The sequence below is a fragment of the Streptomyces sp. NPDC044002 genome (assembly GCF_056434525.1).
Genome location: NZ_JBWKEZ010000025.1, coordinates 1 through 95,981 on the forward strand (window position 1 = coordinate 1; position 95,981 = coordinate 95,981).

The 95,981-nt window shown below is 72.5% G+C and carries 89 protein-coding genes and 1 tRNA gene; 42 read left to right on the top strand and 48 right to left on the bottom strand.

The window, feature by feature from the left end; genetic code table 11:
- Nucleotides 1-126: 126 nt before the first annotated feature.
- From pknB to AC07A6_RS19675, 6 genes are all read right to left on the bottom strand, one after another.
- Nucleotides 127-2,175, bottom strand: a complete 2,049-nt coding sequence (gene pknB / locus AC07A6_RS19650) for a Stk1 family PASTA domain-containing Ser/Thr kinase (protein WP_362456766.1) — start codon at nt 2,173-2,175, stop codon at nt 127-129.
- Nucleotides 2,176-2,331: 156 nt separating this feature from the next.
- On the bottom strand, nt 2,332-3,798 hold the full coding sequence (locus AC07A6_RS19655; RefSeq protein WP_362456769.1) for a peptidoglycan D,D-transpeptidase FtsI family protein: 1,467 nt from the start codon (nt 3,796-3,798) through the stop codon (nt 2,332-2,334).
- Entirely contained in the window at nt 3,795-5,219 is a 1,425-nt protein-coding gene (locus AC07A6_RS19660; protein WP_362456772.1) for an FtsW/RodA/SpoVE family cell cycle protein, read from the bottom strand. Before AC07A6_RS19660 ends, AC07A6_RS19655 begins: the two co-directional genes overlap by 4 nt.
- 31 nt (nt 5,220-5,250) lie before the next feature.
- Nucleotides 5,251-6,708: a PP2C family protein-serine/threonine phosphatase gene (locus AC07A6_RS19665; RefSeq protein ID WP_478777879.1), complete on the bottom strand. Its 1,458-nt coding sequence runs from the start codon at nt 6,706-6,708 to the stop codon at nt 5,251-5,253.
- Nucleotides 6,709-6,849: 141 nt separating this feature from the next.
- Nucleotides 6,850-7,350, bottom strand: a complete 501-nt coding sequence (locus AC07A6_RS19670) for an FHA domain-containing protein FhaB/FipA (protein WP_478777880.1) — start codon at nt 7,348-7,350, stop codon at nt 6,850-6,852.
- A 10-nt stretch (nt 7,351-7,360) separates the two neighbouring features.
- Nucleotides 7,361-8,176, bottom strand: a complete 816-nt coding sequence (locus AC07A6_RS19675; protein WP_386270711.1) for an FhaA domain-containing protein — start codon at nt 8,174-8,176, stop codon at nt 7,361-7,363.
- Nucleotides 8,177-8,469: 293 nt separating this feature from the next.
- Between AC07A6_RS19675 and AC07A6_RS19680 the strand changes: the two genes are divergently transcribed.
- From AC07A6_RS19680 to AC07A6_RS19705, 6 genes are all read left to right on the top strand, one after another.
- Nucleotides 8,470-8,552, top strand: a tRNA-Leu gene (locus AC07A6_RS19680).
- A gap of 130 nt (nt 8,553-8,682) precedes the next feature.
- Nucleotides 8,683-10,374, top strand: coding sequence for a sensor histidine kinase (locus AC07A6_RS19685; RefSeq protein WP_362456783.1), 1,692 nt, complete (start codon nt 8,683-8,685; stop codon nt 10,372-10,374).
- A gap of 10 nt (nt 10,375-10,384) precedes the next feature.
- Entirely contained in the window at nt 10,385-11,044 is a 660-nt protein-coding gene (locus AC07A6_RS19690; RefSeq protein WP_362456786.1) for a response regulator transcription factor, read from the top strand.
- 69 nt (nt 11,045-11,113) lie between these two features.
- Nucleotides 11,114-12,595, top strand: a complete 1,482-nt coding sequence (locus AC07A6_RS19695; protein WP_478777881.1) for a DUF2252 domain-containing protein — start codon at nt 11,114-11,116, stop codon at nt 12,593-12,595.
- 153 nt (nt 12,596-12,748) lie between these two features.
- Nucleotides 12,749-13,579 carry a J domain-containing protein gene (locus tag AC07A6_RS19700; RefSeq protein ID WP_362456792.1) on the top strand — a complete coding sequence of 277 codons (831 nt, stop codon included), beginning with the start codon at nt 12,749-12,751 and terminating at the stop codon, nt 13,577-13,579.
- 66 nt (nt 13,580-13,645) lie between these two features.
- On the top strand, nt 13,646-13,990 hold the full coding sequence (locus AC07A6_RS19705) for a rhodanese-like domain-containing protein (RefSeq protein ID WP_125821712.1): 345 nt from the start codon (nt 13,646-13,648) through the stop codon (nt 13,988-13,990).
- Between the two features lie 7 nt (nt 13,991-13,997).
- Here AC07A6_RS19705 and AC07A6_RS19710 read toward each other — a convergent pair whose 3' ends face one another.
- The 6 genes from AC07A6_RS19710 to paaA all read right to left on the bottom strand — a co-directional run bounded on the left by AC07A6_RS19710 (nt 13,998) and on the right by paaA (nt 18,869).
- Entirely contained in the window at nt 13,998-15,140 is a 1,143-nt protein-coding gene (locus tag AC07A6_RS19710; RefSeq protein WP_478777882.1) for an acyl-CoA dehydrogenase family protein, read from the bottom strand.
- 99 nt (nt 15,141-15,239) lie between these two features.
- Nucleotides 15,240-16,340, bottom strand: a complete 1,101-nt coding sequence (locus tag AC07A6_RS19715; protein ID WP_478777883.1) for a 2Fe-2S iron-sulfur cluster-binding protein — start codon at nt 16,338-16,340, stop codon at nt 15,240-15,242.
- A complete protein-coding gene (paaD, locus tag AC07A6_RS19720; protein ID WP_362456802.1) occupies nt 16,341-16,847 on the bottom strand; it encodes a 1,2-phenylacetyl-CoA epoxidase subunit PaaD in 507 nt (168 codons plus the stop codon).
- Nucleotides 16,841-17,575, bottom strand: coding sequence for a 1,2-phenylacetyl-CoA epoxidase subunit PaaC (gene paaC, locus AC07A6_RS19725; RefSeq protein ID WP_385758453.1), 735 nt, complete (start codon nt 17,573-17,575; stop codon nt 16,841-16,843). Before paaC ends, paaD begins: the two co-directional genes overlap by 7 nt.
- A complete protein-coding gene (gene paaB, locus AC07A6_RS19730; protein WP_362456808.1) occupies nt 17,572-17,856 on the bottom strand; it encodes a 1,2-phenylacetyl-CoA epoxidase subunit PaaB in 285 nt (94 codons plus the stop codon). The genes paaC and paaB overlap by 4 nt, the downstream gene beginning before the upstream one ends.
- A complete protein-coding gene (gene paaA, locus AC07A6_RS19735; RefSeq protein ID WP_362456811.1) occupies nt 17,853-18,869 on the bottom strand; it encodes a 1,2-phenylacetyl-CoA epoxidase subunit PaaA in 1,017 nt (338 codons plus the stop codon). The genes paaB and paaA overlap by 4 nt, the downstream gene beginning before the upstream one ends.
- A gap of 135 nt (nt 18,870-19,004) precedes the next feature.
- On the opposite strand from paaA, the gene AC07A6_RS19740 reads away from it, so the two are divergent.
- The 3 genes from AC07A6_RS19740 to AC07A6_RS19750 all read left to right on the top strand — a co-directional run bounded on the left by AC07A6_RS19740 (nt 19,005) and on the right by AC07A6_RS19750 (nt 21,810).
- Nucleotides 19,005-19,691: a DUF5819 family protein gene (locus AC07A6_RS19740; RefSeq protein ID WP_478777884.1), complete on the top strand. Its 687-nt coding sequence runs from the start codon at nt 19,005-19,007 to the stop codon at nt 19,689-19,691.
- Nucleotides 19,676-20,923: an HTTM domain-containing protein gene (locus tag AC07A6_RS19745; RefSeq protein WP_478777885.1), complete on the top strand. Its 1,248-nt coding sequence runs from the start codon at nt 19,676-19,678 to the stop codon at nt 20,921-20,923. The genes AC07A6_RS19740 and AC07A6_RS19745 overlap by 16 nt, the downstream gene beginning before the upstream one ends.
- Before the next feature lie 128 nt (nt 20,924-21,051).
- Nucleotides 21,052-21,810: a TrmH family RNA methyltransferase gene (locus AC07A6_RS19750; protein ID WP_478777886.1), complete on the top strand. Its 759-nt coding sequence runs from the start codon at nt 21,052-21,054 to the stop codon at nt 21,808-21,810.
- On the opposite strand, the gene paaN is transcribed toward AC07A6_RS19750, so the two are convergent.
- A complete protein-coding gene (gene paaN / locus AC07A6_RS19755; protein WP_478777887.1) occupies nt 21,807-23,489 on the bottom strand; it encodes a phenylacetic acid degradation protein PaaN in 1,683 nt (560 codons plus the stop codon). The genes AC07A6_RS19750 and paaN overlap by 4 nt on opposite strands.
- Nucleotides 23,490-23,680: 191 nt before the next feature.
- On the opposite strand from paaN, the gene AC07A6_RS19760 reads away from it, so the two are divergent.
- Together AC07A6_RS19760 and AC07A6_RS19765 are read left to right on the top strand one after the other, a co-directional pair.
- The gene (locus AC07A6_RS19760) at nt 23,681-25,207 is read left to right on the top strand and encodes a 3-hydroxyacyl-CoA dehydrogenase (RefSeq protein ID WP_478777888.1); all 1,527 of its coding nucleotides are present in this window, start codon (nt 23,681-23,683) and stop codon (nt 25,205-25,207) included.
- Entirely contained in the window at nt 25,204-25,794 is a 591-nt protein-coding gene (locus AC07A6_RS19765; protein ID WP_362456828.1) for a TetR/AcrR family transcriptional regulator, read from the top strand. Before AC07A6_RS19760 ends, AC07A6_RS19765 begins: the two co-directional genes overlap by 4 nt.
- 72 nt (nt 25,795-25,866) lie before the next feature.
- Here the strand turns inward: AC07A6_RS19765 and AC07A6_RS19770 are convergent, their stop codons facing one another.
- Entirely contained in the window at nt 25,867-26,421 is a 555-nt protein-coding gene (locus AC07A6_RS19770; protein ID WP_386275350.1) for an Lrp/AsnC family transcriptional regulator, read from the bottom strand.
- Between the two features lie 179 nt (nt 26,422-26,600).
- On the opposite strand from AC07A6_RS19770, the gene pdhA (AC07A6_RS19775) reads away from it, so the two are divergent.
- The 3 genes from pdhA (AC07A6_RS19775) to AC07A6_RS19785 are packed head-to-tail and all read left to right on the top strand — an operon-like array spanning nt 26,601 to nt 30,066.
- On the top strand, nt 26,601-27,734 hold the full coding sequence (gene pdhA / locus AC07A6_RS19775; RefSeq protein WP_362456831.1) for a pyruvate dehydrogenase (acetyl-transferring) E1 component subunit alpha: 1,134 nt from the start codon (nt 26,601-26,603) through the stop codon (nt 27,732-27,734).
- Nucleotides 27,734-28,732 carry an alpha-ketoacid dehydrogenase subunit beta gene (locus AC07A6_RS19780; RefSeq protein WP_362456834.1) on the top strand — a complete coding sequence of 333 codons (999 nt, stop codon included), beginning with the start codon at nt 27,734-27,736 and terminating at the stop codon, nt 28,730-28,732. Before pdhA (AC07A6_RS19775) ends, AC07A6_RS19780 begins: the two co-directional genes overlap by 1 nt.
- On the top strand, nt 28,732-30,066 hold the full coding sequence (locus tag AC07A6_RS19785) for a dihydrolipoamide acetyltransferase family protein (protein WP_478777889.1): 1,335 nt from the start codon (nt 28,732-28,734) through the stop codon (nt 30,064-30,066). Before AC07A6_RS19780 ends, AC07A6_RS19785 begins: the two co-directional genes overlap by 1 nt.
- Before the next feature lie 315 nt (nt 30,067-30,381).
- On the opposite strand, the gene AC07A6_RS19790 is transcribed toward AC07A6_RS19785, so the two are convergent.
- The 10 genes from AC07A6_RS19790 to AC07A6_RS19835 all read right to left on the bottom strand — a co-directional run bounded on the left by AC07A6_RS19790 (nt 30,382) and on the right by AC07A6_RS19835 (nt 42,530).
- Nucleotides 30,382-31,359 (bottom strand): NAD(P)H-quinone oxidoreductase, encoded by a 978-nt coding sequence (locus tag AC07A6_RS19790; protein ID WP_478777890.1) that lies wholly within the window; start codon nt 31,357-31,359, stop codon nt 30,382-30,384.
- 19 nt (nt 31,360-31,378) lie between these two features.
- Nucleotides 31,379-32,479, bottom strand: coding sequence for a potassium channel family protein (locus AC07A6_RS19795; RefSeq protein WP_362474832.1), 1,101 nt, complete (start codon nt 32,477-32,479; stop codon nt 31,379-31,381).
- Complete coding sequence (locus AC07A6_RS19800; RefSeq protein WP_478777891.1) at nt 32,467-33,759, bottom strand: molybdopterin molybdotransferase MoeA; 1,293 nt, start codon at nt 33,757-33,759, stop codon at nt 32,467-32,469. Before AC07A6_RS19800 ends, AC07A6_RS19795 begins: the two co-directional genes overlap by 13 nt.
- Nucleotides 33,756-34,637 (bottom strand): NTP transferase domain-containing protein, encoded by an 882-nt coding sequence (locus AC07A6_RS19805; RefSeq protein ID WP_362474837.1) that lies wholly within the window; start codon nt 34,635-34,637, stop codon nt 33,756-33,758. The genes AC07A6_RS19800 and AC07A6_RS19805 overlap by 4 nt, the downstream gene beginning before the upstream one ends.
- A gap of 308 nt (nt 34,638-34,945) precedes the next feature.
- Nucleotides 34,946-35,485: a bacterial proteasome activator family protein gene (locus AC07A6_RS19810; protein ID WP_478777892.1), complete on the bottom strand. Its 540-nt coding sequence runs from the start codon at nt 35,483-35,485 to the stop codon at nt 34,946-34,948.
- Between the two features lie 82 nt (nt 35,486-35,567).
- Nucleotides 35,568-38,315 carry an FtsX-like permease family protein gene (locus AC07A6_RS19815; protein ID WP_478777928.1) on the bottom strand — a complete coding sequence of 916 codons (2,748 nt, stop codon included), beginning with the start codon at nt 38,313-38,315 and terminating at the stop codon, nt 35,568-35,570.
- Nucleotides 38,316-38,416: 101 nt separating this feature from the next.
- A complete protein-coding gene (locus AC07A6_RS19820) occupies nt 38,417-39,160 on the bottom strand; it encodes an ABC transporter ATP-binding protein (protein WP_362460901.1) in 744 nt (247 codons plus the stop codon).
- A gap of 25 nt (nt 39,161-39,185) precedes the next feature.
- Entirely contained in the window at nt 39,186-39,839 is a 654-nt protein-coding gene (locus AC07A6_RS19825; protein ID WP_362460898.1) for a PadR family transcriptional regulator, read from the bottom strand.
- Between the two features lie 61 nt (nt 39,840-39,900).
- Nucleotides 39,901-40,434, bottom strand: a complete 534-nt coding sequence (locus tag AC07A6_RS19830; protein ID WP_478777893.1) for a hypothetical protein — start codon at nt 40,432-40,434, stop codon at nt 39,901-39,903.
- 413 nt (nt 40,435-40,847) lie between these two features.
- Nucleotides 40,848-42,530, bottom strand: a complete 1,683-nt coding sequence (locus tag AC07A6_RS19835; protein ID WP_478777894.1) for a protein kinase domain-containing protein — start codon at nt 42,528-42,530, stop codon at nt 40,848-40,850.
- A gap of 227 nt (nt 42,531-42,757) precedes the next feature.
- Between AC07A6_RS19835 and AC07A6_RS19840 the strand changes: the two genes are divergently transcribed.
- A complete protein-coding gene (locus AC07A6_RS19840) occupies nt 42,758-44,350 on the top strand; it encodes a protein kinase domain-containing protein (protein ID WP_362460889.1) in 1,593 nt (530 codons plus the stop codon).
- A 132-nt stretch (nt 44,351-44,482) separates the two neighbouring features.
- On the opposite strand, the gene AC07A6_RS19845 is transcribed toward AC07A6_RS19840, so the two are convergent.
- Both AC07A6_RS19845 and AC07A6_RS19850 read right to left on the bottom strand, forming a co-directional pair.
- Complete coding sequence (locus AC07A6_RS19845) at nt 44,483-44,926, bottom strand: pyridoxamine 5'-phosphate oxidase family protein (RefSeq protein WP_362460886.1); 444 nt, start codon at nt 44,924-44,926, stop codon at nt 44,483-44,485.
- 176 nt (nt 44,927-45,102) lie between these two features.
- Nucleotides 45,103-45,762 (bottom strand): response regulator transcription factor, encoded by a 660-nt coding sequence (locus AC07A6_RS19850; RefSeq protein ID WP_362460883.1) that lies wholly within the window; start codon nt 45,760-45,762, stop codon nt 45,103-45,105.
- Between the two features lie 325 nt (nt 45,763-46,087).
- Here AC07A6_RS19850 and pdhA (AC07A6_RS19855) point away from each other — a divergent pair, with 325 nt between their 5' ends.
- The 5 genes from pdhA (AC07A6_RS19855) to AC07A6_RS19875 all read left to right on the top strand — a co-directional run bounded on the left by pdhA (AC07A6_RS19855) (nt 46,088) and on the right by AC07A6_RS19875 (nt 51,645).
- On the top strand, nt 46,088-47,296 hold the full coding sequence (gene pdhA / locus AC07A6_RS19855) for a pyruvate dehydrogenase (acetyl-transferring) E1 component subunit alpha (protein ID WP_007265161.1): 1,209 nt from the start codon (nt 46,088-46,090) through the stop codon (nt 47,294-47,296).
- Entirely contained in the window at nt 47,296-48,276 is a 981-nt protein-coding gene (locus AC07A6_RS19860; protein WP_362460880.1) for an alpha-ketoacid dehydrogenase subunit beta, read from the top strand. The genes pdhA (AC07A6_RS19855) and AC07A6_RS19860 overlap by 1 nt, the downstream gene beginning before the upstream one ends.
- Nucleotides 48,277-48,289: 13 nt before the next feature.
- Nucleotides 48,290-49,768 carry a dihydrolipoamide acetyltransferase family protein gene (locus tag AC07A6_RS19865; protein WP_478777895.1) on the top strand — a complete coding sequence of 493 codons (1,479 nt, stop codon included), beginning with the start codon at nt 48,290-48,292 and terminating at the stop codon, nt 49,766-49,768.
- Between the two features lie 155 nt (nt 49,769-49,923).
- Complete coding sequence (locus AC07A6_RS19870; protein ID WP_478777896.1) at nt 49,924-50,862, top strand: GNAT family N-acetyltransferase; 939 nt, start codon at nt 49,924-49,926, stop codon at nt 50,860-50,862.
- 18 nt (nt 50,863-50,880) lie between these two features.
- Nucleotides 50,881-51,645, top strand: coding sequence for a hypothetical protein (locus tag AC07A6_RS19875; protein ID WP_362460871.1), 765 nt, complete (start codon nt 50,881-50,883; stop codon nt 51,643-51,645).
- A gap of 21 nt (nt 51,646-51,666) precedes the next feature.
- On the opposite strand, the gene AC07A6_RS19880 is transcribed toward AC07A6_RS19875, so the two are convergent.
- A complete protein-coding gene (locus AC07A6_RS19880; RefSeq protein ID WP_478777897.1) occupies nt 51,667-52,368 on the bottom strand; it encodes a TetR/AcrR family transcriptional regulator in 702 nt (233 codons plus the stop codon).
- A gap of 117 nt (nt 52,369-52,485) precedes the next feature.
- Between AC07A6_RS19880 and AC07A6_RS19885 the strand changes: the two genes are divergently transcribed.
- Together AC07A6_RS19885 and AC07A6_RS19890 are read left to right on the top strand one after the other, a co-directional pair.
- The gene (locus tag AC07A6_RS19885) at nt 52,486-53,100 is read left to right on the top strand and encodes an NADPH-dependent FMN reductase (protein ID WP_478777898.1); all 615 of its coding nucleotides are present in this window, start codon (nt 52,486-52,488) and stop codon (nt 53,098-53,100) included.
- A 13-nt stretch (nt 53,101-53,113) separates the two neighbouring features.
- Complete coding sequence (locus AC07A6_RS19890; RefSeq protein ID WP_478777899.1) at nt 53,114-54,535, top strand: DHA2 family efflux MFS transporter permease subunit; 1,422 nt, start codon at nt 53,114-53,116, stop codon at nt 54,533-54,535.
- Here the strand turns inward: AC07A6_RS19890 and AC07A6_RS19895 are convergent.
- From AC07A6_RS19895 to AC07A6_RS19905, 3 genes are all read right to left on the bottom strand, one after another.
- A complete protein-coding gene (locus AC07A6_RS19895) occupies nt 54,532-54,945 on the bottom strand; it encodes a PPOX class F420-dependent oxidoreductase (protein WP_478777900.1) in 414 nt (137 codons plus the stop codon). The two genes, AC07A6_RS19890 and AC07A6_RS19895, sit on opposite strands and share 4 nt — an antisense overlap.
- Before the next feature lie 80 nt (nt 54,946-55,025).
- Nucleotides 55,026-56,228 (bottom strand): DUF1266 domain-containing protein, encoded by a 1,203-nt coding sequence (locus AC07A6_RS19900; RefSeq protein ID WP_478777901.1) that lies wholly within the window; start codon nt 56,226-56,228, stop codon nt 55,026-55,028.
- Nucleotides 56,229-56,238: 10 nt separating this feature from the next.
- A complete protein-coding gene (locus AC07A6_RS19905) occupies nt 56,239-56,643 on the bottom strand; it encodes an ATP-binding protein (protein ID WP_386273763.1) in 405 nt (134 codons plus the stop codon).
- A gap of 217 nt (nt 56,644-56,860) precedes the next feature.
- Here AC07A6_RS19905 and AC07A6_RS19910 point away from each other — a divergent pair, with 217 nt between their 5' ends.
- Both AC07A6_RS19910 and AC07A6_RS19915 read left to right on the top strand, forming a co-directional pair.
- Nucleotides 56,861-57,724 carry a helix-turn-helix domain-containing protein gene (locus AC07A6_RS19910; RefSeq protein ID WP_478777902.1) on the top strand — a complete coding sequence of 288 codons (864 nt, stop codon included), beginning with the start codon at nt 56,861-56,863 and terminating at the stop codon, nt 57,722-57,724.
- Between the two features lie 4 nt (nt 57,725-57,728).
- Nucleotides 57,729-57,905, top strand: a complete 177-nt coding sequence (locus tag AC07A6_RS19915; protein ID WP_478777903.1) for a DUF397 domain-containing protein — start codon at nt 57,729-57,731, stop codon at nt 57,903-57,905.
- On the opposite strand, the gene AC07A6_RS19920 is transcribed toward AC07A6_RS19915, so the two are convergent.
- Nucleotides 57,897-58,529: a DUF5753 domain-containing protein gene (locus AC07A6_RS19920; RefSeq protein ID WP_478777904.1), complete on the bottom strand. Its 633-nt coding sequence runs from the start codon at nt 58,527-58,529 to the stop codon at nt 57,897-57,899. The genes AC07A6_RS19915 and AC07A6_RS19920 overlap by 9 nt on opposite strands.
- Nucleotides 58,530-58,719: 190 nt before the next feature.
- On the opposite strand from AC07A6_RS19920, the gene AC07A6_RS19925 reads away from it, so the two are divergent.
- From AC07A6_RS19925 to AC07A6_RS19945, 5 genes are all read left to right on the top strand, one after another.
- Nucleotides 58,720-58,926 carry a hypothetical protein gene (locus tag AC07A6_RS19925; protein ID WP_478777905.1) on the top strand — a complete coding sequence of 69 codons (207 nt, stop codon included), beginning with the start codon at nt 58,720-58,722 and terminating at the stop codon, nt 58,924-58,926.
- Nucleotides 58,910-59,431 (top strand): DUF6879 family protein, encoded by a 522-nt coding sequence (locus AC07A6_RS19930; protein WP_478777906.1) that lies wholly within the window; start codon nt 58,910-58,912, stop codon nt 59,429-59,431. Before AC07A6_RS19925 ends, AC07A6_RS19930 begins: the two co-directional genes overlap by 17 nt.
- Complete coding sequence (locus AC07A6_RS19935) at nt 59,421-60,263, top strand: helix-turn-helix domain-containing protein (RefSeq protein WP_478777907.1); 843 nt, start codon at nt 59,421-59,423, stop codon at nt 60,261-60,263. The genes AC07A6_RS19930 and AC07A6_RS19935 overlap by 11 nt, the downstream gene beginning before the upstream one ends.
- 420 nt (nt 60,264-60,683) lie before the next feature.
- On the top strand, nt 60,684-61,124 hold the full coding sequence (locus AC07A6_RS19940; RefSeq protein ID WP_478777908.1) for a glycine-rich domain-containing protein: 441 nt from the start codon (nt 60,684-60,686) through the stop codon (nt 61,122-61,124).
- Between the two features lie 69 nt (nt 61,125-61,193).
- The gene (locus tag AC07A6_RS19945) at nt 61,194-61,625 is read left to right on the top strand and encodes a hypothetical protein (RefSeq protein WP_478777909.1); all 432 of its coding nucleotides are present in this window, start codon (nt 61,194-61,196) and stop codon (nt 61,623-61,625) included.
- A gap of 10 nt (nt 61,626-61,635) precedes the next feature.
- Here AC07A6_RS19945 and AC07A6_RS19950 read toward each other — a convergent pair whose 3' ends face one another.
- From AC07A6_RS19950 to AC07A6_RS19970, 5 genes are all read right to left on the bottom strand, one after another.
- Entirely contained in the window at nt 61,636-61,947 is a 312-nt protein-coding gene (locus tag AC07A6_RS19950; RefSeq protein WP_478777910.1) for a hypothetical protein, read from the bottom strand.
- Between the two features lie 163 nt (nt 61,948-62,110).
- Nucleotides 62,111-63,304, bottom strand: coding sequence for a serine hydrolase domain-containing protein (locus AC07A6_RS19955; RefSeq protein ID WP_478777911.1), 1,194 nt, complete (start codon nt 63,302-63,304; stop codon nt 62,111-62,113).
- A gap of 96 nt (nt 63,305-63,400) precedes the next feature.
- Nucleotides 63,401-64,447, bottom strand: a complete 1,047-nt coding sequence (locus tag AC07A6_RS19960; RefSeq protein ID WP_478777912.1) for a JmjC domain-containing protein — start codon at nt 64,445-64,447, stop codon at nt 63,401-63,403.
- Entirely contained in the window at nt 64,444-65,502 is a 1,059-nt protein-coding gene (locus tag AC07A6_RS19965) for a cytochrome P450 (protein WP_478777913.1), read from the bottom strand. Before AC07A6_RS19965 ends, AC07A6_RS19960 begins: the two co-directional genes overlap by 4 nt.
- 94 nt (nt 65,503-65,596) lie before the next feature.
- On the bottom strand, nt 65,597-65,788 hold the full coding sequence (locus AC07A6_RS19970; protein WP_362460816.1) for a hypothetical protein: 192 nt from the start codon (nt 65,786-65,788) through the stop codon (nt 65,597-65,599).
- Nucleotides 65,789-65,869: 81 nt separating this feature from the next.
- Here AC07A6_RS19970 and AC07A6_RS19975 point away from each other — a divergent pair, with 81 nt between their 5' ends.
- The 3 genes from AC07A6_RS19975 to AC07A6_RS19985 all read left to right on the top strand — a co-directional run bounded on the left by AC07A6_RS19975 (nt 65,870) and on the right by AC07A6_RS19985 (nt 69,882).
- The gene (locus tag AC07A6_RS19975; protein WP_478777914.1) at nt 65,870-67,075 is read left to right on the top strand and encodes an FAD binding domain-containing protein; all 1,206 of its coding nucleotides are present in this window, start codon (nt 65,870-65,872) and stop codon (nt 67,073-67,075) included.
- 548 nt (nt 67,076-67,623) lie between these two features.
- Nucleotides 67,624-69,510 carry a C1 family peptidase gene (locus tag AC07A6_RS19980; RefSeq protein WP_478777915.1) on the top strand — a complete coding sequence of 629 codons (1,887 nt, stop codon included), beginning with the start codon at nt 67,624-67,626 and terminating at the stop codon, nt 69,508-69,510.
- 30 nt (nt 69,511-69,540) lie between these two features.
- Nucleotides 69,541-69,882 carry a protease inhibitor I42 family protein gene (locus tag AC07A6_RS19985; protein WP_478777916.1) on the top strand — a complete coding sequence of 114 codons (342 nt, stop codon included), beginning with the start codon at nt 69,541-69,543 and terminating at the stop codon, nt 69,880-69,882.
- Here AC07A6_RS19985 and AC07A6_RS19990 read toward each other — a convergent pair.
- A complete protein-coding gene (locus AC07A6_RS19990; protein WP_478777917.1) occupies nt 69,866-71,041 on the bottom strand; it encodes a DUF418 domain-containing protein in 1,176 nt (391 codons plus the stop codon). The genes AC07A6_RS19985 and AC07A6_RS19990 overlap by 17 nt on opposite strands.
- A gap of 145 nt (nt 71,042-71,186) precedes the next feature.
- Here AC07A6_RS19990 and AC07A6_RS19995 point away from each other — a divergent pair, with 145 nt between their 5' ends.
- Nucleotides 71,187-71,855: a GntR family transcriptional regulator gene (locus AC07A6_RS19995; protein WP_007265140.1), complete on the top strand. Its 669-nt coding sequence runs from the start codon at nt 71,187-71,189 to the stop codon at nt 71,853-71,855.
- A complete protein-coding gene (locus tag AC07A6_RS20000) occupies nt 71,852-73,153 on the top strand; it encodes an MFS transporter (protein ID WP_362460796.1) in 1,302 nt (433 codons plus the stop codon). The genes AC07A6_RS19995 and AC07A6_RS20000 overlap by 4 nt, the downstream gene beginning before the upstream one ends.
- On the opposite strand, the gene AC07A6_RS20005 is transcribed toward AC07A6_RS20000, so the two are convergent.
- Nucleotides 73,098-74,153: an AraC family transcriptional regulator gene (locus AC07A6_RS20005; protein WP_362460793.1), complete on the bottom strand. Its 1,056-nt coding sequence runs from the start codon at nt 74,151-74,153 to the stop codon at nt 73,098-73,100. The two genes, AC07A6_RS20000 and AC07A6_RS20005, sit on opposite strands and share 56 nt — an antisense overlap.
- 88 nt (nt 74,154-74,241) lie before the next feature.
- Nucleotides 74,242-75,069: a maleylpyruvate isomerase family mycothiol-dependent enzyme gene (locus tag AC07A6_RS20010; protein ID WP_362460790.1), complete on the bottom strand. Its 828-nt coding sequence runs from the start codon at nt 75,067-75,069 to the stop codon at nt 74,242-74,244.
- 139 nt (nt 75,070-75,208) lie between these two features.
- Between AC07A6_RS20010 and AC07A6_RS20015 the strand changes: the two genes are divergently transcribed.
- A complete protein-coding gene (locus AC07A6_RS20015) occupies nt 75,209-75,988 on the top strand; it encodes a carbon-nitrogen family hydrolase (RefSeq protein ID WP_362460787.1) in 780 nt (259 codons plus the stop codon).
- Here the strand turns inward: AC07A6_RS20015 and AC07A6_RS20020 are convergent.
- Nucleotides 75,985-76,500, bottom strand: a complete 516-nt coding sequence (locus tag AC07A6_RS20020; protein WP_478777918.1) for an LURP-one-related/scramblase family protein — start codon at nt 76,498-76,500, stop codon at nt 75,985-75,987. The genes AC07A6_RS20015 and AC07A6_RS20020 overlap by 4 nt on opposite strands.
- Nucleotides 76,501-76,532: 32 nt before the next feature.
- On the opposite strand from AC07A6_RS20020, the gene AC07A6_RS20025 reads away from it, so the two are divergent.
- Complete coding sequence (locus tag AC07A6_RS20025; protein ID WP_478777919.1) at nt 76,533-77,375, top strand: ATP-grasp domain-containing protein; 843 nt, start codon at nt 76,533-76,535, stop codon at nt 77,373-77,375.
- 56 nt (nt 77,376-77,431) lie between these two features.
- A complete protein-coding gene (locus AC07A6_RS20030; protein WP_478777920.1) occupies nt 77,432-78,979 on the top strand; it encodes a recombinase family protein in 1,548 nt (515 codons plus the stop codon).
- 47 nt (nt 78,980-79,026) lie between these two features.
- On the opposite strand, the gene AC07A6_RS20035 is transcribed toward AC07A6_RS20030, so the two are convergent.
- Complete coding sequence (locus tag AC07A6_RS20035; RefSeq protein WP_478777921.1) at nt 79,027-79,737, bottom strand: hypothetical protein; 711 nt, start codon at nt 79,735-79,737, stop codon at nt 79,027-79,029.
- A gap of 67 nt (nt 79,738-79,804) precedes the next feature.
- Here AC07A6_RS20035 and AC07A6_RS20040 point away from each other — a divergent pair, with 67 nt between their 5' ends.
- Nucleotides 79,805-81,643 (top strand): NHL domain-containing thioredoxin family protein, encoded by a 1,839-nt coding sequence (locus tag AC07A6_RS20040; protein ID WP_478777922.1) that lies wholly within the window; start codon nt 79,805-79,807, stop codon nt 81,641-81,643.
- A gap of 37 nt (nt 81,644-81,680) precedes the next feature.
- On the opposite strand, the gene AC07A6_RS20045 is transcribed toward AC07A6_RS20040, so the two are convergent.
- The 3 genes from AC07A6_RS20045 to AC07A6_RS20055 all read right to left on the bottom strand — a co-directional run bounded on the left by AC07A6_RS20045 (nt 81,681) and on the right by AC07A6_RS20055 (nt 85,774).
- Entirely contained in the window at nt 81,681-82,973 is a 1,293-nt protein-coding gene (locus AC07A6_RS20045; RefSeq protein WP_362460772.1) for a M18 family aminopeptidase, read from the bottom strand.
- A gap of 102 nt (nt 82,974-83,075) precedes the next feature.
- Entirely contained in the window at nt 83,076-83,810 is a 735-nt protein-coding gene (locus tag AC07A6_RS20050; protein ID WP_386272977.1) for a hypothetical protein, read from the bottom strand.
- A gap of 137 nt (nt 83,811-83,947) precedes the next feature.
- The gene (locus AC07A6_RS20055) at nt 83,948-85,774 is read right to left on the bottom strand and encodes an acyl-CoA dehydrogenase (RefSeq protein WP_362461014.1); all 1,827 of its coding nucleotides are present in this window, start codon (nt 85,772-85,774) and stop codon (nt 83,948-83,950) included.
- A gap of 176 nt (nt 85,775-85,950) precedes the next feature.
- On the opposite strand from AC07A6_RS20055, the gene AC07A6_RS20060 reads away from it, so the two are divergent.
- Both AC07A6_RS20060 and AC07A6_RS20065 read left to right on the top strand, forming a co-directional pair.
- Nucleotides 85,951-86,412, top strand: a complete 462-nt coding sequence (locus tag AC07A6_RS20060; RefSeq protein WP_007265129.1) for an SseB family protein — start codon at nt 85,951-85,953, stop codon at nt 86,410-86,412.
- A gap of 73 nt (nt 86,413-86,485) precedes the next feature.
- Nucleotides 86,486-87,463 (top strand): winged helix-turn-helix domain-containing protein, encoded by a 978-nt coding sequence (locus tag AC07A6_RS20065; protein ID WP_362461011.1) that lies wholly within the window; start codon nt 86,486-86,488, stop codon nt 87,461-87,463.
- Between the two features lie 193 nt (nt 87,464-87,656).
- Here the strand turns inward: AC07A6_RS20065 and AC07A6_RS20070 are convergent, their stop codons facing one another.
- Nucleotides 87,657-88,121 carry a hypothetical protein gene (locus AC07A6_RS20070; RefSeq protein WP_478777923.1) on the bottom strand — a complete coding sequence of 155 codons (465 nt, stop codon included), beginning with the start codon at nt 88,119-88,121 and terminating at the stop codon, nt 87,657-87,659.
- A 198-nt stretch (nt 88,122-88,319) separates the two neighbouring features.
- Between AC07A6_RS20070 and AC07A6_RS20075 the strand changes: the two genes are divergently transcribed.
- Nucleotides 88,320-89,291 (top strand): pirin family protein, encoded by a 972-nt coding sequence (locus AC07A6_RS20075; RefSeq protein WP_478777924.1) that lies wholly within the window; start codon nt 88,320-88,322, stop codon nt 89,289-89,291.
- A gap of 17 nt (nt 89,292-89,308) precedes the next feature.
- On the opposite strand, the gene AC07A6_RS20080 is transcribed toward AC07A6_RS20075, so the two are convergent.
- A complete protein-coding gene (locus AC07A6_RS20080) occupies nt 89,309-90,361 on the bottom strand; it encodes an AI-2E family transporter (protein ID WP_478777925.1) in 1,053 nt (350 codons plus the stop codon).
- A 39-nt stretch (nt 90,362-90,400) separates the two neighbouring features.
- Entirely contained in the window at nt 90,401-92,605 is a 2,205-nt protein-coding gene (locus AC07A6_RS20085; RefSeq protein WP_478777926.1) for a SpoIIE family protein phosphatase, read from the bottom strand.
- A 136-nt stretch (nt 92,606-92,741) separates the two neighbouring features.
- Here AC07A6_RS20085 and aspS point away from each other — a divergent pair, with 136 nt between their 5' ends.
- Entirely contained in the window at nt 92,742-94,574 is a 1,833-nt protein-coding gene (gene aspS, locus AC07A6_RS20090; protein ID WP_362460755.1) for an aspartate--tRNA ligase, read from the top strand.
- 89 nt (nt 94,575-94,663) lie between these two features.
- On the opposite strand, the gene AC07A6_RS20095 is transcribed toward aspS, so the two are convergent.
- Nucleotides 94,664-95,981 (bottom strand): VWA domain-containing protein (locus tag AC07A6_RS20095; RefSeq protein ID WP_478777927.1); only part of this gene is annotated, 1,318 nt, incomplete at its 5' end.

The window sequence follows — 95,981 nt, forward strand, 5'->3', positions numbered from 1 at the left end:
TGAAGTAACGAGACCTCATCTGGGGCGACCGGGTGCAGACGGAGACGCTGGATAAGAAGCGAACAAGCCCGGCTGATCCCCCCTACCCCGTGACTCCCCCCGCCCCGTTTCACGTGGATGTGCTTCCTAGCGGCGGTTGCCGCCCGTGAGGCCGCCGAACCAGCCTCCGCCCTGCTGGCCGCCGTCCTGCGGCTGGTTGGGATTGGCCATCGTCCGGACGTTGACGACCGTGCCCGCCGGGACCGGCTGAGCGGCAGCGGGCTCGGAGGACATGATCACGGCGTTGTCGTCCGTCGGCCCGCCCAGGACCGCCCCGAAGGTCAGGTTGGCCGCCTTGAGGGTGTTCTTGGCCTGGGCCACGGTCTGGCCGGCCAGCGGCGGGACCACGGTCGGCTGGGACGACGCCTTGGAGATGCTGACGTTGACCGGGGTGTCCTTGGGGAGCTGCTGACCGGGCTCGTACTGCTGCGCGACGACCGTCTGGGGTGCGGCTCCCGGGGAGTCGACCTCGGTCGTGCTGCCGAGCTTCAGCTTGGCGTCCGTGAGGGCCTTGGTCGCGGCTGCCTTGTTCATGCCCTTGAGGTCCGGGACGACGCCCTTGGCGGCTTCCTTGGCGACCTGGAGGGTGATCACGGAACCCTGCTCGGCCTGGCTGCCGCTCTTGGGGTTCTGCTCCAGAACGGTGCCGGGAGCGGCGGTGTCGGACTCGACGAGCTTCTTCTCGACCTGGAACTTCTTCGACTTCAGGCTCGACTCGGCGTCCTCGAACTTCAGCCGGGTGACGTCGGGGACCGCGACCTTGGGCGCGCCCGAGGACACCTTGACCTTGACCGTGGTGCCCTTGTCGACCTTGGTGTCGGGTGCCGGGTTCTGCGAGCAGACGTTGCCCTTGGGCTGGTCCTCGCAGGGCTCCTCGGCCTCCTTCTCCACGCCGAGGCCCATGTTCTTGGCGCTGCTCTGCGCCTGCTCGAAGGTCTGGCCGACGAGCTTGGGCACGGCGGGGCGGTTGTCCGCGCCGCCGTTGAAGATGACCTTGCCGATCAGGATCGCGCCGACCAGGACGAGGACGGCGGCGACCGCCAGCAGGATCGTCGAGGCGCGGCTCTTCTTCTGCTGGCGGCGCCCGTGGCCCTGGTCGTAGCCGCCGTGGCCCTGGTTGTCGTACGCGTAGTTGCCGTCGCCGCCCCCGGGGGGCATCGGCGGCATCATTGAGGTCTGGCCGGCGTCCGGGGAGCGCAGGGCGGTGGTGGGCTGGTCGTAGCCCTGGTGCCCGTAGCCGCCCTGGTCGGGGTAGCCGTAGCCGGCCGCGCCCATGGCGGCGGTCGCGGCGACGGGCTGGCCTTCGAGGCAGGCCTCGATGTCGGCCCGCATCTCGTCGGCGGACTGGTAGCGGTAGTCGGGGTCCTTGACCAGGGCCTTGAGGACGATGGCGTCCATCACGGGCGTGATCTCGGGGTCGAAGTTCGACGGGGGCTGGGGTTCCTCGCGCACGTGCTGGTACGCGACGGCCACCGGGGAGTCGCCGACGAACGGGGGACGGACGCACAGCAGCTCGTAGAGCAGGCAGCCCGCGGAGTAGAGGTCGGAGCGCGCGTCGACCTGCTCGCCCTTGGCCTGCTCCGGGGAGAGGTACTGGGCGGTGCCGATCACGGCGGCCGTCTGCGTCATGGTCATGCCGGAGTCGCCCATGGCCCGGGCGATGCCGAAGTCCATGACCTTGACCTGGCCCGTCCGGGTGAGCATCACGTTGGCGGGCTTGATGTCACGGTGGACGATGCCGGCGCGGTGGGAGTACTCCAGCGCCTGGAGGATGCCGATGCACATTTCGAGGGTGCGCTCGGGGAGCAGCTTGCGGCCGGAGTGCAGCAGCTCGCGCAGGGTCGAGCCGTCGACGTACTCCATCACGATGTACGGGATGGAGATGTTGTCGACGTAGTCCTCGCCGGTGTCGTAGACGGCGACGATCGCCGGGTGGTTCAGCGAGGCGGCCGACTGGGCCTCGCGGCGGAACCGGGCCTGGAAGGACGGGTCACGGGCGAGGTCGGCACGCAGGGTCTTGACGGCTACGGTACGGCCGAGCCGGGTGTCGTGGCCGAGGTAGACCTCGGCCATGCCACCGCGGCCGAGCACGTGGCTCAGCTCGTACCGGCCGCCGAGGCGACGCGGCTCTTCCATAACGTTCCAGCCCTCTCCGTCAGTCCCGACCGCACCGGCGTGTGGTCCGGCGGTGTGCTGTTCGCGGCAAGGCTACCGGCCGATCGACGGTGATCGGTTCGTGACCACAGGCTGATATCGGACCGGTACCGAGCGCTCGGATCCTGTCTCCGGTACTCATCCCTTGTTCTTCAGGACGGCTTCCATGACGGCCTTGGCGACGGGTGCGGCCAGGCCGCCACCGCTGATGTCCTCACGGTCGGCGGCGCTGTCCTCGATCACGACGGCCACGGCGACGGGGGAGCTGCCGTCGGGGAGCTCGGCGTAGGAGATGAACCAGGCGTAGGGGCGCTTGGCGTTCTTCTCGCCGTGCTGGGCGGTACCGGTCTTGCCGCCTACCTTGACGCCGTTGATCTGGGCCTTGGTTCCGGTGCCCTTCTCGACGACGTTGATCATCATCTGCTGGACCTTCTGCGCGTTCGCCGCGCTGAGGGGCTTGCTCATCTCGGACGGCTCGTGCTTCTCGATCGTGTCGAGGCCGGGCGCGGTGAGCTGGTCGACCATGTACGGCTTCATCAGCTTGCCGTCGTTGGCGATGGCGGCGGTGACCATGGCCATCTGGAGCGGGGTGGCCGCGGTGTTGAACTGGCCGATCGAGCTCTGCGCGTTGCCGTCGCGGCCCATGGTCTTGTCGTAGACGCTGGCGAAGGCGCGGACCGGGGTGTCGATCTTGTCGTTGTTGAAGCCGAACTTCTGGGCCGTGTCGACCATCTTGTCGCGGCCGACCTTGTCGCCCAGGTTCGCGAAGACCGAGTTGCAGGAGACGCGGAGCGCGTCGTTCAGGCTCGCCTTCTCGCAGCCGGTGGCGTGGTTGACCATCGGGGTCTTGGTGCCGGGCAGGATGTACGGCTCGGGGGTGTCCGTGGGCGCGTTGATGTCGCTGACCACGCCGTGCTCCAGCGCGGCGGCGGCCGTGACCACCTTGAAGGTGGAGCCCGGCGGGTACGTCTCGCGCAGGGCGCGGTTGACGAGCTTCTTGTCCTCGGAGTCCTTCAGCTCGACCCAGGCCTTCTCGTCGGCCTTGGAGTTGCCGGCGAAGGTGGACGGGTCGTACGAGGGGGTGCTGACCAGGGCCAGGATGGCGCCGGTGCGCGGGTCGATCGCCGCGACCGCGCCCTTCTTGGTGCCGAGCTGGTCGAAGGCGGCCTTCTGGGCGGCGGGGTTCAGCGTGGTGATGACGTTGCCGCCGCGCTTCTTCTCCCCGGTGAACATGCCGATGGTGCGGTCGAAGAAGAGCCGGTCGTCGTTGCCGGTGAGGATGCCGTCCTCCAGGGACTCCAGCTGGGTGGAGCCGAAGGCCTGCGAGGCGTAGCCGGTGACGGGCGCCCACAGGGGGCCGTCGACGTAGGTCCGCTTGAACTTGTAGTCGCTGCCCGCGGTGACGGCTGACCCGGTGATCGGCTGGCCGCCCTGGACGATGATGTTGCCGCGCTCGGTGCCGTACTGGGCGATCTGGACCCGGCGGTTCTCCTTGCGCGTGCTGAGGTCCTCGGCCTGCACGTACTGCAGCCAGTTGGTCCGGATCAGCAGGGCGAGGACGAGCAGCCCGCAGAACAGCGAGATGCGGCGCAGGGGCTTGTTCATGACGGGCGGACCACCTGGGTCATCTCGGAGTCGGGGGACGGGGCGGGGGCCGGGGCAGGTCGGCGTGCGGTGTCGCTGATCCGGATGAGGATGGCGATGAGGACCCAGTTCGCCAGGACGGAGGAACCGCCGAAGGCGAGGAAGGGCATGGTCATGCCGGTGAGGGGGATGAGGCCCATGACTCCGCCGGCGACGACGAAGATCTGCAGGGTGAAGGCGCCGGAGAGCCCGATGGCGAACAGCTTGCCGAAGGGGTCGCGCGCGGCGAGGGCGGTGCGGACGCCCCGCTCGATGATCAGGGCGTAGAGCAGGAGGAAGGCCATGACGCCGGTCAGGCCGAGCTCCTCGCCGACGGTGGAGAAGATGAAGTCGGAGTTGGCGGCGAAGCCGATCAGGTCCGAGTTGCCCTGACCCCAGCCGGCGCCGAGCACACCGCCGGAACCGAAGCTCATGATCGACTGGCCGACCTGCTCGCAGGCGCCGGACGTGGAGTAGCAGGCGAAGGGGTCGAGCCAGGCGGTGACGCGGGCCTTGACGTGGCTGGCCGTGGCGCCGACCACGGTGGCACCGCCGACCGACATGAGCAGGCCGATGACGATCCAGCTGGTCCGCTCGGTGGCCACGTACAGCATGATCACGAACATGCCGAAGAACAGCAGCGAGGTGCCGAGGTCGTTCTCGAACACGAGGACGAGCAGGCTCATCGCCCAGATCATCAGGATCGGGCCGAGGTCGCGGCCGCGCGGCAGGTAGAGGCCCATGAAGCGGCGGCTGGCCAGGGCGAGCGCGTCGCGCTTCACCATCAGGTAGCCGGCGAAGAAGATCGCGATGACGATCTTCGCGAACTCGCCGGGCTGGATGGAGAAGCCGCCGACGCTGATCCAGATCTTGGCGCCGAAGACGTCCGCGCCCAGACCCGGGATGACCGGCAGGATCAGCAGGACCAGGGCACCGGCCATGGAGATGTACGTGAACCGCTGGAGCACGCGGTGGTCCTTGAGGACCAGCAGCACGACGGAGAACAGGGCGATGGCGATGCCCGTGTACAGCATCTGGCGCGGCGCGGACTCCGCGAAGCCGCCGAAGCTGCGCTTGGCGAGGTTCTGCAGCCGCTCCGACTGGTCCAGGCGCCAGATCAGGACGACGCCGAGCCCGTTGAGCAGCGTCGCGATCGGCAGCAGCAGCGGGTCGGCGTACTTGGCGTACCGCCGGACGACGAGGTGGCCGATGCCCGCGAGCACGGCGAAGCCGAGCCCGTAGAGCAGCATGCCCGGGGGCAGCTCGCCGTGGATGGACAGGCCCACGTTGGCGTAGGCGAAGATCGGGATGACCACGGCGAAGGCGAGCAGCAGGAGCTCGGTGTTCCGTCGGCTCGGCGCCTCGATGGCGCCGATGGTGGTCGTGTTGGTGACAACGCTCATGGTGTGGCAGGCCCCCTGTGCCCGCGTATGTCTACTGCTTTTCGCACTGGCCGACGACAGCCTGCTCCGCGGGAGTCAGGCTGGGGCCGGGCGTCTGGTTGCCCTGGGCTTCGGAAGCGCGGCGGGCCTCGTCCTGCTTGCAGGCGGAGACCTGGACCCCGAGCTCCTCGATCTTCTTGCGCGCGCCGTCGATGCTGCTCTCGCTGATCGTGGCCTCGACCTGCTTGCGCTTGAAGGGCGGGAGGTACTTCAGTTCGATCTCGGGGTGGTCCGTCTCCACCTCCGAGAGGTGGATCCAGGCCAGGTTCTGGCTGAGGCCGCGGTACAGCGCGACGTGGTCACCCTTGACGCCCACGTAGTACTGGGTCTGCGTCCACCGGTGCGCCGCGTACAGGCCGCCGCCGACGACACCGGCCACGAGCAGCAGGATCAGCGTGCGCGTGGTCCACTTGCGCCCTTTGCTGCGCCGCTTGCGCGGGTGGTCGTACGTGTCCTCGTACTTGCCGTCGGCGTCGTAGGGCTCGGGTTCGCCGAAGCTGCCCAGTGCGCCGCCCTGGCCCTGGTCGGGGTATCCGTAGCCGGGGGCTTCACCGCTGCCGGGAGGGCCGAAGGAGCCCGCGGGCGGCGGGGCCTGGCGGCCGAGCCCGGAGGCCCGCCCGGCGGGCGTCTGCATGGCGTTGCCGTCGAAGAGCTGGTGCTGGTTCTCGGCGACCGCGCCGACGACGACCGGGGTGTCGTTCAGCTGGGCGGCCATGGTGTCGCCGCTGTCGGTGTCGAGGACGTCCGCGACGATGCAGGTGATGTTGTCCGGACCGCCGCCGCGCAGGGCGAGCTGGATCAGGGACTGCACGGTCTCGTGCGGGCCGTGGTAGTCGGCGAGGGTCTCCTCCAGGGTCTGGTGGGAGACCACGCCGGACAGCCCGTCGGAGCAGATCAGGTAGCGGTCGCCGGCCCGGACCTCGCGGATGGAGAGGTCGGGTTCCACGACGTCGCCGCTGCCGAGGGCACGCATCAGGAGGGAGCGCTGCGGATGGGTGGTCGCCTCCTCCTCGGTGATCCGGCCCTCGTCGACGAGGCGCTGCACCCAGGTGTGGTCCTGGGTGATCTGCGTGAGGACACCGTCGCGGAGCAGGTAGGCGCGCGAGTCGCCGACGTGCACCAGACCGAGGCGCTGGCCGGTCCACAGCAGGGCGGTGAGCGTGGTGCCCATGCCTTCGAGCTGGGAGTCTTCCTCGACCATGACGCGCAGCTGGTCGTTGGCGCGCTGCACGGCGATGCCGAGGGCGGTGAGGATGTCGGAGCCCGGGACGTCGTCGTCGAGCTGGACGAGCGAGGAGATGACCTCGGAGCTGGCGACCTCGCCGGCTGCCTGGCCGCCCATGCCGTCGGCGACGGCGAGGAGCCGGGGACCGGCGTAGCCGGAGTCCTCGTTGCCCTCGCGGATCATCCCCTTGTGCGATCCGGCGGCGAAACGCAGGGACAGACTCATGCGCACCTGCCCTGTCGACGCCTCGGGGTACAACCGGTCTCGAGCCACACTGCCCACCCTCCGGTCGGGAGCGCGCTCGGGTCCGTGTCCCCGGTGGGACGGGCCGCCGCGGCTCGCTCGCTCCGCTCGCTCATTCTCGTACTACTTCCGCAGCTCGATGACGGTCTTGCCGATGCGGATCGGGGCGCCCGGCGGAATGGGCGTCGGGGTGGTCAGCCGGGTCCGGTCGAGGTACGTGCCGTTCGTGGACCCGAGATCCTCGACGATCCACTGGCCGTCACGGTCGGGGTAGATCCTGGCATGCCTGCTGGAGGCGTAGTCGTCGTCCAGCACGATCGTGGAGTCGTGGGCGCGGCCCAGCGTGATCGTCTGCCCGGCGAGGGCGACCGTGGTGCCCGTGAGGGTGCCCTCGGAGACGACGAGCTTGGTCGGCGCACCCCTGCGCTGGCGCTGCTGCGGCGGCGCGGCCTGCCGCCCCGTCTGCTGCGCGGAGCCGCCGGCGGCTCCGCCGCGGCGCGAGCCGCGCTGCGTGACTCGCGTACCGAAGAGGTCGCTGCGGATGACCTGTACGGCCACGATGACGAACAGCCACAGAACGGCCAGGAAACCCAACCGCATGACCGTCAGGGTCAGCTCTGACATTGCCCCCGCTTCACCCTTCGGCTTGCCGGTAAATGATGGTGGTGCTGCCCACGACGATCCGCGAGCCGTCGCGGAGCGTAGCGCGGGTGGTGTGCTGCCCGTCCACCACGATGCCGTTGGTGGACCCGAGATCCTGGATCGTCGGGGGTGTTCCGGTCCGGATCTCACAGTGCCGGCGGGACACGCCGGGGTCGTCGATCCGCACATCGGCCTCGGTGCTGCGGCCGAGTACGAGTGTCGGGCGCGAGATCTGGTGGCGGGTGCCGTTGATCTCGATCCAGCGACGCGTGGCCCCCGGGGCGCCGGGAGCCGCGGGTGCGGCGCCGGGGCGCGCGCCGGGTCCGCCCTGGGGCGGGCCCGGGGGCATGGGCGGGGCGCCGACCGGCGGGTAGCCGTATCCGCCCTGCCCGCCCTGGGCGCCCGGGGCGGCCTGGGGGGAGTCCTGGGAGGTGCTGGAGGCGAGGGTGCGACTGCGGACCCGGTAGAGACCGGTGTCCAGGTCTTCGGCCTTCTCCAGGTGCACCTTGATGGGGCCCATGAAGCTGTAGCGCTGCTGCTTGGCGTAGTCGCGTACGAGGCCCGCGAGTTCGTCGCCGAGCTGACCGGAGTAGGGGCTCAGGCGCTCGTAGTCGCCGGCGCTGAGCTCCACGATGAAGTCGTTGGGTACGACGGTCCGCTCGCGGTTCCAGATCGTGGCGTTGTTGTCACACTCGCGCTGGAGGGCGCCGGCGATCTCCACCGGCTGGACCTCGGACTTGAACACCTTGGCGAAGGTGCCGTTCACCAGACCTTCGAGGCGCTGCTCGAAACGCTTCAGGACTCCCATGGGGCACCTCCTCCGTCGTTGTCGCCCTGTACTGCTTACTGATCGTATCCACGCGTGGCGGATTCGGCTGGTTCCCCTTCGGTCCTGCGCGCAGGAGTGTTGGTGCTCACAAGGGATCGTAGGGGTGCGCCAGGGACAGTGTCCCGCACCCGGAGGGGACAGTGGGAGGGGCCGTGCCGGTCGTCGTGAGGGGGGCCGCGGAAAGCGATTTCAATCCGGCCCGTCCGACGTGTTAATGTTTCGACGTCGCCAGGGGAACGGCCCGAAAGGGAAGATCCACTGGGACGCTGCTCGGGCGAGTGGCGGAACGGCAGACGCGCTGGCTTCAGGTGCCAGTGTCCTTCGGGACGTGGGGGTTCAAATCCCCCCTCGCCCACATCGGGGAAGCCCCGATCCGGAATCCGGATCGGGGCTTCTCGCATGTCCGGTCCCGTACGACTTTCGTCGTGCGGGGCGCGACGAAAGAAGACGGCGGGCCGCGGGGGCCGGTGTCTAGGGTCGGGCGTGTGGATGCCAAGGCGAGGACGCGTGCGGGCTGGGACTGGCTGAAGGGGCCGGAACCCTGGTCGCGGCGGATGCTGGCGGGGGACCTGACGAGCGCGGCCGTGCTGGCGCTGCTCGGCGTCGGCGTGGACGAACTCAGCAACAGTTCCGGGCTGAAGACGGTCCTCGGGGCCGTGGCCGTGGTGTCGCTGGTGCTGCTGCGCCGGAGGCTGCCGGCCACCACGCTGGTGGTGGGCGCGGCGGCCAGTGCGCTGCTGCCCGGGGTGTTCCTCGTGACGGTCGTGCTGGGCTGGTCCGCGGGCCGCCGGATCGTCGGCGTGGGCCGGGCGCTCGGCGCGTTCCTGCTGGCCTTCCTGGCCGTGGTCGGTGTCACCCTGGTCGACCAGTGGACGCAGATGCGGCCGCTGCTGGTGGCCGTCTTCTCCACCCTGCTGTTCCTCGCGGCGACCGTCATGCCGGGTCTGGCCAGCCGCTACTGGCACCAGCGCCGGACCCTGCTGAGCGCGCTCCAGGAGCGCAACGACCGGCTGGTGCGCGAGCGGACCATGGTCGCCGGGCAGGCCAGGCTGCGGGAGCGGCAGCGGATCGCCCAGGACATGCATGACAGCCTGGGCCACCAGCTGGCGCTGATCTCGGTGCACACGGGGGCGCTGGAGGTGGACCCCGCGCTCACCGACCGCCAGCGCGAGGCGGTGGGGGTGCTGCGGCAGGCCTCGGTGGCGGCCATGCACGAGCTGCGCGAGGTCGTCGGGATCCTGCGCGACGGAGTGGAGGCGCCCGCGCCGGTCGAGGAGGCGCAGCCGGCGGCGCGGGGGGTGGCCGGGATCACCGGGATCGTGGAGGCGGCGCGGGCCGCGGGGACCGACGTACGGCTGGGTACGGCGGGGCAGCCGCGGCCGCTGGTCGCGGCCTGCGACCACGCGGCGTACCGGATCGTGCAGGAGGCGCTGACCAACGCCTACAAGCACGCTCCCGGGTCGCCGATCACGGTGGAGCTGCGCTACGAGGACGACTCGCTGGTGGTGGAGATCGCCAACGGTCCGGCGACCGACCGGGTCCCGGGCGAGGTCGTGTCGGGCGGGCAGGGGCTGACCGGGCTGAGGGAGCGGGCCCGTCTGGTCGGCGGCATGGTGCACGCGGGGGCGACCGATGACGGCGGGTTCCGGGTGGCGGGCGTGCTGCCCTACGGGACGGAGCCGGCCGGGCTCGTCGAGGACGTGGCCGACGACTTCGGTCAGCGCTCGCAGGCGCGGGCGCTGGCGCTGAAGGGCGCGCCGCCGCTGGACTGGGCCGCGCTGGACCGCGAGCTGTCGGTGCCGGTGCGCACCCGGACCGGGGGTGTGGCGATGGGCTGCGGGATCGCCGTCGCGGCGCTGGTGCTGCTGATCATCGTGATGGGGGCCGCGGTGGTGATGCTGGTCGGCTCCGCCAACAACGCGATGATCGGCAGGGAGGAGTACGACGCGGTCCACGTGGGCGAGTCCGAGGAGTCGGTGCGGGGGCGCCTGCCGAGCGGGGACAGCGTCCTGACGGCGGGCATGGACCGCAAGGGCCCGCCGCGGCCGGAGGGCTCGGACTGCCTGGCCCTGCTCTCCAGCGGCAACTCGGAGTGGTCCGCCGACGACACCGTTTTCCGGTTCTGCTTCAAGGGCGGCAAGCTCGTCGACAAGCAGGCGTACCAGGTCAAGCAGTAGGAGCGTGCGGGTGACAGCCAAGGTGATCAGAGTGGTGATCGCTGACGACGAGCCGCTGATCCGCGCGGGGATCAGGATGATCCTGACCTCGGCGCCGGACATCGAGGTGGTCGCCGAGGGCGCCAACGGCCGGGAAGCGGTCGAGCTGGCCCTCTCGCACGCTCCTGACGTGGTCCTGCTGGACATCCAGATGCCGGTGATGGACGGGCTGACGGCGCTGGGCGAGCTGGGCCGGGCCGCGCCGGCGGTCCGGGCGCTGATCCTGACCACCTTCGGGGAGAAGGAGAACGTGCTGCGGGCGCTGAGCCAGGGCGGTGCGGGCTTCCTGCTGAAGGACTCGGCGCCGGGTGAGCTGATCGGCGCCGTCCGTGCGGCGGCGGCCGGGGACGCGTACCTCTCGCCCGGGGCCACCCGGCACGTGGTCGACCAGCTGGCCGCGGGTCCGGCCGCGGGGCGGGGCGAGGAGGCCCGTCGGCGGGTCGCGGAGCTGAGCGAGCGGGAGCGCGGGGTGCTGGCGCTGCTGGGCGAGGGCTTGTCGAACGCGGACGCCGGGCGCAGGCTCCACATGAGCGAGGCGACGGTGAAGACGTACGTGAGCCGGATCCTGGCGAAGCTGGGCTGCGAGAACCGGGTTCAGGCGGCCCTGCTGGCCAGGGACGCCGGGCTGTAGGTACGGTCTGCCCGGACTTGATCGGCCACGAGGTGGCCGGTGTGGCGCGAACAGGGCGGGGCAGCGCGGATGGTGGCGATACCGGAGCAGTACGCGGCGGCGGGCGGGGTGGCCGGAGCGCCGGGCGGAGCGGGCGTGGCGGTGGACCCGGCCGCGGGGCGGGACGGCGGGCGGATCCCGCGCGTCGCGGGCTTCGCGCCGCGGAACGTCAGCGGTTCGCCGAAGGAGGCGGGGAGGGCGCTGCGGCTGCGCGTCCCGCGGGCGGCGCACGCGCGGTTCGAGGCGCCCGCCGGGCGGCCGGACGCGGTGCGCGCGGTGGAGGAGTCCAACGTGGGCCGGGTCGCCGAGCTGACCCCGATACGGGTGGGCCGGATGGCCGCGAACCCCTTCGCCTTCCTGCGCGGTGCGGCCGGGCTGATGGCGCACGACCTGTCCGGCGGTCCGGTGACCGGGGTGGGCGCGCAGATCTGCGGTGACGCCCACGCGGCCAACTTCGGCCTGTACGGGGACGCGCGCGGCCGGCTCGTGATCGACCTGAACGACTTCGACGAGACCGTCTTCGGCCCGTGGGAATGGGACGTGAAGCGGCTGGCGACCTCCCTGATCCTCGCCGGGCGGGTGGCGGGCGCCTGCGAGGACACCTGTCTGGCGGCGGCCCGGGACGCGGTGGGCGCCTACCGGCGCACCATGCGGCTGCTGGCGAAGCTGCCCGCGCTCGACGCGTGGAACGCGATCGCGGACGAGGAGCTGGTCTCCCACACCGACGCCCGGGACCTGCTCGGGACGCTGGAGCGGGTCTCGGAGAAGGCCCGCAACAACACCTCCGCCCGGTTCGCCGCCAAGTCGACCGAGCTCCTCGCAGACGGGGGCCGACGCTTCGTGGACGCGCTGCCGGTGCTGCGGCGGGTCGGGGACGGGGAGGCCGCTGCCGTGGCCGCCTCGCTGGGCCCGTACCTGGCGACCCTGTCGGGGGACCGGCTGCCGCTGCTGGCCCGGTACGCGATCCACGACGTGGCCTTCCGGGTCGTCGGCACCGGCAGTGTCGGCACCCGCTCGTACGTGGTGCTGCTGCTGGACCACCGGGGCGAGCCGCTGGTGCTCCAGGTGAAGGAGGCGCGGCCGTCGGTGCTGCTGCCGCACCTGCCGGGGCTGGGCTTCCACGCGCCGGCGGAGGAGCACGAGGGCCGCCGGGTGGTGGCCGGGCAGAAGCGGATGCAGGTGGTCTCCGACATCCTGCTGGGCTGGACCACCGTCGAGGGGCGTCCGTACCAGGTCCGGCAGTTCCGCAACCGCAAGGGCAGTGTGGACCCGGCGGCGCTGGCCGTGGACCAGATCGACGACTACGGCCGGATGACCGGTGCCCTGCTGGCCCGGGCGCACGCGCACAGCGCCGATCCGCGGCTGCTGGCGGGGTACTGCGGCAAGAACGAGGAGCTGGACGAGGCGATGGCCGCGTTCGCCGTGGCTTACGCCGACCGGAGCGAGGCCGATCACGCGGATCTGGTGGCGGCGGTGCGCTCGGGACGCATCGCGGCGGAGTTCGGGGTCTGAGCGGCAGGCCCGGCCCGGGCGGCCCGACGGGCCCGGGCGGCCCGGCGGCGTCCGGGGCGGGCGTGTGTGTTTCACGCGGCCTGCGCGTTTCACGTGAAACATCCCCCACGTTTCACGTGAAACGTGGCCCGGGGCGGGCCGTAGGCTGGCCGGGTGAGCGAGCAGACCGAACCCACCGCCCCCGAAGAGTCCGCCGTCCCCGGTGACGAGCGGCCCGAGGCACGGCTGGAGCGCGCCGTGCGGGCCGCCGAGCAGGCGCTGATCGAGTTCGAGATCGCCGTGGAGACCTTCCGGGTGGAGGTCGAGAACTTCTCCCGGCTGCACCACCAGAAGCTCGGCCCGATGTACTCGCGCCTCGACGAGCTGGACGCGCTGATCGCGGAGGCGAAGGCGGCCCGCACCGGTGATCCGGAGGACCTGCGGCGGGCCCAGGAGGCCCGCTCGCTGGTCATGCCGATGCCCGGCGTGGAGGAGCTGTTCCACGACTGGCTGGGCTCGGAGGGCCTCTCCGACGACGCCGCCGCGATGCTCACCGACCGGTCGGTGCAGCCCCCGCAGCGGGTGCGGCCCACCGAGGAGGTGCGGCGGCTGTACCGGGAGCTGGTCCGCAAGGCCCATCCCGACCTGGCGCAGGACGATGCCGAGCGCGCGCGCCGCGACGCCTTCATCGCCCGGGTCAACGCCGCCTACGGGCGCGGTGAGGAGCGGTTGCTGCGCGAGCTGGCCGAGGAGTGGGAGGCCGGCCCGGCGCCCGAGGAGGTCCGGCCGAGCGAGAGCGAGGAGCTGTACGCCCGGCTGGAGTGGCTGGCCCAGCGCAAGGAGCTGCTCTCGCTGGTGGCGAAGGAGCTGGAGGACAGCGCGATCGGCGCCATGCTGCGGATGGCTCCGGACGACCCGGACCGCCTGCTGGAGGAGATCGCGGAGCAGCTGCTGGCGCAGGTTTCCGAGCGCGAGGCGGAACTGGCGTCGTACAGCGCCGGATGAGTCCGGCCCTGCCGGGGCTTCGGATAGGTTGGCAGACCAGATCCGTGAAGAGAGAAGGCGACAGTTATGAACCTCGGACCGCTTCCCTCGGTGGACGCCGCCGCGGTGCCCGCCGAAGGCTTCGTCCTCGACGTCCGTGAGGACGACGAATGGGCGGCCGGGCACGTCGAGGGTGCGCTGCACGTCCCGATGAGCGACTTCGTGGCGCGCTTCGGCGAGGTCACCGAGGCGGTCGCGGACGGCCGTACCGCGTACGTGATGTGCCGGGTGGGCGGCCGCAGCGCCCAGGTCACCCAGTACCTGGTGCGCCAGGGCATCGAGGCCGTGAACATCGACGGCGGGATGCAGGCCTGGGAGCGCGCCGGGCGCCCGATGGTGACGGACACCGGGAACCCGGCCTTCGTGCTCTAGTCCCCGCTCAGGCCAGCGGGTGGGCGGCCAGCAGGTCGCCCAGTGCCTCCTCGTGCGCGGCGGCCGGACCGAGCTGGAGTTCCAGCTGCTTGGCCCACGCGTGGTACCGGTGCAGCGGGTAGTCGGTGTCCGCGCCGAAGCCGCCGTGCAGGTGCTGGGCGGTCTGCACCACCCGGCGTACGCCCTCCGAGGCCCAGATCTTGGCGACGGCGACGTCCCCGGCGCTGGGCAGCGGGCCGCCCGCCCCGCCGGTCGCGGCGTCGAGCCGCCAGGCGGCCTGCCAGAGGGTGGCCTCCATGGCGCGCAGGTCGATGTAGCGGTCGGCGGCCTGCACCGCGACGGCCTGGAAGGTCGCCACGGGGAAGCCGAACTGCTCCCGCTTCCCGGTGTACTGGCTGGTCATGGCGAGGGCGGCCTCGCCGAGGCCGAGTGCGAGGGCGCAGGTGCCGGTGGCCAGCAGCTGGTGGAGCCGGTCCCAGGCGCCGGGGGCGTCGATCACGTGGGCGGCGGGTGCCCGTACCGCTTCGAGGGTGAGTTCGGCGAGCCGCTCGCCGCTGGTGGAGTACTGGTCGGCGAGCGTGAGGCCCGGGGTGACGCGGGGCAGCAGCGCGAGGGCGGCCTCGCCCTCGCCGCTGTGGGCGGGGACCGCGATCCAGTCGCAGCCGTGGGCCCAGGCCACGGAGGTCTGCACCCCGTCCAGGAGCCAGTCCGCGCCCTCTCGGCGTGCGGTGACGGCGAGTTCGGCGGGGTCGTGGCCGGTGCGGCCGTGTGCGGCGGCGGTGAGGACGAGCGTGCCGTTCCCGGCGCCGGGCAGCAGGGCGGCGGCCAGTTCGGGGCTGCCGTGGGCCTGGACGGCCATGGCGGTGGCGCAGTGCTCCAGCAGCGGCACCCGGGCCAGGACGCGCGCCGCTTCGCGCAGCACGAGGCACAGGGCTATGGCGTCGAGGCCGGCCCCGCCGTGCTCCTCGGAGAGGACGAGGCCCAGCAGGTCGGAGCCGGCGAGCCTGGCCCACAGCGGCCGGTCGAAGTCGTCCGCGACGGCTCCGGGCGTGAGCGCCGGGCTGGGGACGCCGTCGGGGGCGACGCCGGAGAAGACGGCCCGCGCGGCCTCGACGGCGGCCTGCTGTTCCTCGGTGAAGGTGAAGTCCACTGCCTGTCCTCCTGCGCGCACCGGCTGACGCCCTTGTCTGACGGTGCGTCAAGATAGAGCAGAGTGCGGCAATTGGACAGGCCCGGGCGGCCGGTGGACCTACCTGTCGAAGTCGATCTCCACTTCCTCCGTCAGGGCGTGGGACTGGCAGGCCAGCACGAACCCGGCGTCGGTCTCCTCCGCCTCCAGCGCGAAGTTGCGGTCCATCCGGACCTCGCCGGAGACGACGAAGGCCCGGCAGGTGCCGCACACCCCGCCCTTGCAGGCGTACGGGGCGTCCGCGCGGTTGCGCAGCACCGTGTCCAGCAGGGACTCGCCGTCCTGTACGGCCCAGGTGCCCGAGCGGCCGTCGAGCCGGGCGGTCACCCGGCCGTGGGCCGGGGACGGGACGGAGCGGACGGGGCCCTGCGGGGCGGTGTCCTCGACGTGGAAGATCTCCTCGTGCACCCGGGTCCGTACGACGCCGAGCGCGCCCAGGGCCCGCTCCGCGCCGGTCACCAGCCCGTAGGGACCGCACAGGAACCAGCCCGTCACCTCCTCGACCGGGAGCAGCGCGGGCAGCAGGGACGCCAGCCGGGCCTCGTCGAGCCGCCCGGACGGCAGCCCGGCCTCCTGCTCCTCGCGGGAGAGCACGGTGACCAGCTGGAAGCGGTCGGGGTAGCGGTCCTTGAGGTCGGCCACGTCCTCCAGGAACATCGTCGAGGCCGCCGTGCGGTCGGCGCGCACCAGGCAGAACCGGGCGTCGGGCCGTGCCGCCAGCACCGAGGCGGCGATCGACAGCACCGGGGTGATGCCGCTGCCGCCGACGATCGCCGCGTAGTGCGCGCCCTGCGGGGCGGCGGCCGGCTCCAGCACGAACCGTCCGGCCGGGACCATCACGTCCAGCACGTCGCCCGCGGCGACCTCCTTGTGCGCGAACGTGGAGAACTCGCCGCCCTCCACCAGGCGCACGCCCACCCGCAGCTCGGCCGGTCCGGGTCCGTCGGGGGCCGGGGCGGGGGAGCAGATCGAGTAGGTGCGGCGGACCTCGGTGCCCTCGGCGGCGCGGCGGCGCAGCGTCAGGTGCTGGCCGGGGGCGTGGCGGTAGTCCTCGCGCAGTTCCTCGGGGACGCGGAGGGTCAGTGCCACCGAGTCGTCGGTGAGCCGGTCGACTGCCGCCACCGTCAGCGGGTGGAACGCGCCGTGGCGGGGTGCGGCCATCTACAGCTCCTTGAAGTGGTCGAACGGTTCGCGGCAGGAGACGCAGCGGCGCAGCGCCTTGCACGCGGTGGAGGAGAAGCGGCTGAGCAGTTCGGTGTCGGTCGAGCCGCAGTTCGGGCAGCGCACCGACAGGGTCAGCGGTACCGGTCCGCCGGTGGAGTGCGGGCGGGGCGGTGCGATGCCGAACTCGGCCAGTTTGCGGCGGCCTTCGGCGCTGATGTCGTCGGTGGACCAGGCCGGGGACAGCACCGTGGTGACCTGCACCTCGGGGATGCCGTGGCCGGTGAGGACGCGCTCGATGTCGGCGGCCATGGCCTCGATGGCCGGGCAGCCGGTGTACGTCGGGGTCAGGACCACCTCGGCGTGCCCGTCCTCGTGCATCCGCACCCCGCGCATGACGCCCAGCTCGGCCAGGGTCAGCACGGGCAGTTCCGGGTCGGGGACGGAACCGGCCAGCTCGGCCAGCTCCGCCTCCAGGCGGGTGGTCCCGGCCCCGGCGCTCACCACGACGCTCCGGGGTGGCTGCGGTGCAGGTGCTGCATCTCGGCGAGCAGCCGTCCGAACGGCTCCGTGTGCAGCCCCTGGCGGCCGGCTCCGGCGGCCCAGGCACCCGTACGCGGCCCTTCGGGCAGGGCGAGTCCGGCCCGGTCCAGTACGTCGCCCAGCGCGGCCAGCCAGCGGCCCTCCAGGGCCTCCATGGCGGCCTGGTCCAGGCCGACGCCCTCGACGGGCAGGAACATCTCCCCGGTGAACTTCCACAGGGCGTCCAGCGCCGTGCGCATCCGGGACCGGCTCTCCTCGGTGCCGTCGCCGAGGCGCAGCGTCCACTGCTCGGCGTGGTCCCGGTGGTAGGCGGTCTCCTTCACTGCCTTGGCGGCGAGCGGGGCGAACGGGCCGTCGCCGGCGGCGAGCTCCGCGTACAGCTCGTGCTGGTAGAAGGAGAAGTACAGCTGGCGGGCGATGGTGTGGGCGAAGTCCCCGTTGGGCTGCTCGACCAGCTGGAGGTTGCGGAAGGAGCGCTCCTCGCGCAGGAAGGCCAGCTCGTCCTCGTCGCCGGCCATGGACAGCAGCAGGCGGGCCTGTCCGAGCAGGTCGAGGGCGATGTTGGCCAGGGCGACCTCCTCCTCCAGGACGGGGGCGTGGCCCGCCCACTCGCCGAGGCGGTGGGAGAGGATCAGCGCGTCGTCGCCGAGGGCGAGGGCGGCCGCGGTGCGGGTGTCGGTGCCGGCGCTCACAGGTGGCGCACCCCCTCGGGGATGTCGTAGAAGGTGGGGTGGCGGTAGGGCTTGTCGGCGGACGGGGCGAAGAACGGGTCCCGCTCGTCCGGCGAGGAGGCGGTGATCTCCGTGGAGGGCACGACCCAGATGGAGACGCCCTCGTTGCGCCGCGTGTAGAGGTCGCGGGCGTTGCGCAGGGCCATCTCCGCGTCCGGGGCGTGCAGGCTTCCCGCGTGCGTGTGCGAGAGGCCGCGGCGCGAGCGCACGAACACCTCCCACAGGGGCCAGTTCTGCGTCATGCCTGTACCTCTCGTCCGGTGCTGGTGTGCTTCGCGGCGTAGGCGGAGGCGGCCTCGCGGACCCAGGCGCCTTCCTCGTGCGCCGTGCGCCGCTGGCTGATCCGCTGTTCGTTGCAGGGGCCGTTGCCCTTGAGGACGTCCCAGAACTCGGCCCAGTCGATGGCGCCGAAGTCGTGGTGGCCGCGCTCCTCGTTCCACTTGATGTCCGGGTCGGGCAGGGTCAGGCCCAGCGACTCGGCCTGCGGGACGGCGATGTCCACGAAGCGCTGGCGCAGCTCGTCGTTCGAGTGGCGCTTGATCTTCCAGGCCATCGCCTGCGCGCTGTGGACCGATTCGTCGTCCGGCGGGCCGAACATCATCAGCGAGGGCCACCACCAGCGGTCGACGGCGTCCTGCGCCATGGCGTGCTGGGCCTCGGTGCCCTGCGAGAGGGCGAGGAGCAGCTCGTAGCCCTGGCGCTGGTGGAAGGACTCCTCCTTGCAGATCCGGACCATGGCGCGGGCGTAGGGGCCGTAGGAGCAGCGGCAGATCGGCACCTGGTTGGTGATCGCCGCGCCGTCCACGAGCCAGCCGATGGCGCCGACGTCGGCCCAGGTCAGGGTGGGGTAGTTGAAGATCGAGGAGTACTTCTGCTTGCCCGAGTGGAGCTTGTCGAGCAGCTCGTCGCGGCTGGTGCCGAGGGTTTCGGCGGCGCTGTAGAGGTAGAGCCCGTGGCCCGCCTCGTCCTGCACCTTGGCCATCAGGATCGCCTTGCGGCGCAGCGAGGGCGCGCGGGTGATCCAGTTGGCCTCGGGCTGCATGCCGATGATCTCGGAGTGCGCGTGCTGCGCCATCTGCCGGACCAGGGAGGCGCGGTACTCCTCGGGCATCCAGTCCCGGGGCTCCACGCGCTCGTCGGCCGCCACGGCGGCGTCGAAGTCCGCACGGAGCTGTGCGCCGAGGTCTGCGGACTGCCCGTCCACCGCGCCGTCCACCGTGCCTGACGTGCCCGTTTCCGGGGTCACTGCGACCATCCCGGTCCCCTGTCAGAGTGTGCCGTCCGCCCGACCGACCGATCGTTCGGTTCATCCTCTTCAATGGTGAGACGGCGGCCCGTAGGGTGTCAACCTCTGTGGGCAACCCTGTGGACGCCGGATGATCGGGGCGGGATGGATTCGAACGAGCGCGAGCCTGCGGAAGGAGCCCTTCCGCCGGCCGCCCCGGCGCACCCCGCACCGCCCCGCACACCCGGGATCGCCGGCCTGTCCGCCCCCTACCGGGTCATCGCGGCCCTCGCCCTGGGGGCCCTGGGCGTCGGCGCCTGCCTGCACCTCGGACTGGTCTTCCTGCACGTCGCACCGGCCAACACCGTCGGCAAGCAGAACGCCCGGCTGGTGGACGGCTGGATCTATCCCGAGTTCGAACAGAACTGGAAGCTCTTCGCGCCCAACCCGTTCCAGCAGAACATCTCCGTCGAGGCCCGCGCCCAGGTCCGCACCGCCGCCGGGGAACTCGTCACCCGCGACTGGCGCGACCTGTCCGCCGAGGACGGCGCGGCGATCCGCCACGGCCTGCTGCCCAGCCACACCGAGCAGAACGAGCTCCGCAGGGCCTGGGACTTCTTCACCGGCTCCCACGACGAGGACAACAAGCCCGACGGCGAGCGCGGGGAGCTGGCCGAGCAGTACCTGAAGCGGATCGCCGTGGACCGGCTGGCCCCCCGCAAGGGCGACGGGGAGCGGATCGTACGCATCCAGCTGCGCTCGGCGACCCGGTCGGTGGCCGCGCCCTCCTGGAGCGGGGAGAAGACCGACACCCAGACGTACTACCGGGAGCTGCCGTGGTGGAACGTGTGAGGAGCGCCCTCGCGCGGGCGGTCGCGAAGGCCACCGGACAGGCGCTCGGCCCGTACCAGAGCGCCGTCGTACGCATCGGCTTCGCCGCGACCTGGCTGTTCTTCCTGTTGCGGGAGTTCCCCCACCGGCACGAGCTGTACGGCCCCGACGGGCCGTGGAGCTGGCAGCTCGCCGAACGGCTGATCGCCACGAACCGCGCCTTCACGGTGCTGATGTGGTCGGACTCGACGGTGTGGTTCGAGACCGTGTACGCGCTCTCCCTGCTCGCGAGCGTCCTGCTGGTGCTGGGCTGGCGGACACGGGCCTCCTCGGTCCTGTTCATGATCGGGGTGCTGTCGCTGCAGAACCGCAGCGTGTTCATGGGCGACGGCGGGGACAACGTCATCCACCTGATGGCCGTCTACCTCGTGCTGACCCGCTGCGGGCAGGTGTGGTCGCTGGACGCCCGCCGGGCCCGGCTGCGCGGCTCGGCGGCCGCGGGGGCCGCGGGACCGGTGCTGTGGGCGCTGCTCGGCGCCGGGTTCGCGTACGGGGCGGTGAGCGGGCACCTCGGCGCGCTCTGGCTCGTGTTCTTCGGGACCCTGTGGACCGGGACGGCGCTGTGGTGGCTCGCCGACCGGTACGAACCCGGGGGCGAGCGGCGGGCGGCCCTCGACGTGCTCGCGAACCTGCTGCACAACGCCGGGATGCTGGTGATCACGGCCGAGGTGTGCCTGATCTACGCCACCGCCGGCTGGTACAAGATCCAGGGCTCGCGGTGGCAGGACGGGACCGCGCTGTACTACCCGCTGAGCCTGGACTACTTCACCCCGTGGCCCTGGCTGTCGGAGCTGGTGGCGTCCAGCGGGGTGGTGGTGATGCTGCTGACGTACGGGACCGTGCTGGTGCAGGTGGCGTTCCCGTTCACGCTGTTCAACCGGCGGGTCAAGAACGTGCTGCTGGCGGTGATGATGCTGGAGCACGCCGGGATCGCGGTGCTGCTGGGGCTGCCGTTCTTTTCTCTGGCGATGATCGCCGCCGATGCGGTGTTCCTGCCGACGGGGCTGCTGGTGTGGGTGGGGGCGCGGGTCGCTGGCGCGTGGGGGCGGGTGCCGCTGCGCGGAGCCGCTCCCCGCCCCGCCCTTTCTCCGTTTCCCGGGGCTGCGCCCCGGACCCCCTTCCTGGGGGCTCCGCCCCCGGACCCCCAGGCCTCAATCGCCGGCGAGGCTATGAATAGCCCCGCCGGCGATTGAGGCGACGGGCGCAGAGCGCCCGTACGGGGTCAGGGGCAGCGCCCCTGGGAACGGTGGAAGGGCGGGTAGGGGACCAGCCCCGCGCAGCGGTACGCCGTGTTCAAAAGGAATGCCCGTAGGGTCGGGGCATGAGTGAGCAGTGGGGTGCGGGGGGCGGCGGCGTGCGGGAGTGGCGGGAGTGCGCCGAGCGCAGCGACGTCGTGTTGCTCGACGGGTTCCACGCGCTGAAGCACGCCCTGCGGTTCGGGGCCGAGGTGCTGGCCGTCGTGGCCGACGAGCCGGAGCGCGTGCGGGAGCTCGCGGCCGGGCTGGCGCCCGACGTGGAGGAGGCGGTGGCCCGGCTGGTGCGGCAGGGGGCGCTGAAGGAGCTGCTGCCCCGCGTGCACCCCACCGGGGTCGCCGCGCTCGCGGTGCGGCCGGACCGGGAGGCTGGACGGGCCGCGCTGGCGCGGACGCCCCGGCCCGCGCCCGTCGTGCTGCTCGACAACCCCCGCAACCTCGGCAACGTCGGCGCCGTCGTCCGCCTCGCCGCAGGCTTCGGGGTCACCGGGGTGGTGACCCGGGGCGACCTCGACCCCTGGCACCCCAACGTGGTCCGGGCCGGTGCCGGGCTGCACTACGCGACCACCGTGGACCGGCTGGAGCTGGAGGAGCTCCCGCCGGGCCCGGTGTACGCGCTCGACCCGGAGGGCGAGGACATCCGTGCCCTCGTCCTCCCGGACGACGCCCTGCTCGCCTTCGGATCCGAGCGGCACGGGATCTCGCCCGAGCTGCGTGCCCGGGCGGACCACCTCGTGTCGCTGCCGATGCGGCCGCAGGTGTCCAGCTACAACCTGGCCACCAGCGTGGCCATGACCCTCTTCCACTGGGGCGGCCCCAAGGGCTAGCCCTGGCGGCGGACCTCCACCACGCGGAAGCGGTTGGCGACGAACGCGCCGTCGCACAGCGCCGCGTTGGCGGCCGGGTTGCCGCCGGAGCCGTGGAAGTCGGAGAAGGCCGCGGTCTGGTTCACGAAGACCCCGCCCGTCAGGTTCAGCGACAGCTGGGCCGACTCCTCCAGGCAGACCTCCTCGATCGCCCGCTCGGTGTCCGCGGACGTGGTGTACGCGCCCACGGTCATCGCGCCCTTCTCCCGCACCGTACGGCGCAGCAGGTCGAGGGCGTCCGCCGTGGAGTCCACCGCCACCGCGAAGGAGACCGGGCCGAAGCACTCGGACAGGTAGGCCGCCTCCGGGTCCGGCTTGCCGGCGTCCAGCTTCACGATCACCGGGGTGCGCACGACCGCGCCGGGGAACTCGGGGTTCGCCACCTCGCGGGAGGCCAGCGCGACCTCGCCGAGGCCGGCCGCGGCCTCCAGCCGGGCCTTGACGTCAGGGTTGACCAGCGCGCCCAGCAGGGCGTTGGCGCGGGTGTCGTCGCCCAGCAGGCCGCCGACCGAGGCGGCGAGGTCGGCGACTACCTCGTCGTACGACTTGTGGCCGGCGTCCGTCTCGATGCCGTCGCGGGGGATCAGCAGGTTCTGCGGGGTGGTGCACATCTGGCCGCTGTACAGGGAGAGCGAGAAGGCCAGGTTGGACAGCATGCCCTTGTAGTTGTCGGTGGAGTCGACGACGACCGTGTTGACGCCCGCCTTCTCCGTGTAGACCTGCGCCTGGCGGGCGTTGGTCTCCAGCCAGTCGCCGAACTCGGTCGAGCCCGTGTAGTCGATCAGCTTGATCTCGGGCCGGACCGCGAGGGTCTTGGCGATGCCCTCGCCCGGCCGCTCGACGGCCAGGGCCACGAGGTTCGGGTCGAAGCCCGCCTCGGCCAGGACCTCGCGGGCCACCCGCACGGTCAGCGCCAGCGGCAGCACGGCGCGCGGGTGCGGCTTGACCAGGACGGCGTTGCCGGTGGCGAGGGAGGCGAACAGGCCGGGGTAGCCGTTCCAGGTGGGGAAGGTGTTGCAGCCGATCATCAGCGCGATGCCGCGCGGTACGGCGGTGAAGGTCTTGCCGAGCTCCAGCGGGTCCTTCTTGCCCTGCGGCTTCGACCAGGCCGCCTGTCCGGGAACCCGGGTCTGCTCCTCGTACGCGTAGGCCACCGCCTCCAGGCCGCGGTCCTGCGCGTGGGGGCCGCCCGCCTGGAAGGCCATCATGAAGGCCTGGCCGCTGGTGTGCATGACCGCGTGCGCGAACTCGTGGGTGCGGGCGGAGATGCGGGCGAGGATCTCGATGGAGACCAGGGCGCGGGTCTCGGGACCGGCATCGCGCCAGGCGGCGATGCCGGCCTTCATCGCGGGCAGCAGCACGTCCGGGTCGACGTGCGGGTACTCGACGCCCAGCTCCGGGCCGAAGGGGGAGACCTCGCCGCCGGTCCAGCCGTCGGTGCCGGGCTGCCCGAGGTCGAAGCGGGTGCCGCGGACGGCCTCGAAGGCGGCGAGCCCGTCGGCCGGGGCGCTCTCGCCGTAGGCCTTGGGGTGCTCGGGGTGCGGGGACCAGTAGGCGCGGCTGCGGATGGCATCCAGCGCCTGGTCCAGGGTGGTCCGGTGCTTCTCGGAAAGCTGGGGGACGGTGAGCTCGGCGGCCATCAGGGACCAACTCCTCGTTGAGCCGGGCGGGATCAGGCTGGTTCGCAGACCTGGGATTCAGGCTGGAGTCAGGCTGGGATCGGGCTGGGGCGGGTGAAGAAGAGCAGACTGGAGTTAGAGTAACCGAACGATCGGTCGGTACAAGAGGGCCCGGCAGACCTGTGGACAACCGCGTGCGGGAGGATCAGGACATGACAGCAATCGAGCGGGCTCGCACTGTGGCGGTCATCGGCGCCGGAACCATGGGCCAGGGCATCGCCCAGGTCGCTCTCCTCGCAGGTCATCGCGTACGCCTCTACGACTCCGTGCCCGAGCGGGCCCGCGAGGCCGTCCAGACCGTGGCCGGCCGGGTCGAGCGGCTCGTCGCCAAGGGACGGCTGGACCGGGCCGAGGCCGACGACGCCGTCGGCCGGCTCGACTCCGCCGAGACCCTGACCGGACTCGCCTCCGCCGCCCTGGTGATCGAGGCGATCGTCGAGGACGTCACCGTCAAGCGCGAGCTGTTCGCGGCCCTCGAAGGAGTGGTTTCGCCGGACGCGCTGCTGGCGACCAACACCTCCTCCCTCTCCGTCACCGAGCTCGCCGCGGGCCTCGCGCACCCGGGCCGCTTCCTCGGCCTGCACTTCTTCAACCCGGCCCCGCTGCTCCCCCTCGTCGAGGTGGTCAGCGGCCACGCGACCGACCCGGAGGCCGCCGAGCGCGCGTACCGCACGGTCCTGGGCTGGGGGAAGACGCCGGTCCGCTGCGCCGACACCCCCGGCTTCATCGTCAACCGGATCGCCCGCCCCTTCTACGCCGAGGCCTTCGCGGTGTACGAGGAGCAGGGCGCCGACCCCGCGACCATCGACGCCGTCCTGCGCGAGAGCGGCGGTTTCAAGATGGGACCCTTCCAGCTGACCGACCTGATCGGCCAGGACGTCAACGAGGCCGTCACCCGCTCCGTCTGGGACTCGTTCTTCCGGAGCCCCAAGTTCACCCCCTCGCTCGCCCAGCGCCGCCTGGTCCAGGCGGGCCGCCTCGGCCGCAAGTCCGGACACGGCTGGTTCCCGTACGCCGAGGACGCCGGGGCGCCCGCCCCGCACACGGCCGGCCCCGAGGACGCGCCGGAGAAGGTCACCGTCGTCGGCGACCTCGGCCCGGCCGCCGTCCTGGCCGACCTCATGGAGGAGGCCGGGATCGCGGTCACCGCCACCGGGCACGGGGGCCCGTACATCCAGCTGCCCGGCGAGGGCCAGCTGGTGCTCGCGGACGGCAAGACCTCGGTCGAGTTCGCCGACGTCGTCTACTTCGACCTCGCGCTCGACTACCGCGACGCGACCCGGATCGCACTGTCCGCGAGCGCGGACACCAGCGAGCGCACCCTCGCCGAGGCGATCGGCCTGTTCCAGAAGCTCGGCAAGAAGGTCTCCGTCATCGGAGACGTCCCCGGCATGATCGTCGCCCGGACCGTCGCGATGCTGATCGACCTCACCGCCGACGCCGTGGCGCGCGGGGTGGCCTCCGCGCAGGACATCGACACCGCGATGCGGCTCGGCGTGAACTACCCGCTCGGCCCCGCCGAATGGCACGACCGGCTCGGCCGCGACTGGGCGTACGACCTGCTGCACCACCTCGACGAACGGTGTCCGGGCGGGCGCTACGCGCCCTCGCTGGCACTGTTCAAGCTCGGCTACGAGGCCGGCGAGGACGAGGACGGGGAAGAGGAGGGGACCGAGTGACCACGGCCAGGCGGGACACCTACACCCCGGAGACGCTGCTCTCCGTCGCCGTGCAGGTCTTCAACGAGCGCGGCTACGACGGCACCTCGATGGAGCACCTCTCCAAGGCAGCCGGGATCTCCAAGTCCTCCATCTACCACCACGTCGCGGGCAAGGAGGAGCTCCTCCACCGCGCCGTCAGCCGGGCCCTGGACGGCCTGTTCGGGATCCTGGACGAGCCGGGCGCCGTACGCGGCCGCGCGGTCGGGCGCGTCGAGTACGTCACCCGCCGCACGGTCGAGGTCCTGGTCGCGGAACTGCCCTACGTCACCCTGCTGCTGCGGGTGCGCGGCAACACCCGCACCGAGCGCTGGGCCCTGGAGCGCCGCCGCGAGTTCGACCACCAGGTCGCGGAGCTCCTCAAGGCGGCCGCCGCCGACGGCGACCTGCGCGCCGACGTGGACATCCGGCTCGCCACCCGCCTGCTGTTCGGCATGGTGAACTCGCTGGTCGAGTGGTACCGGCCGCACCCCGGCACCACCCCCGACCAGCTCGCGGACGCCGTGGTCAGCATGGCCCTGGACGGCCTGCGCACCAAGGCCGCGTAACCCGTCCGGCCCAGTCGCCCGGCCCGGGCGTCCGGCCCGGTCTGCCGGGCCTGCCCGCTCGTCCGGCCCCGCTCAGTCCTCCGTGAGGGCGGGGCCGCCCGACGGGCCCGGGTCCAGCAGATCCGTTTCCTCGAACACCAGCAGCGTGCGCGTGGACAGCACCTCCGGGATGGCCTGGAGGCGGGTCAGGACCAGTTCCCGCAGCGTGCGGTTGTCCGGCGTGTGGACCAGCAGCAGGACGTCGAAATCCCCGCTGACCAGCGCGATGTGCGCCGCACCCGGCAGCTCCCGGAGCTTCTCGCGGACCGTCCGCCAGGAGTTCTGGACGATCTTCAGCGTGATGTACGCCGACGCGCCCTGACCCGCGCGCTCGTGGTTGACCCGGGCGGTGAACCCGCGGATCACCCCGTCGTCGATCAGCCGGTTGATCCGCGCGTAGGCGTTGGCCCGGGAGACGTGCACCTGCTCCGCCACCGACCGTATCGACGCGCGGCCGTCCGCCTGGAGCAACCGCATGATCGAACGGTCGATGGGGTCCAGGGGGCGTGGCGGTACCGGTGGGCCTGAAGGTGCGCCCCCCGGTGGGACCGGTGCGGAACCCGCTCCGGCCATTTGTTCATCCGGCATTGCCCACTGCCTCCCTCTGCTGGACGTCCTGCACCCATCCCATGGCCCCGCCGCCACTTTGTCCACAGCCTGGAGCCGCCTGTAGCCAAATTGCGCCAACGACCGAACAATCGGTTGGTGAGGCGCCTCACACCCGGTGGCGCCCCCAGCCCGCTTCCCACGAGGAGGTGTACGCCGCCATGACGGTCCAAGAGCTGCCCGGTGCCGGTGCGTCGCACCGTGTCACCCCGCCGCCCGCCTGGAGGCCCCGTATGGAGGCCGCCCCCCTGCTGCCGGACCCCGAGCCCTACCGGGTGCTGGGCACTCCGGCGGCGGAGGAGCTCGACCCGGCGCTCATGCGCCGGTACTACGCCGAGCTCGTCCGGGGCCGCCGCTACAACGCGCAGGCCACTGCCCTGACCAAGCAGGGCCGTCTCGCCGTGTACCCCTCCACCGTGGGGCAGGAGGCCGCCGAGATCGCGGCCGCGCTGGTCCTGGAGGAGCAGGACTGGCTCTTCCCGAGCTACCGCGACACCCTCGCGGCCGTGGCGCGCGGACTGGACCCCGTACAGGCCCTGACGCTGCTGCGCGGCGACTGGCACACCGGGTACGACCCCCGCGAGCACCGCATAGCCCCCCTGTGCACCCCCCTGGCCACCCAGCTGCCGCACGCGGTGGGCCTGGCGCACGCCGCGCGGCTGCGCGGCGACGAGGTCGTCGCGCTCGCCATGGTCGGCGACGGCGGCACCAGCGAGGGCGACTTCCACGAGGCGCTGAACTTCGCGGCCGTCTGGCAGGCCCCGGTGGTCTTCCTCGTCCAGAACAACGGCTTCGCGATCTCCGTCCCGCTCGCCAAGCAGACCGCCGCGCCCACCCTGGCCCACAAGGCCGTGGGCTACGGCATGCCCGGCCGGCTGGTCGACGGCAACGACGTCGCCGCCATGCACGAGGTCCTCACCGAGGCGGTGAAGCGGGCCCGCGCGGGCGGCGGACCGACCCTGATCGAGGCCGTCACCTACCGGATGGAGGCCCACACGAACGCCGACGACGCCACCCGGTACCGCACCGACGCCGAGGTCGAGGCCTGGAAGGCGCACGACCCGGTGCAGCTGCTGGAGCGCGAGCTGACCGCGCGCGGGATCCTCGACGAGGAGGGCATCCAGGAGGCGCGCGACGCGGCCGAGGCGATGGCGGCGGACCTGCGCGAGCGGATGAACGCCGATCCCGTGATCGACCCGATGGACCTCTTCGCACACGTCTACGCGGAGCAGACCGGCCGGCTGCGCGAGCAGGCCGCCATGCTGCGCGCCGAGCTGGAAGCGGAGGGAGAGTGATGACGACCGTTGCCGCGAAGCCCGCGACGATGGCGCAGGCCCTCACCCGGGCCATGCGCGACGCGATGGCCGAGGACCCCACCGTCCACGTGATGGGCGAGGACGTCGGCGCGCTCGGCGGTGTCTTCCGCATCACCGACGGGCTCGTGAAGGAGTTCGGCGAGGACCGCGTCACGGACACCCCGCTCGCCGAGGCCGGGATCCTGGGCACCGCCGTCGGCATGGCCATGTACGGGCTGCGGCCGGTCGTGGAGATGCAGTTCGACGCGTTCGCCTACCCGGCCTTCGAGCAGCTCCTCTCGCACGTGGCGAAGATGCGCAACCGCACCCGGGGCAAGATGCCGCTGCCGATCACCATCCGCGTGCCCTACGGCGGCGGGATCGGCGGCGTCGAGCACCACTGCGACTCCTCCGAGGCCTACTACACGGCCACCCCCGGGCTCACCGTCGTGACCCCGGCGACGGTCGAGGACGCGTACGGGCTGCTGCGCGAGTCGATCGCCAGCGACGACCCGGTGGTCTTCCTGGAGCCGAAGCGGCTCTACTGGTCCAAGTCGCAGTGGTCGCCGGAGGCCCCCACGGCCGTCCCGGGCATCGGCAAGGCCCTGGTCCGCCGGGCCGGCACGAGCGCCACCCTGATCACGTACGGTCCCTCGCTGCCGGTCTGCCTGGAGGCGGCCGAGGCGGCCCGCGAGGAGGGCTGGGACCTGGAGGTCGTCGACCTGCGCTCCCTCGTCCCCTTCGACGAGGAGACCGTCGTCGCCTCCGTGCGCCGCACCGGGCGCGCGGTCGTGGTCCACGAGGCCGGCGGCTTCGGCGGACCGGGCGCGGAGATCGCCGCCCGCGTGTCGGAGCGCTGCTTCCACCACCTGGAGGCGCCGGTGCTGCGCGTGACCGGCTTCGACATCCCGTACCCGCCGCCGATGCTGGAGAAGCACCACCTGCCCGGTGTGGAGCGGATCCTGGACGCCGTGGCCCGCCTGCAGTGGGAGAACTGATGCCGCAGGTCATGGAATTCAAGCTGCCCGACCTCGGCGAGGGCCTGACCGAGGCCGAGATCGTGCGGTGGCTGGTGGCGGTGGGCGACGTCGTCGCCATCGACCAGCCGGTCGTCGAGGTCGAGACGGCCAAGGCGATGGTGGAGGTCCCCTGCCCGTACGGCGGTGTGGTCACCGCCCGGTTCGGGGAGGAGGGCGAGGAGCTGCCGGTCGGCGCCCCGCTGATCACCGTCGCGGTGGGGGCCGAGTCGGCGCCCGCCGGGGCCGTGGAGGCCGTGGAGGCGGGGGCCGAGAAGGGCTCCGCCGATGCGCCCCGGCCGCTGATCGGGTACGGCTCGGACCACTCGCGCCCGGCGCGTCGGCGGCGGGTGCGACCCGTCACCGCCGCGGTGTCGGCGCCCGTGGCGGCCCCTGCCCCTGCCCCGGCTCCGGCTCCGGCTCCGGCTGCTCCGGTGGTGGCCGCCGGGCCGGTGCCCGTCATCTCGCCGCTCGTGCGCAAGCTGGCCCGGGACAACGGGGTCGACCTGCGGGCGCTGCGCGGATCCGGGCCGGACGGGCTGATCCTGCGGGCCGACGTGGAGGCCGTGCTCCGGGCTCCTGAGCCCGCCCCCGCCCCCGTGGCGGTGCCGGTGCCGGTGGCCGCACAGGGCGAGCGGATCCCGCTCAAGGGGCTGCGCGGCGCCGTCGCCGAGAAGCTCTCACGCAGCCGCCGGGAGATCCCCGAGGCCACCTGCTGGGTCGACGCGGACGCCACCGAGCTGATGGCGGCGCGGGCCGCGATGAACGCCGTGAACGGGCCGAAGATCTCGGTGCTCGCGCTGCTGGCGCGGATCTGCACGGCCGCGCTGGCCAAGTACCCCGAGCTCAACTCCACGGTCGACCTCGCCGCCAACGAGATCGTCCGGCTCCCGGCCGTGCACCTGGGCTTCGCCGCGCAGACCGAGCGCGGGCTGATGGTCCCGGTGGTGCGGGACGCCCACACGCGCAGCCCGGAGTCCCTGTCGGCGGAGTTCGCCCGGCTGACCGAGCTGGCCCGGGCGGGGAAGCTGGCCCCGTCGGACCTGACCGGCGGGACGTTCACCCTGAACAACTACGGGGTGTTCGGGGTGGACGGCTCCACGCCGATCATCAACCACCCCGAGGCGGCCATGCTCGGCGTGGGCCGGATCATGCCGAAGCCGTGGGTACACCAGGGTGAGCTGGCCGTCCGTCAGGTCGTGCAGCTGTCCCTGACCTTCGACCACCGCGTCTGCGACGGCGGGGCGGCCGGTGGGTTCCTGCGGTACGTGGCCGACTGCGTGGAGAACCCGGCCGTTCTGCTCCGCAGCTTGTAGGGGGTCGGGCGGGCCGGTGCCGGTGCCGTTGGTTGGGGCCGGTTGGTCGGGTGCGGGTGGGTGGGCCGCTGCGCGGGCTGCTCCCCGCCCCGCCCTTCGCCCGTTCCCCGGGCTCTGCCCGGACCCGTTCCGTGCGCTCCGCGCCCGGTGCGCTCAAACGCCGCGCGGGCTGGAATTTCGCTGCGCGAAATCCAGCCCCGCCGGCGTTTGAGGCGCGGGGGTCTGGGGGCGGAGCCCCCGGGGGGTCCGGGGCGCAGCCCCTGGGAACGGTGGAAGGGTGGGTAGGGGAGTGCTCCGCGCAGCGGGGCTCCGGGGTCAGAGCGTCAGCAGGAGTTTGCCCATGTGGGTGCTGGCCTCCAGCACGCGGTGGGCTTCCGCGGCCTCCGCGATCGGGTACGCCGCGTGGACCACCGGGTGGACCCGGCCGGCCTCGATCAGCGGCCAGACGTGCTCCCGGACGGCCGCCACGATGGCCGCCTTCTCCTCCAGCGGCCGGGCGCGCAGCGACGTCGCCGTGATGGCCGCCCGCTTGGCCAGCAGTGTGCGCAGGTCCAGCTCCGCCTTCACCCCGCCCTGGAGGCCGATCACCGCGAGCCGGCCGTTCATGGCCAGGGCGTCCAGGTTCCGCGCGAGGTACTTCGCGCCCATGATGTCCAGGATCACGTCCGCCCCGGCCCCGCCCGTCGCGGACCGCAGTTCCTCGACGAAGTCCTGCTCGCGGTAGTCGATCAGGATGTCCGCGCCCAGCTCCGCGCAGCGCGCCAGCTTCTCCTTGCCGCCCGCGGTCACCGCCACCCGCGCCCCGACGGCCTTGCCCAGCTGGATCGCCATGGTGCCGATGCCGCTGGAGCCGCCGTGCACCAGGAGGGTCTCTCCCGGACGCAGGCCGGCCACCATGAACACGTTCGACCACACCGTCGCGACGACCTCCGGCAGCGCGGCCGCCGTGACCAGGTCCACGCCCTTCGGGACCGGCAGTAGCTGCCCCGCCGGGACGGCGACCCGCTGGGCGTACCCGCCGCCGGACAGCAGGGCACACACCTCGTCGCCCACCGCCCAGCCGGACACGCCCGGTCCGAGCGCGACGATCCGGCCGGAGCACTCCAGGCCGGGATAGGGGGAGGCGCCGGGCGGCGGGTCGTAGAAGCCCTGCCGCTGCAGGACGTCGGCGCGGTTCACGGCGCTCGCCGCGACCTCGACGAGCACCTCCCCCTCGCCCGCCACCGGATCGGGTACTTCGGCCCAGACCAGGGCCTCGGGGCCGCCGGGCTGCTCGATCGTGATCGCATGCATGGCCCGGAATCTACCCCTGCTACTCGGCCGGGCCCAGGGTGACCTGGGTGCCGGCCGGGGGCACCGCCCGGACGATGGTGATCAGCCGGTCCGTCAGCTGGAGCGGGCTCGCGTGCGGGTCGTCGTACGGGAGGAGCCGGTGCCCGCGCAGGACGCTGACGACGAGGTCGCCGGTGTCGCGGACGCTGCGGCCCACCTCCGACTTGTTGACGGGCCGTTCGATCAGGTCCAGGCCGCTGCCCTGCTGGATCAGGTCCTCCATCACGGTGCCCGCGCTGGGGCTGAGCACCGACAGGCCCAGCAGCCGGCCCGCCGCGCTCGCGCTCGTGATGACCGCGTCCGCGCCGGACTGCTTCAGCAGCGGCGCGTTCTCCTCCTCGCGGACGGCCGCCACGATCTTCGCGCCCCGGTTGAGCTGCCGTGCCGTCAGTGTCACCAGCACGGCGGTGTCGTCGCGCTGGGTGGCGATGATGATCTGACGCGCCTTCTGGAGCTCCGCGCGCAACAGGACTTCGGAGCGGGTGGCATCACCGATGACCCCGGTGAAGCCCTCCGCGTTCGCGTTGTCGATCACCTTCGCGCTGGGGTCGACGATGACGACCTGCTCCCTGGGCAGACCGGTCGCCAGGAGCGTCTGCAGGGCCGAACGGCCCTTGGTGCCGAAGCCGACGACGACCGTGTGCTCGCGCAAGTTCTTCCTCCAGCGGTTCAACCGCCATTCCTGGCGGGTGCGTTCGGTCAGGACCTCCAGGGTGGTGCCGACCAGGATGATCAGGAACAGCACGCGCAGCGGCGTGATCAGCAGGATGTTGACCAGCCGCGCACTGTCGCTGTACGGGACGATGTCGCCGTAGCCGGTGGTCGACAGGGTGACGGTCGCGTAGTAGACGCAGTCGAGGAAGTCGACCTTCTCGTTGGCGTTGTCGTGATAGCCCTCGCGGTCGACCCAGACGATCACCACGGTCAGGCACATCACGAACAGGGCCATCAGCAGTCGCCGGGTGACCTGCCGCAGCGGCTTCTCGACCACCCGCTTGGGCAGTTTGACGCGGCGTGAGACCAGCTTCTCGTCGGCGCCGCGGGCCATGGCGTCCTGGCCGTGAAGTTTCACGTGAAACATCCCCCCGAAGCCCAGGGCAGGTCCAGGATCTCCAGCTCCTGCCCAGAACGCGCCCCGTGCGGCGGTACGACTGCCAGCGCGTCGGCGCCCGCCACCCCGCGCAGCATCGCAGGGCCGTTGTACCGCAGCGGCACGGCGTGTTCGTCGGTCAGCAGTACCGGCACCAGCCGGGTGTCGTACGGGTGGCCGGGCACGTCGCCCTCCACCGGCACCGTGTAGCGCGGCCGCTGGCGGCGGCCTGCGAGGGCGCGCAGCAGCGGCTCGGCGAGGGTCAGCAGCCCGGACACGGCGGCGAGCGGGTTGCCGGGCAGTCCGACCACGTGGCGTGCCCCCTCCCGGTCGCCGATGCGGGCCAGCAGCATCGGGTGCCCGGGGCGCACGGCGACCCCGTCCACGAGCAGCTCGGCGCCGGCGCGCTCCAGGACGGGGTGGACGTGGTCGACGGGGCCGGAGGCGGTGCCGCCGGTGGTGACGACGACGTCGGCGGTGGAGGAGGTGACGGCCTTCAGCAGGGCCTCGGCCCCGGCCGGGTCGTCGCCGAGCCGGCGCGTGCCGATCACGTCGGCGCCGAGCCGGGCGATCCAGGGGCCGAGCATGGGGCTGAGGGCGTCCCGGATCAGGCCGTCGTGCGGGCGGCCCTCGGTGAGCAGTTCGTCCCCGAGGACCAGGATCTCCACGCGGGGCCGGGGGCGGGTGACCAGCTCGTCGTACCCGGCGGCCGCGGCGAGGCCGAGCACGGCGGGGGTGACGAGGGAGCCCACGGGCAGCAGCAGGTCGCCCGAGCGGCACTCCTGGCCGCGCGGGCGGATGTCCTGACCGGTGTTCACGGACCGGTCGGAGTACAGCTGGGTGCCGGACTCGCGGGCGTGCTCGCTGCGGATCACGGCGGTGGTGTCGGCGGGGACGCGGGCGCCGGTGGCGATCCGTACGGCCTCGCCGTCGGCGAGCGGCGCGGGCGGCTCGTCGCCGGCGAGGATCCCGTCCCCGGGGCGGACGCGCCAGGGGCCCGGACCGGCGACGGCCCAGCCGTCCATGGCCGAGGTGTCGAAGGACGGCAGGTCGCTGAGGGCTTCGAGCGGTGCGGTCAGCACCTCGCCGAGCGCGTCCGCGAAGGGCACCCGGTGGGTGCGGGCCGGGACGGACGTACCGGCCCGGGCCGCGGTCTCGCGGGCGCGCAGCCAGGGGGCGGCCCGGTGGCCGCCGGCGCCGCCGGTGTCGGGGGTGCGGCTGACCAGGGCGAGGGCCTCGTCCAGGGCGCCGTCGGCGTCGGTGCGGGTCATCCGGAGCCGGTCTCCTCGGGGTGTGGGGGCTGGGCTTCGGCGGCCCAGCGCAGCGCCAGGTCGGCGGCCTTGCGGGAGGCCTCGGCGACGGCCAGGGCGGGGTCCGCGCCGGCGGCCTCGGCACGGGCGGCCGCGTAGCCGACGAGGAACGTCGTCAGCGGTGCCGCGGGCCGGGCCACGCCGTGGGCGGCGTCACGGGCGAGGTCGAGCAGGGTCGCGACGTCGACGGGGACGTCGTCGATCCCGAGTTCGTTCTTGGCAGCGGTGATCCAATGCTCCAGCACGTTCCCATGCTCCCTGATCCGGGCGCGGGCCGCTGCCAGGTCCTCCCAGGTGTCGCAGTCGAAGGAGGCGAGTGGCTCAGCGGCGCCGATCCTGGCCAGATCCAGCTCCTCGGTGAGGGCGCGCAGCGGGAGGCCGTGCAGGGTTCCGTGCTCGGTGGCGAGGAGGGCGATCTCGCGGCGGAGGGGCTCCGTGCGGTAGGCGGCGACGAGGGGCTGGTCGCGGCCGTCCGCGTCGCGGAGCAGGGCGCCGTCGGTGTTCGCGGCTCCGGCCGCGGCGGCGAGCAGGGCGTGGACGGTGTCCCGGTCGAGGAAGGGCAGGTCGGCGGAGAGTACGAGGACCAGCGGGGCGGTGGTCCGGCGGATCCCGGCGTCCAGCGCGGCCACCGGGCCGCCGCCGGGCGGGTCCTCGCGGGTCCAGTGGACGGGACGCGCCGTTGCCCTGCGGGTGCCGACGACGACGGTCTCGGCGGCGTCCGGGCAGGCCGCCAGCACCCTGTCGAGGAGGGTGCGGCCGCCGACGTGGAGGGTGGGCTTGTCGGCCCCGCCGAGGCGCCGGGCGGCGCCGCCGGCGAGGACGATGGCGTCGTAGCTCATGCCCTTGAGTATGCGCGGGGCATCTGGGCGGCGTCGCCGCCGACTTACCCGGCGCTTATGCGCTGGCCGCGTCGGGGTGGTGCCGCTGCGCGGGGCACTCCCCGCCCCGCCCTTCGCCCGTTCCCCGGGCTGCGCCCGGACCCCCTGGGGGCTCCGCCCCCAGACCCCCGCGCCTCAAACGCCGGCGGGGCTGGAATTTCGCTGCGCGAAACCCAGCCCGCGCGGCGATTGAGCGCACCGGGCGCGGAGCGCCCGGTATCGGGGTCAGGGGCGGAGCCCCTGGGAACGGTGGAAGGGCGGGTAGGGGACTACAGGTACGGGCCCGAGCGGACTGCGCCGTGGGGGCCGTCTTCTTCGTCGTCGTGGTGGCCGCCGGGCGGAAGGGCTCGGCGCATCTGTTCCAGTTGGGCCCGCGCCGCCATCTGCTGCGCGAACAGGGCCGTCTGGATGCCGTGGAAGAGGCCCTCCAGCCACCCCACCAACTGCGCCTGGGCGATGCGCAGTTCTGCCTCGGAGGGGACCGCTTCCTCCGTGAAGGGGAGGGAGAGGCGCTCCAGTTCCTCCACCAGCTCCGGCGCCAGGCCGTCTTCGAGTTCCTTCACCGACGCAGCGTGGATGTCCTTCAGACGGACCCGGCTGGCCTCGTCCAGAGGAGCTGCGCGGACTTCTTCCAGAAGTTGCTTGATCATGCTGCCGATGCGCATGACCTTGGCGGGCTGTTCGACCATCTCCGTCACCGGGACCTCGCGCGACTCGTCATCGGTGCCGCCGACCGCCGTCCCGTCCTGGCCCACGATCAGCACGTGCGGGGGGCTGTCCTGCGACCGTTCACTCCTCGGCATCTCCATGCCGTCATTCTCTCGCACACCTGCGTTCTCACACGGTGTGCCCCCGCACGGGCGTGATCCACCCTGTGCGGGGGCGCCAACGTCAGCCGGCCGCCCGGCGGGCCAGTGCGCCGCTCGACTTGGTGACCAGCGCGGCCAGTAGCGCCGCGCCCAGCGGGACGAGGACCAGCAGGCCGGCCAGCGTGTCCCAGGGCACCGCGATCGGGACGTACAGCTCGGTGTCGCGTGCCGTGGCGTAGCCCTTTTCGACGGCGTACGCGATGAGCCGCCGCTCTTCGCGTTCCTGGGTGAGGCGGAGTCCGACCGCCGGCAGGATGCCCGCGGCCGAGCCGAGGACCACGCCCATCAGGGCCACCACCCCGCACTGGAAGCCGCTGAGGGTGCGCCGTACGCGCGGGGCCGCGCCGACCGCCGCCAGGGTCTTCAGGTCGGCTTCGGAGTCCGCCTGGGCCAGACCCGTCGCGATGCCGGCGGCGCCGATGGTGACGAGTCCCGCGAAGATGCTCAGGGCGAGCAGGCCCAGGGTGTGCTGCTCCTGGTAGCCCTCCTCGATCCTGACCTCGGCGTCCGCGCCCATCCGGTCGATCTCGCCGTCCAGCCGCTGCCGCTCGGCCGTGCCGGCCTTCCGGTCGAGGCTGAAGTAGGCGCCGGCCGGGGCCGTGGCGATGCCGGCGGCCCGGGCGGCGGCGGGCGGCAGGACCAGGTCGACGCCCCAGGCGGTGCCGGGTGCCTGGTGGACGGCGAGCACCTTGTCCTGGCCGGGCGGGTCGGCGCGCCGGTCGGAGGCCTCGTCGGCGGCGGCCTGGTCGGTGATGAGGCGCAGGGTGATCTTCCCGTCCTTGACCTGGTTGCGGTCGAAGGAGACGGGCCGGCCCTCCTTCAGTGCGGTCGCCGAGCCGGGGTCGGAGACGGCCAGCACCTGGAGCAGCTTCTCGTCGGCGACGACGACGCCGAAGGGGGTGCCCCAGCGCTTCACCGCGCAGCGCGGGTCCTGGCGCAGTGCGCGGGCCTGGTCCGGCGGGAAGGAGGAGGCGCCGTGCTCGGCTTCGGACAGCGGGCAGCGCTGCTCCTTGGGGACGATGACCTCGACCCGCCCGCAGCCCTGGGCCGAAGAGCGCGGTGAGCAGTTCGGGTTGCCGACGACGAGGCGGTCCACGTCGGCCCGTACCGCCAGCGGGAGGTTCTTCGAGAGGGTGTCGCGCAGGGCGGGGACTTCCTTGTGGCCGGTGTTGTCCGTGCTCGTCAGATAGCCCGCGTTGTCGGGGAGTACGGCCTCGTACTGGTGCCGGTACTGGACGTCCCGGCTGTGCTGGTAGGTGGAGACCGCCACCGTCCCGGCGACGGCCGCCAGTACGGCGGCCACGGCCGGGGCCGTGCGCCCCCGGTTGCGGACGGCGTCGCGCAGCGCGAGCCGCGGTGACAGCGGGAGCCACCGTCCGAGCCGTCCGAACAGGCCGACCAGCAACGGTGTGAGGGCGACGACGCCCAGCTCGGCGAGGGCGCTGCCGCCCATCACGAAGGTGGTGTTGACGCGGTAGCGGCTCCCGTAGACGACGAGCGCCGCACCGCCGGCGATGGCGAGGAGCCCGATGACGGGCAGCACCCGGTTGGCGCGGCGCACCCCGCGCCGGCCGGTGAGGGAGGACAGCACGCTCTGCCGGGACGCGGTGACGGCCGGGGCGACCGCGGCCAGCAGGCCCGTCACCACGGCGACGAGGGCGATGGCCAGCAGCTCCAGCGGGCGGACCTCGAAGCCGCCGAAGCGGGCGCCGAGCTGCTCCTCCAGTACGGGCCGCAGCCCGATGGTGAGGGCCGTGCCGACCGCCGTGCCGAGGACCGCGGCCGCGGCACCGATCACGATGCCGCCGGAGAGGACGACGGCACGGATGTGCCGCCGGTCGCCGCCGTTGGCGCCGACCAGGCCCAGCTGGCGGCGCGAGCGCCGGGCGCCGACCGCGAAGGAGGGTCCGGCGAGCAGGCAGATCTCCAGCATGGCGAGGCCGATGACGGTCACCAGGATGGCCCTCCGGGTCACCAGGCCGCCGTCGGCCATGTCGAACTGCTCCTTCGGCTGCTGCGCGAACAGCGGGACGTCGGAGTCGGCCGGCGGGTGCAGGGTGACGGTCCGGGAGAGCACGAGCGCGCCGTGCTTGTTGGCCTCCTTGACCATGTTCCACGTGAAACCATCGCCGCCCACCGAGACGAGGTAGCTGGGCCGGGGGTTGAGCCCGGGGGCTCCGGTGGCCTTGAGCGCCTTGTCGAGGGGGTCGAGCAGGGCTCCCGGCAGGGCGAGCAGTTCGGGGCGCGCGAGCTTGTCGGGCATCTCGTACGCGCCCACGATCCGGTACGCGGCCGTGCCGCCGCGCGGGGTCGCGGAGGAGCCCACGTACAGGCCGGAGGCCTTCAGGAAGGCGGTGGTGGCGACGATCTCGCCCGGCCCCTCGGGCATGCGGCCGCGGTCGAGCGTGAGCAGGCCCTTGGTCAGCGGGTCGCGCACGTCGAGCTCGCGCAGGTCCGTCCCCAGCAGCCCGTGGGCGGTGTGCACCTTGGCGAAGCCGCGGCGGTCCTCGACGGACCGGATTCCGGGCGGCAGCGCGGACTTCAGCGGCTGGCGGTCCTCCTCGCGGCCGGGCCGGTAGTTGTCGTTGCCGCCGACCGGCTCGTACTGCTCGCCGTTGGGGTGCTGGTAGATCGGCGCGTCCAGGCCGGCCGGGCTGATCCGGGCGTCCGCCGCGCCGAGTTCGCGCGTCATCCGCTGGCTGGTGGAGAGTTCGGCGCTGCGGTAGGTGAGGTCGATGGCGCTCATCCCGATGATGGGCAGGGCGAGCATCGCGAGTACGAGGGCGCTGCGGCCCTTGGCGCGCCACGCGTCGCGGCGGGCGATCCGCAGGGCGGCGATCCAGGAGTGGTACCAGGCGGTGAGCGGGGAGGTCACAGGCCGGCCGCCCGCCCGTGGAGCAGCGAGTCGGCCTGGCTGCGCAGGGTCTCGTCGACGACGCTGCCGTCGCGCAGGAAGACGACCCGGTCCGCCCAGGCGGCGAAGCGGGGTTCGTGCGTGACGAGGATGCCGGCGGCGCCGGCGTCGCAGCGGGCGCGCAGCAGCGCGAGCACGGACTCGCCGGTCTCGGAGTCGAGGGCGCCGGTGGGTTCGTCGGCCAGGACCAGGCGGCGTTCGCCGACCAGGGCGCGGGCGATGGCCACGCGCTGCTGCTGGCCGCCGGACATCTCGTCGGGGAAGCGGTCGGCGAGCTGCGGCAGGCGTATCTCCTCCAGTGCGGCCAGTGCCGCGCGGCGGGCCTTGCGGGCCGAGGTCCCGTCGAGTTCGAGGGGCAGGGCCACGTTCTCTGCGGCGGTGAGGGCCGGGATCAGGTTGTAGTCCTGGAAGACGTAGCCGATGCTGCGCCGGCGCAGCGCGGCCAGCTGCCGGCGGGAGGCGGTGGTGATGTCGACGCCCTCGACCAGGACGCTGCCGCTGGTGGGGGTGTCGAGGCCGCCCGCGAGGGTGAGCAGTGTGGACTTGCCGGAGCCGGACGGGCCCATGACGGCGACGAGTTCGCCGGGGTGGACGCTGAGGTCGACCCCGCGCAGGGCGTGCACCTCGGTGGCGCCGCTGCCGTGGGTGCGGACGAGGCGGTCCAGTCGGAGTACGGGGTTCGTGCGGTGCTGGTCGGGCATGAGGGATCCCCCCTGGGACGTTCGTTCAGCCGCGCCGCGTGCGGGCGGCGGGCCTGGTGGTGCCGGTCGCGCCGGTGGCGGGCGCCGCTGCCGGACCGGGTGCGTCCGCCGGACCGGGCGGGTCCGCCGGGCCGAGCGCGGCCAGCCTGACGAGCCGGGACTCGGAGTGGTCGAGCCAGCGGGCCTCGGCCTCGGTCTGGAAGATCAGCTGCTCCAGGACCAGCAGCCAGGCCAGGTCGTCGCGTTCGCGGGACTGCCCGCTCTCGATGGCGGCCAGCGCCCCGGCCTTGAGCCGGGTGTAGTCCTGCATCGCCTTGAGCGTGGCGTGCCGCTGGGCCTGGATGACGGCGCGGATGTCCACGCCGGGGGCGCCCACGGCCATGGCGAGCTTGATGGACAGCTCGTCGCGGGGCGGGTTGGTGCGGTCGACGGGCCGCTCGTACCAGTCGTGCAGTTCGGCGCGGCCGTCGTCGGTGATGGCGTAGAGGGTGTGGCCGGCGTGGTCCTCGCCGCCGGGGGCGACGAGCCCGTCGCGCTCCAGGCGGGCCAGCGTGGTGTACACCTGCCCGACGTTGAGGGGCCAGGTGGAGCCGGTGCGGGATTCGAACTCGGTGCGCAGCTGGGAGCCGTAGCGGGGGCCCCGTTCCAGCAGTGCGAGAAGGCCGTGACGGATCGACATACTCAGTATGTATACCGAGTATGCTCGTCTTCGCAAACACCCCGCCCCCGCCGGCGGGCCCCTATCGGCCCCGCCGCAGCCGCATGCCCATGTAGCCGATGCCGAGCCCCATCAGGGCCAGTCCGGTGCCCAGCGGGAGCAGGTGCGCGGCCAGGTCGGCGGCCCGCTCGTTGGGCTCGGTGCCGAGGGCGGTGGCGGGTGCGGTGGCGGCCGCCGAGGGGCTCGGGACCGGGTCCGGCCGGGGCGCGACGGGCTCCGGCCGCTCCTGCGCCGGCTGGAGCGGGCGCGCCGGGGGGACCGGCCGCACCGGCCGGGAGGCGACGGCGAAGCCGGGGTCGGGGGGCGCGTCGGCGGGCCTCCCGGGGTGCGCCCGCCCGACGCCCGCGGCGCTGCCGGCGAGCTCCTGGTACGCCTCCTGCGGTACTTCCCCGGATGCCGCCGGGAGGTGCCCCCAGGCCGCCCGGCCGGGGAGCGCGGGTGCGGCGACGGCCGGGGCGCGGGCGGGGGTCGCGCTCGCGGGCGCGGCGGCCAGCAGCGCGGCGGCGGCCAGCGCGGCTCCGGCGGTCCGGTGCGGCGGGCGGAGGCGTCGAGTCACGGGGTGCCCCTCCCCTTCCGTGCGGCCCGGACGTCCGAAGTCGGAGCGCCGCACTCAGGTTCACATGCTGGGGCAAAGCGGGCATCTCGGGCGGTCCGTCAGGGTGTCGCGGACACCGGTACCACCGGTCCGGCCGTACGGCGGCCGCGACGCAAGGGCCCGCGGCCGCGACGCAATGGCCCGCGGCCGCGCCGAAAGAGCCTCCGCCCACGACGCAAGGCCCCGCCGCACCGAAAGAGCCCCCGCCCGCGACGCAAGGCCCCGGCCGCGACGAAACGGCTCCCGCCCGCACCGAAAGAGCCCCCGCCCGCGCCGAAAGGGCCCCCGCCCACGACGCAAGAGCCCCCGGCCGGGCGGAGCCGGCCGGGGGCGGATGCCTGCGCGGGTGCCTCCGGGGCCGCCCGCGCGGATGCCTACTGGGGGTCGCCGGTGGAGACGACCAGGGTGAACTTCGTGTCTCCCTTGGCCACGTCCGACCCGGACGCCGGCAGCTGCTCCAGGACGGTGTCCTGGCCGTAGACCGTCTCGTCGCGGTTCTGGATCTCGAAGCTCCAGCCCGCGGCCTGGATGCACTCCTTCACCGAGCGCAGGTTCTTGTACCGGAAGTCCGGGGCCACGACCTTGGTGGCGTCCTTGTAGGACTTGGTCGGGCTCTTGCACTTCTCCACGTCGATCGTGCGCGACGGGTCCGGCCCCTTGTGACCGGGCTTCGCCGCGCCCGACGCGGACGCCGAGGCGGAGGACGAGGCGGCCGGGGAGGCCGTCTCCTCCTTCTTGCCGTCGTCGTCCATGTTCAGGATCGCGATCAGACCGCCGATGGCCAGCAGGGCCACCGCGATGGCGCCGACCACGACCGGGGTGTTCTTCTTCCCGCCGCCCGAGGACGCCGCCGGGGCGTGGGACGCGGAGGGCGAGATGGTGAACGGCGGCGGGGTCTGCGGGGCGTAGTGCTGCTGCTGCTGCGCCGGCGGCGGGGTGTGCGGGTACGCGTAACCGCCCTGCTGGGCCTGCTGCGGCTGCTGGTGCGTCTGCGGCGCGTACGGGGACGGCGGCGGCGTCTGGGCCTGGTACGGCTGCTGGAGCGACTGCGGCGGCGCCTGGAAGCCGGAGTCCACCGGCGGGAAGACGGCCGAGCCCACGCCCGCCCCGCTGCCGCCGGTCGCGGCACCCGGGACGATGACCGGGGCGCCGGTCTGACCGGCCGACATCACGCGCATGATCTCGTCCCGCATGGCCGCGGCCGTGGGGAAGCGCTCGTTCGGGTTCTTCTTCAGCGCCCGCGCAACGAGCGCGTCCATCGCCGGGGTGATCGACCGGTTGACGGTCGACGGAGCCACCGGCTCCTCCTGGACGTGCGCGTACGCAATGGCCAGCGGGGAGTCCGCGTCGAAGGGGATCCGGCCCGTCAGCAGCTGGAACAGCATGATGCCGACGGAGTACAGGTCGGAACGGGCGTCCACGCCGCGCCCCAGCGCCTGCTCCGGCGACAGGTACTGCGGGGTGCCGACGACCATGCCGGTCTGCGTCATCGAGGTGACCCCCGACTGCATGGCGCGCGCGATGCCGAAGTCCATCACCTTGACCACGCCGCGCTTGGTCATCATCACGTTGCCGGGCTTGATGTCGCGGTGGACCAGGCCCATCTCGTGGCTGGTCTCCAGCGCGGCCAGCACGTCGGACGTCACCTTCAGCGCCTTGTCCGCCGGCATGGCGCCGTACTGGCGCACGTCCGCGTCGAGCACCGAGCCGAGCGGCTGGCCCTCCACGTACTCCATGACGATGTACGGCATGACCGCTTCGTCCCCGCCGCCGGAGCCGAAGGTGACGGTTCCCTCGCCGGTGTCGAAGACCGAGACGATGTTGGTGTGCGACAGTTTCGCAACAGCCTGCGCCTCGCGCCGGAAGCGCTCGCGGAAGGACGCCTCGCGCCCGAGTTCGCTGTGCAGGGTCTTGATCGCGACCTGGCGGTCGAGCGCGGAGTCGTACGCGAGGTAGACCGAGGCCATGCCCCCCTCGCCCAGCAAATCCCTTAGCTGGTAACGGCCACCGGCCAGGGAGCCGCCTGCGTACCGGCCCTGCGTGCCGTCCTGGCTCATGACTGTTGCTTCCCCTCGGGCTGTTTCCCTACGCGTCTGGCTGAGCGCATGTCGCGCCCAGTCTGCCGGAGGGCAAGCACACGTCAAGCCGGTGCCCGCTGCGTGACCGGGGGCCTACGGGGCGTCTGTAGCCGAACGGTGACGGGTTCCGAGGCTGTAGCGTTCAGTCGGAGCACCCGATGAGGCCCCACCGCTAGAGCGGACGAGAGAGACGACGGCGAGGACTGATGGCACCCGAACCCGAGGGAAACGGCGCCGGGATGGCCGACGGTCCTGAGCACTGGGGCGCCGGCGGCCTCGTGGGTGACGGCCGCTACCGGCTGACGCACCGCCTGGGCCGCGGCGGCATGGCCGAGGTGTTCGCGGCCGAGGACGTACGGCTGGGCCGCACCGTGGCCGTCAAGCTGCTCCGCGCCGACCTGGCCGAGGACCCGGTGTCCAAGGCCCGCTTCACCCGTGAGGCACAGTCGGTCGCCGGCCTCAACCACCACGCCGTCGTCGCCGTGTACGACTCCGGCGAGGACCGGGTCGGCCCGAACGTGGTCCCGTACATCGTGATGGAGCTGGTCGAGGGCCGCACCATCCGCGAGCTCCTCATCAGCGCCGAGGCCCCGGGTCCCGAGCAGGCGCTCATCATCGTGTCGGGCGTGCTCGAAGCACTCGCCTACTCGCACCAGCACGGCATCGTGCACCGCGACATCAAGCCCGCCAACGTCATCATCACCAACACCGGCGCGGTGAAGGTGATGGACTTCGGCATCGCCCGCGCCCTGCACGGCGCCCAGTCGACGATGACCCAGACCGGCATGGTCATGGGCACCCCCCAGTACCTGTCGCCCGAGCAGGCCCTCGGCAAGGCCGTGGACCACCGCTCCGACCTGTACGCCACCGGCTGCCTGCTCTACGAACTCCTCGCGCTGCGGCCCCCCTTCACCGGCGAGACCCCGCTCTCGGTGGTCTACCAGCACGTCCAGGACGCGCCGGTGCCGCCCTCGCAGCTGCCCGAGGGCGGCTCCATCCCGCAGGAGCTCGACGGGCTGGTCATGCGCTCCCTCGCCAAGGACCCGGACGACCGGTTCCAGAGCGCCGAGGAGATGCGCGGGCTCGTCCAGTACGCGCTCCAGATGCTCCAGGACCAGGGGCCGAACACCGGCACCTGGAACACCGGCCCCGTCACCATGGCGCTCCCGCACGGCCAGCCGGGCGGCGCGCCCACCACGGCGATGGCGCCCGCGCAGAACGGCGGCCCGCGCCCGCAGTACCCCTCGCACGCCACGACCTCGCAGTTCCAGCAGCCGATGGTGCCCCCGCTGAACCCGGACGACGGCACGGCCTTCCCCGGCGGCGGCAACCACGGCGGCGGCCAGGGCGGCCACGGCGGCTACGACCCCTACGACCACGGCCCCCGGCGAGGCGGCGCGTGGAAGGCGTGGCTCTTCGCGGTGCTCGCGGTCCTCGCGATCGCCGGCGGCGCCGCGTACGCCATCAAGAGCGGCAACCTCGGCGGGGGCGGCGGCGGCAACAAGCCGAAGACCAGCACCAGCACGCCCGCTCCCTCGCAGAGCAGCGGCAGCAGCACGGAGACCCCGACGACCGCGCCGACCACGGAGGGCGGCTCGCACACCGAGGAGACGTACAAGCCGACTCCGAGCCGCAGCAAGTTCACGCCGAGCACCACCCCGTCGGCCCCGTCCACCACGCCCTCGACGCCGAAGACCACCCCGCCGGTGGACCCGACGACGAAGCCGACGCCCCCGACCGACCCGCCGACCAAGCCGACGCCGCCGACCAGCGGCGGGAGCCCCGCGAACGTCGAATAGCGGACCGGCGGAAGGCACGGCGGAGGGCACGGTGAAAGGCCCGGAGGAAGGCCCGGAGGAAGGAATTCCGCCGGGCCTTTTCCGTATCCGCTCCCGGCCCGTTCCCGGCCCGCTCACGTATCCGGCGGCAGGTCAGAGGGCGTGCAGGTACGGGCGGTCCGCAGCCCCGTCGCGGGTCCGGGCGGCCTGGTCGCCGGGCAGCGTGTGCACGGTGACGAGCTGCGGTTCGATGCGCATGTAGACGGGGTCGAAGACCTCCCCGTCCACGAAATGCGGCCCCGGACCGAATAGTTCCAGTTCTGCCGTGGTGGGCTCGACCAGTTCCGCCGTACCGGTGAACTGCACCGTCCACAACGCGGCCTCACCGGAATTGAAGTTGTCCGCCCCGTAGGCCACGACGCTGCCGGCGCACGCCTGGTGGTACCCGAAACCGGAGTGCATTCTCAGCACCACCCTGCCGTCCACCACGATGTGGCGGGCGACGGCGAGGAAGGGGAGCGCGCGCATGCTGGTGGCGACCCTGCCGTAGGGCACGCGGCGCAGCAGTTCGATGGCGTGGAGTTCCTCCGGTGACATGCAGCCACTCTCGGGCACCGGCGGAGCGCCGGACAGAGGATCCCGCCCCGATGATCGGGGACGTTGGTCCCGAATTGAACAGTGTGCCCCGGGGAATCATGCGGCCACGGGGCGTCACGGTCGAGGAGGGGTGGAGGAACGCTCGGGTCCGGCGGTTCCCCCGGCTCGGTCCTGCGCTAGCGCTTCTCGGCCTGCAGCCGGGCCACGTACGCGGCGGCCTGGGAGCGGCGCTCCATGCCCAGCTTGGACAGCAGGCTGGAGACGTAGTTCTTGATGGTCTTCTCGGCCAGGTGCAGCCGCTCGCCGATGACCCGGTTCGTCAGGCCCTCGCCGATCAGGTCGAGGATCTTGCGCTCCTGGTCGGTGAGGTTGGCGAGCCGGTCGTCACCCTTGCCGTTCTTGCCGTCCCGCAGCCGTTCCAGCACGCGCGCGGTGGCCACCGGGTCCAGCAGCGACTTGCCGGCCGCCACGTCGCGCACGGCGCTGAGCAGCTCGTTCCCCCGGATGGCCTTCAGGACGTAGCCGGAGGCGCCGGCCATGATCGCGTCGAACAGCGCCTCGTCGTCGGCGAACGAGGTGAGCATCAGGCACTTGATGTCCTCGTCCTGCGAGCGCACCTCGCGGCAGACCTCGACACCGCTGCCGTCGGGCAGGCGTACGTCGAGCACGGCGACGTCGGGGCGGGTCGCGGGAATGCGGACCAGGGCGTCGGCGGCGGTACCGGCCTCACCGACGATCTCGATGTCCTCTTCGACCGACAAAAGCTCATGGACGCCCCGTCGTACCACTTCGTGGTCGTCCAGGAGAAATACCTTGATTTTTCCGTCTTCGCGCACAAACTCATCTTCACACACTCACCTCTTCCCTGCTGCAGTTACCCGGGATAACGTGCCGTTGTTCCGGCCCCCTGCAAGGCTGTGACCAGTGGATGTTCCCCAGGCGGCCGATTTACTTGGATATCCAAGCAAAATCGCAGGTCAAACGGGGTTTCGCAGTTATGCGTCGCACTGGGTAACGTGCTGTGCGCAGGGCACTCGCCGGGGCACCTGTCACGCCTGAATCCGTTACGCGCCGTGCACCCACCCCGTGCACGGGTACGGATGCAGGTGAGCCGCACTGGTCCCCGGAGAACCCGGGTGCCGGACCGACGGAGGAGCACACGTGACCGTGGAGAGCACTGCCGCGCGCAAGCCGCGACGCAGCAGCGGCACCAAGCGGGCGGCCGGCGCGGCGAGCGCCCGCAAGACCGCCGCTGCCACCGCACAGCCGCACGACGCCGAGCCTCAGCTCGTACAACTGCTGACGCCCGAGGGTGAAAGGGTCGAGGTCGAGGGCAACCCCGACATCGCGGAATTCGCGCCCTTCGTCGCGGACATCACCACCGAGGACCTGCGGGCGCTGTACCGCGACATGGTCCTCACCCGCCGCTTCGACGGCGAGGCGACCGCACTCCAGCGCCAGGGCGAGCTGGGCCTGTGGGCCTCGCTGCTGGGCCAGGAGGCCGCGCAGATCGGCTCCGGCCGGGCGCTGCGCGACGACGACTACGTCTTCCCGACCTACCGGGAGCACGGCGTGGCCTGGTGCCGCGGCGTCGACCCGACGAACCTGCTCGGCATGTTCCGCGGTGTGAACCACGGCGGATGGGACCCGAACACCAACAACTTCCACCTGTACACGATCGTCATCGGCTCGCAGACGCTGCACGCCACCGGCTACGCCATGGGCGTGGCCAAGGACGGCGCCGACTCGGCCGTGATCGCGTACTTCGGCGACGGCGCGTCCAGCCAGGGCGACGTCATGGAGGCCTTCAACTTCTCCGCCGTCTACAACTCCCCCGTGGTGTTCTTCTGCCAGAACAACCAGTGGGCGATCTCCGAGCCGACCGAGCGCCAGATGCGCGTGCCGCTCTACCAGCGCGCCCAGGGCTTCGGGTTCCCGGGCATCCGCGTCGACGGCAACGACGTCCTGGCCTGCCTCGCGGTCACCCGCTGGGCGCTGGACCGCGCCCGCCGCGGCGAGGGCCCGGCCCTGATCGAGGCGTTCACGTACCGCATGGGCGCCCACACCACCTCCGACGACCCGACCAAGTACCGGCTCGACGAGGAGACGGCGGCCTGGGAGGCGAAGGACCCGATCCTGCGCCTGAAGGCCCACCTGCTGGCCTCCGGGGGCGCCGACGAGGCGTTCTTCGAGGAGCTGGAGGCCGAGAGCGAGACCATGGGCAAGCGCGTGCGCGAGGTCGTGCGCGCCATGCCCGACCCCGACACCATGGCGATCTTCGAGAACGTCTACGCGGACGGGCACGCGCTCGTCGACGAGGAGCGCGCCCAGTTCGCCGCCTACCTCGCGTCCTTCGAGGAGGGTCACTGATGGCTGTCGAGAAGATGTCGATCGCTAAGGCGCTCAACGAGTCGCTCCGCAAGGCCATGGAGACGGACCCCAAGGTCCTGATCATGGGTGAGGACGTCGGCAAGCTGGGCGGTGTCTTCCGCATCACCGACGGGCTCCAGAAGGACTTCGGCGAGGAGCGGGTCATCGACACCCCGCTCGCCGAGTCCGGCATCGTCGGCACCGCCATCGGCCTGGCCCTGCGCGGCTACCGGCCGGTCGTGGAGATCCAGTTCGACGGGTTCGTCTTCCCCGCGTACGACCAGATCGTCACGCAGCTCGCGAAGATGCACGCCCGCGCCCTCGGCAAGATCAAGCTGCCGGTCGTCGTGCGCATCCCGTACGGCGGCGCGATCGGCGCCGTCGAGCACCACAGCGAGTCCCCCGAGGCGCTCTTCGCGCACGTGCCGGGCCTGAAGGTGGTCTCCCCGTCGAACGCCAGCGACGCCTACTGGATGCTCCAGCAGGCGATCCTCAGCGACGACCCGGTGATCTTCTTCGAGCCGAAGCGCCGCTACTGGGACAAGGGCGAGGTCGACACCGACGCCATCCCGGGCGAGCTGCACAAGTCGCGCGTCGTCCGCTCCGGCACCGACCTCACCCTGGCCGCGTACGGCCCGATGGTGAAGGTCTGCCTGGAGGCCGCCGCCGCGGCCGCCGAGGAGGGCAAGTCGGTGGAGGTCCTGGACCTGCGCTCGATGTCCCCGATCGACTTCGACGGCATCCAGGCGTCGGTCGAGCGGACCCGCCGTCTGGTCGTGGTCCACGAGGCCCCGGTCTTCCTCGGTACCGGCTCGGAGATCGCCGCCCGCATCACGGAGCGGTGCTTCTACCACCTGGAGGCCCCGGTGCTGCGCGTCGGCGGCTTCCACGCCCCGTACCCACCGGCCCGCCTGGAGGACGAGTACCTGCCCGGCCTGGACCGCGTGCTCGACGCCGTCGACCGCTCGCTGGCGTACTGAGGAGATCAGCGCGATGACGATCCGCGAATTCAAGATGCCCGACGTGGGCGAGGGCCTGACCGAGGCCGAGATCCTCAAGTGGTACGTCCAGCCGGGTGACACGGTCACCGACGGGCAGGTCGTCTGCGAGGTGGAGACCGCGAAGGCGGCCGTGGAGCTGCCGATCCCCTTCGACGGGGTGGTGCACGCGCTGCTCTTCGAGGAGGGCGTGACGGTCGACGTCGGCCAGGTCATCATCTCGGTGGAGACCGGGGCCTCCGGCGGTGACGCGGCCGAGGCCCCGGTGGCGGCCGCCGCTGCCGCCCCGGCGGGCTCGGAGGCTGCCGAGGAGCCCGCGCCCGAGGGCCGACAGCCCGTTCTCGTCGGCTACGGCGTTTCCCAGTCCTCGACGAAGCGCCGCCCGCGCAAGGCGGCCCCCGCGGCCGCCGTCGCGGCCCCGGTGGCGGCCGTACCGGCCCCGGCGGCGCCGGTCGCCCCGGCCGCACCCGTCGTGCCCGCTCCCGCGGCGCAGAACGGCACCGCGTACGCCAACGGCAACGGCGGCGGCGTCGCCACCGCCGAGCGGCCGCTGGCCAAGCCGCCGGTGCGCAAGCTCGCCAAGGACCTCGGCATCGACCTGGCCGCGGTGGTCCCCACCGGTGACGGCGGGGTCGTGACCCGGGAGGACGTGCACGCCGCCGCGGCGGCCGCGCTCGCCCCGCAGGCGCCCGTGCAGGCCCCGGCCCCGGCGGCCGCGCCCGCACCGGTGTCCGTACCGGCCCCGGCCGCCGCGCCGGCGTCCGTGGCGGACGCGCGGGAGACCCGTATCCCGGTCAAGGGCGTCCGCAAGGTCACCGCGCAGGCCATGGTCGGCTCCGCGTTCACCGCGCCGCACGTCACCGAGTTCATCACGCTCGACGTGACCCGCACGATGAAGCTGGTCCAGGAGCTCAAGGAGGACCCGGACCTCGCGGGTCTGCGGATCAACCCGCTCCTCCTGATCGCCAAGGCCGTCCTCATCGCGGTCCGCCGCAACCCGGAGGTCAACGCCTCCTGGGACGAGGCGGCCCAGGAGATCGTGCTCAAGCACTACGTCAACCTGGGGATCGCGGCGGCCACCCCGCGCGGCCTGATCGTCCCGAACATCAAGGACGCGCACGCCAAGAGCCTGGCGGAGCTGTCGACGGGCCTGTCCGAGCTGGTCGCCACGGCCCGCGAGGGCAAGACCTCCCCGGCCGACATGCAGAACGGCACCCTCACCATCACCAACGTCGGCGTCTTCGGCGTCGACACCGGTACGCCCATCCTGAACCCCGGCGAGTCCGCGATCCTCGCGGTCGGTGCGATCAAGCTCCAGCCGTGGGTCCACAAGGGCAAGGTGAAGCCGCGCCAGGTCACCACCCTGGCCCTGTCGTTCGACCACCGCCTCATCGACGGTGAGCTCGGCTCCAAGTTCCTCGCGGACATCGCGGCGGTACTGGAGCACCCGCGCCGGCTGGTCACCTGGTCGTAGCGCAGCCCCCTCGGGGCGAGAACTCCCGATGGCCGGTCCCTCCTCCGCGGGACCGGCCATCGGGCGCTTCCCGGGTCCCCGACCCGCTCCGCCCCGCCCCGTTCCGTGGGGAAATCCCCTGGTGGAGGCGAGGATCCGGTGTGATCATCGGCGTGATGAGATTTCGCGCTGCCACCGCAGACCCCGCAGACCTCGACCGCGCCCTGGCGCACCCGGCCGACGGCCCCGTCGCCGCCCTGACCCCCGACCGGATCCGCGAGGAGTTCGCGGAGAGGCGGATGCGCCCCGAGTGGACCTGGTTCGCCGAGGACGCCGACGGCAGGGTGCTGGCCCGCGCCCTGTGGTGGGGCCGCGCCGACAGCGTGCGGCCCGTCGCCCTCGACTGCCTCCAGGTCCGCGACGGGGTCGACGACCCGGCCGCCCTGGCTGCCGCCCTGCTGCGGGCCGGACACACGGCCTTCGGCGGGCGCCCGGGCTACAACGTCTCCCTGCCCCGCGACTGGCGGGCCCGCCCCGACCTCGCCGGGGCGGTGGCCTGGCGGCAGGAGGCCGCGTACCGGGCCGGTCTGACGCGGGAGATCGAGCGGCTGCGCTACGAGTGGACGCCGGCCGCCGGGACGGCGGAGCCGACCGGGAGGCTCGTCTTCCGCGAGGGCACCGACGAGGAGTTCCTCGACGCCTTCGCCCGGCTCTCGCGCGGCAGCCTCGACCTGGCGACCCAGCACGAGCTCGCGGACATGACCGAGGAGGAACTGGCCCGCGAGGACTTCGAGTTCTACCGCGACTGCCCCGGCGAGCGCTCCTGGTGGCGGCTGGCGCACCTGCCCGACGGCACCCTCGCCGGGCTCGCGGTCCCCTCCGCGACGCCGTACCACCGCAACGTCGGCTACCTGGGCGTCGTCCCCGAACAGCGCGGCAAGGGCCTGATCGACGAGGTCCTCGCGGAGATCACCCGCTTCCACGCGGGCGAGGGCGCCGAGCGGATCACGGCGACCACCGACACCGTCAACCTCCCCATGGCCGCCGCCTTCGACCGGGCCGGCTACGAGGTCACCGAGATCCGTCTCGTCCTGGAGGCCCCGCCCGGCAGTTGAGGCGGTAGCCTCCCGGCCATGCCGTTCGCCGAGTTGCAGGTGTATTGCGTGGAGCGGGCCGACGTCACCGGCGGGGTCTGCCTCGTGCGGTGCGTCGGCGGCGTGGCGCGGGCCGGACAGGTGTACGCGGCCGGGGAGTCGAGGCTCTGGCTGCGCGGGATAGAGCGCCACGGCCGTGCCGCCGAGTCCTTCGGCGCCGGCCACACGGCGCGGGTCCGCCTCGCGGGCGCCGTCGTCGCGCTGCTGAGCCGCGGTCAGGTGCTGACCCGCGTACCCCCGGACGGGCACGGCCCGGCGGAGCTGGAGGCCTGGCTGGCCACCGGGCCGCCGCTGACGGACGAGCCGCATCCGCGCACCCTGCGAGGCCTCGCGGTGGGCGGGATGCAGGACGGCCTGCTGCCGGAGGCGACGCGGCTGCGCTGGGGCCGGCTGGCGGTGGCGGCGGCGTACCGCTGCGCGGCGGCCGAGGGGGCGTCCGACCTGGTCCGGGGGATCGAGCTGGCCTTCGTACGCGGTTACCTGCTCCGGGAGTTCGGGCCCGGGCGCGGCGGCGACCCGGCCGCCGCGTGCCGGGAGGCGCTCGCGCTGGTGGACCTCACCCCGGCGGAGGCGGCCGCGCGGGCCCGCGTCTGGCGGGAGCTGCCGCGCGCGGAGATCGTGCACCTGCGCCACCTCAAGATCCTGCTGCGCTGGACGGGCGCCGCCCGGCCGCACCTGGTGGACGGGGACCCGCTGGCGGTGGCGCTGGACGCCTGGTCGCGGGTACGTCCAGGGCTGCCCTAGGGGCGGTCCGGGGCGGGGTCGTCATCCGGCCCGGTAGGCGCGCATGAATGCCGCCACCCCGCCGGTGAGGAGCCGTTCGGTCTGCTCCTCGGGCAGGGGCAGGAGGCCGTAGTGGGACTGCTGCACGATCTGGTGCGCGGTCAGCGCGGTGAAGTGGGTGCCCGCCAGTTCCGCGTCACCGTGCACGTCGATGAGCCCGGCGGCGGCGAGCCCCTCCATCGCCTGGGCGAGGGCCCGGGCGACGGGGCGCGGCCCGGCCTCCTTCCACGCCTCCAGCACCTCGGTCGGCACGTGGTTGACCTCGGCGTGGATGTGCCGGACCAGCGCGAAGTGGTCGGAGTGCTCGAACATCACGCGGACCAGCGAGCGGGCGAGGGCCGTCAGGTCGCGTTCCAGGTTGTCCGGGTGGGGCGGGCGCTCGGGGTCGAACAGGGAGCGCACCTTGGCGATGTGGATGTCGCGGACCTCCCCCGAGGTCCAGGTGACGACGGTGGCGAAGAGCTCCGCCTTGCCGCCCGGGAAGTGGTTGTAGAGCGTCCGGGTGGAGACGCCGGCGGCCTCCGCGAGCGCGTCGACGGAGGCGCGCGCGTACCCCTCGCGGCCGAAGACCGCGCAGGCCGCTTTCGCCATGGCGATCCGCTTGGCCAGCTTCCGCGGCGGAACCTCGGGCTGTACCTCTGCTGCGCGGGCTTCCGATGCCCGGGTGTCGTTGCTGCCGTCCACACCAGCCTCCTCAATTTTTACAACGGGCGTTGCAGTTTTTACAACGACCGTTGTAGTTTACCGGAGCGGCGGCCGCACCGAGCGGCCGGTCCGCTGTCCAATCCAAGGGGGATCATCATGTCCGTCAGCGAAACAGTCCCGGACGAGCCGCTGCGCGTGGCCGTCGTCATCGGGAGCGTCCGCGAGGGCCGCCGGGGCCCCGCCGTCACCGACTGGTTCCTGAGCTCCGCGGCCGGCCACCACACCGGCCTGGAGTTCGACGTCATCGACCTCGCCGACGTACCGCTCCCGCTGGCCATGCCCGACTGGGGCGGCTCCCCGGACCCCGCTGCCGCCGCCGCGCTCGCCGACGTCAGCCCGCGCCTGGCCGCCGCCGACGCGTTCGTCTTCGTCACCCCCGAGTACAACCACAGCTTCCCGGCCGTCCTGAAGAACCTCATCGACTGGCACCGGCCGCAGTGGCACGCCAAGCCCGTCGGCTTCGTCTCCTACGGGGGCGTCGGCGGCGGCCTGCGCGCCGTGGAGCAGCTCCGGCTGGTCTTCGCCGAGCTGCACGCCGTGACCGTGCGCGACTCCGTGAGCCTGCACGGCCCGTGGTCCGGGCTCGGCCAGGACGGCGCCCCGCGCGACGGGGCCGTCACCGAGAGCGCCGCCAAGAACATGCTCGGCCAGCTGGACTGGTGGGGACGGGCGCTGCGGACCGCGCGCGCCGACCGGCCCTACGAGGGCTGAGGAGCCGGACGCCATGACCACCGCACCCGCCTCCGCCTCCGCTTCCGCGGCACCCCGTACGGCGGCACCCGCCGGCTCCGGGGCACTGGGGAAGACGATCGCCGTCGTCATCACCGGCTCGGTGATGGCCGTCCTCGACATGACCATCGTCAACGTGGCCCTCGGCCGGCTCTCCGCGGCCTTCCACGCCCCGCTGGAGACCATCCAGTGGACCGCCACCGCCTACACCCTCGCGCTCGCCGCCGTCATCCCGACCGCGGCCTGGGCCATGGGCCGGATCGGCGCCAAGCGCACCTACCTGACCGCCCTCGTCCTCTTCACCCTGGGCTCGCTGCTCGCCGCCTGCGCCTGGGACGCCGGCAGCCTGATCGCCTTCCGCGCCGTGCAGGGCCTGGGCGGCGGACTGCTGATGCCGGTGGGCATGACCATGGTGATGCGCAACGCCGACCGCGCCCGGATGGGCCGGGCCATGGCCCTGCTGGGTCTGCCGATCCTGGTCGGCCCGGTCGCCGGCCCGATGCTCGGCGGCTGGCTCGTCGACTCCGCCTCCTGGCAGTGGATCTTCCTGGTCAACCTGCCCGTCGGAGCGGCCGCCCTGGTGCTCGCCGCGAAGCTCCTCGCACCCGACGCCCCCGCAGACCCGGCGTCGGCGCCCCGGCTGGACGTCCCCGGGCTGCTGATGCTCTCCCCGGGCCTGGCCCTGCTGCTGTTCGGGCTGTCCCGGGGCGGCGAGGGCGGCGACTTCAGCACCCCCGGCGCGCTGCTGCCCACGCTGGCCGGAGCGGTCCTTGCCGCCGCCTTCGTACGGCGCGCCCTCAAGGTGCGCGAACCGCTGCTGGACCTGCGGCTGCTGCGCGACCGCACCTTCGCCGCCGGCATCGCCACCCTCGCCTTCTTCACCTGCGGCTACTTCGGGTCGATGCTGCTGGGCCCGATGTACCTCCAGCAGGGGCGCGGCCTGAGCGCGAGCGCGGCCGGCCTCCTCGTCGCCCCCGTCGGGCTGGCCGTCGGGGTGACCATGCAGATCGCCTCGCGGCGCGTCGACAAGGTCTCGCCGCGCCGGCTGATCCCGGCCGGAGCGGTCGTGGCCGCCCTCGGCATGGCGGCGTCCGCCCTGCTGACCGGCACCGAGGGGGTGCCCGTCTGGCAGGTGGTCGCCGCCGGCCTGGTCATGGGCGTCGGCGCCGGGATGGTGCTGATGCCGACGATGACCACCGCGAGCCGCGACCTGCCCGGCGAGCGCATGGCCGCGGCGAGCACCGCCCTGAGCATCAACTCCCAGCTGTGGGCCTCGGTCGGCACGGCACTGCTGTCCGTCCTCCTCGGCGGCATGGGCGTGGGCCCGGCCGGCTTCCGCCTCGCCTACGGAGCCGCGGCGGTGCTGCTGGCCCTGTCCGTGATCCCGGCGCTGCGGCTGCCGGGGCGGCGGGCCTAGCTCTTCGCGGCGTTGCCGAGGACCTTGGACGGGGTGATGCGCACGACCACGCGCACCGCCCCGTCGGCGGCGTCCCCGTACTCCTTGCCGGCACCCGGCCCGAGGTACTCCTCGGCGATGCGGACGGCGACGGCCCGGCCGGTGTCCTCGGTGAGGGTGGCCGTGCCGCGGATCTCCGCGTAGACGTAGGGGTTGGCGAGGTCGAAGACGGTGAGGCCGACCCGCTCGTCGCGGGCGATGTTCCGCTCCTTGCGGCGGCCGCGCTCGGTGGAGACGAGCAGTTCGTCCCCGTCCCGGGACACCCAGACCACGGAACTCTGCGGACTGCCGTCGGGGTTGAGGGTGGAGAGGACCGCCGGGTGGGGGGAGTCGAGCAGCCGTCGTACGGCGTCGTTCAGGGCGATAGTCATACGGGCGACGGTAGTTGGCGCGGGCGCGGTATCCCGGGGGTTTTCCGGGTCGGGGCCGGACTACCCGAAGTCGCCCGCCGTCACTGCCACGGGATGTTCCGGTACGGGCCGGCCGGATCGGTGGTCAGGGTCAGGTGGGTGGCCAGCGAGGACCCGTACCAGCGCCCGAACTCCTCCTCGTCGAAGTGCAGGCAGCGCCCCAGCGAGTACCCGGCGGAGAACTCCTCCCACGAGCGGTACGCCCTGCGGGCCGCCGCACCCGCGCGGAGCACGGCCCGCTCGGCGTCCTCCAGCGTCCCGTACCGGGTGGCCACCCCCCAGCGGGCCATCTGGGAGCCGCGGCCGAGGTCCCAGGCGTGCACCGAGCGCACCCAGCCGTCCTCGGGGAGCAGCCCGTCGGCGCGGAAGCGCTGCTCGTAGCGGGCTATCCGGCCGATGAGCCGCCGCACCCCGGCGATCTCCCCCTCGACCTCCGCGAAGGGGCGCGGCTCGGCGACGGTCACCCCGTCGGGGGTGAGCTGCGGCTCGGCGGCCTTCAGGGCGCCGTGCCGCAGGCTGGCCTCGGCGGCGTCCCGCCAGTGCTCGACGTCCACGGGCCCGGCGAAGTCGGAGGCCAGCAGCCGGCGCACGCGCAGCGCGTACTCCCAGACGGGGCTGACGATCTCGGCGTCCAGCATCCGCTGGAGCACGTCGAGCCAGCCGGCGGTGTCCGTGATGCCCCAGGACTTGCGCAGCCGGTCGCGTTCGTGGGTGTAGCCGTTGCCGTGGTGGGCGAGGGAGTTCCAGAACTCCCCGTTGGACACGGACAGGTGCGCCCCCACGGCCAGCCCGTGCGCGACGGGACCGTGCAGGGGCCCGCCGGTGTGCAGGGCGTGCAGCGCACCGGGGGTCAGGCCCCAGGAGGGCGCGGCGTCCCAGTGGGCGCGCCAGCGCGCGCGGTCGGCGGGGGTGGTGGTGAGGTACGCCTCGGCGGGCGTGCCGGGGTTCACGGCGAGGTGCGCGGGGTCCCGGTCGTCCCAGGCGTTCGCGAACCAGGCGAGGCTCTGGCGCAGGAACACGGTGTCCGGGCCGGGCGCCGGGAGCACGCCCCGGGTGTAGACGGCGAGGCCGGCGGGGCCGGGGTGGAAGCGGGCCGCGCGGGGGTCGGCGTCGACATCGGCGCGGGCCTGGGGCAGGAACAGCTCGGCACGCGCCAGGGCGTCGAGGTAGCCCGGCCAGTTCCCGCGCCGCTTCGCCTCGTACAGCTCCCTCTCGATCGCACTCGGCGCCGTCCAGCCATCCATACGGGGGACCTTATACGGGCCCCGGGAGCGCGCACTCGGCCCACACGGTCTTCCCGACCACGCGCTGTGACGCCCCCCACCGCCGGGCGACGGCCTCGACGATCGCGAGCCCCCGCCCGTACTGCTCCTCGTCGCCCGCCGCCCGCGGCTCGGGCCACCGCTCGCCCTTCGGATCGGTGACCGCGATGCGGAGCACTGCTCCGTCGAGCTGCACCTCCACCCGGATGTACCGGTCCCGCACCGCCCCGTGCAGCAGCGCGTTCGTGACGAGCTCGCTGGTCAGCAGCGCCACGTCCGAAGCCACCCGCGGCTCCCCCCACGCCACGGCCAGCCACGCGGCCCATCGCCTGGCGGCGGGCACGGAGTCCTGGCGGGGCGGGAAGTTGCGTACGCCGTAGCGGGTGAGGGTGGTCATGGGCACCTCCTGGTCGGGCGGTGGCCTGCCGGTGCCCGTGCGGGGGCATGCCGGTGCGCTTCCGCCAACTCTGCCTGTGCGGTGAGCAGTTCGTCACCGACGGTAGGGGTGCCGTTGCCGGAACGGCAAGCTCTTCCGGGGATATCTATCCCCAAGGAGTAGTTGTGTCGCTCCGGCCGGGAGGTGAAGACTGCCCACGTGCAAGGAGGTGGACCAAGTGCCCACGGACAACCGGGTGTCGACGGTTCTGGCCCGTCGCCTGGGCGGCGAACTGCTGCGCCTGCGTGACGCGGCCGGCCTGACGCAGCCGCAGGCGGCGCAGGTGCTCAGCGCGACCGCCGCGAAGATCGCCAAGATGGAACGCGGCTGGGTGCCGTTCCGGGACCCCGACATCGTCGCCCTGTGCAAGCTGTACGGAGTGACGGACGAGGCCGTGGTCGAGAGCCTGCTGTCCCTCGCCAAGCTGGACCGGGGCCGACGCAAGGCCAAGGGCTGGTGGCAGCACCATCCCAGCGTGGGCAACTTCGGTGAGTACATCGCGATGGAAGAGGTCGCGACGCGCATCCGCACGTGGCATCCGACCTTGGTGCCCGGACTGCTTCAGACGCCGGAGTACATCCGGGCCCTGGGAGTCGCCGCGAGCTGGTCCCATCCCGATGAGATCGAGACGCTGGTGACCTCACGAATCCAGCGGCAGGCTCGGCTGCGGGACGAGCAGCCGCTGGAGTTCCACGCGGTGCTCTGGGAGGCAGCGCTTCGCCAACAGGTCGGCAGCCCCGAGGTGATGCGCTCACAGCTCGGCCACCTGGTACGGATGGCGAAGCTGCCCAACGTGCACATCCAGGTCCTGCCCTTCCTTGCGGGGCGGCACCCGGGCGCCAACGGTTCTTTCAACATCGTGTCGTTCGCAGAGCCCGGGGCGCTGGACGTCGGCTATGCGGAGGGCATCGGGACTACCCTGTGGGCGGAAGGCGCCGAAGCCATCGCTGCCTACACGCGTGTGTTCGAGCAGGTTTCACGGCTGAGCCTTGCGCCGCACGACTCAGCGGACCTGATCGAGTCCATCAGCAAGGGGGTGTGAGACCGTGAGCCAGTTCGAGTTCGTGAAGTCCAGCTACAGCGACGACCAGGCCAACACGGACTGCGTGGAGGTCGCCACGAACGTGTCCGGCACGGTCGCGGTCCGGGACAGCAAGCGGACGGACGGCCCCGTCATCCAGCTCACCCCCACCGCCTGGGCGGCCTTCGCCGGCTCACGCTGAGCAGGCCGCCTCCGGCGGGGTGCTCGCCCAGTACGAGTGGGCCTCCGCCAGCAGGCGCCTGGCATCCTCGCCGTAGGCCGCCGAGCCGCTCAGCACGCCGAAGGCCTTCCGGTACAGGTCGAGCTCGCCCGGCTCCGTCACGTCCAAGGACGAGGAGACCAGCTCGACGTGGACCCGGTCCCCCTTGCCCTGGATGTGGAAGCCGTGGACGGGGAACAGGTCCACCCGCGCCCTGGCCGGAAGGATCCCGAGGCTGAGGGACGGAAGGTCGAAGTCCCGCCGCAGGCGCTCGATCTGCCCCCGCATGACGTCCGGCCCGCCGATGTTCGTGTAGAGGGCCCGTTCGCCGAGGACGACGGCGTAGTGGTGCAGGCCGTCGTGCAGCACCTGCTGCCGCTGCATGCGCTTGGCCACGCCTGCCGGGACGTCGTCCGGTACGCCGAGGAAGTTCACGACCTGCGTGAGGATCACGGTGGCGTACGCCTCGGTCTGGAGGGTGCCCCAGATCATGTCGGGTACGTACGCCTGGCCCTCCGGCGTCTCCTGGTACCAGCGGATGACATCGTCCTGCACCGCCTCCGTACCGCTCGAAAGCCGCTGCTGCCACGGGATCACGACGGACATCGAACCTCCTGGGCTGTGGGTGGTGAGCATCCAAGCAAGCGACGTCGTCGCACAAGGGGGCGTGGTCGGCCCCAAGCCGTGTATATGCGACTACGCGAATATTGGCGAGACCGCATGGACGGCGGACCATCCGTCCTCGTACGGTCGTGGTCACCAGCCCAACCGGGCTTCCCGAAAAGGGGGTTTCACCATGGCTCGTGAGGAACTCATCCGACTCACCGGCAACGGGAACGGGAACTGCGCTAGGAACGACTGCCCCAACGTCTACCGCACCGCGTCCGGCTCCATCGTCGTCCAGGGCGACGTGTCCACGGCCTTCCAGCCTCCGGCTGGTGAGGGCCTGGTCGAGATTCCCGAGGACGTGCTGAGGGAGGCGTTCCGTGCTCTTGGATGGTGACGCCTGGCGCTCCAGGTTCGAGCGCTTCAACGTCGAAGCGTGGCGCCTGGAGACCCTTCAGCAATACCTCGTACCGCAGGAGGAGGAAGAGCTCCGGGCGTTCAGGACCGGGGCGCGTATCGACCCACACGCTTACTCGAACGAGTACACCGACGACCTGAAGCGCGTGCGCCGCGAGGGGAAGAGCAAGGGGCGTGTGCACATCGTGACGCGTCCACTCTCGGAGTACCTCCGCTACGAGTTCATGTACTACCTGCCACATTCGTGGGCGGGTGAGGACATTCGGATTCTTGACGTAACCGAGCGGGTGAACCCGCTTGAGGGTGTTCAGGATTTCTGGATGTTCGACAGGTCGGAAGTGGTCCTCATGCACTATGCGGCTGATGGCAGGCAGATCAGTCGCGAACTGCATGAAGGTGGCGTGACACCGTTCATCGAGTATCAGCAGATCGCCATCGCTGAGTCGGTTCCCTTTGAGGAGTACGTGAAGGGCATTGACGCTTGATCCCCAGCAGCTGGGAGAGTCCAGGGCTGACCTAGCGCAAACACTGAAGGTGCTGCGGAAGCGAGCCGGGTGGACTCAGACCCGGCTCGCTCAGCGCTGCAACATGTCGCAGACGAAAGTCAGCAACATCGAGAGCGGGAAGTTAACTCCAACTCTTGTGGACGTGGAGCTGATTCTTCGGGCACTTGATGCGCCGGACTCGTTTGTGTCCGAAGTGATGGCGCTGGCTCGCATGGCCAACACAGAGTGGAAGGACGACTGGACTTCCCGTCGTAGGGGACTGGACAAGCGGCAGAATGAGTTGGCCGGCTTCGAGAATTCGTCCACTGAGTTCCGCTACTTCCTGCCGACGATGATCACAGGGCTACTGGCGACTCCAGAGTATGTACGGGCCAGCATCGCGGACGTTCCGGGAGATCAAAGCAAGACCATCGCGAAGAAGCTTGAACGTCAAGCCGTTCTTTATGACGAATCGAAGCAGTTTACGTTCATACTGACCGAGCAGGCCGTGAGATGGCCGCTTATTCCGCCCGAGGCCCTGGCGATGCAGATGGATCGCCTGGCGTCGTTGACCCGTCTGTCCAATGTTCGCATTGGGGTCATTCCGATCAGTCCTGTGGTGATGCCGGGACCTCTGAACGTGTTCACGGTCTATGACGATCGTATCGCCACCGTTGAGACATCTACCGGCGTGATGATCTTTCGAGATCGCCGGGATGTTTCCGCCTATCGCGACGAGTTCGCGGCCTTCGAACGTCATGCCTTGTTCGGCGAACAGGCGAGAGCGTGCCTGAATTCCTGGGCGGCCACATTTACCCGACAACGCGAATAAACCTTCAGCGGGCCCGTTCCGGGGCCGACGATTGTCACGTACCGAGTGGCGATCGAGAGGGTTCGACATGGCAGGGGCAAAGGCGGTATCCCCGTCCACGGACGGGGACCGGAACGAATTCGAGTACCTGACCTACGCGCCGGCGGGGAGCACGTGCTCTGCATGTCGGCGACCGGTCCGGCCCATGGAGCCGGTCCGCCGCCGGTCCGTCGAAGCAGCCACCCGTGGGCCCGTCACCTACCGGCACGCGAACCGGTGCCCTGGCGAGGCCACGGCGTGAGACGGCTCCCCGAGTTCATGTCGCCGGAGGAGCGCCGTGAACGTGCCTGGCGGGCCTTCCGCGCCCGCCAATCGGCAGCGGCACCGGTTGACGCGTCCGCCCCGGTAGGGCCCCTGAGCGTCCAGAGAGAGGAAAGCGATGTGACCAGGACGCTGGAAATCCCCGCAGGCCTACGGCACGGGCGGGACCTTGTCAGTCCCGAGCTGTTCGAGAAGGTGTCCGAGTTCTGCGCGGAGGAGTACGGGCACGAACTGTGCACGGCCCGCGAGATCGTGGACCAAGCGCTGGCCTTCCTCAAGGTGATGGGCGATACCCGCGCGTTCGACATGACCCCTTCGGCGACCGTCGATCCGGGCTGGCACTCGTTCGCCCTGCACACGACCGCGTACCGCACGTGGTGCCTGGAGCAGTTCGGGTACTTCCTGGACCACGAGCCCAAGGCCGTTGTCCGCACGCGCCCCCTGATCGGCTCCGTCATGGACCGCGTGAAGGCGGCCGGATTCCATGTCGACGACCGGCTGTGGGGTGCCGCGAAGGACTGCAACCCACCGGCCTGCTGCGGCGACGGCGACGGTTGCTGAATCACTGCGGACGCATGCGGCGCGGCTGTGGCCAAGGCGGCCGGACCGCCCCAGGCAAGGGTTCCAAGGATGAACAGCAGTGACGAGGGTCTGGCCGGGCGGGGCCGGGTCACCGTGTTCGCCATGTTCGGTGCGGTCTTCGGCTACGCCACCCATCACCTCGACGAAAGGCGGATCGGGGACGTGGCCGTGATCGGCCCCCTGACCCCCGGGGTCGAGTGGCCCCGGCTGTGGCAGATGGCCCGCACCTGCGGCAGGCCGGCCGCCAAGGACGCGGAACTGGCGCAGTGGATCCTGATCCAGGCGACCCGCGCGTTCGTCTGCGGCAGCGACCGCATCGTCCAGCTCGAAGACCAGGGATGGAAGCTCGAACCCGGCGGTAGGCGCGTGACCTTCGAGGCGACGTATGCCAATCGCGACCAGCTCTGGACGGGCAACCTGACTGTGGAAGGACTCACCCCTGACCAAGTGGCCGAACGGCCTTCGTTCTACAACGCGTAGCCACGGTGGGCTAGCACTCGTAGCCGTGCGGGACGCCCAGGACGGCGATGAAGGCCCAGAGCATCAGCGCGGAGCCGGCCGCGCCCGCCAGCAGGGCGGCGGGCGCGTTGCGGGGGCCGATGTAGCCGAGCGCCGCTCCCCACCACGCCAGGGCGAGGAGGGTGAGCAAGGCTCCGTACAGCAGGAGGGCCAGGGCGTTGGCCGAGGCGTTGACGCCCGCGTCGCACGCCCGCCAGGCGGCCGCCAGCAGTCTGGTGCCGAGCAGTCCCGTGGCCAGCCCGGCCAGGGGTATGAGTACGCAGCCCCACCGCCCCCGCGTCATCGCGATCCCCCGTTGTCAGTGGCCCCTGCTAGCTTGCCCGTTGGGATAGAGGCCGGTCAGAGAACCCTAGAGGTCCGCGGTCAAGGGGGGTGGGCATAAAGGGTCCCCGGCAGCCAGCTCGGGACCCACGACGGGACCCCGACCCCACCCCCTCCCCCCGGCCTCAGCCGTGCCTCGGCGGGGTCGGCTTGTGGCCCGGGTAGACGTGGTCCGGGGTGACGATCTCCGTGATGGCCTCGCCGAAGAGGGTGCTGGGCTCCTGGCCGTCGTGCAGGGCGTCGGTGTTCAGGATGACCACCAGCGTCGCCTGTTCCTCCGGCAGGTACACGCCGAGGCTTTCGTAGCCCGGGAGCGAGCCGTTGTGGCCGATCCAGCCCTGGACGTCGAACAGGCCGAGGCCGTAGCCGGCGCCGGGGATGCCGACCGAGGTGGTCTTCAGGCGTTCCGCCTGGGTCGCGGGCTTCAGGAGGGTGCCGGTGGCGAGGGTCTTGGCCCAGCTGCGGAGGTCCTCCAGGTCGGAGATCATCGCGCCCGCGGCCCAGGCCCAGGAGGGGTTCCAGTCCGTGGCGTTGACGATGCCGCCGGTGGCCGACTGGTCGGTGTAGCCCTGGGCGTGCGGGGAGGGGAAGGCCGCGTTGGTGGGGAAGAGGGTGTGGTGGAGTCCGGCAGGGTCTATGACCTGCTGTTTCAGGACCTGCTGGAGGGGTTGTCCGGTGACCTTCTCGATGACCAGGCCGAGGAGGATCAGGTTGGTGTTGGAGTACTCGAACCTGGCGTTCGGCGCGAAGTTCACCGGGTGCTTGAACGAGTAGGCGAGGAGCTGCTGCGGGGTGAAGGGGCGGGTGCCTTCGGTGGTGAGCGTCTTGTCGAAGGCGTCGTCGTCGCTGTAGTTGAACAGGCCGCTGCGCATGCCGGCCAGCTCGCGCAGGGTGATGCGGTCGCCGTTCGGGACGCCCGTGACGTACTTGCCGATGGGGTCGTCCAGGCCGGCTTTCCCCTGGTCGACGAGGCGGAGCAGGGCGGTGACCGTGAAGGTCTTGGTCTGGCTGCCGATGCGGGTGTAGAAGTCCGTCCGCATCCGGGCGCCGGTCTCCTTGTCGGCCACCCCGAACGTCTTCACGTAGCTGCCCTTGCCCGGCGCCCACAGCCCCACGATCACGCCCGGGACCTTCGCCTCGCGCAGGGTGTCCTGGACGGCCCGGTCCAGCTTCGCCGCGACGGCCGGGGTCAGCTCCGGGAAGTCCCCGCCGGGGTCCGGTGAGGGGGCGGCGGCGGCCGTGGCGGGCGCGATGAGTGCTGCGGCGGCGGCCAGGGCCACGCAGGCCCGGCGGAGCCGGATACGGGCGGTCGGCTTCATGGCGCGGCCTCCTGCCGTCCAGGGAACCCGGGACCCCGAGGAACCCCAGCGTAGGCCCGGGGCCCCCGCCCCGCCCGGCGGGCGTCAGGGGCCGGGTCAGGGGCCGGCGGTACGGGCCGCGTCGCGCAGGCGGCGCCAGGTGCGGCCGACGGAGGTCAGGCCGCCGGGCCGGGTGGCGGCGTCCCAGGTCCGGGCCGTCTCCGCGAGCGGCGGCGCGGGCTCCGCGGGCTGCCGGGCCCGGGCGGCGCGGGCGGCCAGCCGCAGGTCGTCCGGGGTGACGGTGTCGGCGGCCGAACGGACGCGGTCCAGCAGGGTGGCGCAGGCGTCGGCGATCGCGGGCTCGCCCAGCGGGCGGGGTGGGAGATCCAGGCCCTCGGTCAGCAGCTTCTCCAGGGCGGTCCGCAGGTCCTGGAGGGACAGGTCGCGGATGGTCAGCGACAGGTGCGCGGACAGCCCGGCGGCGCCCACCGCCCGGTGCGCGAAGCCGCGCGGGACGTAGAGCACTCCGCCGGGTTCGAGGACGGTGTGCAGCAGCCGCGGGGAGTGCTCGTCGTCGGGGAGCTCCCCCGGCTGCCAGTCCGCCGCCGCCGGCGCGTCGTGGACGTACCAGGTCTTGCTGCCCGCGACCTGGAGGACGAACACGTCGGCGTCGTCGCGGTGCACCGCGAGGCCCTGCCCGCCGACGGGCGTGACGAAGAAGAACGCCTCCACGCGCCGGTCCAGCTCCTCGGACAGCCGCGCCACCAGATCGTCCGTCGGCCGGTGCCACTGGTCGACGCAGCGCAGCAGCAGCGTCGCCCCGGCGCGCAGCTGGGCGACGACCTTCGCGCGGTCGGCGAAGCCGGAGTAGGTGATGCCGTTGACGACGCGGGAGGAGGTGTAGGCGTCGGGCGGTACGACGACCTTGTTGGAGCGGACCATCTCCAGGTAGGGGGTGCGCAGCAGGCCCGAGTCGAAGGCGGCGTCCAGTTCGTCGAGGTCGAACGGCGGGGCGGGCGCGGCCGGGACGTAGGCGGCCGGTTCGCGCTGCCAGCGGCGCTCGGCGAAGCCCGCGACGTCGCCGACCCAGGCGGCCAGCGTGGGCGATTCCATGAGGTGTCCCCCGGTGGTGTGGTCGGTCGTGTCGTCGGTGGTGGCGGTCATGCCCCGGTTTCCGCGTCGAACCGGACGGAGAGCAGCGAACGCAAGGGGACGTGCGTCTCCCCGTCCGGGGTATGGAGGGTGATCCCGTTCTCGAAGGCGACCTCCAGCAGCCGTTCGGCCAGAGGTACGACCAGGTGCTTGGCCCAGCAGCGGGCGCCGTCGAAGCCGAACGGCATGAACGCGGGGGTCTTCTCCGGGTCGGCCACGCCCGCCCACCGCTCCGGCTGGAACTCCAGCGGGTCGGGCCAGAAGTCGGTGTGGCGGTGCATCAGCAGCGGGAACAGCGCGACGTCGTCCCCGGGCCGGATCTCCGGATGCAGGGCGGCGTACGCGTCACCGCCCTTGCGCCACAGCATCCAGGCGGGCGGGAGCAGGCGCAGCGTCTCCCACAGGAACGGGGTGAGTCCGGGGCGGGCCGCCCGCTGCTCCCGGGCCGGCCCCATGAGCCACAGGGCGTTGCCGGCCAGCGCGGCCACGCCGTCGCAGAGGGTGGCGCTCGCCCGCCGGTACAGGGCGACGGCCTGCCTCCGTTCGAGGGTGCCGGGTGCGTCGCGGATCTGCCCGGCCAGCGCGCCGGCCGTGCCGCCGGCAGCGGAGCCCGGCCAGTGGGTGACGGCGCGGTCGACGAGCCGCGAGAGGGCGTCGGAACCGGTGACGGCGCGCTTCGACAGCAGGGAGACCGGCAGGGGGTCGGAGGCGAAGAGCCAGCGGCGCAGGTAGGAGGTCGCCGCGTACGGCCAGGCGCCCGACAGCCCGCGCGCGGGCGGCGGCGGGGTGGTTCGGATGGCGACCGTGACGTCCCGGCCCAGGGCGCGGATGGTCCGCGTCGCGCTGTCGTGCGGGATGTCGGCGCCCGCGGCGGGCTTGTAGACGGAACGTTCCGCCGACAGGACGGGGCGGGCCGCGACGACCTCGGCCATCAGGGCGGGGTCCGAGACGCCGACCGTGGCCGCGTCGATCCGGAAGACCGTTTCCTTCCTGGCCAGCAGGTCCTGGATGCGCGGGGCGTAGACGACGCGATGGCCGCCGGCCGCCTTGGGGGCCGTTTCCGGCATGGGGCTCCTGCCTCCGGTCCGGGATGAAGGACGTGGGGCGCCGGAGCGCGGGACGCGACAGGGGGATGCCGCGTCCCGCGCCGACTGGGGTGGGTCAGATGACGTGCAGGACCCACGCGTGGTTGGCGAGCTCCTCGTCCTTCTTGAACTTCTTCACCAGCGCCTTGATCATCTTCATCTGCTGCTCCCTGTGGGGATTGAGGATTCGATCGGGTGCCGTCGCTGAGGCCTGTTGACCTGCGGCGACCGGATTCATGCTGGTCGGCGCCGCTGACGTTCGACTCACGCGCCGCTAACGCCCGCCTGCGGCAGGTCCGCCCGATACGGTGGTCGTCCCAGGGCAACTCGGCTTCGGCAGGGGGCGGTTATGCGGGGCGGAACGGTAGCGGTGGTCGGCGGGAGCATCGCGGGGTGCGCGTTCGCCTCCGCCGCGGTGCGGGCCGGGGCCGACGGGGTCGTCGTACTGGAGCGCACGCGCGGGCGGCTCGCGGACCGCGGGGTCGGGCTGTGCGTGCACGACGAGCGCGCCGCCGAACTGGCCGCCGCCGGGGCACTGCCCGGCGGGATCCCGGCGCACCGGCTGCTGCGCCGGCGGTGGGTGGTGCGGGACGGCGGGGCCGGGCCGGGCGGGCGGATGATCTGGGAGCAGCCGTTCCCGTTCCACTCGTACCACTGGGGGCTGCTGTGGCGCGGGCTGCGCGGGGTCGTGCCGGAGGAGGTCGTGTACCGGCAGGGCGTGGCCGTCGCCGGGGTCGCCGGGGACGGGGGCGCGGCCGAGGTGCGGCTCGGGGACGGCTCCGTCGAGCGGTACGACCTGGCCGTCGGCGCGGACGGGTACCGGTCGGTGGTGCGGGAGGCGGTGGCGCCGGGGGCGCGGCCGCACTACGCCGGGTACGTGTGCTGGCGGGGGAACCTCGACGCCGCGCTGCTGGAGGGCGATGAGGCGTACCCCGAGGCGGTGACCACCGTGTGCTTCCCCGGCGGGAGCTGCGTGATCTACCGGATCCCCGGGCCGGACGGGCCGCGCGTCAACTGGGTGCTGTACGCGCCGCCCCCGCCGGACGGGCGGCTGCGCTTCGACGACCCCACCAGCTTCCCGCCGGGCGCGCTGACCCCCGAACTGCTGGACCACCTGCGGGCCTTGCTGGAGCGGGAGTTCCCGCCGTACTGGGGCCGGGCGCTGGGCCTCACCGCCCCGGCGGACACCTTCGTACAGCCCATCTACGACCTGGAGACCGCGAGCACCGCCGCCGGCCGGCTCCTCCTCGCCGGGGACGCCGCCACGGTGGTCCGCCCGCACAACACCAGCGGCGCCGCGAAGGCGCTCCAGGACGCCACCGCCTTCGGGGCCGCGTGGGCCGGGGCGGGCACGTGGGAGGAACTGCTGCGGGAGTACCAGGCGGCCAGGGGCGCGGCCGGGCGGGAACTGGTCGCGCTGGCACGGCGGCTGGGGCGGGCGCAGGTGGAACGGACGCCGGAGTGGGGGCGGATGAGCGGGGCCGACGCCGAGGTGTGGTGGCGGGGGCAGCTGGGGGGCGCCGCCGGTATCGGGGGGCAGTCCATGACCCGGTAGGGGGGCGTTGCCGTTGCCGTTGCCCTGGCCGGGCGGTTGCGCGGTTCGGCCGCCGCCGGGGCCGGTGGGCCGGGTGCGGCTGGGCGGTGCCGCTGCGCGGGCTACTCCCCGCCCCGCCCTTCGCCCTTTCCCCGGGCTGCGCCCGGACCCCTCCTGGGGGCTCCGCCCCCAGACCCCCGCGCCTCAAACGCCGGCGGGGCTGGGATGTGCCGGCGGGGCTGGATTTCGCGCAGCGAAATTCCAGCCCGCGCGGCGCTTGAGCGCACCGGGCGCGCAGCGCCCGGAACGGGTCCGGGCGGAGCCCCGGTCTTTCAGCCCCGCCGGCGATTGAGGCGAGAACGGTTGAAGGGCGGGTAGGGGACGGCCCCGCGCAGCGGTGTCCCGGACCGGTACCGGCCCCCACCCGTATCCCCGGCTTCCCCCGGCGGGAGCCGGACGCGTACGACCCCCGTGCCACCGCGCGACCGCGCGGCCCCCCTTGACGGGGGCGGGTGGTGGGGAGACGCTCCCCGGGCTCACGACCGAGGGTTGCAGCTGGGGGGCCGGGGATGCCGGAGGAGTCTGTCCAGACGGTGGGGGAGCTGCGGGCGCAGCTCGTGGAGTGCGGGGCGCGCTGGACCGTCAGCGAGCACCTGGCGGACGAGGAGCCGGTGCCGAGGCCCGCCCTCGGCCTGGAGCCGGGGGTGAACCTGACGCCCGCGGCCGAGGCGGGCTCCGTGGACCTGCGGGCGCTCGTGGGGCGGGCGAGCGGCAACCCGCACCTGACGCGGCGGCGCGCCGCCAACGGGCTGCTGGGCGGAAGCGGTGCGGCGGCGGCCGGGCGGCCCGCGGCCGTCGACTGGCGCAGCCGCTGGGGGTGGCCCTGGCTGACGAAGGTCAAGGACCAGAACCCGTGCGGCTCCTGCTGGGCCTTCGGCGCGGCCGGGCTCGTCGAGTCGATGGCCCGGATCGAGCACGACGTGTGGGCGAAGCGCTCCGAGGGCGACGTCCACGACGGGCTCAAGTTCACCTGCGGGCAGGGGAGCAACCCGGAGACCGCCCTCGACTGGATCAAGGACAACGGCGGTCTCGCCGACCCCGGCTGCTGGCCCTACAGCACCCCGCCCCCGGGCCTGCCGGCCGAGCGGCGCGACGCCTGGCGCGCCGAGTACACGCCCAGCTGGGACCGCTCGGGCCGGACCGTCCGCATCGGTGACTACGTACGCCTGGGCGACGTCGAGCAGCAGAAGGTGTGGCTGGACACGGTCGGCCCGCTGACCGCCTGCTTCGACGTCTACGACGACTTCTTCGGGCTGGGGGCGGGGGTGTACCACCGCACCAGCGACCGGCTGGCCGGCGGGCACTGCGTGCTGGTCGTCGGCTACGACGACGCGGCCGGCTGCTGGCTGTTCAAGAACTCCTGGGGGCCCGGCTACCACGTCGGCGGCTACGGCCGGATCGCGTACGGCGAGGTCAACATCGACTACTGGGCCAAGTGCGGCCTGCGCGGCACCAACATCGACCCCTGGAGCAAGCGGCGCCTGCACGCGGGCAGCGTCTACGAGAGCGGCAACGGCCGTGCCCACCGCAACTTCGAGATGGCGGCGACCGCCGGCGGCGGCCGGCTGCAGCACTGGTGGCGCGAGGGGGACGCGCCCTTCGCCTGGGCCCGGGGCCGGTCCTACGCCTCCGACGCCTCGGGGCAGCCCGCGTTCACCGGCACCACCTACAACCGGAACATGGAGTCCCTGCACGTCACCACCGGCGGCCGGCTGCGGCACTGGTACTACGAGCAGGCCGTCGGCGTCTGGCGCGACGGCGGCGCCTTCGGCCCGGGCGACGCGGCCGTCGGCTCGACCCCGGCCTTCATCCAGAGCGACTACGGCAAGCCGGGCAACTTCGAGGTGGTCGTCCGCACCGCCGACGGCCGGCTGGGCCACTGGTGGCGGATCAACGGCGCCCCCTGGACCTGGAACGACGGCGGCCGCTTCGCCTCCGGCATCGCCCACTACGGCCCTGCCCTGATCCAGACCCGCTCCCGCACGCTCGACCTGGTCGCCGCCCGCACCGACGGCCGGATGCAGCTGTGGTGGCGCGACGACCCCAACGGCTTCGTCTGGCGGGCCGGGGAGGTCTTCGGCAGCCGCATCAACTCCGCGCCCTGCCTGATCGAGGGCCAGTACGGGGCCGCCGACGAGGACACCGCCGGGAACTACGAGCTGTGCGTGGCCGGCGCCGACGGCCGGATCGAGCACTGGTGGCGGGGGAACGCGGCGGGCGCGCCCTGGGCCCGCAGTGCGGTCTTCGGGCACGACGCGGTCGCCGTCACCGGGATGCTCCAGGGCAGTTTCGGGTTCAACCTGGAAGTCCTCGTCCTGCGCACCGACCGGCTGCTCCAGCACTACTGGCGCGACGGCGCGGGCTGGCACGAGGGGGCGGTGATCGGCCCGGCGTGAGCCCGGCGTGATGCACGAGGGAGGCGGCCGGTGGAGGTACGCGGGATCGCGCTGCGCGCCGGGGAGTCGTACGAGCTGCGGCTGACGGGGCGCGGGGCGCGCGGGTACGTGTGGACCTGGCAGGTCGGCGGGGACGCCGACGCCGTCTCCGTGGCGGAGACGGCGGAGACGGCGGAGACGGCGGGGGGTCCCGCCCCGCCGGCGGAGCCCGGCGCCCCGCTGGTCCGGACGTACGTGGTGCGCGGCCGCCGCCCCGGCGGGCGGGCCCGGATCCGCTTCGCGCAGGTCCGGCCGCCCTACCCCGAGGAGGCCCCCTACGACGAGTTCGTCCTCGAAGTGGAGGTCACCGAGGGGCTCACCGGCGGGGCTTGAGCGCCCAGTGCTGCACGGCCTCCAGCGGCCCCCGGCCGAAGTACCGCAGCCACAGCCGGGACCCGGCGACCAGGACCAGGCTCACCGCGGCCCACAGGCCCATCACCCACCACGGCCCGCTCCCCTCGAACCGGGCGGCCAGCCCGAGCCCGAAGCCGTAGCAGAGCAGGACGCACAGCAGGTTCTGGCCGACGTAGCAGGACAGGGCGGTGCGCCCGACGGAGCCGAGCGCCGCCGCGCCGGGGACGGCGAACCGGTCGAGGGTCCACCCGATGAGGCCGATGTAGCCGACGGCGACGAGCGGGGCGATGCCGTACCGGCCCAGGACGAAGAAGTCGGGGCCGCCCAGCTCGGCGGCGATGCCCAGCGGCAGTCCGAGGCCGAGTCCCCAGGCGGCCATCCGGGCGCGGATCCGGCGCCCGGCGGCGGTCGGGCCGAAGGCGCCGGCCCGGTGGAGGCGCACGCCGAGGAGGAAGAGGAACACCAGCAGCCCGAAGGTGAAGACGGGCTCGATGCGCAGGGCGAGGGCGTTGTCGAGGCGGAAGCCGATCTGCTCGGCCCAGCTGCCGTGCGCGTAGAGCCGTACGGCCTCCGGGTCCGGCGTCTTGGGGGAGTCGGGGGTGACGGCGTCGCCGAGGGTCACCAGGGCGACCAGGGTGAGGTGGACGCCGGCGGCGACCCACATCGCGATCCGCCGCACCTTCTCGGAGCGGGCCAGCAGCCAGGCCACCAGCAGTGCGGTGACGGCGTACCCCATGAGCACGTCCCAGGCGAAGATCAGGACGAAGTGGACGGTCCCCTCCAGGAAGAGGAACGCGGCCCGCCGCGGGTAGCGCCCGGGCCACGGCTCGCCCCGGCGGGCGGCGGAGTCGTACTGGATGGCCAGGCCCACGCCGAACAGGATGGTCAGCAGCGAGAGGAACTTGCCGTCGGCCAGGAAGCGGAAGACCGTCTCGGCGATGGTGGCGGCGGACGGGTCGGCGACCGGGTCCGGCAGGCTCAGGCCGCCCTGCAGGACGCTCCACTCGGAGCCCGGCGAGGCGAAGATCCAGACGTTGGTCATGAGCGTGCCGAGGATCGCGGCGCCGCGCAGGACGTCGAGGAGGGGCAGCCGGGCCGCGGTCGTGTTTGCCCGGGGTGTGACGAGGGTGTCGGCCATGACTCAAGGCTCCCGGGGCGGGCGGCCCGCTTCTTCCTGCCGGTGGAGGAACGCGGGCTACATCCTTCGATGCAGTCGCGGCGGGGCCGTGTCCACATCGCGGACGGGAGGATCGTTGTACGCCTCATGTATCTATCCTGTGCGCATGCCACCAGCCACTCCGCCGGCCACCCGCGCCACCACCGCCGCCGAACGCGTCTACCACCACGTCAAGCAGGGCGTCCTGGACCGCCGCTACGAGGGCGGCACCCTGCTCACCGAGGGCGAGCTCGCCGGGGCCGTCGGGGTCTCCCGCACCCCGGTCCGCGAGGCCCTGCTGCGGCTGGAGACCGAGGGCCTGCTGCGGCTCTACCCGAAGAAGGGCGCGCTGGTGCTGCCGGTCTCCGCACAGGAGATCGCCGACGTGGTCGAGACCCGGCTGCTGGTCGAGGAGTTCACCGTGCGCCGGGCCGTGCCGGCCCCGCCCGCACTGCTGGAGCGGCTCACGGAACTGCTGGCGGAACTGCGCCTGTACGCGGACCGCGGCGACCTCGCCGCGATGACCACCGCCGACCGGTGCTTCCACGCCGAGATCGTCCGCCACGCCGGGAACGAGATCCTCAGCCGGCTCTACGATCAGCTCCGCGACCGGCAGCTGCGGATGGGCGTGGCCCTGCTGCACGCCCACCCCGACCGGGTGGAGCGCACCCTCGACGAGCACGCCGAGATCCTCGACGCCCTGCGCGCCGGGGACGCGGAGGCGGCCGCCGCGGCCGTACGCGGCCACGTGGGCCGGGTCGGCGCGCTGGTGCGGGGCGGCGGTGAGGTCCGATGAACGCCGAGCCGCCCGGCGGGCGGGGGGCCGTCGCCGTCTGGTGCATCGGCGTCGCCGTCTACTTCGTCGCCGTCATCTTCCGCACCAGCCTGGGCGTCGCCGGCCTGGAGGCGGCGGACCGCTTCCACGTCAACGCCTCCGCCCTGTCCACCTTCTCCCTCCTCCAGCTGCTGGTCTACGCCGGCATGCAGGTCCCCGTCGGCCTGATGGTCGACCGCCTCGGCACCAAGAAGGTGCTCACGCTGGGCGCCGTCCTCTTCACCGCCGGGCAGGTCGGCTTCGCCCTCTCCCCCTCGTACGGCATGGCACTGGCCGCCCGCGCCCTGCTGGGCTGCGGCGACGCGATGACCTTCATATCCGTGCTCCGGCTCGGCACCCGCTGGTTCCCCGCCCGGCGCGGACCGCTGATGGCGCAGCTGGCCGGGCTCGTGGGGATGGCGGGCAACCTCGTCTCCACCCTGGTGCTGGCGCCCGTACTGCACGGCCTCGGCTGGGTGCCGGCCTTCGCGGGCAGCGCGGTCGCCGGGCTGATCGTCCTCGTCCCGCTCGTGCTGTTCCTGCGCGACCACCCCGAGGGGCACGAGCCGCCGCCCGTGGCCCGGGGCGCGGGCGGCTTCGTACGCCGTCAGATCCGGGACTCCTGGCGCGAGCCCGGCACCCGGCTCGGCCTGTGGGTGCACTTCACCACCCAGTTCCCCGCGATGGTCTTCCTGCTGCTGTGGGGCATGCCCTTCCTGGTCGAGGCGCAGGGGCTGTCGCGGACCACCGCGGGCGGGCTGCTCACCCTGGTGGTCGCCGCGAACATGGGCTTCGGCCTGGTCTACGGGCAGCTCATCGGCCGCCGCCCGGGCGCCCGGCTCCCGCTCGCGCTGGGCACCGTCGGCATCACCGCGCTGCTGTGGGCCTCCGTCCTGGTGTACCCCGGCGACCGGGCCCCGATGTGGCTGCTGGTCACGCTGTGCGTGGTCCTCGGCACCTGCGGGCCCGCCTCGATGATCGGCTTCGACTTCGCCCGGCCCGCGAACCCGGCCGAACGGCAGGGCACCGCGTCCGGCATCACCAACATGGGCGGCTTCCTCGCCTCCATGACCACCCTGCTGGCGGTCGGCGTCCTGCTCGACGCCACCGGGGACGACTACCGGACCGCCTTCTCGTCGGTGTTCGTGGTGGAGCTGCTGGGCCTGACCCAGGTCCTGCGGCTGGCGCCCCGCGCCCTGGCCCGCGAACGGGAGGCCCTCCCCGTCACCGCGGCCGCCGGGGCGAGCCCCCGGAAGGCCGCCCGCCCCGCGCCCCGCTGATCCCGCGCGCCGACGCCTCCCGTACCGACGCCTCCCGCGCGGCTTCCTGCCGGTACTCGGTGGGGCTCACCCCGTACGCGTCGCGGAACGCCCGGCTGAACACCGACGGGCTGGTGAACCCCCACCGCCCCGCCACCTCGTGCACCGGCCGGCCGAGCAGCCCCGGGTCGGCCAGCTCGGCCCGGCACCGCTCCAGCCGGCGCCGCCGGATCCGCGCCGCCGGGCTCTCGCCCCGCTCGCGCAGCAGCAGCTGGAGCCGGCGCAGCGAGATCCCGTGCCGGGCGGCCACGGCGGCCGGGGTCAGAGCGGGATCGCCGAGGTTGTGGTCGACGAACGCGTCGATCCGGGCCAGCAGCGCAGTCTCCCGGGCCTCGGCGGTCAGCGCCCCCTCGGCGCCGAGCCGCCCCGCCAGGCAGCTGCCCACCAGGTCGAGGGCGACCGCCCCGAGCCGCTCCAGCTCCGCCGGCCCGCAGTCCGGGGCGTGCGCGGTCAGCGAGCGCAGGTACTGGGCCAGGATCGCCCCCATCCCGTACCCGCCCGGGACGCGCTGCGCGAGCAGCCGCTCGACCCGGGCCCCGCGCAGCGGCATCGCGGCCTTCGGGAACGACAGGGTCACCGCCCGGACCAGGCCGTCGGCGCCCGGCAGGGCGTCCGACCACATGGGCCGCGAAGTGTCCCAGAGCACCATGTCACCGCTGAACATCCCGCTGTCGGAGCGGTTCTGGGCCAGCGACATCGAGCCGTGGGTGACCAGCCCCAGCTGGTACTGCTCGGGATCGCCGCGCCGTACGTGGGCGGCCGTGCGGGCGGAGTGCAGCGGTGAGAACTCGAACGTCGACACCTGCACGCCGCCCAGGTCCAGTACGGCGGCCTCCGCCCAGAAACTGCCCGGACTCTCGCTGCGGATCGCCGTCGGCACCAGCTGGTCGGCTATGAGATCGGTGAACCAATCCATCCGCTCGGCCGCCGGCACCGCGGCGGCCGACAATCTGGACCACACCTGCGGAACCTCCCCCGGGACGTCGCGCGTTCGCACGTGAAGAGGGGGACGCCCGGACCCGGGCCGCGGTTCTACGCAGGCGCCGGTTCTACGGAGTCACGGCGAACGCACCGAGGATGGCGGCGGCCAGCTCGGTGTCGCCCTCCACCTTGACCCGGTCGGCGACCGTGCGCGGCCGCACCCGGCCTGCGGCGAGCCGTACGTACGTCTCCCAGTCCATGGCCAGTGACACGTCCGGCCCCAGCGAGGGGGTCTTGTCGAGGGTGGCCCGGCCCGCCGCGTCCACCCGTACCGTCCGCAGGAACTCCACCGGCCCGTGCACGTCGATGACCACGGCCGAGTTCGGCGGGGCGCCCGCGCCCTTCGCGACCACTTTCGGCAGCCCGGCGAGGAGGATGTCCCGCGCCACGAACGCGCCCGGCGAGTCCCAGTTCCCCGGGACGCCCAGCGCCGCCCGCAGGTCCTGCTCGTGGATCCAGGTGTCGAAGGCGCGCAGCCGCAGCGCGAACTCCAGCGTGATCTGGTTGCCCTGCGGTCCGCGCACCATCGTGGTGGCCGGATCCCGCTTCTCGTTGCGCAGCTGGCGCTGCCGGCGGATGACCGTGTACTCCAGCTCCGAGGTCATCTCCGGGGCGGTGTGGTGGCGGCGGACGTCAACCGGCACCTCCATGTAGCGGGTGAACTCGTCCACCACGTGCCGCAGGTCGCGCGGGAGGGTGTGGATCGGCCGCGGGTCGCCGAGCTGTTCCAGTTCGAGGCCGATGAGGTGGGAGACGATGTCGCGCACCGACCAGCCGGGGCAGGGGGTCGGCAGGTTCCACTGGCCCTCCGGGAGGGGGAGGACCAGCTCGGTTATCGCCTCGATGGAGTGCGTCCACGCGTCGGCATAGGGCTCAAGGCTGGGATGGACGGTCAACGGGACCCCTCGCTGGCTGTTCAGTGGCGCGTTGTGGACTATTCCCAAAACTACGCTGCCGATGAGCACCCCGACAGCGCTTTCGTGTGACGATCGTAGGCCTTGAGTTGACCGGCTGACATGCCAGGACGGTGGTAGCGTGCGCGCCTCTCTGATCCAAATCGCGGTGAACGACGCCGAGTCGGTGGCTTCCCGGCGGCAGCGGGCCGCCGAACTCGTCAGGGAGCAGGGCGGCTCCGATCTCGTCGTGCTGCCCGAACTGTGGACGGTGGGCGCCTTCGCCTACGAGCAGTTCGAGACGGAGGCCGAACCGCTGGACGGCCCGACCTTCGAGGTCATGTCCAAGGCGGCCTCCGACGCCGGGGTCTGGCTGCACGCGGGCTCGGTCGTGGAGCGCGCCGGCGACGGCTCGCTGTACAACACCGCCCTCGTGCTCTCCCCGTCCGGCGAGCTCGCCGCGACCTACCGCAAGATCCACCGCTTCGGCTTCGACCAGGGCGAGGCGGTGCTCATGTCCGCCGGCGACTCCCTGACCACGGTGGTCCTGCCGGAGCAGACCCTCGGCCTCGCCACCTGCTACGACCTGCGCTTCCCCGAGCTGTTCCGCGGGCTCGTCGACGCCGGCGCCACCACGATGGTCGTCTCCGCGGGCTGGCCGGCCCGGCGGCGCGAGCACTGGACGCTGCTGAACCGGGCGCGGGCCGTGGAGGACCAGTCGTACGTACTGGCCTGCGCGACGGCCGGTACGCACGCGGGCGTCGAACAGGCCGGGCACAGCCTGGTGGTGGACCCGTGGGGCGAGGTCCTCGCGGAGGCGGGCCCGGGCGAGGCCGTCCTGACGGTGGACCTGGACCCGGCGAAGGTCGCCGAGACCCGCGACCAGTTCCCGGCCCTCAAGGACCGCACCCTGGGCCGCTAGTCCCCGGACTCCCCACCCTCCCCGTCCTCCCGTTCCTTTTCGGCCATTCTGATCACGCAGACGGCGAGCGCCACCAGCAGCGCCGCGTCCGCGTCCTCCCGGACCACGTCGACGGCGTACGTCTCGCGGATCCGGTACCACTGCCGGGAGACGAGGGCGAGCAGCTCGCCCTCGTACTCGACCTTGAACTCGCGGTCCAGGATCCGCCCGCTGACGTCGAGTTCCGTGCCCTCGGCCATGGTCACGCGGAAGTGGTTGCACAGCAGCGAGAGCCGCTTGCGCCGGACCACCGCGAGCCGCTGCCCGTCCCGCTCCAGGGTCATCGCGTCCCGCAGCGTGAACAGCTTCTCCCGCAGCGTCAGCAGGACCCGCCCCTCGGGATCCTCCAGCTCCAGGGTGTCGCGGAAGCGGAGCGCCTTCCCGTCGACGAGGAAGGCGTGCCGGCCGTCCTCGTCCTCGATCCAGTAGTCGTCCCCGATGGCCAGCAGTTTGTCCCGAACGAGGTATTTCATGCGCTGATCGTTGCCCGGGATAGCTTGGCCCCATGCCCACGAAGCACCGCACCCGCCTCCTCTACGTGACCGACCTCGCCTACCCCGCGCGCGGCCGCCGCTACTGCGACGAGGACATATTCCTCACCGCCCGCCTGCGCGAGCACTTCGACCTGGCCCTGTGCCACCCGCTGGACGCGCGGGCCCTCATGCCCGGCTTCGACGCCGTCGTCGTCCGCAACAGCGGCCCGGTCCTGGGCTACCAGCAGGCCTACGACGAGTTCCGCGCCGCCGCCCTCGCCGCCGGGACCCCCGTCTACAACCCGCTCACCGGCCGCGCCGACATGGCCGGCAAGCAGTACCTCCTCGACCTCACGGCCGCCGGGTACCCGGTGATCCCGACCGTGGACGACCCGGCCGACCTGCACCTGCTGCCGCCCACCGCCACGTACGCGGTCAAGCCCAAGCAGGGCGCCGACTCCATCGGCCTCACCTTCACCGCCACCCCCTCCGGCCCGCCCGGACAGATCCTGATCCAGCCGAGGATCGACTTCGCGTACGAGGTCTCCTTCTACTTCGTCGACGACGCCTTCCAGTACGCCCTCCACGCCCCGGACCCCGCCCGCCGCTGGGAGCTCACCCCGTACGAGCCGACCGCCGAGGACCTGGCCTTCGCCCGCCGCTTCATCGACTGGAACACCCTCGACCACGGCATCCAGCGCGTGGACGCCTGCCGCGCCCCGTCGGGGGAGCTCCTCCTGGTCGAACTGGAGGACCTCAACCCGTACCTCTCCCTGGACCTCCTCCCGGCCCCGGCCCGCGACGCCTTCGTGGCAGCCCTGATCAGCTCCCTGCGGGCGTTCACGCTCTCGCCGGCCTGCCCGGTCACATCGTGATCCTCGATTCCGGCAAATAGACAACAGAGCACAGAACCCTTCGCCACACTGAGTGTATGCACCAAGACACGTTCTGTGATCTGTACCTCCGTGTGTCCCTTGACAGGGACGGCAAGACTGCGATCGAACGGCAGGAAGTCGACTGCCGTGTCTGGGCCGAACGCAACGGACTGACCGTTCGCAAGGTCCACATGGACAGAGGGCGGTCCGGTTACAAGACCGTTGAGCGCAAGGGCTTCGACGCCGCGCTCGCGGCCGTCACCGCGGGCGTCGTCGGCACACTGATCGTCTGGAAACTGGACCGTCTGTCCCGCAAGGGGATCGGCCAGGTGGGCAAGGTGCTGGACGACATCGAGAAGGCCGGCGGTCGTCTCGTCTCGGTCGTGGACAGTGTCGACACCTCGGACGACTCAGCGCGCATGGCCGTCGCGATGCTCGCTGAGCTCGCCCGGTCCGAGTCGAGGAATCTCGGCATGCGCGTGGGGCACGCGAAGCGCTACCTCCGCAGCAAGGGTCAGTGGATCGGTGGGCAGCCTCCGTACGGGCTGCTCATCGACCCGAAGAAGAAGCTCGTCCATGACCCGGAGCATGCCGTCTATGCCCGCCTGATCGCGGACGAAGCACTCGGCGGGACATCGTTGGTCAAGATCGCCCGACTCCTCAACGAGTACGAGATCAGCTCACCCCGGGGAGGGCAGTGGAACGCGGCCAGCATCATGCAGCTCCTGCGTTCCCCGGCGTTCGCCGGCCTGATGCCGGAGGCCGAGAGCGTCGAGACGGATGACGGCGAGCGGAAGTACACGGGCAGGGTCTTCCCGTACCGCGATCCCGAGACGCTGGACACGGTCGAGATCGGCGAGGGGATCATCACGGTCGGCGAGCGGGAACAGATCATCCAAACCCTGGAATCGAGAACGTTCGTGCACGCAGGAAAACGGCGGCCGAAGCCCGAAGGGACGGCGCTGCTCACGGGACTCGTCCATTGCGCGGTTCCTGGCTGCGGTCGCCGGATGCACCGTGTGGGCGGCAGCTATCAATGCATGGCTCGCCGTGCGGGCAACCAGTGCATCGGAGCGTCGGCGCTGGCCGCAGCGGTTGACCAGTACGTGACGGAACAATTCCTCACCAAGCTGCCAGCGCTGGAGCCGGATGATCCGCTGCTCGCCGCAATCGCGGATCGCTGGGTGCGCCGCATGGACCCGGAGACCTTTGCGAAACGGGATGCGCTTACTGCTGAGATCCAGGACGAGGAAGCCCGCTTGGCTGACCTTGAGGACGCACGTTATGTGCGTGGCGAGTTCCGTGGCGCCGCAGCTGTGGAACGCTACTACCGACTTTCAGAGAGGCTGAGGGGGCGCATCGAGGGGCTTCGAACCGATCTCTGCCAGCTGCCCATGCCGCCGGTGGATGTGCCTCTGATGCTCGATGGCCTCACCCTGCGGGAGACGTGGGCTGACGCGACGAACGAGGACCGGCGCGGGCGGTTGTCACTTGCCATGGACCGGGTTGAGGTGAGCAAGGGAGCGCGTGGTCAGCGGATCATCCCTGAGCAGCGCATCCAGATCCATTGGGCGAAGCCGGCGGGGACGGACATCGGCGCCTGAGCACCCGGTAAGCGCCCTCTCCGCCCGCATGCCGGCCATCGGGCATGTCAGTCGCCGACCTGGTGTTCCACACGGTGGCGGATGTAGTCGTCCGGATGGGACCGGGCTATCGCTGTCGCCGTGTCCACCAGTCCGTGCAGCTCCGGCCGGTAGAGCGACTTCTTGAGCGGCAGTCCGGGGAGAATGCAGCGCCGGACGTCCAAGTGCTCGTTGGCCACGAACTCACGCAGGGCCGCTTCGTGCCACTCGGTGGACACGGACGAGCCGTCATCGGGCGCCGCCCGGTCGGCAGCGCCGGGGTTCTGCGCCCGCACCAGGGGCATTCGCGGCCGCAGGGCCGACCAGTACCAGGCCCGCGCCGCACCGGCTCGCTCGGCATCGGTACCGGTCCGCAGGTACCCGAGGATGGCGGATTGCACGCGCCACTGTCCGAACGCGTTCAGAGCCGGCTCCACGAACTGGCGGTTGAAGCTCGGATCGGGGTCGTAGACGGCAGCCTTGATCAGCGCGTCGAAGGACTCCTCGGAAAGGCTCACGCCTCGGCGGCAGGCTTCCCGCAGTGCTGCCCGAACCCGGTGCTCCCAGTTCCGCCCGCCAGCGGGCTCCCCCTCGGGAGCCACGTCGAGCCCGACGCTCAGGACCACGTCCGCCAGGCACCTGGAAAACGGTTCCCGTCCCTTCTCCGTACGGTTCGGCAGCGCCATGAACCCCTGCGCCGGCTGTGCCGTCTCACCGGCATCGTTCTTCTCCCCGTCCACAGCCACCGTTGCTCCCCTGCCGTAGGTGTGTGATCCGCCATTCATACCCGGATGGCAAGCTTGAAGGATGAACGATGCTGCCCCGGCGCCCACCCCCGCGCCCGAGCCCCGCCGCCGTGCCCGTGTCCGTGCCCCCGAGCTGATCGGCAAGGGCGGCTGGCTGAACACCGGAGGCAAGGACCTCACCCTCGCAGACCTGCGTGGTAAGTGCGTTGTTGTCGATTTCTGGACGTTCTGCTGCATTAACTGCCTGCACGTCCTCGACGAGCTGCGGGAGCTGGAGGAGAAGCACCGGGACACCGTGGTGATCATCGGCGTGCATTCGCCGAAGTTCGTCCACGAGGCCGAGCACGCCGCCGTCGTCGACGCCGTCGAGCGGTACGAGGTGCACCACCCCGTGCTCGACGACCCCGAGCTCGTGACCTGGAAGCAGTACGCCGTGCGGGCCTGGCCCACGCTCGTGGTGATCGACCCCGAGGGGTACGTCGTCGCGCAGCACGCCGGTGAGGGGCACGCGCACGCCATCGCGCGGCTCGTCGAGGAGCTGGAGGCCGAGCACGAGGCCAAGGGGACCCTGCGGCGCGGGGACGGGCCCTACGTGGCGCCCGAGCCCGTCGCGACCGACCTGCGCTTCCCCGGGAAGGCGCTCGTGCTGCCCTCCGGGAACCTGCTGGTGAGCGATTCCACGCGGCACCAGCTGGTGGAGCTGGAGGCCGACGGGGAGACCGTCGTGCGGCGGATCGGCAGCGGGGAGCGCGGCTTCGGGCCGGACGCCTTCAGCGAGCCGCAGGGGCTGGCTCTGCTGCCCGACGGGCGGGTCGTGGTCGCCGACACCGTCAACCACGCGCTGCGGGTCCTCGACCCGGAGACGGGCGCCGTGGAGACCGTCGCCGGGACCGGGCGGCAGTGGTGGCAGGGGTCCCCGACCTCCGGGCCGGCGCTGGAGGTGGACCTGTCCTCGCCGTGGGACGTCGCCTGGTGGCAGGGCCGGGTGTGGATCGCCATGGCCGGCGTGCACCAGCTGTGGACCTGGGACCCGGAGTCGGGGACCGTCGGCGTCGCCGCCGGGACGACGAACGAGGGGCTCGTCGACGGGCCCGCCGCCGAGGCCTGGTTCGCCCAGCCCTCCGGGCTCGCGGCCGCCGGGGACCGGCTGTGGATCGCCGACTCCGAGACCAGTGCGCTGCGGTACGTGGAGCCCGCCGAGGGCGGCTACGCCGTGCGGTCCGCCGTGGGGACCGGGCTGTTCGACTTCGGGCACCGGGACGGCGACGCCGCCCAGGCGCTGCTCCAGCACCCGCTCGGGGTGACCGCCCTGCCGGACGGCTCGGTCGCGGTCTGCGACACGTACAACCACGCCCTGCGGCGGTTCGACCCGGCCACCGGCCAGGTGACGACGCTCGCCACCGACCTGCGCGAGCCCAGCGCCGCCGTGCTGGCCGGCGAGGACATCGTGGTGGTGGAGTCCGCCCGGCACCGGCTGACCCGGCTGCGGCTCCCGGAGGAGGCCGTACGCGTGGACGCGGTCGCCCACCGCACCCAGCGGGCGGCCACCGAGGTGGCCCCCGGCACGCTCCGCCTGGACGTGGTCTTCCAGGCCCCGGCCGGCCAGAAGCTGGACACCCGCTACGGGCCGTCCACCCGGCTGCTGGTCTCCTCGACCCCGCCGGAGCTGCTGGCGGAGGGCGAGGGGGCCGGCACGGACCTGTTCCGGGACCTGGTGCTGGACCCGGCCGTGACCGAAGGGGTGCTGCACGTCTCGGCGATGGCCGCGTCCTGCGACGACGACCCGGCCAACGAGTACCCGGCCTGCCACGTCCACCAGCAGGACTGGGGCGTCCCGGTCGTCGTCACGGCCGCCGGCGCCGCACGCCTGCCGCTGGTGCTGGCGGGCATGGACGCCTGACGGGCGGCCGTAGCGGGCGTTCCCGGAGGGCCGGCCGTCAGCCCTCCAGGAACGCCAGCAGGGCGTTCGCGAGGAGGAACGGGTCGTCGGAGCCGCAGAGTTCGCGGGCCGAGTGCATCGACAGGATCGCCACGCCGATGTCGACGGTCTGGATCCCGTGTCGGGCGGCGGTGATCGGGCCGATCGTCGTGCCGCACGGCATGGAGTTGTTGGAGACGAAGGTCTGCCACGGCACCCCGGCCCGCTCGCAGGCCGCGGCGAACACCGCGCGGCCGCTGCCGTCGGTGGCGTAGCGCTGGTTGACGTTGACCTTCAGGATGGGGCCGCCGTTGACGCGCGGGTGGTGCGAAGGGTCGTGCCGCTCCGCGTAGTTGGGGTGGACCGCGTGCCCGGTGTCCGAGGAGAGGCAGACCGTGGCGGCGAAGGCGCGGGCCTTGTCCTCGTACGTGCCGCCGCGGGAGAAGACTGAACGTTCCAGCACGTTGCCCAGCAGGGGGCCGTCGGCGCCGGTGTCCGACTGGGAGCCGTTCTCCTCGTGGTCGAAGGCGGCCAGGACGGGGATGTGGTCCAGGCCCTCGGAGGCGGACACCGCGGCGAGGGCCGCGACGCCGGCGTGCACCGACAGCAGGTTGTCCATGCGCGGGCCGGCCAGCAGCTCGCGGTCGCGGCCCAGGTAGGCGGGCGGCTCGATCGAGTGGACCATCAGGTCCCAGCCGGCCACCGAGCCCTGCGGCAGGCCCTCTTCCTCCTCCAGGAAGGCGATCAGGTCGCCCTCGCGGGCCTCGCCCAGGCCCCAGATCGGCTGCATGTGCCGCTGCTTGTCGAGCTTGAGGCCGTCCGTGTTGACGGAGCGGTCCAGGTGCACGGCGAGCTGGGGGACGCGCAGCAGGGCGCGGTCCACGTTCACCAGGCGCTCGGTGCCGTCGCGCAGGGTCAGCCGCCCGGCGAGGCCGAGGTCGCGGTCGAGCCAGGTGTTGAGCAGGGTCCCGCCGTAGATCTCCACGGCGACCTGGCGCCAGCCCTGCGAGCCGGTGTCCGGTACGGGCTTGACCCGCAGGTTGGGGGAGTCGGTGTGGGCGCCGATGATCCGGAAGGGGGTGTGCGCGGCCGCGCCCTCGGGCACGTACCAGGCGATGAGCGCGCCGCCGCGCAGGACGAACCTGCCCCCCGTGCCCGAGTCCCAGGCGTCCGATTCCGACAGCTGCCTGAAGCCCGCCTTCTCCAGCCGCTCCGCCGCGTTCGCCACTGCGTGGTACGGCGACGGACTGGCCGTCAGGTAGGTCATCAGATCGTCGGTGTGGCCGCGGTCGAAGCGGGCGGGAGAGCTCATGTGGTTCACCTTAACGACGGTCGTGTTCGCCTTGGCCGGACTGCGGCGGGATAGCCGAAAGGTCGAGGACCGCGGGGGGTTTGCCCCGCGGTCCCGTCGTTCTCAGCCCGGCGGACGCTCGAATCTGCGCTGCAGTTGTCTGCGCTCGCCCCGGCGGATGCGGGGGAGCATCTCGGGGGTCTGCGGCGGGCGCTGCGCGCGTCTCTTGCGTCCGGCGCAGAAGATACAGGCCTCACCCGGTGGGGCATCGGGGTCGATCGGCGCGCCGGGGTGCTCGGAGCATCCCGACGCGTTGCGCGGGCGGGACAGCTCGCGGGCCACGATGAAGGCCCGGTGGAGGTCGTCCGCGATGCGTACGAAGTCCTGGTCGGCGGAGCCGAGGGTGAGGTGGAAGCGCTGCTCGTCGATCACGCGCAGGTAGTGGCGCAGGACGTCGAGGGTGTACGGGGGGTCGGGCACGGGGTACCCGAGGCGCCGCTGCTCGCCCGCGGGGGCGGGGCCCGCGGCCCGGCCGCCCTGGAGGCGCCGGCCGAGGCGGCGGCGGTCGTTGCAGATGAGGCAGCGGCCCCAGCCTTCGGGCGCCTCGGGGTCGAGGGCGCCGTTGGGGTGCTCGGGGCAGCCGGTGTAGCTCTTGGCGGGGGCCAGGCCGGCCGCCGTCTGGAAGGCCACGTAGAGGGCGTCGGCCACCGGCTCGTACTCGGCGGGGTGGGCTCCGTCGTAGAGGTCCTTGATCCGGTCGCCGAGCGCGCCCACGTTGGCCTGGAGCTCCTTGAGGGCGTACGGGCGCCCCGTGGGGACGGAATACCCCCTGCTGCCGTGCTGCTCCTGTGGACTCATGTCTACGAGCGTGCCACGAACCACCGACAACGGCCGAAACGGCCCGACAGCAGTGGCCGGACCCCCGACAGGGAGGGTCCGGCCACTGTGCGTACGTACACCGCGTACGTCGTGTTCGGCGAGGCGGGCGCGCTTCCTTAGAAGGCGGCCTCGTCGAGGTCCATCAGGGAGTTGTCGACGGCCTCGGCCAGCGCGCGCTGGACCGAGACGCCCGGCAGGACCTGGCCGGCGAAGAACTTCGCGGCGGCGATCTTGCCGGTGTAGAAGGCGGCGTCCTTGGCGGAGGCGCCCTCCAGCTTCCCGGCGGCCACGGCCGCGCCCTTGAGCAGCAGGTAGCCGACGACGACGTCACCGGAGGCCATCAGCAGGCGGGTGGTGTTCTGGCCGACCTTGTAGATGTTCTTGACGTCCTCGCCGGTGGCGGTGAGGTCGACGATCATCTGGCCGACGATGGCCTCCAGGTCCACGGCGGCCTTGGCGAGGGCGTCGCGGGCGGGGGCGAGGTCCTCGCCGCCGGGGCCCTCGGCGAGGAACTTCTTGATCGTCTCGGAGAGGATGTTCAGCGAGGCGCCCTGGTCGCGGACGATCTTCCGGAAGAAGAAGTCCTGGCCCTGGATGGCCGTGGTGCCCTCGTAGAGGGTGTCGATCTTGGCGTCGCGGATGTACTGCTCGATCGGGTACTCCTGCAGGTAGCCGGAGCCGCCGAAGGTCTGCAGGGACTGGGCGAGCTGCTCGTAGGACTTCTCCGAGCCGTAGCCCTTGACGATCGGCAGGAGCAGGTCGTTGAGGCCGATCTCGGCGGAGGCGTCCTCGCCGGCGGCCTGCTTGACGGCGATCTCGTCCTGGACGGAGGCCGTGTAGAGCACCAGGGCGCGCATGCCCTCGGCGTAGGCCTTCTGCGTCATCAGCGAGCGGCGCACGTCGGGGTGGTGCGTGATGGTGACCTTGGGCGCGGTCTTGTCCATGAAGTTCGCGAGGTCGGGGCCCTGCACGCGCTCCTTGGCGTACTCCAGGGCGTTCAGGTAGCCCGTCGAGAGCGTCGCGATGGCCTTCGTGCCGACCATCATGCGGGCGAACTCGATGATCATGAACATCTGGCGGATGCCGTCGTGCTTGTCGCCGATCAGCCAGCCCTTGGCGGGGTGCTGGTCGCCGAAGGTCATCTCGCACGTGTTGGAGGCCTTGAGGCCCATCTTGTGCTCGACGTTGGTGGCGTAGACGCCGTTGCGCTCGCCCAGCTCGCCGGTCTCCCAGTCGAAGTGGAACTTCGGGACGAGGAAGAGGGACAGGCCCTTGGTGCCCGGGCCGTGGCCCTCGGGGCGGGCGAGGACGTAGTGGAGGATGTTCTCCTCCATGTCGTGCTCACCGGAGGTGATGAAGCGCTTCACGCCCTCGATGTGCCAGGAGCCGTCCTCCTGCTGGATGGCCTTGGTGCGGCCGGCGCCCACGTCCGAGCCGGCGTCCGGCTCGGTGAGGACCATGGTGGAGCCCCAGCGCTTCTCGACGGCTATCTGCGCGATGCGCTTCTGGGCCTCGTTGCCCTCCTCGTGGAGGACGCCCGCGAAGGCCGGGCCGGAGGAGTACATCCAGATGGCCGGGTTGGAGCCGAGGAGCAGCTCCGCGTAGGCCCAGATGAGGGAGCGGGGCGAGGTGGTGCCGCCGATCTCCTCGGGCAGGCCCAGGCGCCAGTACTCCGAGTCCATGAAGGCCTCGTAGGACTTCTTGAAGGAGGCCGGGACCGGGGCGGTGTTGGTGGCCGGGTCGAAGACCGGCGGGTTGCGGTCGGCGTCCGCGAAGGACTCCGCGAGCTCGTTCTCCGCGAGGCGGGCGATCTCGGACAGGATGCTCTTGGCGGTCTCGGTGTCCATCTCGCCGAACGGGCCGGTGCCGTACAGCTTGTCGCGGCCGAGCACCTCGAAGAGGTTGAACTCGATGTCGCGGAGATTCGACTTGTAGTGCCCCATGGCGACGGCTCCGTTAAGGCTCGGGGAGACAGGTTCCTCGTACATACCAATCGGTAACGTCATGATGCTACCCACCAGTAATAAGAATCAACCCTTCGTTGACCACTGTGACCAGCATCAAGCGGGAATCCCCGGAGGGTGCCTGGGGACGGGGCCCGCTCGGTAGGCTTCGGTCCATGTACGGCTACGACCAGAACGTGAGCGCGGGGCAGCAGCAGTACGCCGCCCCGCAGCAGATGGCCGGCGGGTACGGCGAGCAGCCGCTCTACCCCGAACCCTCGCCGCCGTCGCTCGCCGACGCGGTACGGGCCTTCACCACCGGGTCGCTGTCCGCCGAGGACTTCCAGCAGATCTTCGCGACGTCGAAGGTCTACTGCCCGCGCGGCGACACCCCGGGCTTCCTGGCCCTGCACAACACGCAGCAGCCGGTCATCCCGATGTTCACCACGCTCAAGGAGCTCCGCCGGTACGCCGGCAAGGAGTCCAAGTACTTCGTGATCACCGGCGCCGAGGTGATCGACCTGCTGCCGACCGGGTACGGCTTCGTCCTCGACATGGAGGGCGACCACCGGATGGTGTTCGACGCGAAGGCCGTCGAGCAGATGGTCGACTTCGCGATGCGCCGCATGTATGGCTAGACGCCATTGCCACGCAGATGGCTGACCCGTCCCGATAGGGCCGGCGACGGGGGGTGGACGGGCGTTGCTGAGGGTGCACTTCACGGCCGAGGACCTGTTCAACGTCACCTTCGCCGCCGAGCCGCTGCCGCTGCTCGAACTCGCCATGGCCCTGGTCGCCTGGCAGCGCACCGACGAACAGGCCGTCTTCGGCCCCTGGCGCCGCCGCGTCTGCCGCGACCTGCCCGGCCGGGCCCGCGGCCCGCTGCTCGAACTGCTGCGCCCTGACGGCCAGAACCCGCAGTTCATCGAGCCGTACGCGGCCACCCTGGAGGAGGGCCTGGCGGCCGTCCGCGAGGCGGGCGCGCTGCTCACCGGCGAACAGCTGGCCACCGCCGCCGCCCGCTCCCCCGACGGCCGGCCCTCCTGGCTGCGCGCCCTGTGGGCCCAGGACCGCGAGGCCTGGGACCAGTTGGGCGGGGCGATCGGCACCGCGTACGAGGTGGTCGTCGCCCCGTACTGGCCGCACATCCGGCAGTCCTTCCGGGCGGACGTGGCCTGGCGCACCCGGCTCCTGGCCGCCCACGGCATCAAGGCGTGCCTGGCCGGCATCCACCCGGCGGCCCGCTGGTCGGGCACCGTCCTGGAGGTCGACGCGCCGCCCGGGTACGAGGTGCACCTCGGCGGGCGCGGGCTGCTGCTGATGCCGTCGCCGTTCTGGACGGGCCGGCCGCTGCTCGCGGAGGGCCCCGACGGGCCCGGCGGGCGGCCCCTGCTCATGTACCCGGCGCTGACGCCGCTGCCGCTGGTGGAGACGGGCCCGTCCGGGGCCCCGGCGGGGGCCGCGCTGGACGCGCTGCTGGGGCGGACCCGGGCGGCGGTGCTCCGGCTGCTGGTCCGGCAGCGGACCACGAGCGAGCTGGCCCGGGACCTGGACGTCAGCCTCCCGTCGGTCTCGGAGCACACCCGCACCCTGCGCGCGGCGGGGCTGATCACCACGGAGCGGGACGGGAAGGCGGTGCTCCACTCGGTGACGGGCCTGGGCGCGGAACTGCTGCGCAACGGCGGCTGAGGATCGGGGGGAACCGGCCGAGAACCGGCCGAGGACCGGCTGGGAACCGGCCGAGAACCGGCTGAGGACCGGCTGGGAACCGGTGGAGGTCCGCCGGAGCTTTCGGGCACCGCCGAAAGGATCGCCGAAGCGGCCCGCCCTCCCGCACCATCGGGAGCGGCGGGGGACCCACGGGGGAGGTCCCCCGCCCCGTCTACCGCCGTCCGGCGGCCGTCCGGCGCAGGCGCCACAGGGCGATGCCCGCGGCCGCGACCGCCAGGGCCGCGAGTCCGTACGCGTACAGCAGCGCCGGGTCGGGACGGTAGGCCAGCGACAGCCGGATCCCGGCGAAGAGCGGGATGCCGATCAGGGTCCAGCGGCCGTCGTACTCGATGCCGGACGTCGCCCACTGGAGCAGCAGGCCGGCGAGGAACGTCAGCACCGCCCACGCGCCGAGGTAGGGCCAGGGCGAGCCGGGCAGGGGCTCCATCGGCAGTCCGGTGGCCGCCCACCGGTACACGGCGTACCCGAGGCCGGTCATCACCGCCGTCATCGCGAGGGCCAGCGCGGGCACGCGCAGCCATGCGGGCGCGCTCCACGACGGCTCGGGCGCGGGCTCGTGGTCGTTTCCGGGCTCGCGGTCGCGGTCGGGGCCGGTGAGGGGTGTGCTGGTCTCCATGAACCGGTAGACCGCACCGGGCGCCCTGCGGTTGTCAGGTACGGGGAAAACCACCGACCTGGGGTGGAAAACGGCCGAAACCGCCCCCTCGGCCGTCACCGGGGCGGACGGGAATGCCCCGGGCGGGTGAGCTGTTCCGTGCGGTGTGGCAGAAAGTTCGAGTTTCAACTAAACTCGACGCAGAAGGAGGTCCTGACCATGCCCGCAGTGACTGTTGAGAACCCGTTGACCCTTCCGCGCGTGGCCGCACCGGCCGGCGCCGCGGCCCGCCCCGTGCTGGCCGTGACGGATGCCCCCAGCGGCTTCGAAGGCGAAGGCTTCCCCGTGCGCAGGGCATTCGCGGGGATCAACTACCAGTACCTCGACCCGTTCATCATGATGGACCAGATGGGCGAGGTGGAGTACCAGCCTGGGGAGCCGAAGGGGACCCCCTGGCACCCGCACCGCGGCTTCGAGACCGTCACCTACATCATCGACGGGACCTTCGACCACCAGGACTCCAACGGCGGCGGCGGCACCATCACCAACGGCGACACCCAGTGGATGACCGCCGGATCGGGCCTCCTGCACATCGAGGCCCCGCCGGAGCACCTCGTCGTGTCCGGCGGGCTCTTCCACGGCCTCCAGCTGTGGGTGAACCTCCCGGCCAAGGACAAGATGATGGCGCCGCGCTACCAGGACATCCGCGGCGGCTCCGTCCAGCTGCTGACGTCCCCCGACGGCGGCGCGCTGCTCCGCGTCATCGCCGGCGAGCTGGACGGCCACCAGGGCCCCGGCATCACGCACACCCCGATCACGATGATCCACGCGACGGTCGCGGCCGGCGCCGAGGTCACCCTGCCGTGGCGGGAGGACTTCAACGGCCTGGCGTACGTGCTCGCGGGCCGCGGCTCGGTGGGCGCCGAGCGCCGTCCGATCCACCTCGGCCAGACCGCCGTCTTCGGCGCCGGTTCCTCGCTCACCGTCCGTGCGGACGAGAAGCAGGACTCCCACACGCCGGACCTGGAGGTCGTGCTGCTCGGCGGCCGGCCCATCCGTGAGCCCATGGCCCACTACGGTCCGTTCGTCATGAACACCCGCGAGGAGCTCCAGCAGGCGTTCGACGACTTCCAGAAGGGCCGGCTCGGGACCATCCCGGCCGTGCACGGGATGTCCGAGGGCGGTCTGTAGGACGGCCTGTAGGACGGCTACCGGGGGTCGGTGCGCTCCGGCGCGTACCGGCCCCGGAGTTCCGAGAGGATGCCGAAGGCGGCCGCCGTCAGGGGGACGGCGAGGAGCATGCCGAGGATGCCGGCGACGCTCGCGCCCGCCGTGATCGCCAGCATCACCACCGCCGGGTGCATCTGCACGGTCCGGCTCTGCACCATCGGCTGCAGGACGTACCCCTCGATCATCTGGACCGCCAGGACCACGCCCAGCGCCCACAGGCCGATCACCCAGCCGCGGTCGGCGAGGGCCACCAGGACCGCCACCGCGCCCGAGATGAAGGCGCCGAGGTAGGGGATGTAGGCGGTCACGAACACCAGGGCGGCCAGCCCCAGCGCGCCCGGCACCCGCAGGACCAGCAGCCCGGCGCCGATCAGCACGGCGTCCACCAGGGCCACGAAGGTGGTCCCGCGCATGAAGCCCTCCACGGCCTCGAAGGCCCGCCGGGCCATCGCCTCCATCAGGTCGGCGGAGCCGCTCGGGACGAGGGAGCGCAGGGTGCCCACGGCCCGGTGGGAGTCGCGGAGGAAGAAGAAGATCAGGACCAGTGCCAGCAGGGCCGTCGCGATCATCGTGCCGACCACGCTGAGCCCGGCCACCACGCCCGAGGCGGCCGTGCCGCCGAACTTCGCGAGCAGCTCCTTGGAGTTCGCGGCGAGGTCCTCCAGGGAGGTGCCGGCCGCCCCGAAGTGCTCCGCCAGGCTCTCCCCGGCCCGTACGAGCGAGGCGATGATCTGGTCGCCCGTCTCGACCAGCGCCAGGGCCACCACGTACGTGGCCCCGCCGACGACGGCGACCACCGCCAGGCAGGTCAGCGCCGCGGCCAGTGAGCGGCTGACCCGCATCCGCACCAGGCGCCGGTGCAGCGGGCCGAGCAGGGCCGTGCCGAGGACCGCGAGCAGGACGGGCGTGACGGCGGTCTGGAAGACCACGCACAGCCAGATCCCGACGGCGGCGACTCCGGTGACCAGCAGGACGACCGCGCACCAGGCGGCCAGCCGCCGCACCGGTTCGGGCAGCAGGGGGGTCGGCATCGCCGTGTCCACCTTTCGGCTCGGCTTCGGGAGTGGGTACTACCCCGTCTCGTCCGTGGGCTTGGAGCGTTCGTACAGCTCGAACCAGATCGACTTGCCCGCGCCCCTGGGGTCCACGCCCCAGGTGTCGGCGAGCATCTCCATCAGCAGCACCCCGCGTCCGCTGGAGGCCATCTCGCCGGGGTGCCGCTTGTGCGGCAGCTCGTCGCTGCCGTCGGCGACCTCCACGCGCAGCCGCCGGGTGCCCAGCTCGCCGGCCGCCTCCGCGACCAGCAGCGCGTCCCCGTCGGTGTGCACCAGCACGTTGGTCACCATCTCGGAGACCATCAGCACCGCCGAGTCCACCTGCTCCGGGTCCGCCCAGTCGTGCAGCAGCTCCCGGATCTGGCGGCGGGCGCCCGCGATCCGCTCGGGTTCGGCCTGGGCCACGGTCAGCACCGTGCGCCGGGCGGGCCGGGCCGGGTGCGTCAGGCCGGTCCCGCAGCCGCAGCCGGCGCCCTCGCGGCAGAGCAGCACCACGGCTATGTCGTCCTCGCGGCGGTCGGCGAGCGGGCCGGTGGTGTGGTGCGAGGAGGGCCCGTGCACGGCTTGGACCAGCAGGTCGGCCAGGTGCTCCAGGTGTCCGGCGGTGAGGTCCGCGCCGGGCCCGTACGTCTCGGCGTCGGCCTCCAGGATGGCCCGCAGGCGGGCCCAGCCGGTGTCGAGGTCGTGCCCGCCGGTCTCGATGAGCCCGTCGGTGCACAGCATCATCGTCTCGCCGGGCTCCAGGGTGAACCGGGTCGTCGGGTAGTCGGTGTCGGGGACGATCCCGAGCGGGAGGCCGCCGGCGGTGGGCCGCATCAGGACGGTGCCGTCCGCCATCCGGACCACCGGGTCCGGGTGGCCGGCGCGGGCCACCTCCAGGGTGCCGGTCTCCGGGTCGCACTCCACGTACAGGCAGGTCGCGAAGCGGGGGCTGAGGTAGTCGGACTCGCCGCCGGGACCGCGTTCGGCGGCCTCCGCCCCGGCCTCCTCCTCCTGGGAGGAGCAGAGCCCGGCGAGGAAGCGGGAGGCCCGGGAGAGCACCGCGTCGGGCCGGTGGCCCTCGGACGCGTACGCCCGTACCGCGATCCGCAGCTGGCCCATCAGGCCGGCGGCCCGTACGTCGTGCCCCTGGACGTCGCCGATGACCAGGGCGAACCGGCCCGACGGCAGCGGGATCATGTCGTACCAGTCGCCGCCGACCTGGAGCCCGCCGCCGGTGGGGACGTAGCGGGCGGCGATGGTCATGCCGGGGATCTCGGGCCCGAGCTGCGGCATCATCGACCGCTGGAGCCCGGTGGTCAGCTCGCGCTCGGACTCGGCGACGCCGGCCCGCTGGAGGGCCTGGGCGAGCATCCGGGCGACCGTCGTCAGAACGGACCGCTCGTCGGGCGAGAAGGTCACCGGCTGCTTGAAGGCGGCCATCCAGGCCCCCATGGTCCGCCCGGCCACGATCAGCGGCAGGAAGGCCCAGGAGACCCGGCCGAACGGCTCGGCGAGCGGCCAGGTGACGGGGAAGCGCCGCTCGTACTCCTCCGGGGTGGGCAGGTAGATCGCGCGGCCGGTGCGGACGACCTCCGCGGCCGGGTAGGCGGTGTCCAGGACCATGTCCGTGAAGGGGGCCTCGTCGCCGGGGGCGTGCCCGTGGTGGCCGATGACCGACAGCTTCTCGCCCGCCACCCCGAAGACCGCCAGCCCGTCGGGGCTGAAGCCCGGCATGGACAGTGAGGCAGCCACCCGCAGCACCTCGGCCGTGGACCGGGCCTCGGCGAGCGCCCGGCCGGCGTCGAGGAGGAAGGCCTCGCGGGAGCGCCGCCAGTCGCCGGTGATCGGGGTGTGGACGGCGGTGGTGCCGGGCTGCGGCTCGGCGATCTCCTGGATGGTGCCGATCAGCTCGTAGTCGGTGCGGCCCTCGGGCGTCCGGTTCTCCACGGGTTTGGAACGGCTGCGCACGGTGCGCAGCACGCGCCCGTCCTCGTCCATGATCCGCAGCCGGGCCTCGGCGAGGGTGCCCTCGGCGACGGCGAGGTTGACGATGCCGTTGATCTCGTTCCAGTCGACCGGGTGGAAGCGCGAGCGCACCGCCACCTCGGGCAGGACGACGGGCTCGGCGGGCAGGCCGAGCAGCCGGGCGGCCTCGCCGTCGAGGGTGACCGTCCCGGAGGCGTTGTCCCATCGCCACAGGCCCGTCGCGATGGCGGCCAGGACGTCCTCGGTGCGCACCCGGTCATCTTTACAGGTGATCCCGTCGGGGTGCCTGTTCGGGAGGCCGCCCGGGCGCGCCCGCGCGGTGCCCCGCCCGGACGGTAACCTTGGGACGGTTGAATCCACCCTGGTATCGCGTAGAACTGGATGACTGATGCATCGGTACAGGTCCCACACGTGCGGCGAGCTCCGTGCCTCTGACGTCGGCACCGACGTCCGGCTGAGCGGCTGGCTGCACAATCGTCGAGACCTGGGCGGCATCCTCTTCATCGATCTGCGCGACCACTACGGCATCACGCAGCTCGTCGCCCGCCCCGGCACCGCGGCCGCCGACGTCCTGGACAAGCTGTCCAAGGAGACGGTCGTCCGGATCGACGGCAAGGTCGTCTCCCGCGGCACCGACAACGTGAACCCCGACCTGCCGACCGGCGAGATCGAGATCGAGGCCGCCGAGGTCGAGGTGCTCGGCGCGGCCGCCCCGCTGCCCTTCACGATCAACACCGACGACGGTGTGAACGAGGAGCGCCGCCTGGAGTACCGCTTCCTCGACCTGCGCCGCGAGCGCATGCACCGCAACATCATGCTGCGCTCGGCGGTCATCGCCTCCATCCGCTCGAAGATGGTGGCCCTCGGCTTCAACGAGATGGCGACCCCGATCCTCACCGCGACCTCCCCCGAGGGCGCCCGTGACTTCGTCGTCCCGTCCCGCCTGAACCCGGGCAAGTTCTACGCCCTGCCGCAGGCCCCGCAGCAGTTCAAGCAGCTGCTGATGATCTCGGGCTTCGACCGCTACTTCCAGATCGCGCCCTGCTTCCGCGACGAGGACGCCCGCGCCGACCGTTCGCCGGGCGAGTTCTACCAGCTCGACGTGGAGATGTCCTTCGTCGAGCAGGAGGACGTCTTCCAGCCGATCGAGAAGCTGATGACCGAGCTCTTCACCGAGTTCGGCGGCGGCCGCCCGGTCACCTCGCCGTTCCCGCGGATCCCGTTCCGCGAGTCGATGCTGAAGTACGGCAACGACAAGCCCGACCTGCGCGCCAAGCTGGAGCTCGTCGACATCACCGACGTGTTCGAGGGCTCGGAGTTCAAGGCGTTCGCCGGCAAGCACGTCCGCGCGCTGGCCGTCCCGGACACCGCCGCGCAGCCGCGCAAGTTCTTCGACGGCCTGGGCGAGTACGCGATCTCGCTGGGCGCCAAGGGCCTGGCCTGGGTCCGCGTCGGCGAGGACGGCTCGCTGACCGGCCCGATCGCCAAGTTCCTCACCGAGGAGAACGTCAAGGTCCTCACCGAGCGTCTGGGCCTGGCGGCCGGGCACGCGGTGTTCTTCGGCGCGGGCGAGTTCGACGAGGTCTCCAAGATTATGGGCCCGGTCCGGGTCGAGGCCGCCAAGCGCGCGGGCCAGTTCGAGGAGAACGTCTTCCGCTTCTGCTGGATCGTCGACTTCCCGATGTACGAGAAGGACGAGGAGACCGGAAAGATCGACTTCTCGCACAACCCCTTCTCGATGCCGCAGGGCGGCATGAAGGACCTGGAGGAGAAGGACCCGCTCGACATCCTGGCCTGGCAGTACGACATCGTCTGCAACGGCATCGAGCTGTCCTCCGGCGCCATCCGCAACCACGAGCCCGAGGTCATGCTGAAGGCCTTCGAGATCGCCGGTTACGAGGCCGAGACCGTCGAGCGCGAGTTCGCGGGCATGCTGCGCGCCTTCCGCCTCGGCGCCCCGCCGCACGGTGGCATCGCCCCGGGCGTGGACCGCATCGTGATGCTGCTGGCCGACGAGCCGAACATCCGCGAGACCATCGCCTTCCCGCTCAACGGCAACGCCCAGGACCTGATGATGGGCGCGCCGACGGTGCTGGAGGAGTCCCGCCTGCGCGAGCTGAACATCGCCCTGCGCAAGCCGGTCGAGACGAAGGCCGCGGACGCCAAGGCCGCCGACGCGAAGCCGGTCGCGGAGGCCGTCCACCCGGACGCCGCGCGCTGACGCCGTGACGCCGTGACGCTGCCGCTCCGGTAGCGGGAAGGGCCCGGGATCCTCGTGGATCCCGGGCCCTTCGTCGTTCCGCCGTGCGGTCAGAACCGGTCGAGGATGCCCTTGAGGAGGGCGGCGGAGGTCAGCTCCGCGGGGGCCGGGCCGGCGTGGAAGAAGCCGGCGTTCTCGGCGTCCAGCTTGCGCAGGAAGTCGAAGGCCTTGGCGTCGTGGTCGCCGAACGCGACGAACTGCCAGTGGACGCCGGGGGCGGCGGCCGCCGCGTCGGTGATCGCCTGGCGGGCGGGGCGGACGTTGTCGGGGGCGCCGTCCGTCTGGAAGACGACCAGGGCCGGGCCCTCGCCGCCGTCCTTCTGGTAGCGCTCGACGACCGCCTCGACGGCCACGTGGTAGCTGGTGCGGCCCATCCGGCCGAGTTCGCCGTGGCGGTCCTCGACCCAGGTGGCGCCGTGGGCGTCGAGGGTCAGCTCGGCGGTGCCGTCGAGCTCGGTGGAGAAGAACACTGTGTGGACGGTGGCCTCCTCGTCCAGGTGCGCGGCCAGGGCGAGGGCGTGGTCGGCGAGGTGCTGGGCGCTGCCGTCCTTGTAGAACCCGCGCATGGAGCCGGAGCGGTCCAGTACGAGGTACACCTTCGCGCGGGCCCCGGCCTTCCCCTTGGCCCGCAGCACCTGCCCGGCGGCCTTGTACGCCCCGGCGACGCCGACGGCCCGCCGCCGGACCGCTGCCGCGGCGATGGCGGGTCCCTCGACGGGGTCCGCCGGGTCCGCCGGGTCCGCCGGGTCCGCCTGCGGCGAGGCTTCGGCGGTCACGGGCTCGGGCGTCTCGGCCTCCGGCTCGGGGGTGGCGGCGAGGGGCTCGGCCTCCGGTTCGGCTTCCGGTTCAGCTGCGGCGGCGACGGGTTCGGCCGTCTCGGCCTCCGGCTGCGGCTGCGGCTCCGGCTCGGCGGCCACGGCCTCCGGCTCCGGCTCGGCCTGGGCGGCGGCGGGCTCCGCCTCCGGCTCCGGCTCAGGGGTGGCGAGGGGTTCGGCCTCGGCCGCGGGCTCGTCCTGCGCCTGCGGAGCGGGCTCTTCGGCGGTGACGGGGGCCGCCTGGGCCTCGGGCTCGGCGGCGGCGGGCTCGGCCTCGGCCTGCGCTTGCGGCGCGGGGGCCTCCGGCTCCGCCTCGGCGGTGTCTTCGGCGGCTGCGGGAGCGGCCTGGGCCCCGGGCTCCGCTGCTGCCTCCGGCTCGGGGTCGGCCTGGGCGGCGACGGGCTCTTCCGGCGCCTGCGGCGCGGGCTCTTCGGTGGCCTCGGGGGCGGTCTGGGCCTCGGGCTCCGCTGCTGCCTCCGGCTCGGGGTCGGCCTGGGCGGCGACGGGCTCTTCCGGCGCCTGCGGCGCGGGCTCTTCGGTGGCCTCGGGGGCG

Bases quoted from the DNA above. Each gene is read 5' to 3' on its own strand.
- AC07A6_RS20045 (WP_362460772.1), bottom strand. From the start codon at position 82,973: ATGAGCTCTCCCGCCCGCTTCGACCGCGGCCACACCGACGATCTGATG.
- AC07A6_RS19655 (WP_362456769.1), bottom strand. From the start codon at position 3,798: ATGAACAAGCCCCTGCGCCGCATCTCGCTGTTCTGCGGGCTGCTCGTC.
- AC07A6_RS19990 (WP_478777917.1), bottom strand. From the start codon at position 71,041: ATGGCCGACACCCTCGTCACACCCCGGGCAAACACGACCGCGGCCCGG.
- AC07A6_RS20000 (WP_362460796.1), top strand. From the start codon at position 71,852: ATGAACGCCGAGCCGCCCGGCGGGCGGGGGGCCGTCGCCGTCTGGTGC.
- AC07A6_RS19945 (WP_478777909.1), top strand. From the start codon at position 61,194: ATGAACAGCAGTGACGAGGGTCTGGCCGGGCGGGGCCGGGTCACCGTG.
- AC07A6_RS19960 (WP_478777912.1), bottom strand. From the start codon at position 64,447: ATGACCGCCACCACCGACGACACGACCGACCACACCACCGGGGGACAC.
- AC07A6_RS20050 (WP_386272977.1), bottom strand. From the start codon at position 83,810: ATGAGTCCACAGGAGCAGCACGGCAGCAGGGGGTATTCCGTCCCCACG.
- AC07A6_RS19905 (WP_386273763.1), bottom strand. From the start codon at position 56,643: ATGACCACCCTCACCCGCTACGGCGTACGCAACTTCCCGCCCCGCCAG.
- AC07A6_RS19840 (WP_362460889.1), top strand. From the start codon at position 42,758: ATGGCACCCGAACCCGAGGGAAACGGCGCCGGGATGGCCGACGGTCCT.
- AC07A6_RS19815 (WP_478777928.1), bottom strand. From the start codon at position 38,315: ATGCTCGCCCTGCCCATCATCGGGATGAGCGCCATCGACCTCACCTAC.
- aspS (WP_362460755.1), top strand. From the start codon at position 92,742: ATGCATCGGTACAGGTCCCACACGTGCGGCGAGCTCCGTGCCTCTGAC.
- AC07A6_RS19875 (WP_362460871.1), top strand. From the start codon at position 50,881: ATGCCGTTCGCCGAGTTGCAGGTGTATTGCGTGGAGCGGGCCGACGTC.
- AC07A6_RS19885 (WP_478777898.1), top strand. From the start codon at position 52,486: ATGTCCGTCAGCGAAACAGTCCCGGACGAGCCGCTGCGCGTGGCCGTC.
- AC07A6_RS19995 (WP_007265140.1), top strand. From the start codon at position 71,187: ATGCCACCAGCCACTCCGCCGGCCACCCGCGCCACCACCGCCGCCGAA.
- AC07A6_RS19870 (WP_478777896.1), top strand. From the start codon at position 49,924: ATGAGATTTCGCGCTGCCACCGCAGACCCCGCAGACCTCGACCGCGCC.
- pdhA (WP_362456831.1), top strand. From the start codon at position 26,601: ATGACGGTCCAAGAGCTGCCCGGTGCCGGTGCGTCGCACCGTGTCACC.
- AC07A6_RS19950 (WP_478777910.1), bottom strand. From the start codon at position 61,947: ATGACGCGGGGGCGGTGGGGCTGCGTACTCATACCCCTGGCCGGGCTG.
- AC07A6_RS19660 (WP_362456772.1), bottom strand. From the start codon at position 5,219: ATGAGCGTTGTCACCAACACGACCACCATCGGCGCCATCGAGGCGCCG.
- AC07A6_RS19805 (WP_362474837.1), bottom strand. From the start codon at position 34,637: ATGAGCTACGACGCCATCGTCCTCGCCGGCGGCGCCGCCCGGCGCCTC.
- AC07A6_RS19740 (WP_478777884.1), top strand. From the start codon at position 19,005: ATGGATTCGAACGAGCGCGAGCCTGCGGAAGGAGCCCTTCCGCCGGCC.
- paaN (WP_478777887.1), bottom strand. From the start codon at position 23,489: ATGGCCGCCGAGCTCACCGTCCCCCAGCTTTCCGAGAAGCACCGGACC.
- AC07A6_RS19760 (WP_478777888.1), top strand. From the start codon at position 23,681: ATGACAGCAATCGAGCGGGCTCGCACTGTGGCGGTCATCGGCGCCGGA.
- AC07A6_RS19820 (WP_362460901.1), bottom strand. From the start codon at position 39,160: ATGCCCGACCAGCACCGCACGAACCCCGTACTCCGACTGGACCGCCTC.
- AC07A6_RS20040 (WP_478777922.1), top strand. From the start codon at position 79,805: ATGAACGATGCTGCCCCGGCGCCCACCCCCGCGCCCGAGCCCCGCCGC.
- paaB (WP_362456808.1), bottom strand. From the start codon at position 17,856: ATGACGCAGAACTGGCCCCTGTGGGAGGTGTTCGTGCGCTCGCGCCGC.
- AC07A6_RS20075 (WP_478777924.1), top strand. From the start codon at position 88,320: ATGCCCGCAGTGACTGTTGAGAACCCGTTGACCCTTCCGCGCGTGGCC.
- AC07A6_RS20020 (WP_478777918.1), bottom strand. From the start codon at position 76,500: ATGAAATACCTCGTTCGGGACAAACTGCTGGCCATCGGGGACGACTAC.
- AC07A6_RS20030 (WP_478777920.1), top strand. From the start codon at position 77,432: ATGCACCAAGACACGTTCTGTGATCTGTACCTCCGTGTGTCCCTTGAC.
- AC07A6_RS19780 (WP_362456834.1), top strand. From the start codon at position 27,734: ATGACGACCGTTGCCGCGAAGCCCGCGACGATGGCGCAGGCCCTCACC.
- AC07A6_RS19975 (WP_478777914.1), top strand. From the start codon at position 65,870: ATGCGGGGCGGAACGGTAGCGGTGGTCGGCGGGAGCATCGCGGGGTGC.
- AC07A6_RS19810 (WP_478777892.1), bottom strand. From the start codon at position 35,485: ATGGAGATGCCGAGGAGTGAACGGTCGCAGGACAGCCCCCCGCACGTG.
- AC07A6_RS19895 (WP_478777900.1), bottom strand. From the start codon at position 54,945: ATGACTATCGCCCTGAACGACGCCGTACGACGGCTGCTCGACTCCCCC.
- AC07A6_RS19965 (WP_478777913.1), bottom strand. From the start codon at position 65,502: ATGCCGGAAACGGCCCCCAAGGCGGCCGGCGGCCATCGCGTCGTCTAC.
- AC07A6_RS19785 (WP_478777889.1), top strand. From the start codon at position 28,732: ATGCCGCAGGTCATGGAATTCAAGCTGCCCGACCTCGGCGAGGGCCTG.
- AC07A6_RS19770 (WP_386275350.1), bottom strand. From the start codon at position 26,421: ATGCCGGATGAACAAATGGCCGGAGCGGGTTCCGCACCGGTCCCACCG.
- AC07A6_RS19675 (WP_386270711.1), bottom strand. From the start codon at position 8,176: ATGGGAGTCCTGAAGCGTTTCGAGCAGCGCCTCGAAGGTCTGGTGAAC.
- AC07A6_RS19900 (WP_478777901.1), bottom strand. From the start codon at position 56,228: ATGGATGGCTGGACGGCGCCGAGTGCGATCGAGAGGGAGCTGTACGAG.
- AC07A6_RS19665 (WP_478777879.1), bottom strand. From the start codon at position 6,708: ATGAGTCTGTCCCTGCGTTTCGCCGCCGGATCGCACAAGGGGATGATC.
- AC07A6_RS19800 (WP_478777891.1), bottom strand. From the start codon at position 33,759: ATGACCCGCACCGACGCCGACGGCGCCCTGGACGAGGCCCTCGCCCTG.
- AC07A6_RS19835 (WP_478777894.1), bottom strand. From the start codon at position 42,530: ATGAGCCAGGACGGCACGCAGGGCCGGTACGCAGGCGGCTCCCTGGCC.
- AC07A6_RS19790 (WP_478777890.1), bottom strand. From the start codon at position 31,359: ATGCATGCGATCACGATCGAGCAGCCCGGCGGCCCCGAGGCCCTGGTC.
- paaA (WP_362456811.1), bottom strand. From the start codon at position 18,869: ATGGTCGCAGTGACCCCGGAAACGGGCACGTCAGGCACGGTGGACGGC.
- AC07A6_RS19955 (WP_478777911.1), bottom strand. From the start codon at position 63,304: ATGAAGCCGACCGCCCGTATCCGGCTCCGCCGGGCCTGCGTGGCCCTG.
- AC07A6_RS19860 (WP_362460880.1), top strand. From the start codon at position 47,296: ATGGCTGTCGAGAAGATGTCGATCGCTAAGGCGCTCAACGAGTCGCTC.
- AC07A6_RS19670 (WP_478777880.1), bottom strand. From the start codon at position 7,350: ATGTCAGAGCTGACCCTGACGGTCATGCGGTTGGGTTTCCTGGCCGTT.
- AC07A6_RS20060 (WP_007265129.1), top strand. From the start codon at position 85,951: ATGTACGGCTACGACCAGAACGTGAGCGCGGGGCAGCAGCAGTACGCC.
- AC07A6_RS20070 (WP_478777923.1), bottom strand. From the start codon at position 88,121: ATGGAGACCAGCACACCCCTCACCGGCCCCGACCGCGACCGCGAGCCC.
- AC07A6_RS20080 (WP_478777925.1), bottom strand. From the start codon at position 90,361: ATGCCGACCCCCCTGCTGCCCGAACCGGTGCGGCGGCTGGCCGCCTGG.
- AC07A6_RS19750 (WP_478777886.1), top strand. From the start codon at position 21,052: ATGAGTGAGCAGTGGGGTGCGGGGGGCGGCGGCGTGCGGGAGTGGCGG.
- AC07A6_RS19825 (WP_362460898.1), bottom strand. From the start codon at position 39,839: ATGTCGATCCGTCACGGCCTTCTCGCACTGCTGGAACGGGGCCCCCGC.
- AC07A6_RS19890 (WP_478777899.1), top strand. From the start codon at position 53,114: ATGACCACCGCACCCGCCTCCGCCTCCGCTTCCGCGGCACCCCGTACG.
- AC07A6_RS19715 (WP_478777883.1), bottom strand. From the start codon at position 16,340: ATGGCCGCACCCCGCCACGGCGCGTTCCACCCGCTGACGGTGGCGGCA.
- AC07A6_RS20025 (WP_478777919.1), top strand. From the start codon at position 76,533: ATGCCCACGAAGCACCGCACCCGCCTCCTCTACGTGACCGACCTCGCC.
- pknB (WP_362456766.1), bottom strand. From the start codon at position 2,175: ATGGAAGAGCCGCGTCGCCTCGGCGGCCGGTACGAGCTGAGCCACGTG.
- AC07A6_RS19705 (WP_125821712.1), top strand. From the start codon at position 13,646: ATGAACCTCGGACCGCTTCCCTCGGTGGACGCCGCCGCGGTGCCCGCC.
- AC07A6_RS19845 (WP_362460886.1), bottom strand. From the start codon at position 44,926: ATGTCACCGGAGGAACTCCACGCCATCGAACTGCTGCGCCGCGTGCCC.
- AC07A6_RS19980 (WP_478777915.1), top strand. From the start codon at position 67,624: ATGCCGGAGGAGTCTGTCCAGACGGTGGGGGAGCTGCGGGCGCAGCTC.
- AC07A6_RS19865 (WP_478777895.1), top strand. From the start codon at position 48,290: ATGACGATCCGCGAATTCAAGATGCCCGACGTGGGCGAGGGCCTGACC.
- AC07A6_RS19695 (WP_478777881.1), top strand. From the start codon at position 11,114: ATGGTGGCGATACCGGAGCAGTACGCGGCGGCGGGCGGGGTGGCCGGA.
- AC07A6_RS19925 (WP_478777905.1), top strand. From the start codon at position 58,720: ATGGCTCGTGAGGAACTCATCCGACTCACCGGCAACGGGAACGGGAAC.
- AC07A6_RS19920 (WP_478777904.1), bottom strand. From the start codon at position 58,529: ATGTCCGTCGTGATCCCGTGGCAGCAGCGGCTTTCGAGCGGTACGGAG.
- AC07A6_RS19795 (WP_362474832.1), bottom strand. From the start codon at position 32,479: ATGTTTCACGTGAAACTTCACGGCCAGGACGCCATGGCCCGCGGCGCC.
- AC07A6_RS20055 (WP_362461014.1), bottom strand. From the start codon at position 85,774: ATGGGGCACTACAAGTCGAATCTCCGCGACATCGAGTTCAACCTCTTC.